This window comes from Pseudomonas parasichuanensis, from assembly GCF_021601385.1.
Lineage (GTDB): Bacteria > Pseudomonadota > Gammaproteobacteria > Pseudomonadales > Pseudomonadaceae > Aquipseudomonas > Aquipseudomonas parasichuanensis.
This window is the reverse complement of record NZ_BQHO01000019.1, coordinates 1-112,537: the sequence shown is the minus strand read 5'-3', so window position 1 is coordinate 112,537 and position 112,537 is coordinate 1. Positions and strand designations below refer to the sequence as shown.

Annotated in this window: 106 protein-coding genes, 2 tRNA genes and 3 pseudogenes (1 of these 111 cut by a window edge); 55 read left to right on the top strand and 56 right to left on the bottom strand. The window is 64.4% G+C overall.

What is annotated here, in order from left to right:
• The 6 genes and pseudogenes from L6D77_RS16430 to L6D77_RS16400 all read left to right on the top strand — a co-directional run.
• Positions 1–112, top strand: the 3' end of a protein-coding gene (locus tag L6D77_RS16430; RefSeq protein ID WP_110992180.1) for an ExbD/TolR family protein. The gene continues 290 nt to the left of window position 1, outside the view; the window shows 112 of its 402 coding nt (coding positions 291–402); the start codon falls outside the window, past its left edge; the stop codon is at positions 110–112.
• A gap of 335 nt (positions 113–447) precedes the next feature.
• Positions 448–1,041: an NADPH-dependent FMN reductase gene (ssuE, locus tag L6D77_RS16425; protein WP_232883238.1), complete on the top strand. Its 594-nt coding sequence runs from the start codon at positions 448–450 to the stop codon at positions 1,039–1,041.
• A 95-nt stretch (positions 1,042–1,136) separates the two neighbouring features.
• Positions 1,137–2,102 carry a sulfonate ABC transporter substrate-binding protein gene (locus tag L6D77_RS16420; protein WP_110992182.1) on the top strand — a complete coding sequence of 322 codons (966 nt, stop codon included), beginning with the start codon at positions 1,137–1,139 and terminating at the stop codon, positions 2,100–2,102.
• A 60-nt stretch (positions 2,103–2,162) separates the two neighbouring features.
• Positions 2,163–3,158 (top strand): annotated as a pseudogene (gene ssuD / locus L6D77_RS16415) (FMNH2-dependent alkanesulfonate monooxygenase); the annotation flags it as partial.
• A gap of 164 nt (positions 3,159–3,322) precedes the next feature.
• Positions 3,323–4,135, top strand: coding sequence for an aliphatic sulfonates ABC transporter ATP-binding protein (ssuB, locus tag L6D77_RS16405; RefSeq protein ID WP_232883241.1), 813 nt, complete (start codon positions 3,323–3,325; stop codon positions 4,133–4,135).
• Positions 4,136–4,165: 30 nt separating this feature from the next.
• On the top strand, positions 4,166–4,381 hold the full coding sequence (locus L6D77_RS16400; protein WP_008095172.1) for a TOBE domain-containing protein: 216 nt from the start codon (positions 4,166–4,168) through the stop codon (positions 4,379–4,381).
• Positions 4,382–4,507: 126 nt separating this feature from the next.
• Here L6D77_RS16400 and L6D77_RS16395 read toward each other — a convergent pair whose 3' ends face one another.
• The 4 genes from L6D77_RS16395 to L6D77_RS16380 form a co-directional block, all read right to left on the bottom strand.
• Positions 4,508–5,134: a TetR/AcrR family transcriptional regulator gene (locus tag L6D77_RS16395; RefSeq protein ID WP_232883242.1), complete on the bottom strand. Its 627-nt coding sequence runs from the start codon at positions 5,132–5,134 to the stop codon at positions 4,508–4,510.
• Entirely contained in the window at positions 5,134–6,711 is a 1,578-nt protein-coding gene (gene gshA / locus L6D77_RS16390) for a glutamate--cysteine ligase (RefSeq protein ID WP_269807505.1), read from the bottom strand. The genes L6D77_RS16395 and gshA overlap by 1 nt, the downstream gene beginning before the upstream one ends.
• 252 nt (positions 6,712–6,963) lie before the next feature.
• Positions 6,964–7,347: a PaaI family thioesterase gene (locus L6D77_RS16385; RefSeq protein WP_232883244.1), complete on the bottom strand. Its 384-nt coding sequence runs from the start codon at positions 7,345–7,347 to the stop codon at positions 6,964–6,966.
• The gene (locus L6D77_RS16380) at positions 7,347–9,674 is read right to left on the bottom strand and encodes a Tex family protein (RefSeq protein ID WP_232883245.1); all 2,328 of its coding nucleotides are present in this window, start codon (positions 9,672–9,674) and stop codon (positions 7,347–7,349) included. Before L6D77_RS16380 ends, L6D77_RS16385 begins: the two co-directional genes overlap by 1 nt.
• Before the next feature lie 229 nt (positions 9,675–9,903).
• Here L6D77_RS16380 and ompR point away from each other — a divergent pair, with 229 nt between their 5' ends.
• Both ompR and L6D77_RS16370 read left to right on the top strand, forming a co-directional pair.
• Positions 9,904–10,644 carry an osmolarity response regulator transcription factor OmpR gene (gene ompR, locus L6D77_RS16375; protein ID WP_110992190.1) on the top strand — a complete coding sequence of 247 codons (741 nt, stop codon included), beginning with the start codon at positions 9,904–9,906 and terminating at the stop codon, positions 10,642–10,644.
• Positions 10,645–10,750: 106 nt separating this feature from the next.
• Positions 10,751–12,064 (top strand): ATP-binding protein, encoded by a 1,314-nt coding sequence (locus tag L6D77_RS16370; protein WP_232883246.1) that lies wholly within the window; start codon positions 10,751–10,753, stop codon positions 12,062–12,064.
• Between the two features lie 101 nt (positions 12,065–12,165).
• Here the strand turns inward: L6D77_RS16370 and rimK are convergent, their stop codons facing one another.
• Both rimK and rimB read right to left on the bottom strand, forming a co-directional pair.
• Positions 12,166–13,071, bottom strand: coding sequence for a 30S ribosomal protein S6--L-glutamate ligase (rimK, locus tag L6D77_RS16365; RefSeq protein WP_194789665.1), 906 nt, complete (start codon positions 13,069–13,071; stop codon positions 12,166–12,168).
• Complete coding sequence (gene rimB, locus L6D77_RS16360) at positions 13,068–13,550, bottom strand: retropepsin-like aspartic endopeptidase RimB (protein WP_110992193.1); 483 nt, start codon at positions 13,548–13,550, stop codon at positions 13,068–13,070. Before rimB ends, rimK begins: the two co-directional genes overlap by 4 nt.
• 109 nt (positions 13,551–13,659) lie before the next feature.
• Here rimB and L6D77_RS16355 point away from each other — a divergent pair, with 109 nt between their 5' ends.
• Entirely contained in the window at positions 13,660–14,061 is a 402-nt protein-coding gene (locus tag L6D77_RS16355) for an RNA-binding S4 domain-containing protein (RefSeq protein WP_232883247.1), read from the top strand.
• Between the two features lie 29 nt (positions 14,062–14,090).
• On the opposite strand, the gene L6D77_RS16350 is transcribed toward L6D77_RS16355, so the two are convergent.
• On the bottom strand, positions 14,091–14,891 hold the full coding sequence (locus L6D77_RS16350; protein WP_232883248.1) for a phosphatase PAP2 family protein: 801 nt from the start codon (positions 14,889–14,891) through the stop codon (positions 14,091–14,093).
• 108 nt (positions 14,892–14,999) lie between these two features.
• Here L6D77_RS16350 and hslO point away from each other — a divergent pair, with 108 nt between their 5' ends.
• Together hslO and L6D77_RS16340 are read left to right on the top strand one after the other, a co-directional pair.
• Positions 15,000–15,902 (top strand): Hsp33 family molecular chaperone HslO, encoded by a 903-nt coding sequence (gene hslO / locus L6D77_RS16345; RefSeq protein WP_232883249.1) that lies wholly within the window; start codon positions 15,000–15,002, stop codon positions 15,900–15,902.
• A 179-nt stretch (positions 15,903–16,081) separates the two neighbouring features.
• Positions 16,082–17,623 (top strand): phosphoenolpyruvate carboxykinase, encoded by a 1,542-nt coding sequence (locus L6D77_RS16340; protein ID WP_232883250.1) that lies wholly within the window; start codon positions 16,082–16,084, stop codon positions 17,621–17,623.
• A gap of 55 nt (positions 17,624–17,678) precedes the next feature.
• On the opposite strand, the gene L6D77_RS16335 is transcribed toward L6D77_RS16340, so the two are convergent.
• Positions 17,679–17,951 carry a type II toxin-antitoxin system RelE/ParE family toxin gene (locus tag L6D77_RS16335; protein WP_232883251.1) on the bottom strand — a complete coding sequence of 91 codons (273 nt, stop codon included), beginning with the start codon at positions 17,949–17,951 and terminating at the stop codon, positions 17,679–17,681.
• Positions 17,951–18,394, bottom strand: a complete 444-nt coding sequence (locus tag L6D77_RS16330) for a hypothetical protein (protein WP_232883252.1) — start codon at positions 18,392–18,394, stop codon at positions 17,951–17,953. Before L6D77_RS16330 ends, L6D77_RS16335 begins: the two co-directional genes overlap by 1 nt.
• 126 nt (positions 18,395–18,520) lie before the next feature.
• Here L6D77_RS16330 and L6D77_RS16325 point away from each other — a divergent pair, with 126 nt between their 5' ends.
• Positions 18,521–18,955 (top strand): acyl-CoA thioesterase, encoded by a 435-nt coding sequence (locus L6D77_RS16325; RefSeq protein WP_232883253.1) that lies wholly within the window; start codon positions 18,521–18,523, stop codon positions 18,953–18,955.
• Here the strand turns inward: L6D77_RS16325 and L6D77_RS16320 are convergent.
• The 5 genes from L6D77_RS16320 to fdhD all read right to left on the bottom strand — a co-directional run bounded on the left by L6D77_RS16320 (position 18,945) and on the right by fdhD (position 24,637).
• Complete coding sequence (locus tag L6D77_RS16320; protein WP_232883254.1) at positions 18,945–19,598, bottom strand: response regulator; 654 nt, start codon at positions 19,596–19,598, stop codon at positions 18,945–18,947. The genes L6D77_RS16325 and L6D77_RS16320 overlap by 11 nt on opposite strands.
• Positions 19,599–19,690: 92 nt before the next feature.
• Entirely contained in the window at positions 19,691–20,503 is an 813-nt protein-coding gene (locus L6D77_RS16315; RefSeq protein ID WP_232883255.1) for a CheR family methyltransferase, read from the bottom strand.
• A 209-nt stretch (positions 20,504–20,712) separates the two neighbouring features.
• On the bottom strand, positions 20,713–21,192 hold the full coding sequence (locus tag L6D77_RS16310) for a glycine zipper domain-containing protein (protein ID WP_125462220.1): 480 nt from the start codon (positions 21,190–21,192) through the stop codon (positions 20,713–20,715).
• A gap of 263 nt (positions 21,193–21,455) precedes the next feature.
• On the bottom strand, positions 21,456–23,801 hold the full coding sequence (locus L6D77_RS16305) for an FdhF/YdeP family oxidoreductase (RefSeq protein ID WP_232883256.1): 2,346 nt from the start codon (positions 23,799–23,801) through the stop codon (positions 21,456–21,458).
• A gap of 8 nt (positions 23,802–23,809) precedes the next feature.
• The gene (gene fdhD / locus L6D77_RS16300) at positions 23,810–24,637 is read right to left on the bottom strand and encodes a formate dehydrogenase accessory sulfurtransferase FdhD (RefSeq protein WP_232883257.1); all 828 of its coding nucleotides are present in this window, start codon (positions 24,635–24,637) and stop codon (positions 23,810–23,812) included.
• A 174-nt stretch (positions 24,638–24,811) separates the two neighbouring features.
• Between fdhD and lysM the strand changes: the two genes are divergently transcribed.
• Positions 24,812–25,252, top strand: a complete 441-nt coding sequence (gene lysM, locus L6D77_RS16295; RefSeq protein ID WP_232883258.1) for a peptidoglycan-binding protein LysM — start codon at positions 24,812–24,814, stop codon at positions 25,250–25,252.
• Positions 25,253–25,342: 90 nt separating this feature from the next.
• Here lysM and yrfG read toward each other — a convergent pair whose 3' ends face one another.
• Positions 25,343–26,005, bottom strand: a complete 663-nt coding sequence (yrfG, locus tag L6D77_RS16290) for a GMP/IMP nucleotidase (protein ID WP_232883259.1) — start codon at positions 26,003–26,005, stop codon at positions 25,343–25,345.
• A 64-nt stretch (positions 26,006–26,069) separates the two neighbouring features.
• On the opposite strand from yrfG, the gene nudE reads away from it, so the two are divergent.
• Entirely contained in the window at positions 26,070–26,636 is a 567-nt protein-coding gene (gene nudE / locus L6D77_RS16285; protein ID WP_023630347.1) for an ADP compounds hydrolase NudE, read from the top strand.
• Positions 26,633–27,466 carry a 3'(2'),5'-bisphosphate nucleotidase CysQ gene (gene cysQ, locus L6D77_RS16280; RefSeq protein WP_232883260.1) on the top strand — a complete coding sequence of 278 codons (834 nt, stop codon included), beginning with the start codon at positions 26,633–26,635 and terminating at the stop codon, positions 27,464–27,466. Before nudE ends, cysQ begins: the two co-directional genes overlap by 4 nt.
• Before the next feature lie 218 nt (positions 27,467–27,684).
• On the opposite strand, the gene L6D77_RS16275 is transcribed toward cysQ, so the two are convergent.
• From L6D77_RS16275 to rfbB, 7 genes are read right to left on the bottom strand one after another with little or no spacing between them, the layout of a single operon-like run.
• Positions 27,685–28,140 (bottom strand): thioesterase domain-containing protein, encoded by a 456-nt coding sequence (locus tag L6D77_RS16275; RefSeq protein WP_232883261.1) that lies wholly within the window; start codon positions 28,138–28,140, stop codon positions 27,685–27,687.
• On the bottom strand, positions 28,137–29,549 hold the full coding sequence (locus L6D77_RS16270) for a sigma-54-dependent transcriptional regulator (RefSeq protein WP_232883262.1): 1,413 nt from the start codon (positions 29,547–29,549) through the stop codon (positions 28,137–28,139). The genes L6D77_RS16275 and L6D77_RS16270 overlap by 4 nt, the downstream gene beginning before the upstream one ends.
• Positions 29,546–31,360, bottom strand: coding sequence for a sensor histidine kinase (locus L6D77_RS16265; RefSeq protein ID WP_232883263.1), 1,815 nt, complete (start codon positions 31,358–31,360; stop codon positions 29,546–29,548). Before L6D77_RS16265 ends, L6D77_RS16270 begins: the two co-directional genes overlap by 4 nt.
• A 38-nt stretch (positions 31,361–31,398) precedes the next feature.
• Positions 31,399–32,259, bottom strand: coding sequence for a dTDP-4-dehydrorhamnose reductase (gene rfbD, locus L6D77_RS16260; protein WP_232883264.1), 861 nt, complete (start codon positions 32,257–32,259; stop codon positions 31,399–31,401).
• The gene (rfbC, locus tag L6D77_RS16255; RefSeq protein WP_232883265.1) at positions 32,256–32,804 is read right to left on the bottom strand and encodes a dTDP-4-dehydrorhamnose 3,5-epimerase; all 549 of its coding nucleotides are present in this window, start codon (positions 32,802–32,804) and stop codon (positions 32,256–32,258) included. The genes rfbD and rfbC overlap by 4 nt, the downstream gene beginning before the upstream one ends.
• Positions 32,801–33,676, bottom strand: a complete 876-nt coding sequence (gene rfbA, locus L6D77_RS16250) for a glucose-1-phosphate thymidylyltransferase RfbA (RefSeq protein ID WP_232883266.1) — start codon at positions 33,674–33,676, stop codon at positions 32,801–32,803. The genes rfbC and rfbA overlap by 4 nt, the downstream gene beginning before the upstream one ends.
• The gene (gene rfbB, locus L6D77_RS16245) at positions 33,673–34,755 is read right to left on the bottom strand and encodes a dTDP-glucose 4,6-dehydratase (protein WP_232883267.1); all 1,083 of its coding nucleotides are present in this window, start codon (positions 34,753–34,755) and stop codon (positions 33,673–33,675) included. The genes rfbA and rfbB overlap by 4 nt, the downstream gene beginning before the upstream one ends.
• Positions 34,756–34,924: 169 nt before the next feature.
• On the opposite strand from rfbB, the gene L6D77_RS16240 reads away from it, so the two are divergent.
• From L6D77_RS16240 to L6D77_RS16230, 3 genes are all read left to right on the top strand, one after another.
• Positions 34,925–37,825 carry an aminotransferase gene (locus L6D77_RS16240; protein ID WP_232883268.1) on the top strand — a complete coding sequence of 967 codons (2,901 nt, stop codon included), beginning with the start codon at positions 34,925–34,927 and terminating at the stop codon, positions 37,823–37,825.
• 241 nt (positions 37,826–38,066) lie between these two features.
• On the top strand, positions 38,067–39,173 hold the full coding sequence (aguA, locus tag L6D77_RS16235; protein WP_232883269.1) for an agmatine deiminase: 1,107 nt from the start codon (positions 38,067–38,069) through the stop codon (positions 39,171–39,173).
• A gap of 184 nt (positions 39,174–39,357) precedes the next feature.
• Positions 39,358–39,555 carry a hypothetical protein gene (locus L6D77_RS16230; RefSeq protein ID WP_232883270.1) on the top strand — a complete coding sequence of 66 codons (198 nt, stop codon included), beginning with the start codon at positions 39,358–39,360 and terminating at the stop codon, positions 39,553–39,555.
• 261 nt (positions 39,556–39,816) lie between these two features.
• On the opposite strand, the gene L6D77_RS16225 is transcribed toward L6D77_RS16230, so the two are convergent.
• The gene (locus tag L6D77_RS16225; protein ID WP_232883271.1) at positions 39,817–41,925 is read right to left on the bottom strand and encodes a TonB-dependent receptor; all 2,109 of its coding nucleotides are present in this window, start codon (positions 41,923–41,925) and stop codon (positions 39,817–39,819) included.
• A 502-nt stretch (positions 41,926–42,427) separates the two neighbouring features.
• On the opposite strand from L6D77_RS16225, the gene L6D77_RS16220 reads away from it, so the two are divergent.
• Positions 42,428–43,747 carry an OprD family porin gene (locus L6D77_RS16220; protein ID WP_232883272.1) on the top strand — a complete coding sequence of 440 codons (1,320 nt, stop codon included), beginning with the start codon at positions 42,428–42,430 and terminating at the stop codon, positions 43,745–43,747.
• Positions 43,748–43,777: 30 nt separating this feature from the next.
• Here the strand turns inward: L6D77_RS16220 and L6D77_RS16215 are convergent, their stop codons facing one another.
• Positions 43,778–45,448 (bottom strand): FMN-binding glutamate synthase family protein, encoded by a 1,671-nt coding sequence (locus tag L6D77_RS16215; RefSeq protein WP_232883273.1) that lies wholly within the window; start codon positions 45,446–45,448, stop codon positions 43,778–43,780.
• A gap of 268 nt (positions 45,449–45,716) precedes the next feature.
• Between L6D77_RS16215 and L6D77_RS16210 the strand changes: the two genes are divergently transcribed.
• Positions 45,717–45,908, top strand: a complete 192-nt coding sequence (locus L6D77_RS16210; RefSeq protein ID WP_232883274.1) for a type II toxin-antitoxin system HicA family toxin — start codon at positions 45,717–45,719, stop codon at positions 45,906–45,908.
• Positions 45,909–45,925: 17 nt separating this feature from the next.
• Complete coding sequence (locus L6D77_RS16205) at positions 45,926–46,339, top strand: type II toxin-antitoxin system HicB family antitoxin (RefSeq protein ID WP_232883275.1); 414 nt, start codon at positions 45,926–45,928, stop codon at positions 46,337–46,339.
• Here the strand turns inward: L6D77_RS16205 and L6D77_RS16200 are convergent, their stop codons facing one another.
• The 3 genes from L6D77_RS16200 to nirK form a co-directional block, all read right to left on the bottom strand.
• Positions 46,340–47,719: an ATP-binding protein gene (locus L6D77_RS16200; RefSeq protein WP_232883276.1), complete on the bottom strand. Its 1,380-nt coding sequence runs from the start codon at positions 47,717–47,719 to the stop codon at positions 46,340–46,342. It abuts the gene before it with no gap.
• 1 nt (position 47,720) lies between these two features.
• Positions 47,721–48,440 (bottom strand): response regulator, encoded by a 720-nt coding sequence (locus L6D77_RS16195; RefSeq protein ID WP_232883277.1) that lies wholly within the window; start codon positions 48,438–48,440, stop codon positions 47,721–47,723.
• Positions 48,441–48,585: 145 nt separating this feature from the next.
• Complete coding sequence (gene nirK, locus L6D77_RS16190; RefSeq protein WP_373870592.1) at positions 48,586–49,668, bottom strand: copper-containing nitrite reductase; 1,083 nt, start codon at positions 49,666–49,668, stop codon at positions 48,586–48,588.
• 235 nt (positions 49,669–49,903) lie between these two features.
• Here nirK and L6D77_RS16185 point away from each other — a divergent pair, with 235 nt between their 5' ends.
• Positions 49,904–50,119: a hypothetical protein gene (locus tag L6D77_RS16185; protein ID WP_125857131.1), complete on the top strand. Its 216-nt coding sequence runs from the start codon at positions 49,904–49,906 to the stop codon at positions 50,117–50,119.
• Positions 50,120–50,186: 67 nt separating this feature from the next.
• Here L6D77_RS16185 and L6D77_RS16180 read toward each other — a convergent pair.
• Positions 50,187–50,262, bottom strand: a tRNA-Thr gene (locus tag L6D77_RS16180).
• Between the two features lie 97 nt (positions 50,263–50,359).
• Positions 50,360–50,608: a hypothetical protein gene (locus L6D77_RS16175; protein WP_232883279.1), complete on the bottom strand. Its 249-nt coding sequence runs from the start codon at positions 50,606–50,608 to the stop codon at positions 50,360–50,362.
• Between the two features lie 666 nt (positions 50,609–51,274).
• Between L6D77_RS16175 and L6D77_RS16170 the strand changes: the two genes are divergently transcribed.
• Both L6D77_RS16170 and mdtI read left to right on the top strand, forming a co-directional pair.
• Positions 51,275–51,634, top strand: a complete 360-nt coding sequence (locus tag L6D77_RS16170) for an SMR family transporter (RefSeq protein ID WP_232883280.1) — start codon at positions 51,275–51,277, stop codon at positions 51,632–51,634.
• Positions 51,628–51,945, top strand: a complete 318-nt coding sequence (mdtI, locus tag L6D77_RS16165) for a multidrug/spermidine efflux SMR transporter subunit MdtI (protein WP_232883281.1) — start codon at positions 51,628–51,630, stop codon at positions 51,943–51,945. The genes L6D77_RS16170 and mdtI overlap by 7 nt, the downstream gene beginning before the upstream one ends.
• A gap of 42 nt (positions 51,946–51,987) precedes the next feature.
• Here mdtI and L6D77_RS16160 read toward each other — a convergent pair whose 3' ends face one another.
• From L6D77_RS16160 to L6D77_RS16135, 6 genes are read right to left on the bottom strand one after another with little or no spacing between them, the layout of a single operon-like run.
• Positions 51,988–52,146, bottom strand: coding sequence for a hypothetical protein (locus tag L6D77_RS16160; RefSeq protein ID WP_232883282.1), 159 nt, complete (start codon positions 52,144–52,146; stop codon positions 51,988–51,990).
• Positions 52,147–52,179: 33 nt separating this feature from the next.
• Entirely contained in the window at positions 52,180–53,415 is a 1,236-nt protein-coding gene (locus L6D77_RS16155; protein WP_232883283.1) for a methyltransferase, read from the bottom strand.
• 57 nt (positions 53,416–53,472) lie between these two features.
• Entirely contained in the window at positions 53,473–54,162 is a 690-nt protein-coding gene (locus L6D77_RS16150; protein ID WP_232883284.1) for an ABC transporter permease, read from the bottom strand.
• Positions 54,163–54,855 (bottom strand): ABC transporter permease, encoded by a 693-nt coding sequence (locus L6D77_RS16145; RefSeq protein ID WP_232883285.1) that lies wholly within the window; start codon positions 54,853–54,855, stop codon positions 54,163–54,165.
• Positions 54,856–54,911: 56 nt separating this feature from the next.
• Complete coding sequence (locus tag L6D77_RS16140; protein WP_125462249.1) at positions 54,912–55,667, bottom strand: ABC transporter substrate-binding protein; 756 nt, start codon at positions 55,665–55,667, stop codon at positions 54,912–54,914.
• Positions 55,668–55,678: 11 nt separating this feature from the next.
• Positions 55,679–56,452, bottom strand: a complete 774-nt coding sequence (locus tag L6D77_RS16135) for an ABC transporter ATP-binding protein (RefSeq protein ID WP_028688471.1) — start codon at positions 56,450–56,452, stop codon at positions 55,679–55,681.
• Positions 56,453–57,062: 610 nt separating this feature from the next.
• On the opposite strand from L6D77_RS16135, the gene gabP reads away from it, so the two are divergent.
• Positions 57,063–58,448: a GABA permease gene (gene gabP, locus L6D77_RS16130; RefSeq protein WP_232883286.1), complete on the top strand. Its 1,386-nt coding sequence runs from the start codon at positions 57,063–57,065 to the stop codon at positions 58,446–58,448.
• A gap of 163 nt (positions 58,449–58,611) precedes the next feature.
• On the opposite strand, the gene L6D77_RS16125 is transcribed toward gabP, so the two are convergent.
• The 6 genes from L6D77_RS16125 to L6D77_RS16100 form a co-directional block, all read right to left on the bottom strand.
• Positions 58,612–59,055 (bottom strand): hypothetical protein, encoded by a 444-nt coding sequence (locus L6D77_RS16125; RefSeq protein WP_232883287.1) that lies wholly within the window; start codon positions 59,053–59,055, stop codon positions 58,612–58,614.
• Between the two features lie 168 nt (positions 59,056–59,223).
• On the bottom strand, positions 59,224–60,234 hold the full coding sequence (gene ppk2 / locus L6D77_RS16120; protein WP_232883288.1) for a polyphosphate kinase 2: 1,011 nt from the start codon (positions 60,232–60,234) through the stop codon (positions 59,224–59,226).
• 177 nt (positions 60,235–60,411) lie between these two features.
• Positions 60,412–60,487: transfer RNA gene (locus L6D77_RS16115), tRNA-Phe, on the bottom strand.
• Positions 60,488–60,577: 90 nt separating this feature from the next.
• Entirely contained in the window at positions 60,578–60,850 is a 273-nt protein-coding gene (locus L6D77_RS16110) for an oxidative damage protection protein (RefSeq protein ID WP_110992242.1), read from the bottom strand.
• Positions 60,847–61,914, bottom strand: a complete 1,068-nt coding sequence (mutY, locus tag L6D77_RS16105) for an A/G-specific adenine glycosylase (RefSeq protein WP_232883289.1) — start codon at positions 61,912–61,914, stop codon at positions 60,847–60,849. Before mutY ends, L6D77_RS16110 begins: the two co-directional genes overlap by 4 nt.
• Entirely contained in the window at positions 61,911–64,160 is a 2,250-nt protein-coding gene (locus L6D77_RS16100; protein ID WP_232883290.1) for an AsmA family protein, read from the bottom strand. Before L6D77_RS16100 ends, mutY begins: the two co-directional genes overlap by 4 nt.
• A gap of 548 nt (positions 64,161–64,708) precedes the next feature.
• Here L6D77_RS16100 and L6D77_RS16095 point away from each other — a divergent pair.
• The 6 genes from L6D77_RS16095 (at position 64,709) to hisF (ending at position 69,662) form a co-directional block, all read left to right on the top strand.
• Entirely contained in the window at positions 64,709–66,367 is a 1,659-nt protein-coding gene (locus L6D77_RS16095) for an OFA family MFS transporter (protein ID WP_232883291.1), read from the top strand.
• Between the two features lie 256 nt (positions 66,368–66,623).
• Positions 66,624–67,217, top strand: a complete 594-nt coding sequence (gene hisB, locus L6D77_RS16090; RefSeq protein WP_110992314.1) for an imidazoleglycerol-phosphate dehydratase HisB — start codon at positions 66,624–66,626, stop codon at positions 67,215–67,217.
• Positions 67,218–67,856, top strand: a complete 639-nt coding sequence (gene hisH / locus L6D77_RS16085; protein WP_110992246.1) for an imidazole glycerol phosphate synthase subunit HisH — start codon at positions 67,218–67,220, stop codon at positions 67,854–67,856.
• Positions 67,857–68,117 carry a DUF2164 domain-containing protein gene (locus tag L6D77_RS16080; protein WP_236170094.1) on the top strand — a complete coding sequence of 87 codons (261 nt, stop codon included), beginning with the start codon at positions 67,857–67,859 and terminating at the stop codon, positions 68,115–68,117.
• A 27-nt stretch (positions 68,118–68,144) separates the two neighbouring features.
• Positions 68,145–68,882 carry a 1-(5-phosphoribosyl)-5-[(5-phosphoribosylamino)methylideneamino]imidazole-4-carboxamide isomerase gene (hisA, locus tag L6D77_RS16075; RefSeq protein WP_194788288.1) on the top strand — a complete coding sequence of 246 codons (738 nt, stop codon included), beginning with the start codon at positions 68,145–68,147 and terminating at the stop codon, positions 68,880–68,882.
• A 9-nt stretch (positions 68,883–68,891) separates the two neighbouring features.
• Positions 68,892–69,662, top strand: coding sequence for an imidazole glycerol phosphate synthase subunit HisF (hisF, locus tag L6D77_RS16070; protein WP_008091498.1), 771 nt, complete (start codon positions 68,892–68,894; stop codon positions 69,660–69,662).
• A gap of 120 nt (positions 69,663–69,782) precedes the next feature.
• Here hisF and choV read toward each other — a convergent pair whose 3' ends face one another.
• The 3 genes from choV to L6D77_RS16055 all read right to left on the bottom strand — a co-directional run bounded on the left by choV (position 69,783) and on the right by L6D77_RS16055 (position 72,835).
• Complete coding sequence (choV, locus tag L6D77_RS16065; RefSeq protein ID WP_232883293.1) at positions 69,783–70,961, bottom strand: choline ABC transporter ATP-binding protein; 1,179 nt, start codon at positions 70,959–70,961, stop codon at positions 69,783–69,785.
• Positions 70,958–71,806, bottom strand: coding sequence for a choline ABC transporter permease subunit (gene choW, locus L6D77_RS16060; protein ID WP_178125776.1), 849 nt, complete (start codon positions 71,804–71,806; stop codon positions 70,958–70,960). The genes choV and choW overlap by 4 nt, the downstream gene beginning before the upstream one ends.
• 81 nt (positions 71,807–71,887) lie before the next feature.
• The gene (locus tag L6D77_RS16055) at positions 71,888–72,835 is read right to left on the bottom strand and encodes a choline ABC transporter substrate-binding protein (protein WP_232883294.1); all 948 of its coding nucleotides are present in this window, start codon (positions 72,833–72,835) and stop codon (positions 71,888–71,890) included.
• A gap of 443 nt (positions 72,836–73,278) precedes the next feature.
• Here L6D77_RS16055 and L6D77_RS16050 point away from each other — a divergent pair, with 443 nt between their 5' ends.
• The 5 genes from L6D77_RS16050 to L6D77_RS16030 all read left to right on the top strand — a co-directional run bounded on the left by L6D77_RS16050 (position 73,279) and on the right by L6D77_RS16030 (position 79,124).
• Positions 73,279–74,655, top strand: a complete 1,377-nt coding sequence (locus L6D77_RS16050; protein ID WP_232883295.1) for an L-serine ammonia-lyase — start codon at positions 73,279–73,281, stop codon at positions 74,653–74,655.
• 389 nt (positions 74,656–75,044) lie between these two features.
• On the top strand, positions 75,045–76,151 hold the full coding sequence (gene gbdR, locus L6D77_RS16045) for a choline metabolism transcriptional regulator GbdR (protein ID WP_110992254.1): 1,107 nt from the start codon (positions 75,045–75,047) through the stop codon (positions 76,149–76,151).
• 192 nt (positions 76,152–76,343) lie between these two features.
• Positions 76,344–76,724 (top strand): sigma factor, encoded by a 381-nt coding sequence (locus L6D77_RS16040; RefSeq protein WP_232883296.1) that lies wholly within the window; start codon positions 76,344–76,346, stop codon positions 76,722–76,724.
• 154 nt (positions 76,725–76,878) lie between these two features.
• Complete coding sequence (locus L6D77_RS16035; RefSeq protein WP_232883297.1) at positions 76,879–77,460, top strand: peptidase M16 family protein; 582 nt, start codon at positions 76,879–76,881, stop codon at positions 77,458–77,460.
• Entirely contained in the window at positions 77,457–79,124 is a 1,668-nt protein-coding gene (locus tag L6D77_RS16030; RefSeq protein WP_232883298.1) for an ABC transporter ATP-binding protein/permease, read from the top strand. The genes L6D77_RS16035 and L6D77_RS16030 overlap by 4 nt, the downstream gene beginning before the upstream one ends.
• A 106-nt stretch (positions 79,125–79,230) precedes the next feature.
• Here the strand turns inward: L6D77_RS16030 and L6D77_RS16025 are convergent, their stop codons facing one another.
• From L6D77_RS16025 to choX, 5 genes are all read right to left on the bottom strand, one after another.
• Positions 79,231–79,488 (bottom strand): hypothetical protein, encoded by a 258-nt coding sequence (locus L6D77_RS16025; protein ID WP_232883299.1) that lies wholly within the window; start codon positions 79,486–79,488, stop codon positions 79,231–79,233.
• Between the two features lie 329 nt (positions 79,489–79,817).
• Positions 79,818–80,288 (bottom strand): thioesterase family protein, encoded by a 471-nt coding sequence (locus L6D77_RS16020; protein ID WP_232883300.1) that lies wholly within the window; start codon positions 80,286–80,288, stop codon positions 79,818–79,820.
• Positions 80,289–80,298: 10 nt separating this feature from the next.
• On the bottom strand, positions 80,299–81,264 hold the full coding sequence (locus L6D77_RS16015) for an L-carnitine dehydrogenase (protein ID WP_232883301.1): 966 nt from the start codon (positions 81,262–81,264) through the stop codon (positions 80,299–80,301).
• A 138-nt stretch (positions 81,265–81,402) separates the two neighbouring features.
• Positions 81,403–82,287 carry a 3-dehydrocarnitine:acetyl-CoA trimethylamine transferase CdhC gene (gene cdhC, locus L6D77_RS16010; RefSeq protein WP_217841394.1) on the bottom strand — a complete coding sequence of 295 codons (885 nt, stop codon included), beginning with the start codon at positions 82,285–82,287 and terminating at the stop codon, positions 81,403–81,405.
• Between the two features lie 124 nt (positions 82,288–82,411).
• Positions 82,412–83,356 carry a choline ABC transporter substrate-binding protein gene (gene choX / locus L6D77_RS16005; RefSeq protein WP_232883711.1) on the bottom strand — a complete coding sequence of 315 codons (945 nt, stop codon included), beginning with the start codon at positions 83,354–83,356 and terminating at the stop codon, positions 82,412–82,414.
• Between the two features lie 147 nt (positions 83,357–83,503).
• Between choX and L6D77_RS16000 the strand changes: the two genes are divergently transcribed.
• On the top strand, positions 83,504–84,451 hold the full coding sequence (locus L6D77_RS16000) for a GlxA family transcriptional regulator (protein WP_232883713.1): 948 nt from the start codon (positions 83,504–83,506) through the stop codon (positions 84,449–84,451).
• Positions 84,452–84,695: 244 nt separating this feature from the next.
• Here L6D77_RS16000 and L6D77_RS15995 read toward each other — a convergent pair whose 3' ends face one another.
• Positions 84,696–85,097, bottom strand: coding sequence for a lysozyme inhibitor LprI family protein (locus L6D77_RS15995; protein WP_232883715.1), 402 nt, complete (start codon positions 85,095–85,097; stop codon positions 84,696–84,698).
• A 285-nt stretch (positions 85,098–85,382) separates the two neighbouring features.
• Here L6D77_RS15995 and L6D77_RS15990 point away from each other — a divergent pair, with 285 nt between their 5' ends.
• The 7 genes from L6D77_RS15990 to L6D77_RS15960 all read left to right on the top strand — a co-directional run bounded on the left by L6D77_RS15990 (position 85,383) and on the right by L6D77_RS15960 (position 94,581).
• Complete coding sequence (locus L6D77_RS15990; protein ID WP_003257506.1) at positions 85,383–86,360, top strand: dipeptidase; 978 nt, start codon at positions 85,383–85,385, stop codon at positions 86,358–86,360.
• 77 nt (positions 86,361–86,437) lie between these two features.
• Positions 86,438–86,968, top strand: coding sequence for a DUF5943 domain-containing protein (locus L6D77_RS15985; RefSeq protein WP_232883717.1), 531 nt, complete (start codon positions 86,438–86,440; stop codon positions 86,966–86,968).
• Positions 86,969–86,983: 15 nt separating this feature from the next.
• The gene (gene dgcA / locus L6D77_RS15980; protein ID WP_236170093.1) at positions 86,984–89,044 is read left to right on the top strand and encodes a dimethylglycine demethylation protein DgcA; all 2,061 of its coding nucleotides are present in this window, start codon (positions 86,984–86,986) and stop codon (positions 89,042–89,044) included.
• Positions 89,045–89,084: 40 nt separating this feature from the next.
• The gene (gene dgcB, locus L6D77_RS15975) at positions 89,085–91,037 is read left to right on the top strand and encodes a dimethylglycine demethylation protein DgcB (protein ID WP_232883721.1); all 1,953 of its coding nucleotides are present in this window, start codon (positions 89,085–89,087) and stop codon (positions 91,035–91,037) included.
• Positions 91,037–92,269, top strand: a complete 1,233-nt coding sequence (gene etfA, locus L6D77_RS15970; RefSeq protein WP_232883723.1) for an electron transfer flavoprotein subunit alpha — start codon at positions 91,037–91,039, stop codon at positions 92,267–92,269. Before dgcB ends, etfA begins: the two co-directional genes overlap by 1 nt.
• A gap of 10 nt (positions 92,270–92,279) precedes the next feature.
• Positions 92,280–93,050: an electron transfer flavoprotein subunit beta gene (gene etfB, locus L6D77_RS15965; protein WP_232883725.1), complete on the top strand. Its 771-nt coding sequence runs from the start codon at positions 92,280–92,282 to the stop codon at positions 93,048–93,050.
• A gap of 706 nt (positions 93,051–93,756) precedes the next feature.
• Positions 93,757–94,581: an RHS repeat-associated core domain-containing protein gene (locus tag L6D77_RS15960; RefSeq protein WP_232883727.1), complete on the top strand. Its 825-nt coding sequence runs from the start codon at positions 93,757–93,759 to the stop codon at positions 94,579–94,581.
• Between the two features lie 48 nt (positions 94,582–94,629).
• On the opposite strand, the gene gbcA is transcribed toward L6D77_RS15960, so the two are convergent.
• Positions 94,630–95,922, bottom strand: coding sequence for a glycine-betaine demethylase subunit GbcA (gene gbcA, locus L6D77_RS15955; protein ID WP_232883729.1), 1,293 nt, complete (start codon positions 95,920–95,922; stop codon positions 94,630–94,632).
• A gap of 296 nt (positions 95,923–96,218) precedes the next feature.
• Here gbcA and gbcB point away from each other — a divergent pair, with 296 nt between their 5' ends.
• The gene (gene gbcB / locus L6D77_RS15950; RefSeq protein ID WP_232883730.1) at positions 96,219–97,319 is read left to right on the top strand and encodes a glycine-betaine demethylase subunit GbcB; all 1,101 of its coding nucleotides are present in this window, start codon (positions 96,219–96,221) and stop codon (positions 97,317–97,319) included.
• A gap of 129 nt (positions 97,320–97,448) precedes the next feature.
• Here the strand turns inward: gbcB and L6D77_RS27675 are convergent, their stop codons facing one another.
• The gene (locus tag L6D77_RS27675; RefSeq protein ID WP_445009159.1) at positions 97,449–98,312 is read right to left on the bottom strand and encodes a methyl-accepting chemotaxis protein; all 864 of its coding nucleotides are present in this window, start codon (positions 98,310–98,312) and stop codon (positions 97,449–97,451) included.
• A pseudogene (locus tag L6D77_RS27670) lies at positions 98,304–99,059 on the bottom strand (MCP four helix bundle domain-containing protein); the annotation flags it as partial. The pseudogene L6D77_RS27670 and the gene L6D77_RS27675, both read right to left, overlap by 9 nt.
• 291 nt (positions 99,060–99,350) lie before the next feature.
• Between L6D77_RS27670 and L6D77_RS15940 the strand changes: the two are divergent.
• From L6D77_RS15940 to L6D77_RS27510, 4 genes and pseudogenes are all read left to right on the top strand, one after another.
• Entirely contained in the window at positions 99,351–99,581 is a 231-nt protein-coding gene (locus L6D77_RS15940; RefSeq protein ID WP_153785734.1) for a hypothetical protein, read from the top strand.
• Positions 99,578–99,880 (top strand): cell division protein ZapA, encoded by a 303-nt coding sequence (locus L6D77_RS15935; protein WP_232883734.1) that lies wholly within the window; start codon positions 99,578–99,580, stop codon positions 99,878–99,880. The genes L6D77_RS15940 and L6D77_RS15935 overlap by 4 nt, the downstream gene beginning before the upstream one ends.
• A 222-nt stretch (positions 99,881–100,102) precedes the next feature.
• Positions 100,103–101,176 (top strand): annotated as a pseudogene (locus L6D77_RS27515) (cache domain-containing protein); the annotation flags it as partial.
• Between the two features lie 126 nt (positions 101,177–101,302).
• Positions 101,303–102,040, top strand: coding sequence for a methyl-accepting chemotaxis protein (locus L6D77_RS27510; RefSeq protein ID WP_373870591.1), 738 nt, complete (start codon positions 101,303–101,305; stop codon positions 102,038–102,040).
• A gap of 117 nt (positions 102,041–102,157) precedes the next feature.
• Here L6D77_RS27510 and L6D77_RS15925 read toward each other — a convergent pair whose 3' ends face one another.
• From L6D77_RS15925 to L6D77_RS15915, 3 genes are all read right to left on the bottom strand, one after another.
• On the bottom strand, positions 102,158–102,595 hold the full coding sequence (locus L6D77_RS15925; protein ID WP_232883738.1) for a hypothetical protein: 438 nt from the start codon (positions 102,593–102,595) through the stop codon (positions 102,158–102,160).
• 286 nt (positions 102,596–102,881) lie between these two features.
• Entirely contained in the window at positions 102,882–103,316 is a 435-nt protein-coding gene (locus tag L6D77_RS15920; RefSeq protein WP_232883740.1) for a hypothetical protein, read from the bottom strand.
• A gap of 146 nt (positions 103,317–103,462) precedes the next feature.
• The gene (locus tag L6D77_RS15915; protein ID WP_232883742.1) at positions 103,463–104,503 is read right to left on the bottom strand and encodes a threonine aldolase family protein; all 1,041 of its coding nucleotides are present in this window, start codon (positions 104,501–104,503) and stop codon (positions 103,463–103,465) included.
• Positions 104,504–104,813: 310 nt separating this feature from the next.
• Here L6D77_RS15915 and L6D77_RS15910 point away from each other — a divergent pair, with 310 nt between their 5' ends.
• From L6D77_RS15910 to purU, 6 genes are all read left to right on the top strand, one after another.
• Positions 104,814–106,067: a serine hydroxymethyltransferase gene (locus L6D77_RS15910; RefSeq protein ID WP_232883743.1), complete on the top strand. Its 1,254-nt coding sequence runs from the start codon at positions 104,814–104,816 to the stop codon at positions 106,065–106,067.
• 15 nt (positions 106,068–106,082) lie between these two features.
• Positions 106,083–107,333, top strand: coding sequence for a sarcosine oxidase subunit beta family protein (locus L6D77_RS15905; RefSeq protein ID WP_110992277.1), 1,251 nt, complete (start codon positions 106,083–106,085; stop codon positions 107,331–107,333).
• 16 nt (positions 107,334–107,349) lie between these two features.
• The gene (locus L6D77_RS15900; protein ID WP_110992278.1) at positions 107,350–107,685 is read left to right on the top strand and encodes a sarcosine oxidase subunit delta; all 336 of its coding nucleotides are present in this window, start codon (positions 107,350–107,352) and stop codon (positions 107,683–107,685) included.
• On the top strand, positions 107,682–110,696 hold the full coding sequence (locus L6D77_RS15895) for a sarcosine oxidase subunit alpha (protein ID WP_232883745.1): 3,015 nt from the start codon (positions 107,682–107,684) through the stop codon (positions 110,694–110,696). The genes L6D77_RS15900 and L6D77_RS15895 overlap by 4 nt, the downstream gene beginning before the upstream one ends.
• A 178-nt stretch (positions 110,697–110,874) precedes the next feature.
• Positions 110,875–111,507, top strand: a complete 633-nt coding sequence (locus L6D77_RS15890) for a sarcosine oxidase subunit gamma (RefSeq protein WP_232883747.1) — start codon at positions 110,875–110,877, stop codon at positions 111,505–111,507.
• A 13-nt stretch (positions 111,508–111,520) separates the two neighbouring features.
• A complete protein-coding gene (gene purU, locus L6D77_RS15885) occupies positions 111,521–112,378 on the top strand; it encodes a formyltetrahydrofolate deformylase (RefSeq protein ID WP_153785739.1) in 858 nt (285 codons plus the stop codon).
• Positions 112,379–112,537 lie beyond the last annotated feature (159 nt).

Sequence of the window (112,537 nt, the reverse complement as noted above, 5' to 3'; positions counted from 1 at the left end):
GCGCGTGCAGCTGCAGGCCGACGATGGCGTGAACTACGGCGAAGTCGCCCGGGCCATGGCGGCCATCGAACGGGCCGGCATCACCAAGCTGGCGGTGATCACCGCGCGCTGACCGGCCATACCCCCTTCAGGCAAGTGCTTATGGGCCATTTTCCTTGGCAGGGGATGGCCCTTTTTTTATGTGTCCTTCACTCCCCTGTGGCAGCAACTGTCTTGTGTTGCTTGCGCTGGCCTCATCGCTGGCAAGCCAGCTCCCACAGAAAAATCGGGTCTCCTGTGGGAGCCGGCTTGCCGGCGATGAGGCCAGCGGCGTTCCATAGTCAAATAACGAATAAACAAATGAAAAAATATGATTTATGGATATATGACACTGCCTGTTAAGGTCACTTCCATCCAGCGGGGCCAACCCCTCGCGGCCCTGCAATCGAATCGAAGGAAGCGCTTTCAATGCTGGTTGTTTCTGTCGGTGGTAGCCCCAGTCTTCGTTCACGCTCCGGCGTGCTGCTAGAGCGCACCCGCGACTGGCTGCAGGAGCGCGGTGTCGAAGTGGTGACCTTCCAGGTGCGTGAGTTCAACGCCGAAGACCTGCTGCACGCACGCTTCGACAGCCCGCAGGTGCGCCACTTCATCGAGCTGGTGGCCCAGGCCGACGGCCTGGTGGTGGCCACCCCGGTGTACAAGGCCTCGTTTGCCGGCGCGCTGAAAACCCTGCTCGACCTGCTGCCCGAGCGTGCCCTGGAACACAAGGTGGTGCTGCCGGTGGCCACCGGCGGCAGCATCGCCCACATGCTTGCCGTGGACTACGCGCTCAAGCCGGTGCTGTCTGCCTTGAAGGCGCAGGAGACCCTGCAAGGGATCTTCGCCGACGACAGCCAGATCGCCTACGGCGAAGGCAACCGCCCTGCGCAGTTGGCCCAGGCCTTGGAGCAACGCCTGCAGGATTCGCTGGAGACCTTCCACGGCGCCCTGGCGCGGCGGCCTCGGCCGGTCGCACCCGGTGTGCTCAATGAACGCCTGCTCAGTGCCCGCTGGAGCATCTGAGCCACTGATACACCGCTGTACTGCTGTCCCACCTTACTCGCCCGTCAACGAGGCAAGCAGGTGCAACCCGAACCCAACTCGCACAGGAGAGCGCCATGCGCACAGTCTTCTTGCGTCGTGGTCTGGTCGCCCTGTTTGCGGCGGCTGTGTCCTTCGGCGCCATTACCCAAGCCCAGGCCGAGAGCCTGCGTATCGGTTATCAGAAATACGGCACCCTGGTGCTGCTCAAGGCCAAGGGCTCGCTGGAGAAGCGCCTGAAGGAACAGGGCATCGACGTGCAATGGACCGAGTTCCCCGGCGGCCCGCAGCTGCTTGAAGGGCTCAACGTCGGCTCCATCGATTTTGGCGTCACCGGCGAAACCCCACCGGTGTTCGCCCAGGCCGCAGGCGCCGACCTGCTCTACGTCGCCTATGAACCGCCGGCCCCGCACAGCGAGGCGATCCTCGTGCCCAAGGGCTCGTCGATCCAGTCGGTGAAAGAACTCAAGGGCAAGAAAGTCGCGCTGAACAAAGGCTCGAACGTTCACTACCTGCTGGTGCGCGCCCTCGAGGACGCCGGCCTCAAATACACCGACATCCAGCCGGTCTACCTGCCGCCGGCCGACGCCCGCGCCGCCTTCGAGCGTGGCAGCGTCGATGCCTGGGTGATCTGGGACCCGTACCAGGCCGCCGCCGAGCAACAGCTGCAGGCCCGTACCCTGCGTGACGGCAAGGGCCTGGTCGACAACCACCAGTTCTACCTGGCCACCCGCAGCTACGCCACCCAGCACCCGGCGGTGATCAACACCCTGGTCGAGGAAGTGCGCACCGTGGGCCAGTGGTCCCAGGCCAACCCGCAGGAGGTGACCGACCAGGTCGCGCCGCTGCTCGGCCTGCCCGCCGACATCACCCTGACCTCGGTGAAGCGCCAGGGCTACGGTGCCGCGCCGCTGACCCCGGAGGTGATCGCCGCGCAGCAGAAGATCGCCGACACCTTCCAGGCCCTGAAGCTGATCCCCAAGCCCTTGAGCATCAAGGACGTGATCTGGACACCCCCCGCCAAGGTCGCCAGCGCGCCTTGACCGATTCGCCAGCGCCGGGGCCAGGCCCCGGCTCGAGCCACCCTTGAGGAGACAACTCCAATGAGCCTGAACATTTTCTGGTTCCTGCCCACCCACGGTGACGGCAAGTACCTGGGCACCAGCGAAGGCGCCCGCGCCGTCGACCATGGCTACCTGGCGCAGATCGCCCAGGCCGCCGACCGCCTCGGCTTCGGCGGCGTGCTGATCCCCACCGGGCGGTCCTGCGAGGACTCCTGGCTGGTCGCCGCGTCGCTGATCCCGGTGACCGAGCGCCTGAAGTTCCTGGTGGCCCTGCGCCCAGGGATCATTTCGCCGACCGTCGCCGCGCGCCAGGCCGCCACCCTCGATCGCCTGTCCAATGGCCGTGCGCTGTTCAACCTGGTGACCGGCGGTGACCCCGACGAGCTGGCCGGTGACGGCCTGCACCTGAACCACCAGGAGCGCTACGAGGCCTCGGTGGAGTTCACCCGCATCTGGCGCAAGGTGCTCGAAGGCGAAACCGTCGACTACGACGGCAAACACATCCAGGTGCAGGGCGCCAAGCTGCTCTACCCACCGATCCAGCAGCCACGCCCGCCGCTGTACTTCGGGGGTTCGTCCGACGCCGCCCAGGACCTGGCGGCCGAGCAGGTCGAGCTGTACCTGACCTGGGGCGAGCCGCCGGCCGCCGTGGCCGAGAAAATCGCCCAGGTGCGCGAGAAAGCCGCCGCCCAGGGCCGTGAAGTGCGCTTCGGCATCCGCTTGCACGTGATCGTGCGCGAAACCAACGAAGAAGCCTGGGCCGCCGCCGACAAGCTGATTTCGCACCTGGACGACGACACCATCGCCCGTGCCCAGGCTTCGCTGGCGCGCTTCGACTCGGTCGGCCAGCAACGCATGGCCGCGCTGCACAAGGGCAACCGCGACAACCTGGAAGTCGCCCCCAACCTGTGGGCCGGCGTCGGCCTGGTGCGCGGCGGTGCCGGCACCGCGCTGGTGGGCGACGGCCCGACCGTGGCGGCGCGGGTCAAGGAATACGCAGACCTGGGGATCGATACCTTCATCTTCTCCGGCTACCTGGCGATGAACGCCCGTGAGTTCCTGCAGACCGACGTGGTGGTACTGGCGATCGTGCTGTACGCCGTGCTCGGCAAGCTCGCCGACCTGGCCGCCCGTGGCCTGGAGCGTGTGTGGTTGCGCTGGCACCCGGCCTACCAGGTCGCCAAGAAGGAGGGTGCGTGATGACCGTGCTCAAAGAGCAGCCGCCACGCCTGCTGCGTGGCATCCCGCTGGCCGCCAACGGCCTGCGCAAGACCTTCGGCCCGCGTGAAGTGCTGCGCGGTATCGATCTGCACATCCCGGCCGGCCAGTTCGTCGCCATCGTCGGCCGCAGCGGTTGCGGCAAGAGCACCTTGCTGCGCCTGCTGGCCGGCCTCGACAACCCCAGCGCTGGCGAACTGCTGGCCGGTGCCGCGCCGCTGGCCGAGGCCCGCGAGGACACCCGGCTGATGTTCCAGGACGCCCGCCTGCTGCCGTGGAAGAAGGTGATCGACAACGTCGGCCTGGGCCTGTCCGGCGACTGGCGCCAACGGGCGCTGGATGCCCTGGAGGCGGTCGGCCTGGCTGATCGCGCCAATGAGTGGCCGGCGGCCTTGTCCGGCGGCCAGAAGCAACGGGTGGCCCTGGCCCGGGCGTTGATTCATCAGCCGCGCCTGCTGCTGCTGGACGAACCGCTGGGCGCGCTGGATGCCCTGACCCGTATCGAAATGCAGCAGTTGATCGAGCGCCTCTGGCGCCAGCACGGCTTCACCGTGCTGCTGGTCACCCACGACGTCAGCGAAGCCGTCGCCGTGGCTGACCGGGTGATCCTGATCGAGGACGGCGCCGTCGGCCTCGACCTGTTGGTCGACCTGCCGCGCCCTCGGGCGCGTGGGTCGCACCGCCTGGCAAGCCTGGAAAGTGAAGTGCTGGACCGTGTTCTGTCCGCCCCGGGCACCCCGCCCGAGCCGGAACCTGTAGCCCCTTTGCCCACGCAACTGCGTTGGGCGCAATGAACCCCCGAAGCCAAAGAAAGGAAAACAGCCATGACCATCAAAGCCATCAACGTTCGCAACCAGTTCAAAGGCACCGTGAAGGAAATCCTCGAAGGCCCGGTACTGTCGGAAATCGACGTGCAGACCGCCTCTGGCATCGTCACTTCGGTGATCACCACCCGTTCCGTGAAGGAGCTGGAGCTGCAAGTGGGCAGTGAGGTGATCGCCTTTGTGAAATCGACCGAGGTGTCCATCGCCAAGTTGTGATGGGTTGCATAGCTGCACCTGTGGGAGCCGGCTTGCCGGCGATAGCGTCGTCAGACACATCTTTGTTGTCTGATCTGACGCCATCGCCGGCAAGCCGGCTCCCACAGGTTTTTTGTGGATTCAGAGTTAGCGCTTGGCCAGAAACGGCGGCAGGTACAGCCCCAGATACGCCTCGAACACCCGCATCCCTTCCTCCGCCATGCGCGGGGTGATCTGTTCGTGCAGCTGCATCGAGCGGGCATACACCCGATCGCTCAGCTCCATCGCCAGGGCGAACACGTGCACATCCTTCGGCATCGTCGGCAGCTGGAAATGCCGGTCGAACAGCTGGTGCATCAACTCACCCAGTTCCAGGTCATGCTGGCGGTCAGCCTGGACCACCTCGCTCAAGCCGTGCTGGGCCAGGATCAGCTGCCGCGCCGCGGCGTCCTCGTTGTAGATGTCGAGCATGCGCTGCTCGATCAACCGCGACAGGCCATGCCAGGTGCTGAACGCCGCGCTGTCGATCGGTGCGCTCAAGGCTTCGCGAAAGGCCCGGTGCACATCGGCGGTCAGGGCTTCGAGCAGGGCCGGTACGCTGGCGAAGAAGTGATACACCGACGACGGCGGGATCTGCGCCCGCTCGGCGACGCTGTAGACCGACAGCCCAGCCACCCCTTGCCCGGCCAGCAGCTCGCGCGCCGCCGCCAGGATCGCCTCGATCCTGGCCTGGCTGCTGGCGCGTGGCTTGCGCGGGGCGGCGGGGCGGTTCATCAGTTGCTGATGGCCAGGATGCTGGCCTGGTAGGCGCCGACGAACAGGTCGAAATCACCGACTTCTTCCTGTTCCAGCTCGGACTGCTTGGCGATCGACTCGCGGGCGAGTGTTTCGAAGGCTTGTTGCTGTTCGGTGCCCAGTGGCTGTTCACGGAATGTTTCGGCGTGCACGCGGCTCTGGCGCAGGGAGAACGCGATGAAGCTTTCATCGTGTTCGGTCATGCGCGCCAGTACCTGGGCCGACGGCGTCAACTCAGGGTCATCGACTTTGGCTTGCTGGGCTTGCAGGGCCTTGATGTGCTCGTTGCCGCCTTGGGCGCGGTCGAGCAGCTCGGCCATCTGGCCGATACGAGTGATGAGCTCGCTGGCCCAGTCCTTCAGCGCGATTGGCTGGCCGTTACGCTGCAGCGCCAGGCCCGGGCGGCGGCCTTCCTTGACCACGGTCAGGAAGTTGCTGGTGCACTGGCCGCATTCGCCGTTGTCCAGCTGCGGGCTGTCGTCCAGCGCACAGAGCAGTAGGAAGGCGTCGAGGAAGCGCGCTTCGGTGAGGTCGATGCCCACCGGCAGGAACGGGTTGATGTCCAGGCAGCGCACTTCGACGTACTGCACGCCACGGGAGATCAGGGCCTGGATCGGCCGCTCGCCGGTGTAGGTAACGCGTTTGGGGCGGATGTTCGAGTAGTACTCGTTCTCGATCTGCAGGATGTTGGTGTTCAGCTGCACCCACTCGCCATCCTTGTGCGTGCCGACCTCGACGTAGGGTGGGTAGGGCGTGCCCACCGCCTTGCGCAGGCTGTCGGTGTAGCTGGCGAGGTTGTTGTAGCAGGGCGTCAGGCCCGCCTGGGCGTTGCTCTGGTAACCCAGGTCGCTCATGCGCAGGCTGGTGGCATACGGCAGGTAGAGGGTTTCGGCGTCGAGCTCTTCAAGCTGGTGCGGGCGGCCGCGCAGGAAGCCTTTGTCCAGGGTCGGCGAGGCACCGAACAGGTACATCAGCAGCCAGCTGTAACGGCGGAAATTGCGAATCAGCGCGATGTAGGCCGAGGACTGGTAGTCGCGGTCGTCCTCTGTGCTGCCTTCTTCGGCGCGCAGCAATGGCCACAGTGCTTCAGGCAGCGAGAAGTTGTAGTGAATGCCGGCGATGCACTGCATGGTGCGGCCGTAACGCAGGGCCAGGCCCTTGCGGTACACGTGCTTGAGCTTGCCGATGTTCGAGGTGCCGTATTCGGCGATCGGGATGTCCTCCTCGGCCGGCAGCGCGCAGGGCATCGACGGGCTCCACAGCAGTTCGTCGCCCAGCTTGCTGTAGACGAAGCGGTGGGTCTGTTCGAGGCTTTCGAGCACCTTGGCAGGGTCCGCCAGGGCTGGGGTGATGAACTCCAGCAGCGACTCGGAATAGTCGGTGGTGATCTGCTCGTTGGTCAGCGCCGAACCCAGTGCTTCGGGGTGCGGGGTCTGGGCCAGGCGACCTTCTTGGGTCACGCGCAGGCATTCGCGCTCAATGCCGTGCAGGCACTGCTTGAGCAGGTCGAGGTTGTCGCCGAGCAGGCTCAGGCGGCGGTTGAGGAGGTCGCTCAAGATGGATTCCTTCACGCGTCAGTCGCCCCAATATGGGGGTAGGGATGACGGTCTACAAGGGTAGTTGGGAAAGGAACTGGCGTTGTCGCCTGGTTGCGCGGTTCCGACGCCAATAACGCGGGACCGCTGCGCGCTCCATCGCCGGCAAGCTGGCGCCCACAAGACCCTGTGGGAGCCGGCTTGCCGGCGATGGGCTGCAGAGCAGCCCCAACAGCTATTGGCGGCAAAATACCGCAGATAAGGCTGTTTCAGCTAGAGAACCGCAAAGGTTCCCTGCGCCTTGGCCACCCGTTTGTCGCCCTGGAGCACGTCGGCGTCGACCACCAGCGTGCGCCGGCCGGCATGCAGCACACGGGCGGTACACACCACCTCACCCTCGCTGACCGCGCGCATGTAGTTGATCTTGCACTCGATGGTCACGCTCTGCTGGTCGAAGCCATGGCTGGCCGAGCAGGCCAGGCCCATGCTGATGTCGACCAGGCTGAAGATCGCCCCGCCATGCAGCTTCTGGCCGCGGTTGCGCAGGTGCGGCTCAAGCGTCAGGGCCACCTCGGCAACGCCGGTGTCCAGGCGTTGCAGGCGGCAGCCCAGCAGCTGGCTGAAGGCGCTTTCGACGTACTCTTTCGGGACGTCCATCACTTCTTCTTCAGCTGCTTGGCGTTGGCGAACAGCGAGGCCATGGCATTGTTGGCCGGTGCGGCGGCGGTGGTTTCACGCGGGCGCGGTGCCTGCTGCTGACGGTTGCCGCCATTGCCACCGCGGTTGCCGCCACGGTTGCCCTCGACCTTCTCGCCCGGGGTGTCGCTCATGCGCATGGACAGGCCGACGCGCTTGCGCGGAATGTCCACTTCCATGACCTTGACCTTGACCACGTCGCCGGCCTTGACCGCTTCACGCGGGTCCTTGATGAACTTCTCGGACAGCGCCGAGATATGCACCAGGCCGTCCTGGTGCACGCCGATGTCGACGAAGGCACCGAAGTTGGTGACGTTGGTCACCACGCCTTCGAGGATCATGCCCGGCTCGAGGTCCTTGAGGTCCTCGACGCCGTCCTGGAAGGTGGCGGTCTTGAACTCGGGGCGTGGGTCGCGGCCGGGCTTGTCCAGCTCCTGCAGGATGTCGGTGACGGTCGGCAGGCCGAAGGTCTCGTCGGTGAATTTCTTCGGGTCCAGGCGCTTGAGGAAGCCGCTGTCGCCGATCAGCGAGCGGATGTCGCGCTCGGTGCCGGCGGCGATGCGCTGCACCAGCGGGTAGGCCTCGGGGTGCACGGCGGAGGCGTCCAGCGGGTTGTCGCCGTTCATCACACGCAGGAAGCCGGCGGCCTGCTCGAAGGTCTTCTCACCCAGGCGGCTGACCTTTTTCAGGGCGGCGCGGGTGGCGAACGGGCCGTTGGCGTCGCGATGGGAAACGATGTTTTGCGCAAGTGTCGCGTTGAGGCCGGAGATACGCGTCAGCAGCGCCACCGAAGCGGTGTTGACGTCCACGCCCACGGCGTTCACGCAGTCCTCGACCACAGCGTCCAGGCCACGGGCCAGTTTCACCTGCGACACGTCGTGCTGGTACTGGCCGACGCCGATGGATTTCGGGTCGATCTTCACCAGTTCCGCCAGCGGGTCCTGCAGGCGGCGGGCGATCGACACGGCGCCACGGATCGATACGTCCAGGTCGGGGAATTCACGGGCGGCCAGTTCGGAGGCCGAGTACACCGAGGCGCCGGCCTCGGAAACCATGATCTTGGTGATCTTCAGGGCTGGATACTTCTTAACCAGCTCCGCGACCAGCTTGTCGCTTTCGCGGCTGGCGGTACCGTTGCCGATGGCGACCAGCTCCACCGAGTGCTTGGCGCACAGGGCGGCCATGATCGAGATCGTGCGGTCCCAGTCGTTCTTCGGCGCATGCGGGTAGACCGTGGTGTGGTCCAGCAGCTTGCCGGTGGCATCCACCACGGCAATCTTGCAGCCGGTACGCAGGCCCGGGTCGAAGCCCAGGGTGGCGCGCGGGCCGGCCGGGGCGGCCAGCAGCAGGTCGTGCAGGTTGTGGGCGAACACGTTGATCGCCTCGCCTTCGGCGTTGTCGCGCAGCTCGCCGAACAGGTCGGTTTCCAGGTGGGTGTAGAGCTTGACCTTCCAGGTCCAGCGCACCACTTCACCCAGCCACTTGTCGGCCGGGCGGTTGCGGTTTTCGATGCCGACGTGGTTGCCGATCATCAGTTCGCACGGGTGCAGGGTGCCTGGCAGCTCTTCGCCGACTTTCAACGAGGCGCTCAGCACCCCTTCGTTACGGCCACGGAATATCGCCAGGGCGCGGTGCGACGGGGCGGTGCGCAGCAGTTCGTCATGGGCGAAGTAGTCGCGGAACTTGGCGCCTTCCTCTTCCTTGCCGGCCACCAGGCGGGCGCTGAGCACGGCTTCCTGCTTGAGGAAGTTGCGCAGCTTTTCCAGCAGGGCGGCGTCTTCGGCGAAGCGCTCCATGAGGATGTACTTGGCGCCTTCGAGCACCGCCTTGACGTCGGCAAAGCCTTTCTCGGCATCGACGAAGCGCGCCGCTTCGCTTTCCGGGTTGAGCTGTGGGTCGTTGAACAGGCCGTCGGCCAGCTCGCCCAGGCCGGCTTCCAGGGCGATCTGGCCCTTGGTGCGGCGCTTCTGCTTGTAGGGGAGGTAAAGGTCTTCGAGGCGGGTCTTGGTGTCGGCGAGCTTGATTTCGCGGGCCAGCTCCGGGGTCAGCTTGCCTTGCTCCTCGATGCTGGCGAGGATGCTGGCGCGACGGTCGTCGAGTTCGCGCAGGTAGCGCAGGCGCTCTTCCAGGTGGCGCAGCTGGGTGTCGTCCAGGCTGCCGGTCACTTCCTTGCGGTAACGGGCGATGAAGGGCACGGTCGAGCCTTCGTCCAACAGGCCCACGGCCGCTTCTACCTGTTGTGGGCGCACGCCCAGTTCCTCGGCGATACGGCTGTTGATGCTGTCCATGAGAACCACCTGACAAATAGTGAATGCAAGGCCGCGGGTGGCTGTTCAGGCCCGGCGGCGCTGGGTGAAAGGCGCGCATTATACCCATCGTGCCGGGCTTGCGGTGATGGCACCGGGCCTGCCGTTGACGGCGCGGCAGTGGCACGCTGGGAAAAATCTGCTAACAATGCACACGGCACGCGCTGCAATGGCTACGCCATAATGCGCGGCGATCTCAGAGGAGCAATTCATGACCAGCACCGCAAACGCCGCAGATGGCGACAAGATTCTCATCGTCGACGACGACCCAGGCCTGAGCAGCCTGCTGGACCGATTCTTCACCAGCAAGGGCTTCCGTGTGCGCACCGTGCCCAACGTCGAACAGATGGACCGCCTGCTGGCCCGTGAAGTGTTCAACCTGGTGGTGCTCGACCTGATGCTGCCGGGCGAGGACGGCCTGTCCGCGTGCAAGCGCCTGCGCGCGTCGAACAACCAGATCCCGATCATCATGCTCACCGCCAAGGGTGACGAACTCAGCCGCATCAAGGGGCTGGAGCTGGGCGCCGACGACTACCTGGCCAAGCCGTTCAACCCCGACGAACTGGTGGCCCGGGTCAAGGCCGTGCTGCGTCGCCAGTCGCCTACGGTGCCGGGCGCGCCGGGCAGCGAGGAAGAGACCGTCACCTTCGGCGACTACGAACTGTCGCTGGCTACCCGCGAGCTCAAGCGTGGCGATGAAACGCACATGCTGACCACCGGCGAATTCGCCGTGCTCAAGGCCCTGGTGATGCACGCCCGCGAGCCGCTGACCCGCGACAAGCTGATGAACCTGGCCCGTGGCCGCGAGTGGGATGCGTTGGAGCGTTCCATCGACGTGCAGATCTCGCGCCTGCGCCGGATGATCGAACCCGATCCGTCCAAGCCGCGTTACATCCAGACCGTATGGGGCGTTGGCTACGTCTTCGTGCCGGACGGAAACGCCGGAAAATGAGCCAGCCGGCTCGTCACGACAATGCAGGGCGACTCGCAGGAGTCGCCCTGTTTTCGTCTGTGGCGTACGGCCTTTTTACGTTGCCCTTGCTGACTAGTAGTGATCGATGAAAACCCCTCTCTGGTTCCCGCAAAGTTTCTTCGCCCGCACCCTGTGGCTGGTGTTGATCGTCGTGCTGTTCTCCAAGGCGCTGACCTTGGTGTACCTGCTGATGAACGAGGACGTGCTGGTCGATCGCCAGTACAGCCACGGCGTGGCCCTGACGCTGCGTGCCTATTGGGCGGCCGATGAGGAGAACCGCGACAAGATCGCCGAGGCCGCCGGGCTGATCCGGGTCACTGGCTCCGGCGTGCCGGAAGGCGAGCAGCATTGGCCGTACAGCGAAATCTATCAACGGCAAATGCAGGCCGAGCTGGGTGATGACACCGAAGTGCGCCTGCGCATCCACGCGCCACCGGCGTTGTGGGTGAATGCGCCAAGCCTGGGCCCGGGCTGGCTCAAGGTGCCGCTGTACCCGCACCCGCTGCGCGGGCAGAAAATCTGGAACGTGCTGGGCTGGTTCCTGGCCATCGGCCTGTTGTCCACCGCCTCGGCGTGGATCTTCGTGCGCCAGCTCAACCAGCCGCTCAAGCGCCTGGTGTTCGCCGCCCGGCAGCTGGGCCAGGGGCGCAGCGTGCGCCTGCCGGTCAGCGACACCCCCAGCGAAATGACCGAGGTGTACAAGGCGTTCAACCAGATGGCTGAAGACGTCGAACAGGCCGGGCGTGAGCGCGAGTTGATGCTGGCGGGGGTGTCGCACGACCTGCGCACACCGTTGACGCGGCTTCGCCTGTCGCTCTCGCTGATGGACAACGACAGCGACCTGAGCGACGACATGGTCCGCGATATCGAGGACATGGACGCGATCCTCGACCAGTTCCTGGCGTTCATCCGTGACGGGCGCGACGAGCCGGTGGAAGAGGTCGATCTGAACGACCTGATTCACGAAGTCGTGGCGCCCTACAACCAGCCGAAGGAGCGCGTGCGCCTGTGCCTCGAGCCGATCCCGCCCTTCGCGCTGCGGCGTGTGTCGCTCAAGCGCATGCTGGGCAACCTGATCGGTAACGCTCTGCACCACGCCGGCAAGGGGGTGGAGGTGGCGGCCTATGTGTCGGGCGACCAGAGCGCGCCGTACGTGGTACTCAGCGTGCTGGACCGGGGCACGGGCATCGACGAGTCGGAGCTGGAGACCATCTTCAACCCGTTCATCCGCGGTGACCGGGCGCGCGGTGGCAAGGGCACCGGGCTGGGGTTGGCGATCGTCAAGCGGATTGCCGCGCAGCATGGCGGCAATGTCGAGTTGCGTAATCGCTCGGGTGGCGGGATCGAGGCGCGGGTGCGTTTGCCGCTTGGGTTGTTGCTGCCGCGTAACGCTGTCTGATCGTTGTTGTTTGTGCCGGCCTCTTCGCGGCTAAAGCCGCTCCCACAAGGTTTTGCATGTTCCCTGTGGGAGCGGCTTCAGCCGCGAAGAGGCCGGCACCATCAACCTTTGCCTTTGGTCCGGGTCTGATTCGGCCCGCCATTCTTCTCCAGGTGCTCGATGATCATCCCGGCCACATCCTTGCCGGTGGTCACCTCGATCCCTTCCAGGCCCGGCGAGGAATTCACTTCCATCACCAACGGCCCATGGTTCGAGCGCAGGATGTCCACACCTGCCACGCTCAAGCCCATCACCTTGGCCGCACGAATCGCGGTGATTCGCTCTTCCGGGGTGATCTTGATCAGGCTGGCGACCCCGCCCCGGTGCAGGTTGGAGCGAAACTCGCCTGGCTTGGCCTGGCGCTTCATCGAGGCGATCACCTTGTCGCCCACCACGAAGCAGCGAATGTCCGCGCCGCCGGCCTCCTTGATGTACTCCTGGACCATGATGTTCTGCTTCAGGCCCATGAATGCTTCGATCACCGACTCAGCGGCCTGAGTGGTCTCGCACAGCACCACGCCGATGCCCTGGGTGCCTTCGAGCACCTTGATCACCAGCGGCGCGCCGTTGACCATCTGGATCAGGTCGGGAATGTCGTCCGGCGAGTGGGCGAAGCCGGTGATCGGCAGGCCGATGCCCCGGCGCGACAGCAGTTGCAGCGAGCGCAGCTTGTCCCGCGAGCGGGCAATCGCCACCGATTCGTTGAGCGGGTAGACGCCCATCATCTCGAACTGGCGCAGCACCGCGCAGCCGTAGAAGGTAACCGAGGCACCGATGCGCGGGATGACCGCATCGAAACCCTCCAGCGGCTTGCCGCGGTAGTGGATCTGCGGCTTGTGGCTGGCAATGTTCATGTAGGCCCGGAGCGTGTCGACCACCACCACTTCATGGCCCCGCTGGGTACCGGCCTCGACCAGGCGGCGGGTGGAATACAGACGCGGATTGCGCGACAGCACAGCGATCTTCATGCAGCACCTGTGACAGGGGAAAGGGTGGCCGGGAAGGCCGGTTTGTCCTGGACGTACTTGAGGCCGGGGTTGACGACCAACTGGCCGTGGATGAGCGCCTTGGAGCCCAGCAACAGCCGATAACGCATGTTCTTGCGACAGGCCAGGGTGAACTCCACCTCCCACACCCGGTCGCCCAGGGCCAGGGTGGTGCGGATCACGTAGCGGGCCTGGGCCTGGCCGTTGGAGCTCTTGATGCTTTTCATGGTCACCAGCGGCGCCTCGCAGCGCCGGTGACGCAGTTGCACCACCGAGCCCAGGTGCGCGGTGAACCGCACCCAGGGCTGGCCATCGCGCTCGAAGGGCTCGACGTCGGTGGCGTGCAGGCTGGAGGTGCTGGCACCGGTATCGATCTTGGCGCGCAGGCCGGCCAGGCCGAGGTCGGGCAGGGCGACCCACTCGCGCAGGCCGATCACAGTCAGGTGGTCAAATGTCTTCACGGAGCGTGCCCTGCGGATAAGGTGGTGAACTGTAATGACGGCACGGACTTTTTGCATCCGTCAGTCACGGTAGTACAGTTCCGTGAAAGACAGAATTCGAGGAAAAAACATGGCACAAAAGCCGGAAGACGACGACAAGGTACGCTTGGACAAATGGCTGTGGGCGGCGCGCTTCTACAAGACCCGTGCGTTGGCCAAGGCGGCCATCGAGAGCGGCAAGGTGCACTGCCGGGGCGAGCGTTGCAAGCCAGGCAAGGAGCCACGGGTGGGCGACGAGTTCCTGCTGCGCACCGGCTTTGACGAGCGCACCGTGGTGGTCAAGGCGTTGTCGGCGGTGCGCCGTGGCGCGCCGGAGGCGCAGACGCTGTATGAGGAAACCGCCGAGAGCGTAAAGCGCCGGGAGCAGGCGGCCGAGCTGCGCAAGGCCGGGGCGATGGGGGTGGCCACCGATGGGCGGCCGAACAAGAAGCAGCGCCGGCAGATTCACCAGTTGCATGGCAGCTTCGAGTGACTGGGGGCGCTGAGCGCCCCTGTGAATGATCAGACGGCGCGCATCACGCTCATCCGGCCGACCAACGGCAGCTTGCCCAGCAGGCTGAACAACGGCGCGGTCCAACGCACCAACGCCGCACTGCCTTTGGCCAGCAGCGGCGTATGGCAGCTCCAGCCCAGCGCCAGCACTGCCATCAGCAGGCCACCGATGTAGTCATCCTGGCCCCAGTGGGCACCCGCTACCAGGCGCGGCAGCATGAACACCACCGCCAGCGCCCAGATCACCAGGTGCTGCAGCAAGCGGCGGCTGAACAGGCTCATGAACAGCGCCCACACCAGCAATACCGAGGCGTGGTCGCCTGGGAAACTCTGGCCGGAACGGTCCTTGAGTTCCCACTTGGCTTCCAGGTACGGGTACAGGTCACTCAGGTGCACGGCGTTGTCGAGCACCATCGACGGGCTACTGTGTTGCCAGCCCATTGCAGCGACCCACTTGGAAAACAGCGCACGAATCACCACTAAGAGTAAAAGCGTCACCAGAAAGCCGAAAAATGCCTGGCGCACCTGAGTGGCCTTGAACACCCAGTCGCCGCGGATCAGCAGCGACAGCATGATCAGCCCGACCAGGATGTCGAACGGGCGCAGGCTGCCGACTGCCCACAGGGAGCGCCAGATCACATGGTCGGCCAGTGGGGCGTTGAGGCTGCGGAACAGCCATTCGTCGAAAGTCAGGCAGAGGTTCTGGCCAATGGGCCATAACCAGAAACACAGTAGTGCGATGGGCACCAGCGTGCAGGTTGCCAAGGGTCCCCAGGACCACCTTGCTTGGAACAGTGGTCGATTATCCATAAAATACCTCGATCTCCAGCGGCAAATGAGCGCCTTGTGAGCGCTCTACGACGGACCTTTCAGTCTCCTGCAATTATTTTGTAATCATTTTCAGATAGCCAGACAACCATGAGCGACTTGCCAGATACAGATTTCACCCAACGCTTCCTGTTCGACGACCGCGACGTGCGCGGCGAGATGGTCGCGCTGGAGCGCAGCTACGCCGAGGTGCTGGCCAAGCACGACTACCCGCGCCCGGTCCAGCACCTGCTGGGCGAGCTGATGGGCGCTGCAGCACTGTTGGTGGGCACCTTGAAGTTCGACGGGCTGCTGGTGCTCCAGGCCCAGTCCCAGGGCCCGGTGCCGCTGCTCGCCATCGAGTGCACCAGCGAGCACGAGATCCGCGGGCTGGCGCGCTATGAAGCCGACCAGATCAAGGACGATGCGCGCCTTGCCGACCTGATGCCCGATGGGCACCTGGTGCTGACCATCATTCCGGTCAATGGCCAGCGCTACCAGGGCACGGTCGAGCTCGACGGCAAGGACCTGTCGGAGTGCTTCACCAACTACTTCGTCATGTCGCAGCAGGTGAATACCTGCATCTCCCTGGCCGCCGACGGCGTGCGCGCCCGTGGCCTGCTGGTGCAGCAACTGCCGGCCGAGATCCACAAGGACATCGAGGAGCGCGACGAAAGCTGGGCCCACGTGAAGGCGCTGGCCAATACCGTCAAGACCGAGGAGTTGATCGGCCTGGACAACGAAACCGTGCTGCACCGCCTGTACCACGAGGACGCGGTTCGCCTGTTCGATATCCAGCCACTACGCTTTTGCTGCAGCTGCTCGCGCGAGCGTTCGGGCAACGCCCTGGTCAGCCTGGGTGAGCCCGATGCGCTGGCGCTGGTTGAAGAATGTGGCGGCCAGGTCGAGATCGATTGCCAGTTCTGCAACGAGCGCTATGTCTTCGATGCGAGCGATGTAGCGCAATTGTTTGCCGGTGGCGGCACCGACGCACCATCAGAAACTCACCACTGAAACGGTTAATCGCAGGATATTCTCCTGTCGAATTGCGCAAAAGCGCAGTTCTGACAGGAGGGGCCTACTTTTTTTGGGCGTTTCTGGCATAATCCGGCCACTTTTTTCGCTGTAGTAGTTTTTTCGAGACAACTACAAAACGTTTGGAGCACTCGGCCTCGGGCCGGATGGGGTATCTCATGACGCAAGCCAACAACACCGTGTACACCGACCTGAGCGTCGATGAGCTGGTAAAAGAAGCGCTGTCCCGCGGTGAAGGCGTGCTGGCCGATACTGGCGCACTGGTTGTCGAAACCGGTCACCGCACCGGTCGTTCGCCGGCTGACCGTTTCATCGTCGAAGAACCTTCCACCCAGGACCAGATTGGCTGGGGCCCGATCAACCGCAAGTTCCCGGCCGACAAGTTCGATGCCCTGTGGGACCGCGTAGAGGCGTTCAACAACGCCCAGGATCACTTCGTTTCCTACGTTCACGTAGGGGCTGCGGCCGAGCACTACCTGCCGGTCAAGATGACCACCCAGACTGCCTGGCAGAACCTGTTCGGTCGTTGCCTGTTCATCAACCCAGCCCAGTACAACCCGGCTGACCGTGGTGAGTGGCAGATCCTCAACGTCGCCAACTTCGAGTGCGTGCCTGAGCGTGACGGCACCAACTCCGACGGCTGCGTGATCATCAACTTCGCCCAGAAGAAGGTGCTGATCGCCGGCATGCGTTACGCCGGTGAAATGAAGAAAGCCATGTTCTCGGTGCAGAACTTCCTGCTGCCGGCCGCCGACGTGCTGCCGATGCACTGCGCCGCCAACATTGGTGAAGAGGGTGACGTCACCCTGTTCTTCGGCCTGTCCGGCACTGGCAAAACCACCCTGTCGGCTGACGAAAGCCGTTACCTGATCGGTGACGACGAGCACGGTTGGGGTGAAGGCGTGGTCTTCAACATCGAAGGCGGTTGCTATGCCAAGTGCATCGACCTGTCCGAGAAGAACGAGCCGGTCATCTGGAAAGCCATCAAGCACGGCGCGGTGCTGGAAAACGTCGTCATCGACGATGCCAAGCACGCCGACTACGCCGACGTGAGCCTGACCCAGAACAGCCGTGCGGCCTACCCGCTGCAGCATGTCGAGAAGGTCTCGGCAGAGAACCTGGGTGGCGAGCCGAACGCGGTCATCTTCCTGACCTGCGACCTGACCGGTGTTCTGCCTCCGGTGTCGATCCTGAACAACGAGCAGGCGGCCTACCACTTCCTGTCCGGCTACACCGCGCTGGTCGGTTCCACCGAAATGGGTTCGGGCGGCGGCATCAAGTCGACCTTCTCCACCTGCTTCGGCGCACCGTTCTTCCCGCGCCCGGCTGGCGTCTACGCCGAGCTGCTGATCAAGCGCATCAAGGCCTTCGGCTCCAAGGTCTACCTGGTCAACACCGGCTGGACCGGCGGTGGCTACGGCGTTGGCAAGCGCTTCAGCATCCCGACCACCCGTGGCGTGATCGCTGCCATCCAGAGCGGTGCTCTGGTCGGTGCCGAAACCGAGCACCTGGACATCATCAACCTGGACGTGCCGAAGGCCGTTCCGGGCGTCGAGACCGAGCTGCTCAACCCGCGCAACACCTGGGCTGACAAGGCTGCCTACGACGAAGCCGCCAAGGGCCTGGCCAAGCTGTTCATCGAAAACTTCAAGAAGTTCGAAGTTTCCGACGCCATCAAAGGCGCTGGCCCGCAGCTGTAAGCGCTGTCGGTTCGAATGAGAAAGCCGCCCTCTGGGGCGGCTTTTTCGTTTCTTGTCAGGGCCATTGTTGCCGAGCGTGCAGGATGCGGATGATTTCGATCTGATCCACCAGGGTTCGGTAGACCATTACATAGTTCGGATGCACGACAATTTCTCGTGTGTCAGGACTACGCCCGGATTTGTACAAAGCTGGGTACTGTGCGGCGCGCCTGGCCTTATCCCTGAATGTTTCATCCAGGGCTTCGGCCGCAATAGGATTGTCTTCGGCAATAAGCTCAAGGATTCGCAAGCGATCCTTGTGAGCCATAGAGGACCAGGTAAGGCGCATCAGCCTTTTTTGGCTCGCAACTCAGCGCGGCGGGCGGCAAAGAATCTTTCTACCTCGGCGTCATCCATGGCGGGTGAGGGATCGCGCAGGCTCGCCTCGACCTGCTCGACGAACCAGGCTTCGTAAGCGGCGGCCTCATGGGCGCGCTTGAGTGCTTGAGCGCGATCCGGCCTTTGATAGGTGCTGGTTTGTTGAGGATCGTAGGTTGAGGTATCGACCTGAAAATGGTCGATGCCCAACTCATGCAGGTAGGTGACAAGTGTTTCGAACTTCTTGAACAGCCTAACATTGCCGCTACGCTGCGCAGTAAGCACGTGCTCCTGGTTGTTGATGTCGACCTGAATGGCCCAGCCGCCTGGCTGCCCGACGATATGGGTGGCGTTGATTCGCCCGCTGTCGGCCATGCGGCTGAGGTTGGTGTGATCCAGCGGTTGGGTAGGCACGGGCGTATGTCTCGGTTTCATGAAGATGGACCATGCTATGCGATCTATTGTTGATTGCGACTATAGGCGTTCCCAAGTCCGTGTGGGAAGCTTCCCTGATGTGCTAAAGACAACACAGGACAATCCATGACCGAATCCCCCCAACGTACCGCTTTCTCCCACTTCCACCCGATCCTCACCCGTGCCCAGGACAACGACCTCAACGGCTATCTCGCCGGCTCTACCGTGCACGGCTTCTTCGAAACGGCCATCCAGGCCTTCTTAGTCGAGCAGGCCGAGCTGGACCTGCGGGACGGCGAGCTGGCAGGCTTCGTGGTCAGTTCGGCGGCAGACTTTTTCGCGCTGCCCGGTTTCCCCGACGTGCTCGAAGTGGGCCTGGGCATCACCCGCCTGGCGGGCAGCACGGTGGAGTACCGCCTGGCGCTGTTCCGCCCGGGCGAGGCCGAGGCCTGCGCAGCGGGCACGCTGGTGCAGGTGTTCGTCGAGCGTGCCTCGGGGCGTCCGGCGGCATTGCCTGAGGCGCTGCAATTGATCCTCGCCGGGCTGTCGCTCAATCGTTGAGGCGGATGATCCCCTCGCGCACGGCAAACAGCACCAGCCCCGGCACGTCGTGGATCTGCAGGCGGTGCATGATCTGCGAGCGGTGCGCTTCCACCGTCTTGATGCTCAGGCCCAGGCCATCGGCAATGGAGCGGGTGGTTTCGCCCCGGGCGATCAGCCGCAGGATCTCCAGCTGGCGGGTGGTCAGCGGCGTCTGCACCTGACCTGCCGGGCGCTTGCGGCTGTGCTTGAGGGCTTGGTCGATGACCATCGGCAGCACCGCCGATGACAGGTACTGGCCGCCATGACGCAAAGTCTGCAGGGCCTGCTCCAGCTCCCCCACCGAGGCGTTCTTGAGCAGAAAACCGTGGGCGCCGAGTTGCAGGCAATTGAGCACATGGTCCAGCTCCGAGCGTGCGGAAAACATCAGTACACGGCTGGCAGGGGCGCGAATGAACAGCTCCTGCAGGGCCTGCTGGTTGTCCAGCTCACCGCTCATGTCGAGCACCACGATATCCGGTTTGAGTTTCTCGGCGAGGTTCACGGCAGCCATGGCATCGCCGGTATCGCCGACCACGGCAAATTCCTTTTTCTGTTCAAGCAGTGCGCGCAGGCCGGCGCGAAAGAGCGGCGAATCGTCGGCAAGCAGGATACGGCAAGGCATGGGTCAGGGCCTGTTTCGCAAGGGAAGGGGGGCGGCAGGCCGGCTCGATCCGCAAGGGCACTGCGGCGCGGGTGCGCAGTCAGTGCCTCTGCTCATAGGCGTTCGAACACCGAGGGCAGCAAGGGGCGCAGGGGCAGGTCCAGCTCGTGGATGCTCTCGCTATGCCCGATGATCAGCAAGCCGCCGCGGCGCAGCTGTGCGAGCACACGGAGCAGCACCTCGCGCTTGTACGATGGGGCGAGGTTCGACACCAGGTTACGCAGCAGGATGGCGTCGAACTGGCCGAGCCGTTCCGGCAAGGGCTGAATCAGGTTGATCGCCTCGAAGCCTACCTGCCCGCGCAGGGCAGGGGTGACGCGCAGTCGCCCGGCCATTTCACCGACCCCGCACAGGCAGTGGCGGGCCAGCCAGCCTTCCGGGAAGTAGCGGGCCTGGGCAATGTCGTAAATGCCGGCGGCGGCGTGCGCCAGCACCTGTGGATCGAAATCGCTGGCCAGTACCTGCCAGCCTGGATGGCGGGCGTTTTCGGCGGCGACCATGGCCAGGCTCCAGGCTTCCTCACCGGTGGCACAGGCGGCGCTCCACAGGCGCGCGGGGCGGTCGAGTTCGGCCAGCCAGCCGGCCAGCCATTCGAAGTGGCGGTGCTCGCGGAAAAAGTAGCTGTCGCGGGCCACCAACAGGCGTAGCAGGTGCTCGTGTTCCACCGCGCCCTGATCGCTGTCGAGCAAGCTCAGGTAATGCTCGAAGTCCGCCAGGCGATGGGTTTTCAGGCGTTTGTGCAGGCGCGCCGCGACCACTGCCCGGCGGTCGTCGGCCAGATGCACGCCAGTGGCCTGCGTAACCCTTTGGCGAATTCGTGCAAAGCTGGCTTCGCTGAGCATGGGCGGGCGAGTGCGGGTGGGCATGCTTCAGCCCCTCGGGTAGGGAGGCGAGCAGATGAGGGTGATGCTGATCGCGCGCATTCCCTGCGTCCTGTTCAAGGTGGAAGCAGGGAATGATAACTAGTGGCTACTGGCCTCCATATCGGGGCGGCCCCTAATCCTCGGGTATTGGCGCAAACGAAAAGGCCCCGCCGATGAGGGCGGGGCCTAGGCGCAAGGCTTAAGCCTGGCGATCAGTCGCGCCAGTGGCGCTTGTGCTTGCGGTGGCCATAGTGGTGGCCGCGGTCGTAGTAGCGGCGATCATCGTAGTCGCGGCGATAGCGACGCGAATCGTGGCGCTCGTCTTCGTCGGCCTTGTTGCCCATGTAGTTACCCAGTGCGCCACCGGCGCCGCCGCCCGCGGCCGCACCGATGTAGCTGCCGGTGGTGCCGCCCATGGAGCGACCGACCACGTTGCCGCCCGCTGCGCCCAGCGCGCCACCGATGGCGGCTTCGCCACGCTGGCGCTTGTCGGCACCCAGGGCACCGCCGGCAGCGCCGCCCAGGCCGGCACCGATGGCGCCGCCGGTGCTACCCCCGATGGAGTTGCCCACCACGGAGCCCAGTACCCCACCCAATGCGCCGCCAATGCCGGCCTCGGTGGTGCCGCCTGCCATGGCCACGCCGCTGAGCAAGCTGAAAGACAACAACAGAATCGAGGAGTACTTCTTCATCAAGAGAGCCTCAAAGGGATGACGAGGCGGAATTTGAGGCCCGGCGAAGCGGCTGGCAACGGAAATCCGACGAGTAGCACGAGTTGTACACAATTCTATAAGTTATTGAATTATGTATGAAACTTTCCCGATTTTCGGCGGTCTGAGGCTTTTATGACAAAGCCCTGATCCATTGCGGACAGGGCTTTTTTTGTGGGCGCTTGAAGCACTCATCGCCGGCTGCTGGCTACGCCTGTAGGAGCGTTACGCAGCTGGCGACGGTGTCAGATGATACGCCCGTCGTCCCGCGCCCGCTCCAGCTTGATGGCGATGAACTTGGACGTCGGCGTATGGCTGCCCTCGCCAATGCTCTCCAGCGGCACCAGCGGGTTCACCTCGGGGTAATAGGCCGCCGCCTGCCCGGCAGGAATGTCGAACGCCAACAGGGTGAAACCCTGCACCCGGCGCACATGCTCATCCCCCCACAGCGACACGATGTCGACCTTCTGCCCTGGCTGGAAGCCCAGGCGAACGATGTCGGCTTCGTTTACGAACAGCACGTCACGCTGGCCGCGTACGCCGCGGTAGCGGTCGTCCATGCCATAGATGGTGGTGTTGTACTGATCGTGCGAACGCATCGACTGCATGATCAGGTCTGGCAGTTGGCCGCTGGCGCGTACCCGCTCATCGAGCAGGCTGTCGGGCAGCAGGTTGGCCTTGAAGTTGGCCCGGCCGGTGGCGGTTTTCCACTGGCGGCTGGCGGCGCTGTTGCCCAGGTAGAAACCACCCGGCAGGCGCAGCCGCTCATTGAAGTCGGCAAAGCCCGGGATGGTATCGGCGATCAATGCGCGGATGCGGTCGTAGTCGGCCACCAGCCAGTGCCAGTCCACCGGCTGCTTGCCCAGGGTGGCGGCGGCGATGCCGGCGACCACGGCGGGCTCGGAGCGCATTTGCCTGGACAGCGGCTTGAGCTGGCCGTTGGAGGCATGGACCATGCTGAACGAGTCCTCCACCGTGACCGCCTGCGGGCCATCGCTTTGCAGGTCGATATCGGTACGGCCCAGGCACGGCAGGATCAGCGCCTGCTTGCCATGGACCAGGTGGCTGCGGTTGAGCTTGGTGCTGATCTGCACGGTCAGCTCGCAGTTGCGCAGGGCCTGGGCGGTGCGTTCGGTGTCCGGGGTGGCCTGGGCGAAGTTGCCGCCCAGCCCGATGAACACCTTGGCCCGGCCTTCGAGCATGGCGTGGATCGCCTCGACGGTGTTGTGGCCATTGTGGCGCGGCACCTGGAAGCCGAAGCGCTTCTCGATGGCGTCGAGCAGGAACGCCGGTGGGCGCTCGTTGATGCCCATGGTGCGGTCGCCCTGCACGTTGCTGTGGCCGCGTACCGGGCACAGGCCGGCGCCGGGTGCGCCGAGGTTGCCGCGCAGCAGCATCAGGTTGACGATTTCCTGGATGGTCGGCACCGAGTGGCGGTGCTGGGTGATGCCCATGGCCCAGCACATGATCACCCGCTTGCCCTTGCAGTACATGCGCGCCGACAGCTCGATGTCGGCCAGGCTCAGGCCGGATTGCGCCTCGACCTGCTCCCATGGCGTGGCATCGACCACCGCCAGGTACGCGTCCACGCCATGGCCGTGCTCGGCAATGAAGGCATGGTCGAAGATCGCCGGCTCGCCCTTGGCCTGCGCCTCGCGCTCCCACTGCAGCAGGAACTTGGCCATGCCGCGCAGCAGCGCCATGTCGCCGCCCAGGGCCGGGCGGAAGAACGCGGTGTTGGTCGGACGGTCGCTGTTGGTCAGCATTTCCAGTGGGTTCTGTGGGTGCTGGAAGCGTTCCAGGCCCCGCTCTTTGAGCGGGTTGATGCAGACCACCTGGGCGCCGCGCTTAACCGCGTCACGCAACGGGTCGAGCATGCGCGGGTGGTTGGTGCCGGGGTTCTGGCCCCAGACGAAGATCGCGTCGGCGTGCTCGAAATCGTCGTAGGTGACCGTGCCCTTGCCCACGCCAACGCTCTGGCTCAGAGCAACGCCGCTGGCCTCGTGGCACATGTTCGAACAGTCGGGGAAGTTGTTGGTGCCATAGGCGCGCACGAACAGTTGATAGAGGTACGCCGCCTCGTTGCTGGCCCGGCCGGAGGTGTAGAACTCGGCCTGGTCAGGGCTGGCCAGGTTGTTCAGGTGGCGGGCGATCAACGCGAATGCCGCGTCCCAATCGATGGGCTGGTAGCGGTCGGTGACCGGGTCATAGACCATCGGCTCGGTCAGGCGGCCCTGGTACTCAAGCCAGTAGTCGCTTTGCTGGCGCAGCGCGCTGGCGCTGTAGCGGGCGAAAAAAGCCGCATCGACACGGCGCTTGGTGGCTTCCCAGTTGACCGCCTTGGCGCCGTTCTCGCAGAACTTGACCATGCCGCTCTCGGGGGAGTCGCCCCAGGCGCAGCCAGGGCAGTCGAAGCCACCGTTCTGGTTGGTCTTGAGCAGGGCGCGCAGGTTCTTCAGGGCGTTGTCACTGCCGACCCAGGCCTTGGCCACACTGCGCAGCGCGCCCCAGCCGCCGGCGGGGCCGGGGTAGGGTTTGTAGCGAGGGGAGGAAGCGGGGGCGTTGTCCGGGAGTTTTTCGTACGAGGTCACGGCTGTTACTACTCCGCCGCTGGGCTGAATACCCGCGGTGCGCTGTGTTTGGGCAAGTGGATAAGGTTGAGGTTGTGCTTGCGTGCCCATTGCAGGGCCAGGCCGGTGGGCGCCGAGAGGCTGACCAGGGTCTGGATGCCGGCGCGCAGCACTTTCTGGATCAGCTCCAGGCTGCAACGGCTGGTGACGATGGCCAGGCCACCGGTGGTGTCGATGCGTTGGCGCAGCAGGGCGCCGATCAGCTTGTCCAGGGCGTTGTGCCGGCCAATGTCCTCGCGGCCCAGCAGCAGCTGGCCGTCGCGGTCCATGAACAGCGCGGCGTGCACAGCGCCGCAGTGCTGGCCGAGGGGCTGGAAGGCATCGATGCGCTGGCGCAGGTCCTTGAGCCAATGGGCCGGGGGCAAGGGGGCCCCGGGCAGTACCTTCAGTTCTGGCAGCGCCTGCTCCAGGGCTTCGACACCGCACAGGCCGCAGCCGCTGGTGCCGGCCATCTGGCGGCGCTGGTTCTTCAGGTCCCAGAAGGCACGGCTGGATATCTCCAGGTCGGCATACAAGGCCGAGCCGCTGCCGGACAGCTTCACGTCATAGATTTCGTCAGTACCGCTGACGATGCCGCTGCCGACGCTGAACCCGACCGCGAAGTCTTCAAGGTCGGTGGGGCTGACCAGCATCACCGCCTGGTTGAGGCCGTTGTAGACGATGGCCAGCGCCACTTCCTCGGCCAGCGGCGTGCTGTCACGCGCAGCATCGGTGAGCTCGAGGTAGTCGTAGGTGTTGCTGGCGGCGGGCAGATCGAAGGACGAGGGCGCCGCGCAGACCGGAGGCTTGCTGTTCATCGGGGCGAATACCGGCGGCAGTTTGATGCCACAAGCCTAGGCCGCTGGGCAGGTGGCGTCTAATCGCTAGCGTCTATGCCGTGATAGACCGCGTCGATTGGTCGCACAGGGGCGGGGGGCGGGATCCTGGCCTAGACTTCTGCTTCCACGGATTCACCCTCAAAGGAGCGCCACATGAGCCTGTTCAGTTTCGTGAAGGAAGCCGGTGAGAAGTTGATCGACCTGCTGACTCCGGGCAATGCCAATGCCGAGGAGCAGTTGAAGAAACACGTCGAAAGCGTTGGCCTGGGCAACCCGAACATCTCGGCCACTGTAGAGGGAGACAAGGTCATCCTCAAGGGCGAGGTGAGTAGCCAGGAAGAGAAGGAGAAGATCATCCTGGCGGCCGGCAACATCGCTGGCGTGGCGTCGGTGGACGACCAGATCACCGTCACCGGGCCGATTGCCCAGGCGGCCCGGTTCGTCACGGTCGAGAAAGGCGACACCCTCAGCGCCATTTCCAAGAAGGTGTATGGCGACGCCAACCAGTACAACAAGATCTTCGAGGCGAACAAGCCGATGCTCAAGCACCCGGACAAGATCTACCCGGGGCAGGTACTGCGTATTCCGGATTGATCTCTACAGCCTGTATCGACCTCTTCGCGGGTAAACCCGCTCCCACAGGTTTTTCACAGCCTGTGGGAGCGGGTTTACCCGCGAAGGGCCTCACAAACCCATCAGTAGTTCCCGGTAATCCTCTACGGCCGCAAACTCCTGGGTATCGCGCAGCGCGCCCTGGCTGTCCGGCTGCTTCACCGCCAGCAGATGCCCCACCCCGAACCGCTGCGCGCTGCGCAGGATGGCCAGGGTGTCATCGATGAACAGGCTGCGCGCCGGTTCGAAGCCGATATCCGCCTGCAACGCCTCCCAGAACAGCGGGCTCTCCTTCGGGTAGCCGTAGTCGTGCGAGCTGATCAACCGCTCGAAGTACGGCGCCAGCTCCACCCGCTCCAGTTTCAGCGACAGTGAGTCGCGGTGCGCATTGGTGATCATCACCACCCGCTTGCCGGCTTTGCGGATGGCGGCGAGGAAGGTGTCGGCATCCGGCTTCAAGGCGATCAGGTCTGCGATCTCCTGCTTCAGCTCGCGGATCGGCAGGCGCAGCTCGCGGCTCCAGAAGTCCAGGCAGTACCAGTTCAACGTCCCGGCATGTTGCTCGAACAGCGGCTGCAGCTCCATTTCGGCCATCGCCCGGCTCACGCCATGCAGCTCGGCATAGCGCTGCGGCAGGTGCTGCAGCCAGAAGCGGTTGTCGTAGTGCAGGTCGAGCAGGGTGCCGTCCATGTCCAGCAGGACAGTATCGATGGCGGACCAGGGAAGAACGGGCATGGGAAACTCTCGATCAGGTGGCAAGCCACGGTATAGTAACCCGTTCACGCCAAGGAGCCGCCCCATGCGCCAGAAACCCACCGTCCTCAGCCGCGAGATCGTCGCCAGCAGCCGCCTGTTCCGCGTCGAAGCCGTGCAGTTGCGCTTTTCCAACGGCACCGAACGCACCTATGAGCGACTGGTCGGCCGGGGCAATGGTTACGGCGCGGTGATGATCGTGGCCATGCTCGATGCCGAGCACGCGGTGCTGGTCGAGGAATATTGCGGCGGTACCGATGAATACGAATTGTCCCTGCCCAAAGGCCTGATCGAGCCGGGTGAGGACGTGCTGGCCGCCGCTGACCGCGAGCTCAAGGAAGAGGCCGGTTTTGGCGCACGCCAGCTGGAGCACCTGACCGAGCTGTCGTTGTCGCCCGGTTACATGAGCCAGAAGATCCAGGTGGTGCTGGCCACCGACCTGTATGAAGAGCGTCTTGAGGGCGATGAGCCCGAGCCGATGCGGGTCGACAAGGTCAACCTGCGCGAACTGTCGGCGTTGGCCATGCACCCGCAGTTCAGCGAAGGCCGGGCCCTGGCGGCGTTGTACCTGGCGCGCGACCTGCTGATCCAGCGTGGGGTGCTGAGCGTATGAGCGACCGTCAGCTGATGCTGGACGTGGTGGAGCTCGCCCAGCGGGCAGGCGCGGCGATCCTGCCGTTCTGGCGCACCGCTGTGGCCGTGACCAACAAGGCTGACGACTCGCCGGTGACCGCGGCCGACCTGGCTGCGCACCGGATAATCGCCGATGGCCTGCAGGCGCTCACGCCGCAGATCCCGGTGCTGTCCGAGGAAGACTGCAACATCCCGCTGGCGACGCGTGAAGCGTGGCAGCGCTGGTGGCTGGTCGACCCGCTGGACGGTACCAAGGAATTCATCGCCGGCAGTGAAGAGTTCACCGTCAACATCGCGCTGATCGAGCACGGCGAGGTGGTGTTCGGTGTGGTGGCGATGCCGACCAATGGTCGTTGTTACTTCGGCGGTCGCGAGTTGGGGGCCTGGCGTGCCGAGCGGGATGCCGAGGCGCAGGCGATCCAGGTGCGCAACGCGCCACCGGCGGATGGGCGCTTCACCGTGGTCGCCAGCCGCCGGCATTCCAGCCCGGAGCAGGAAGCGCTGCTGGCTGGCCTGAGTAGCGCAGTGGGCGAACTGGAACTGGCCAATATTGGCAGCTCGCTGAAATTCTGCCTGCTCGCCGAAGGCAGTGCCGACTGCTATCCGCGGCTGGCGCCGACCTCGCAGTGGGATACCGCTGCCGCCCAGGGCGTGCTGGAGGGGGCCGGTGGTGAGGTGATCGGGCTGGATGGGCAGGCGTTTCGTTATCCGCCGCGGGAGTCGTTGCTCAATCCGTTTTTCCTGGCGTTGCCAGGTTTGGCCAACTGGCGACAAGCGCTGGTCAAACTGGCCGGCGCGATCAATAGCTGAGGTCCAATCGCGGGCAAGTCGCAGCGGCGAACCGCCGCTCCCACAGAACTGCACATAACCTTCAGATTTAGCAGGGCCCTGTGGGAGCGGCTTCAGCCGCGAACACCGGCAACGCCGGTGCCATCCACCGCACCGCCTGTTTCGCGGCTGAAGCCGCTCCCACAGGGTGCGCGGTGCGCTTGAAAAAGAATCCTCTACACCGCCGCCTGCCGGGAATCTCAACGGTGCAGCACGTACTGCCCGCTGAACCTCACCGCAGGCTCGTCACTGCCCTCGTTGCTCACCACCGTCTCCAACGTCAACCGCGCCCGCCCGCGGCGCTGGTACATCGTCAGGAACCGCTCCCAGGCCTTCTCGTCCGGCGCCGGGCAACGCGCCACGGCGGTACCGGTCACCGGCAGCGGATAACTGATCTGCCCCTCCTGGATGACGATGTGCCCGTCATCGATGCCCAGCTCGCGCAGGCGCAGGTGCAGCCAGCCCCAACCCACCAGCACCGCGCCGCAGTACAGGCTGCCGCCGAACATGGTGCTCTTGTGGTTGACGTTGGGGGCCAGCGGCAGTTGCAGGCGCAGGCAATGGCCCTGCCAGTCGAGGACTGCCATGCCCATCTCGCGGGTCAGGGGAATGTCGCTGTGCAGTACGGTTTGCAGGTACTGGCTGTCGGTGCTCATTGACGGTTGTCCTCATGGTCGTCGTGCCCGCCGCTGGCACCGTCGAAGTTCAGGCCATGCTTGCGCAGCTTGTCGTGCAGAGTCTTGCGCGGGACACCGAGGGCCTCGGCAAGGCTGCGCATGGAACTGTGGGGCTGGGCCAGTTCGGCGGCGATCAGCGAGCGTTCGAACTGCTCGACCTGTTCGCTGAGGTTGCCGCTCGGTGCGGGTAGGTGAATGTCGCTGGCGCTGGCCGCCGGCTGGCCGTCGAGCGCCAGTTCCAACCCCAGGGCGAAGCGTTCGGCGGCGTTTTGCAGTTCGCGCACGTTGCCTGGCCATTCGTGGCGCAGCAGCATGGCGCGCTGGGCCGGTTGCAGGCTGTGGGGCGCCAGGCCGTGGCGCTCGCTGGCGGCATCGGCGAAATGCTGGAACAGCACCAGGATGTCATCGCCACGCTCGCGCAGTGCCGGGATGCGCAGCGGCGCCACATTGAGGCGGTAGTACAGGTCGGCGCGGAAGCGGCCCTGGTCGGCGGCTTGGCGCAGGTCTTCCTTGGTCGCGGCGATGATGCGGATGTCCAGCGGGATCAGCTGGTTGCCACCCAGGCGCTCGACCACCCGCTCCTGCAACAGGCGCAGCAGCTTGACCTGCACATCCAGGCTCATGCTCTCGATCTCGTCGAGGAACAGCGTGCCACCGTTGGCGAACTCGAACTTGCCGATGCGGCGCTTCTGCGCCCCGGTGAACGCCCCTGGCTCATGGCCGAACAACTCGCTCTCGACCACCGATTCGGCCAGGGCGCCAGCGTTGATCGCCACGAACGGGCCGTCGCGGCGGCTCGACAGGTCGTGCAGGGCGCGCGCCACCACTTCCTTGCCCGCGCCGGTCTCACCGAGGATGAGCACATCGGCGCGGGTACCGGCGAGGGCGCCGATCTGCTCGCGCAGGCGCAGCATGGCTGGCGACAGGCCGACCAGGCGCGTGGCCAGTTGCTGGCGGTCGCTCAGCGCCAGGCGCAGGCTGCGGTTGTCCAGCACCAACCGGCGCAGGGCCAGGGCACGGCGCACGCTGTCGAGCAGGGCGTCGGTGGCGAAGGGTTTTTCGAGGAAGTCGTAGGCCCCGGCACGCATCGCCTGCACCGCCAGCGGTACATCGCCGTGGCCGGTGATCAGCAGCACGGGCAGCTCGCTGTCGCGGGCGTGCAGTTGCTCCAGCAGTTGCAGGCCATCGATGCCGGGCATGCGGATGTCGCTGACCACCACGCCCGGCCAGTCGGCCTCGATGCGTTCGGCCAGGCCCTGGGCATCGGCCAGCGCCACCACCTTGAGCCCGGCGAGGTCCAGGGTTTGGCTCAGCGCCTGGCGCAGGTGCGGGTCGTCATCGACCAGGATCACCTGGGCGTGGCTGTCGATCAGTGTCTCGGTGGTCATGCCGAGGTGTCCTCCGAAGATTGCAGGTTGGCGCCGGGCGTGGCCACGCGCAGTTGCAGGGTCAGCAGGGCGCCGCCTTCCGGGTGGTTGGCCAGCAGCAGCTCACCGCCCAGGGCGCGCATCAGGCTTTCGCAGATGGCCAGCCCCAGCCCCAGGCCCTGGGTGCGGGTCTTGGTGGTGAAGAAGGGCTCCTTGGCGTGTTCCAGGGCCTGGCGGCTGAAGCCTGGGCCGTTGTCGCGAATGTACAGGTAGACGCAATCGTCCTGGCGTTCGGCACTCAGCCACAGCTTGCGCGGGTTGGCTTTTTCGGTGAGGGCGTCCAGGGCATTGGCCAGCAGGTTGCCCAGCACCTGGCGCAGGCGCGTTTCGCCGGCCTGCACCCACAGGGTGGCCTCCGGCAGGTCACGCACCAGCTCCACCGCCATGGCCCGGCGGCGCTTGGCCAGCAGCGCCAGGGCGTCGTCCAGCGCCGGCTGCAGGGCCACGCTCTCCGGGGCGTGGCGGTCGCGGCGGGCGAAGGCGCGCAGGTGGGCGATGATCGACGCCATGCGCCCGGTCAGCTCGCCAATCAGCTTGAGGTTGCCGCGCACGTCTTCGGTGCGCTGGTGGTCGAGCAGGATCTCGGCGTTTTCGGCGTAGCTGCGGATGGCCGCCAGTGGCTGGTTGAGTTCGTGGCTGATGCTCGCCGACATGGTGCCGAGCACCGACAGCTTGCCGGCCTGGACCAGCTCGTCCTGGGCGCGCACCAGCTCCTGCTGGGCGTTCTCGCGCTCAAGCACCGCGCTTTTGAGTCGGGTGTTGAGGCCTTCGAGGTCGGCAGTGCGCTCTACCACGCGGTTTTCCAGCTCATGGCGGGCGCGCGCCTCGAAGTCGATGCGGTCGATGTAGTGGCGGCGGCGCTGCATCACCAGGCCGGCCAACAGCATGGTCACCAGCAGCGCACCGGCGCCGATGGCCATGACCGTCTGCACCGAGCGGTCGACCAGGGTGCGCGGCGCGAGGATGCTGACCTGCCAACCGGTTTCCTTGATGTCGCGGGTTTGGGTGAGCCAGGCGTCGTGGTTCAGGCTCAACGGCTGCGGCGCCTGGGTCGGGTACGGCTGGATGGCGATGATCGCCTGGCGCTCGGCTTCGGTCAGCTCACGGGTAGCGCGAAAGCGCCAGTCCGGGCGCGAGGTGAGCACCACCACGCCGTTCTGGTCGGTCAGCAGCAGCTGTTCGGGGGTGCGGCCCCAGAGGGTTTCGGTGTGGTCGAGGTCGACCTTGACCACCAGCACGCCGATCACCCGCTCACGGTCGTGCACGGCGGCGGCGAAGAAGTAGCCGCGCTTGGCCGATGTGGTGCCCTGGCCGAAGAAGCGCCCCAGGTGGCCGTCCATGGCTTCGATGAAGTACGGCCGGAACGAGAAGTTGCGGCCGACGAAGCTGTCCTGCTTGTCCCAGTTGGAGGCGGCCAGGGTGTTGCCGCTGACATCCATCAGGTACATCACTTCGGCACCGGTCTGCTGGGTGATGTGCTTGAGCAGGCGGTTGGCGTTGGTCACCGCCTCGAGCTTGAACGGGTCGGCCAGCACGCCGCGCAGGGCCGGCAGTTCGCCGAGGATCTGCGGCAGGGTCTCGTAGCGGTGCAGGGTGCCGAGCAGGTTGGCGACATAGAGGTCGAGGGTCTGGCGGTTCTGCGAGGCCAGTTCGTCCTGGTAGTAGCGCTCGGCCAGGTGATGCAGGGGCCACAGCAGTGGGGTCAGGCACAGTGCCAAGAGGGCGAGGCTGCGCCAGCGGGGGCGGCGAGGCGGCGTGGGTTTGGGGATCATCGCTTGAGGGCGCCAGAAGAGTCTGGCGCAATTATGCGCTAGTTGAGGCAGTCGATCAGCGCCTGATGCCAGTGCGGCTGCGCAACCTGCCATTCGCGCACCAGGCGCGAGCAGTCCAGGCGCGAGTTGAGCGGCCTGTGCGCGGGTGTGGGGTACTCGCTTGACGCGATCGGCAGCAGCTCGGCGCAAGGCAGTCCCTGGGCCTTGAGCTGTTCAGCGATGGCCTGGGCGAAGCCGAACCACGACGTGTGGCCCTGTGCGGTCAGGTGGTAGGTGCCCCAGGCGCCGGGCTGGCCCTGTTGCCAGCGCTCGATCAGGGCGCGGGTGCTGGCGGCAAGGGTGCCGGCCCAGGTGGGTGCGCCGATCTGGTCGTTCACCACCTTCAATTGCGGGCGCTCCTGCAGCAGGCGCTGCATGGTCAGCAGGAAGTTGCGCCCGTGCCGCGAGTAAACCCAGCTGGTGCGCAGGATCAGGTGCTTGCCACCGACTGCAGCGATGGCCTGTTCGCCGGCCAGCTTGCTGCGGCCATAGACGCCCAGCGGGTTCGGTGCATCGTCCTCGACATAGGGCGCCGTCTTGCTGCCATCGAAGACATAGTCGGTGGAGTAGTGGACCAGCGGCACGTCCAGGCGCGCGGCCTCTTCGGCGAGCACCCGGGGGGCTTCGGCGTTGATGGCAAAGGCCAGTTGCGGCTCGCTTTCGGCCTGGTCCACGGCGGTGTAGGCCGCGGCATTGATGATCAGGCCGGGCGCCATTTCGCGCAGCGGCGCGCGCAACTGCTCCGGGTGGGCAAGGTCAAGCTGCTCGCGGCCCAGCAGGTGGACCTCGCCCAGGCCGGCCAGCGCGCCTTGCAGTGCCTGGGCCACCTGGCCATTGCGGCCGCAGACAAGGATTTTCATGGCAGCAGGCTCAGTTCGGCGAAGCGCTTGCCCAGCTTGTCCTTGTCGGAAAGCTTTGGCGCTACACCCTTCAACTGCCAGTCGATGTTCAGGTCGGGATCATCCCAGCGGATGCAGTGCTCGGCAGCGGGGTTGTAGTAATCGGTGGTCTTGTACAGGAACTCGGCCGAATCGCTCAGCACCACGAAGCCATGGGCAAAGCCGGGCGGGATCCACAACTGGCGACGGTTCTCGGCGGACAGGCGCACCGCAACCCACTGGCCGCAGGTCCTGGAGCTGCGGCGCACGTCCACCGCCACGTCCAGCACTTCGCCGTGAACCACCCGCACCAGCTTGCCCTGGGTGTTCTGCACCTGGTAGTGCAGGCCGCGCAGCACGTTGTGCTCCGAGCGTGAGTGGTTGTCCTGGACGAAGCCGCCCTTGAACCCGGTGAGCTCGGCGAACACCCGGGCATTGAAGCTTTCGAAGAAAAAACCGCGGCTGTCACCGAACACTTTGGGTTCGATGATCAGGACGTCGGGTATGTCGGTGGCAATGATGTTCATGCAGATTCTTCTGCCAGTTTGCCCAGGTATTGACCGTACCCGGTCTTCTTCAGTTTTTCGGCCTTGGCCAACAGCTCTTCACGGCTGATCCAGCCCTGGTTGAAGGCGATTTCTTCCAGGCAGGCCACTTTCAGCCCTTGGCGGTTCTCGATGGTCTGCACGTACTGCGAGGCTTCCAGCAGGCTCTCATGGGTGCCGGTGTCGAGCCAGGCAAAGCCGCGGCCGAAACGCTCCACGCGCAGGTCGCCGCGTTTGAGGTAGGCGTTGGTGATGTCGGTGATCTCCAGCTCGCCGCGTGCCGAGGGGCGTACGTCCTTGGCGATGCGCACCACATCGTTGTCGTAGAAATACAGGCCGGTCACGGCATAGCTGGACTTGGGCTGCAGTGGCTTTTCCTCGATGGACAGCGCGTTACCCTGCTTATCGAACTCGACCACGCCGAAGCGCTCGGGGTCCTTGACCCAGTAGCCGAACACGGTGGCCCCCGACTCATGTTTCACGGCGCGTTGCAGCTGTTCGGTGAAGCTCTGCCCATGGAAGATGTTGTCGCCCAGGATCAGGCACACCGAGTCGTCGCCAATGAACTCCTCGCCGATCAGGAAGGCCTGGGCCAGCCCGTCCGGCGAGGGTTGTTCGGCGTAGCTGATGTTGAGGCCGAACGGGTGGCCGTCGCCGAACAGGTTCTTGTACTGCGGCAGGTCCTGGGGCGTGGAAATCAGCAGGATGTCGCGGATCCCGGCGAGCATCAGCACCGAGACCGGGTAGTAGATCATCGGTTTGTCGTAGATCGGCAGCAGTTGCTTGGAGACGCCGAGGGTGATGGGATGCAGGCGGGTGCCGGAGCCACCGGCCAGAACGATACCTTTGGTCATGCGATCAAGTCCTTGATGTTGGAGTTGCCCAGGCGCTCACCTTGATAGCTGCCGTCCTGCACGCGGCGACACCATTCAAGGTTGTTCAGGTACCACTGCACGGTCTTGCGCAGACCGCTTGCGAAGGTTTCTTCGGGGACCCAGCCCAGCTCGCGTTCGATCTTGCCGGCGTCGATGGCATAGCGCAGGTCGTGGCCGGGGCGGTCCTGCACGTAGGTGATCAAGTCTTCATAGCGCGCAACGCCGGCTGGGTGGTCGGGCGCAAGCTCTTCGAGCAGCGCGCACAGCATGTGCACCACGTCGATGTTCTTCTGCTCGTTGTGCCCGCCGATGTTGTAGGTCTCGCCGACCTGGCCCTCGGTCACCACCTTGATCAGCGCCCTTGCGTGGTCCTCGACGTACAGCCAGTCGCGCACCTGCTGGCCGTTGCCATACACCGGCAGCGCTTTGCCAGCCAGGGCGTTGAGGATCATCAGCGGGATCAGTTTTTCCGGGAAATGGTAGGGCCCGTAGTTGTTCGAGCAATTGGTCAGCAGTACCGGCAGCCCATAGGTGCGCTGCCAGGCGCGGACCAGGTGGTCGGACGCCGCCTTGCTGGCCGAATAGGGCGAGCTGGGCGCGTAAGGCGTGGTTTCGGTGAACAGGTCGTCGACGCCATGCAGGTCGCCATACACCTCATCGGTGGAGATATGGTGGAAGCGAAAAGCGTCGCGCTGCGCCGCCGGCAGCCGGGACCACCAGGCGCGGGTGGCTTCGAGCAGGGCGTAGGTGCCGACGATGTTGGTCTGGATGAAGGCCGCGGGGCCGTCGATGGAGCGGTCCACATGGGACTCGGCCGCCAGGTGCATGATCGCCTGGGGCTGGAAGCGTTCCAGCACCTTGGCAACCGTGGCCTGGTCGGCGATGTCGGCCTGGACGAATTCATAGCGGCTGTTGCTGGCAATGGGCTGCAGCGATTCCAGGTTGCCCGCGTAGGTCAACTTGTCGAGGTTGAGCACCTCATGCTCGGTGTTGCCGATCAGGTGGCGGATCAGGGCAGAGCCGATGAAGCCGGCGCCGCCGGTAACAAGAATGCGCATGTGCAAGTGCCTTTGCTGATGGCTTTGGCGAAAAGCCTAGCTGGTTTGTTTGTAGCCGCTCGTCGTAAATCGTGCTGGCGCGCGATGTCCGTCGCCTGGTGCGAGCTGCCTCTTGAATAACGGCAACAGTAGTGGCGATATAAGCGGCAAAAAAACGAGGCCACACCCCATGCCCCTGAGCACCCTGATCCAGCGTTCGAGCCAGCCCAGCCCTTCACTCGGTGAAGCCCAGGCCCATGCCCTGCTGCGCTCGCATTATGACCTGCGGGGCGAGTTGGAGGCACTGGGTAGCCAGCAGGATGTGAATTTCCGCGTCGACAGCGCCCAGGGGCGCTACGTGCTCAAGGCCTGCCACGGCAGCTACGCCGAAGTCGAATTGCAGGCCCAGCACGCCGCCCTGGCGTATTTGCGCGAGCGTGGCGTGCCGGTGCCGCAGGTGCAGCCGTCGCTTGCCGGTGAGGCGCTGCTGGCGCTTGAGGTCGACGGCCAACCCCTGCGGGTGCGGCTGCTCAGTTATATCGACGGCCAGCCGCTGACCCGTCTCAAGCACCTGCCGGTGTCCGTGGTGGCTGAGCTGGGCAGGCTGTGCGCCCAGGTCGACCAGGCACTGGCAGGTTTCGAGCATCCGGGCCTGGACCGCACCTTGCAGTGGGACCCGCGTCACGCCCTGGCACTGGTCGAGCACCTGCTGCCGGTGCTCACCGATCCGGCACGCCGCCAGCAGGTCGCGGCCCTGGCCCGCCAGGCCGCAGACAGGCTGGCACCACTGGTCGGGCAACTGCCGACCCAGGCCGTGCACCTGGACATCACCGACGACAACGTGGTCTGGGCGCGTGACGGGCAACGTGAGTGGCACGTGCAGGGTGTGATCGACTTCGGTGACCTGCTGCGCAGCTGGCGCATCGCCGACCTGTCGGTGACCTGTTCAGCGCTGTTGCATCACGCCGAAGGCGACCCGCTGCGCATCTTGCCAGCGGTGGCCGCCTACCACGCCGCCAACCCGCTTGAAACGGCCGAATTGCAAGCGCTCTGGCCGCTGGTGCAGCTGCGTGCCGCCGTACTGGTGCTGAGCAGTGAGCAGCAGCTGGCGATCGACCCGCACAACCAGTACACCCGTGACAACATCGCCCACGAGTGGGAGATCTTCGACACCGCCTGCGCGGTGCCTGCCGCGCTGATGGACGCGGCCATCCTGCAGGCCGCCGGCCAGCGGCCCGGCACTGTCGACTTCAGCGGCTGCCTGCCTTTGTTGCCGGCACTTGCTGGGCAGGCGGTCACCCGGGTCGACCTCGGGGTGCTCAGCCCGCACTGCGAGGCCGGCAACTGGGAGCAGCCGGGCTTCGATCAGCGCCTGCTGGCGACCCAACCCGCGCCGGCCTGCAGCCTGCACGGCCAGTACCGACTGTCGCAGACCCACATCGACCGCCCCGAAGAGCCCGCCACCTGTGCCTTGGGTGTGGAACTTAACCTGGTGCCCGGCAGCCTGCTGCAGGCACCTGCCGAGGGCGTATGGCAGCGTGCCGGCGATAACCGAGGCTGCCTGCGCACCGCCCACTGGAACCTCTGGCTCAATGGCCTGGAGGAGGCCCCGGCCGACGGCCAGCTGCTTGCCAGGGGCCAGGCGCTGGGCGCCACCTGTGGCTTCCTCAGCGTGCAGCTGTGCCTCGATGGCCAGGCCGTGCCGCCGTTTTTCGCCACGCCCAGTGCTGCCGCAGCGTGGCTGGCGCTGTGCCCTTCGCCTTCGGCGCTGCTGGGCTTCGATTGTGCTGCCGAGCCACTGGCCGACGCGCAGGCGCTGCTGGCCCGCCGCGACGCCAGCTTCGCCCGCTCGCAGAAGCACTACTACGAGCAGCCGCCGCATATCGAACGCGGCTGGCGCAACTACCTGATCGACATGCAGGGCCGCTCGTACCTGGACATGCTCAACAACGTCGCGGTGCTCGGCCATGGCCACCCGCGCATGGTCGCCGAATCGGCGCGCCAATGGTCGTTGCTCAACACCAACTCGCGTTTCCACTACGCAGCCATCGCCGAGTTCTCCGAGCGCCTGTTGGACGTGGCGCCGGAAGGCTTCGACAGGGTGTTCCTGGTCAACAGCGGCACCGAGGCCAACGACCTGGCGATCCGCCTGGCCTGGGCCTACAGCGGCGGGCGCGACCTGCTCAGCGTGCTGGAGGCGTACCACGGCTGGTCGGTGGCAACGGATGCGATCTCCACCTCCATCGCCGACAACCCCCAGGCCCTGGAAACCCGGCCGGACTGGGTGCACCCGGTGGAGGCGCCGAACACCTTCCGTGGCCGCTATCGCGGTGCCGACAGCGCGGCCGACTACTTGCGCGATGTCGACGCCAAGCTCGCCGACCTCGATGGCCGTGGCCGCCAGCTGGCGGGCATGATCTGCGAGCCGGTGTACGGCAATGCCGGCGGTATCTCGCTGCCCAAGGGCTACCTGCAGGCGGCCTACGCCAAGGTGCGCGAGCGCGGCGGGGTGTGCATCGCCGATGAGGTGCAGGTGGGCTACGGACGCCTGGGCGAGTATTTTTGGGGCTTCGAGGAGCAGGGCGTGGTGCCGGATATCATCACCATGGCCAAGGGCATGGGCAACGGCCAGCCGCTGGGGGCGGTGATCACCCGTCGCGAGATCGCCGAGGCGCTGGAGGCCGAGGGCTACTTCTTCTCCTCGGCCGGCGGCAGCCCGGTCAGTTGCCGCGTCGGCATGGCGGTGCTGGATGTGATGCGTGATGAAGGGCTGTGGGACAACGCCCGTGACGTGGGGCGGCATTTCAAGGCGCGGTTGCAGGGGCTTGTCGATAAGTATCCGCTGGCGGGCGCGGCCCATGGCTCGGGCTTCTACCTGGGGCTGGAGCTGGTGCGTGACCGGCAGACGCTGGAGCCGGCCACGCAAGAGACCATGCACCTGTGCAACCGCCTGCGCGAACTGGGGATCTTCATGCAGCCGACCGGCGACTACCTGAACATCCTCAAGATCAAGCCGCCGATGTGCACCACGCGGGCGAGTGTGGATTACTTTGTCGACAGCGTGGAGCGGATCCTCAACGAAGGACTCTGAAATCGATTGTTATCGGTTTTAGTGTGTTTTTTATGCGAAAACGGTCTTCCATTCGGCTTTATAAGCGGATATTTATCGGCTATAACTGTTCGCCATCAGCCGGTGGGACCGCTTTGCGGTCCTTTCGCGGCACGAGGCCGCTCCTACAGGAGGACGCGATTCCCTGTAGGAGCGGCCTTGCGCCGCGAAAGGTGCGCGCAGCGCGCCCCGCCCTTCCGCCAGTTGCCCCCAGAGGTCATCGATGAAAACCCTCAACACCACTCCCCGCGCCGACGGCTTCCACATGCCCGCCGAATGGGCCCCGCAAACCCAGGTGTGGATGGTCTGGCCAGAGCGCCCGGACAACTGGCGCCTGGGCGGCAAGCCGGCGCAGGCTGCCCACGTGACCCTGGCCAAGGCCATCGCCCGTTTCGAACCGGTCACCGTGGCGGTTTCCGCCGGCCAGTACGAGAACGCCCGTCGCCAGCTGGATGTACCCAACATCCGCGTGGTCGAAATCAGCAACGACGACGCCTGGGTGCGTGACACCGGCCCGACCTTCGTGATCAACGACCAGGGTGAAGTGCGCGGTGTGGACTGGGGCTTCAACGCCTGGGGTGGTTTCGACGGCGGCCTGTACGCGCCGTGGAACCGCGACGAGGAACTGGCGGCCAAGGTGATGGAGATGGAGCGCGTGCAGCGTTACCACACCGAAGGTTTCGTGCTTGAAGGCGGTTCGATCCATGTCGACGGCGAAGGCACCCTGATCACCACCGAAGAGTGCCTGCTCAACCGCAACCGTAACCCGCACCTGAACCGCGGGCAGATCGAAGAGATCCTGCGCGAGCACCTGGCGGTGGAAAGCATCATCTGGCTGCCGGACGGCCTGTACAACGACGAAACCGACGGCCACGTCGACAACTTCTGCTGTTACGTCAGCCCAGGCGAAGTGTTACTGGCCTGGACCGATGATTCCAACGACCCCAATTACGCACGCTGCCACGCGGCCTACGATGTGCTGAAAAACAGCCGCGATGCCAAGGGCCGCGAGTTTGTGGTGCACAAGATGCCAATCCCTGGCCCGCTGTTCGCCACCGAAGCCGAATGCGCCGGTGTCGACCAGGTGGCCGGCAGCCAGGAGCGCGACCCGTCGGTGCGCCTGGCCGGTTCCTATGTGAACTTCCTGATCGTCAACGGCGGCATCATCGCGCCGAGCTTCGACGACCCCGCTGATGCGCAGGCCAGAGCGATCCTGGCCAAGGTCTTCCCGGATCACGAGGTGGTGATGATCCCCGGCCGCGAACTGCTGCTGGGCGGCGGCAACATCCATTGCCTGACCCAGCAACAGCCGGCGCCGTTCAAGCGCTGATTCACGCTGAATGAAAGAGCCCGTCCAATGACGGGCTTTTTTGTTTGTGGCGACGTTCGGTGACGGCGAATGGCACAGCTTTTGTATTGGTTTTTCATTGTGTTTCAGAGAGATAGGCCCACGCCGTTCTGTAACAAACCTTACGTAAGTTAGCCGCTCACGGGCCCAGGGAGTGCGTGTTGAAATGAATGCAGCAAGTGAGTCGGCTATGCCCCCATCGGCGGTGAATCACCAAACGCTTGAAATACTGGCGCAGTGGTTGCGAGACCATGGAAGCATCCGGGTCAGGAAGACCGACCCACGACGTCTGCTGGATGGGCGATACCCGCAGGGCCTTATCAGCGATGCAGAGCTTGAAGCGCTGCTGGCTGTGTGGCACTGACGCGGGCAGGTACCTGTCGCAACGAAAAACGCCACCGCACATGCGGTGGCGTTTTCGTTTGGGGCACAGGGCAGGCCGGTGTTGGCAACTGTCTTGCGCAGCTGCTCTGTAGAAGCGGCCTTGCGCCGCGAAAGGGCTGCGCAGCAGCCCCGGTAATCTATGTGGTAACGCCGGGGCCGCTTTGCGGCCCTTTCGCGGCACAAGGCCGCTCCTACAGGGGGCGTGCGTTGCATGTGTGAGGCCGACAAGCCTGCGATGGCGTCAGAAGCTGTAGGTACCGGTCACCACCAGGCTGCGGGGGTCACCGTACTGGATCTGTGCCGCGCTGGTGGCCGAGTCGTAGTAGGTCTTGTCGGTGACGTTCTTCAGCGCTGCGCGCACATCCCAGTCATGGGTGCGATAACCGGCCAGGGCATCCCAACGGCCATAACCCGGCAGGATGATGGTGTTCTGGTTGTCGGCGTAGCGGTCGCCCACCAGCGTCAAGCCGGTTTCGGCATACCAACCCAGTTCAGGTTTCCAGGTCACGAACAGGCTGGCGTTGCGCCGGGCCACGTCGTTGATGCGGTTGCCTTGCTGGCCATTGTTGTCCTCGACGATCTTCGCGTCCTGCAGGCCGATACCGCCACGCACATACCAGTTGCCAACGACATTGCCGGTGGCGGTCAGCTCGATGCCGCGCGAGCGTTGCAGGCCGGACATCAGGGTGATGTTCGGGTCGATCGGGTCGCGGGTGCGGCGGTTGTACAGCTCCAGCTCGTAGAGTGCCAGGGTGGTGGTCAGGCGCTCGTCGAACCAGTCGCTCTTGACCCCGATTTCCTTCTGCCGGGTCAGCTCCGGGTCGGTTTCGTTGGTGTTGCCGGCCGCGCCCGGGGTGATGCCGATCAGGCCGCCGCCGACGGGGGAGTAGGTCTTGCTCCAGGAGGCATAGAAGGAGTGGTCGCGCCATGGCGTGTAGACCACCCCCAGGCGTGGGCTGAAGCTGTTGTCGTTCTGTTTCTCGGAGATATTGCGCAGCTTGTTGGTGGTTTCCACCTCGAACTGATCGAAGCGCACACCGGCGAGGATTTGCCACTGGTCGTTCAGGCGGATCTGGTCCTGCAGGTAGACGCCACGGCTCTCGACCACCGTGTGGTTGTTGCTCGACACCGCCATGCGGCCGGTGTGCTGCAGATTGCGGTTGGGGCTATTCAGGTCCAGGGCCGGTACCGGGCGCACGCCAGGGCCTGAAGTGGCGGCGTTGTACAGCGTCGGGTCACGGCGCTGGCTGCCGAACTCAAGCCCCACCAGCAGCTTGTGCTCCAGGCCCCAGGTGCTGACATCGCCCTCGGCTTCGAGGTTGTTGAACAGGTTGCGGGTGTTCAGGTCCTGCTGCCAGCGCTGGCGGGTGACCAGGTTGGTGCGCGGGTTGTAGGCGGTCTGGTAGGTGTTGTCGAACTCGCTGTCGAGCTTGAACAGGCCCAGGGTGTGGCGCAGTTGCCAGTTGTCGCTGAGCTGGTAGTTAAGGCGCGAGCGCAGCGACTGGGCGCGGTCGTCGATGTAGTCGCGCTGGGTGTCGCCGTAGGTGGCGCTGCGGCTGACGTCCGCAGGGCGGCCGGTCAGCGGGTTGCCAGGGATACCACGGTCCGGGGTGCGGTTGTAGCGGCTGTACTCGTACTGCACCAGCCAGTTGAGGTCGGGGTTGATTTGCCAGCTCATGGACGGTGCGAACAGCTGACGGTTGCCATCCACGCCGTGACGGAAGCTGTTGCTGTCCTCATTGCCCATGTTCAGGCGCAGGCTGATGGTGTCACTGGGGTCGGCGCTGAGGTCGGCGTACAGGCTGCGCAGGTCCTCACTGCCACCCCGGGCTTCGATCGTGGAGCGGCGGCCATGCTCGGGGGCCTTGCTCACCCGGTTGACGATGCCGCCCTGGCTGCCCCGGCCATACAGTACTGCCGCCGGGCCCTTGAGCACTTCGATTCGCTCGATGTTGTGCAGGTCGCGAGTGTACTGGCTGTCGTCGCGGATACCGTCCAGGTAGAAGTCGTTGCTGGCCTCGAAGCCACGGATACGCACGCTGTCGAAACGCGTGTCGGCGCCGCTGCTGACGTTGGGGATGCCCTCCAGCGCTTCGCCCAGGGTGCTGGTGCCATAGTCCAGGACATTACTGGTCTTCACCGTATCGATGGCCTGGGGCACATAGCGCACCGGGGTCGAGGTGCGGGTCGCGGTGCTCACTTCACGCACGCGGGGGTTGTCCTCCTCGCGCTCGCTGTCGGCGGTGACCGCGGTTTCCGGCAGGGTGGTGGTGGCGGCACTCGCCAGGCCTGCGCTGAACAACAGCGAAAGGCCCAGGGTCAGGGGTGAAAGGCGGCAGGGGGCAGGCATTGCAGGCATCCGTCTACGCAAGTGAGAAATTGGGCGCAAATGGTAATGCTTGCTATTTGCTATTGCTCGCCTATTCGTAAAGGCCTGTCTTTACGTTTGTATCACTTTGTAACTAATCCTTTCTGGGTGATTCGGTCGGTACCGATCGCACCTGCGCCCGTTGCGCAAGCACATGACAGTTGTACGGGTTTTGTCGGAAAAACCTGAAATAGAGAATTTTGCGCGGAAGCAGGGCATTAGTGCGTGGAAATGCACTGTTCGCGACCTGTTTTTTGGTTATATCAACCTACAAATCACGATTTTTTGACATGTATAAGCAGGCACGGCTAGGATTCGGCCTCTACGCCTGCTGGCCATGACTTGGCCATGCGGCTGAAAGGCCCGTTGCAGACCATCTGCGGGCCTTCCAGCCTGGATCCGCATAGCGTCGAACCTACGAAGGGGCGTTGGTTCCTGGCGTTCTCATGCAGAGCGTTTTTGATTAAGCAATAAGGAAAATAACATGTTGAAAACCAGGATCAGCCTGGTCGCCCTGGCGATGATCGCCGCGACCCAGGCACAGGCCAACGAGCAGGCCGAGAGCAAGGGCTTCGTCGAAGACAGCCACGCCAACGTTCTTCTGCGCAACGCTTACATCAACCGTGACAAGAAGCACCGCACCGACGACCAGATCGAATGGGGCCAGGGCGTCATCGCCAACTTCTCCTCCGGCTTCACCCAAGGCACCGTCGGTGTCGGCGTTGACGCCTTCGGCCTGTACGCTGTGCGTCTGGACGGCGGCAAAGGCCACAACGGTGGCGGCGGCGTCGACTTCTTCAAGCCGCACAACACCAAGAACGCCGACGATAACGCCAGCAGCCCACATGACCTGGCCCGTGGCGGCGCTGCGGTGAAGTTCCGCATCTCCAACACCGTGCTCAAGTACGGCGACCAGATGCCGGCCCTGCCAGTGCTGAACTACGACGACGGCCGCCTGCTGCCAGAAAGCTTCACCGGCACCCTGATCACCTCCAAGGAGATCAAGGGCCTGGAGCTGAACGCCGGCCGCTTCACCCAGGAAGCCCGCAAGAGCGCCGAAGGGCGTGACAGCGGTGGCCTGAAGTCGATCGACGTGTTGGGCGGTAGCTACAAGTTCACCGACAACTTCACCGCTTCGCTGTACACCGCAGACAACGAAGATGTGATGAAGAAGCACTACCTGGGCTTGAACTACGTCTTCCCGATCGCCAATGACCAGTCCCTGACCCTGGACTTCAACGGCTACAAGACCAGCATCGACAAGCAGTTTGTCCGTTCGGCCGAACTCAACGGTGACTCCAACACCATCTGGAGCCTGGCGGCCACCTACGCCTTCGGCCCGCACTCGATCACCCTGGCGCACCAGCGCAGCACCGGCAGCACCGGCTACAACTACGGCGGCTACCAGAGCGCGGGTGGTACCAGCGACGGTGGTTCGACCATCTACCTGGCCAACTCCTACTGGTCCGACTTCAACGCCGAAGACGAGCGCTCCTGGCAGCTGGGCTACGGCCTGGACTTCGGCGCCTTCGGCGTTCCGGGCCTGACCTACAAGGTCGCCTATGTAGTGGGTGACAACATCAACACCCGCAACCTGAAGAACCCGGAAGGCTTCGGCGAAGGCAAGGAGCGCGAGATCTTCAACCAGCTGCGCTACGTCGTGCAGGAAGGCCCGGCCAAGGACCTGTCGATCAAGCTGCGTAGCTCGTTCCTGCGCACCAACAACGCGGTCCAGCAAAACGGCTACAACGACGACGGCAACGAAGTCCGCGTATTCGTCGAGTACCCGATCAGCATCTTCTGATCCTGATCTGGCGTCACTCGCAGCCCCGGCCTATGCCGGGGCTGCTTCTTTGTGGCGTGTCACGCTCGCCCCAGGTACCCCCTCGACTTCCCCCATCTGCGGCGCAAAGCTGTCACTGCGCGCCATCCGCCACATCCGTGCATAGAACGCGTTATCGATCGAGCCGCTGAGCAATTCACCCGGCTTGAGGAACGCGTGCAACTGCGAAAACAGGCTGATCTCACTGGGGCTGATACGCCGTGCCAGGTGCTTGGGCTTGAGCTCGGACGGGTGATCCAGCCCTGCGGCGGCCAGCATTTCGGCCAGGGCGTGCAAGGTGTTGCGGTGAAAGCTCGCGACCCGCTCGGCTTTTTCCGGTACCACCAGCGCCCGCTGGCGCAGCGGGTCTTGGGTGGCCACGCCGGTGGGGCATTTGTTGGTGTGGCAGCTTTGCGACTGGATGCAGCCGATGGCGAACATGAAGCCGCGTGCCGAGTTGACCCAGTCGGCGCCGATGGCCAGCACGCTGGCAATATCGAACGCGCTGACGATCTTGCCCGCCGCGCCAATGCGCACGCGTTCGCGCAGGTTCAGGCCCACCAGGGTGTTGTGCACGAACATCAGGCCGTCACGCAGCGGCATGCCCATGTTGTCGGAGAACTCCCGGGGCGCCGCGCCGGTGCCGCCTTCCTTGCCATCTACGACGATGAAGTCCGGGGTGATGCCGGTGGCGAGCATGGCCTTGGCGATGCCCATGAATTCCCACGGGTGGCCCAGGCAGAACTTGAAGCCTACTGGCTTGCCGCCTGACAGCTCGCGCAGCCTCGCGACGAACTGCAGCAGCTCCACCGGGTTGCCGAAGGCGCTGTGGGCGGCCGGCGAGATGCAGTCCTGGCCCTCGCGCACCCCACGGGTGGCAGCGATTTCGGCGCTGACCTTGTGCCCCGGCAGGATGCCGCCATGGCCCGGCTTGGCACCCTGGCTGAGCTTGATCTCGATCATCTTCACCTGGCCATCGCGGGCCTGTTCGGCGAAACGTTCAGGGTCGAAGCGGCCGTCCTCCGTGCGACAGCCGAAATAACCGCTGCCGATTTCCCAGATCAGGTCGCCGCCATGTTCGCGGTGATAAGGGCTGATGCTGCCCTCGCCGGTGTCATGGGCAAAGCGCTCCAGGCGCGCCCCTTTGTTCAGCGCGGCGATGGCATTGGCGCTGAGCGCGCCAAAGCTCATGGCCGAAATATTGAAGATCGACGCCGAATACGGCTGGGTGCACTGTGGCCCGCCGATGCGGATGCGAAACGACGCCGGGTCGGCCTGTGGCACGGGCAGCATCGAATGGCTGATGAACTCGAAACCCGGCTTGTACACATCGTTGAGGGTGCCGAAGGCCTTCTCGGCGCTCTCGTTCTTGGCCCGGGCATAGACCAGCGAACGTTGCGCCCGGGAGAACGGCAGTTTGTCGTCGTCGCCCTCGATCAGGTACTGGCGAATTTCTGGCCGAATGGTCTCGATCAGGTAGCGGATGTTGCCCAGGATCGGGTAGTTGCGCCGCACCGCGTGGTGGCGCTGGCGCACGTCATTGAGGCCGACCAGGCTGAGCAGCGCGGTGACCACGGTGAATGGCCACAGCCCGCTGTACTGGGCCAGGAAGGGGAGGCTGGCAAGGGTGAAGAGCAGGCACAGGGCCAGGCAGGCGTAGCGGCTGGGGAACGAGTCTTTCATGGGTCCATCGCAGGCGGGATGACGCGGCCTAGGATAGGCAAAGCCTGTGCGCGGAAAACCAGGGGTTTCGGTAAAAGACTCTTGCATGGGCGTGGGGGTGTGGCATGAGCGCCGCAATATCCCGCATCACCTTGCGCCAGCCTTCCTCGGCCCCCTGACCATACTTCCCCACCAGGCAGCCCGCTCGTCGGTTTGGTGGGTATGGTGTTGATAGGCGATCTTCGGTGGTTATACTAACCACCGCTGCGAACAGCCCAAGGAAGGGTTCATGAACAGCCGCGAAATGATTTCGGTGATCGAGGCCGATGGTTGGTACCTGGTGCGATCCAAGGGCTGCCACCATCACTTCAAGCACCTCCACAAGACTGGGCTGGTGACCATCCCGCACCCGAAGAGGGACCTGCTGCCCGCTACTGCGGCCAGCATCCTGCGCCAGGCGCGGATCGGCTACGCCAGCTGACCAGGAGAGCCATTGCCATGTTATTCCCCATCGCCATCCTGCCCGGCGACGACCAGCACGCCTGGGGCGTGGAAGTCCCGGACATCCCGGGCTGCTTTTCGGCCGGTGAAGACCTCGATGACGCCATCGCCATGGCCCGCGAGGCCATCGAGGGGCACCTCGAACTGCTCGCCCAGGACGGCCAGGAAATCCCCAAGGCCGGCAAGGTGACCGTCCATGCGGCCAACCCGGCCTACGCCGGCTGCACCTGGGCATTGATCGACATCGATATCACCCGCTACCTGGGCAAGGCCGAGAAGCTCAACATCACCCTGCCGGCCTACCTGCTCACCCGTATCGATGCCTACGTGAAAAGCCATCCAGAGCAGAAAAGCCGCTCGGGCTTCCTGGCTGAAGCGGCGCTGCGGATCCTGCAGGGCGACTGCAAGTAGTTACGCTGGGGCTGCCTTGGGCAGCAGCACACTGACCCGCAGGCCACCGCCATCGCGATTGCCCAGTGTCAGCTCCCCGGCATGGCTTGCGGCAATCCGCTGGGCGATGCTCAGGCCTAGCCCGTAGCCCCCGGAGGCCTGGTTGCGTGAGCTTTCGCCGCGCACGAACGGTGCGGTGACGGTGGTCAGCAACCCCGGGTCGATACCGGGGCCGCGGTCATCTATATGGATGTATACACTGTTCCCGCCGGCCTCCAGCGTTATCGAAACGTCTTTGGCATAGCGCAATGCGTTGCCCAGCAGGTTCTGCAGGCAGCGCTGCAGTAACAGCGCATCGGCACATACAAACCCAGCCTGGCCATGGATCGGCAGCGGTTCCTCGGCACTGGCCAGGTCCGCGCACAGGTGGGCCACCAGGCGGTCGAGGTCGACCCGTTGCAGGTCCTGCTGCTCACCTGCACTCAGGTAATCGAGCACCTGGCCGATCATGCCGTCCATCTGCGCGATGTTCTGCCGCAGACGTTCCTTGTGTTCACCGTCCTCCAAGCGTTCCAGGCGCAGGCGCATGCGGGTCAGCGGGGTGCGCAAGTCGTGGGATACCGCGGCGAGGAAGTAGGCCTTGTCGTTGACCATGGCGATCAGGCGCTGCTGCATGGCATTGAACGCCTGGGCGGCATGGCGCACTTCTTCCGGGCCATCCAGCGGCAGCGGTGCTTGCTCCAGGTTGCGCCCCAGGCCACGGGCCGCATCGGCCAGGCGGCGCAGTGGACGCAGGCACAGGCGCACCGCCAGCAGGCACAGCACCAGCACCGCGACGATACGCAGGGCATAGACCCGCAGCAGGTAGTCGCTGATCAACACCCAGGCCGACTCGCCGCTCCAGCCTTGCAACTCCTGGCCATCGATGGTCAGCCAGTGGCCGTCGGCCAGCGGTACGGCAAATTGCAGATGCGCCTGGGCGGTGCGCAGGCCGAACAGGCTGCGCCAGACGATCGGCTGGCCCAGCTCGTCGGTAAGCTGCACCTTGAGCAGGCGCGCCTGCGCGTCGCGGCCCAGCTCGTAGGCCAATGCCTGGTGCAGCAGCAGTTCAATGCGCCGCCGGCTGCGTGTTTCGTCCTGTTCGGCATCGGGCAGGCGCTCGGCGCAGCGCAGGCGATAATGCTTGGGCACCTCAAGCGCTCCGGCATGGCACTGCGCCTGGGCGATCAACGGCGCGCTGCGTGCCGCGATCAGCCGAACCGGGGCCTCGAGTACCTGGGCAAAGCGCACGTCGAACCAGATGCTGCTGGACAGCAGTTGGATCGCCAAGGTGCCGCTGAGCATGATCAATAACAGCTGGCCGAACAGCGTACGCGGCCAAAGCCTTCGCAGCAGGCGCACCTCAGCTGCCCGAGGCTTCGCGGCGCAGGTTCAGCAAGTAGCCTTCGTTGCGGATGGTGAGGATCTGCGCGGCCTGGCCCGGCGCGCGACGTAGCTGCTGGCGCAGGCGACTGATGCACATGTCCACCGAGCGGTCGTCGGGCAGGTGGTCGCGGCCGAACGCGCTACGCGTCAGGTGATCGCGGGACACGACACGGTTGTTGGCCTCCAGCAGTTCGCGCAGCACCCGGTAGTCGGAGCGAGGCAAGGTCAGGGCCTTGCCGTCGGGGTGGGTAAGCAGGCGTTTGATGGGGTCCAGTTCAAAGCCTGCGAATCGCTGTGGCTGGCTGGCGCTGTCATCGGCGTTGGCTTCCCGGTGCAGGGGGCGGCGCAGCACTGCCTTGATTCGGGCAACCAGCTCGCGGGGCTCGAAGGGCTTGGCCAGGTAGTCGTCAGCGCCCACTTCCAGGCCGATGATGCGGTCCAGGGTGCTGCCCTTGGCCGACAGCATGATCACCGCCAGCCCGGGCTGTGCCTGCAATTGCCGGCACAGGCTCAGGCCATCTTCGCCGGGCAGCATCAAGTCCAGCACCACCAGGTCGACCTTGTGCAGGGCCAACTGCGCGCGCATCTGCTCGCCATTTGCAGCCGACAAAGCCTGATAGCCGGCATCACTCAGGTAGTCGCACAGAAGTTCGCGAATCTCGTCGTCATCGTCGACAACCAGCAGGGTGGTGCTCATGCGGGGATACCTGTGAAAGGCGAGCGGCAGCGCTCAATACGATCAACCTCATCCCGCCCGGGCAGGGCGCCCGAGCGTGGAGGGGAGCAATCGTAACAAAAAACCATCTGCGAATGCGAAGTCTTCGCAAATGCTGCTTGTCGCGCTAGCGAATCGGCCCAGGCGCTTCCAGTTGCTTCATCAGGTCGTCATTCCATTGCCCCTCGACCTGCACCTGCGCCGCGGCACCCAGCATTACGGCCTCGATCAGGTTGTGGTTGAGGTAGGTGTACAGGCCGGGCTGGCGGAAGGTATACAACGCCGCGCCCGCCGCACCGCCGGGGATGAACCAGGTTTCCAGGTTGCGCTGCGGTGGGTTGGCGAACTTGCCGGAGGCCCACACGTAGTCACCGTGGCCGCCGATCAGGTGCGGGCGAGTGTCGCGGTTGGCTTGCGAGTGCACGATCAGCACGGTTTCACCCTGCGTGGCGGTGAGCGCGTGCGGGCCGGTGAGGGCGCCGATGCTGCCATTGAAGACCACGTGCGTGGGGACGAGCCCCTTCATCACCTGGTACATGTCGGCAAAGCTCGCTGATGGGCTGGCGTAGCGCTTGTACTTGCCGTCCTTGTCGCGCGGGATGTAGTAATCCTGCTCGCCGATGTACCAGACCTTGTCGTACTGCAGCGGGCGCCCGTCGCCGTCCTTCAGGCCGTCCCGCGGCAGCACCATGATCGCGCCGTTCATGCCGCACACCACATGCCAGGGGATCATCACCCCGCCCGGCGCGCAGTGGTACACGAACACCCCGGCGCGGTCCGCCTTGAAGCGCAGCTTCACCTGCTCGCCAGGCTTCACATGGGTCAGCTCACCGCCGCCAAGCGCGCCGGTGGCGGCATGGAAGTCGATGTTGTGCACCATGCTGTTGCTGGCCGGGTTGACCAGGGTGAGCTCCACGTAGTCGCCTTCATGCACCACCATCAGCGGGCCGGGAACCGAGCCGTTGAAGGTCATGGCATGGAGGTAGGCGCCTTCGTTGTCGACCGCCAGCTCTTTCTCCTCGATCACCATGCGGAACTCGACGATCCGTGGTTTGCCCGGCGCGCGGTGGCTGTGGGCATGCACCTGGGGTGGTGCAACCAGCTCGACCCGGGTGCGCTCCAGCTGGTTCGGATCCACGGCTGGACGCTTGCTTGCCGGTGCCGCAGCCCGGGCCAGGCCGCTGGTCAGCACGGTACTGCCGACCCCCAGCAATACACCCCCCGCCAGCACCCCGCGCCGGGTCAGTGCTACACCTTCATGCTCGCTCATGGGACTTCTCCTTAAGTCGACGAAAGCCGTCGGCACAGGAATACCCATTTTCAAAGCAGGGTTTATTGAGCCCAAACAAGAAATCGAGCGGGTGGGCAGCCTGTCGCAAACGTGGCCGATAGCTACTATGGAGTTACGCGGGCTGCCACATGCAGCGACTCAAGGAGCACAGGGAGTGAGCCGTTTCGTCAGTTTCGAAGTCAGCAACCACCGCCAGTACGTGATCAGCATCGATCACATCATTGCGCTTTATCCGCTTGCTCAGGAAAGGACGTTTGCCAAGGGAGGGATCGTGTTGATCAATGGGCTGGGGAAGGAGGGCAAGCATGTGGCGCTGGAGCTTAGCGGGCCGGAGATCAGGAAGTTGCACAAGGCGTTGTTGCTGGAGTGAAGGGGCGTGTGTCTGGATGATCCCCAGAAACGCAAAAGCCCCGACTGACGTCGAGGCTTTTTGAGTATGGTGCCGGCACCAGGAATCGAACCCGGGACCTACTGATTACAAGTCAGTTGCTCTACCATCTGAGCTATACCGGCACAGGGGCGTCATTATAGCGATGGATTCGCGGCTGTAAACCACTTCTTGCAATCAATGCGTAACGCCCTAAGTCACCGAGGTGAAAGGAGAATTTTCCTACCAGCCGCGGTGGATGGTGGTGACGCTTGGTTCGGTCTTGCCGGGGTTGAAAAACAGCTTGTCATTGTCGCAGCCGCGCTTGCGGCAGGGGGCGTCAACGTGCAGCGGCAGGCCGCGGTCGCCGCCGAGCTGCATGCCGGGCACGTTCCAGTCCAGCGGGGTTGGTTTGGCCGGTGGCGTGCTGCTGGCACAGCCAGCCAGGGCCAGGGCGGCGGTCAGCAAAGCGAGGGGCTTGGCGTGTTTCACGATGTTCGAATCCGTTCCAAGGTCAGTCTTTGTTCAAAAGGCAGGTGCCACTCTAGCTGCTTGCGCGCGAGAGCCGGTAGCGTGGGTGTTGGTAGCTGTGACGTGCGTCTTGTTAATCCAATCAGCCCAGGCCGCTGTGCGATAAATCACTGTTTTTGGCGTCCTTGATCATTTTTAGCACGGTGCCTGCAGGTCGCCGGGCGGGTGATGCTGCGCGTCCGGTCACGGGGCGACGGTGCATGATCTTGAGGGCAGCCGGCGATGATACACCGAACGCAAGGTCGAAGCTTGACTGCGCGGTGTTGTACCTGCCTGGCGCGGCTGGGCATGGCGTTCAAGCGGGCTCTGGTGGCTGCATGGCCGGTTAATATATTTTACGTGCCGTTTGGCATTGGCTTAGGGCTTTATTCGATCGAATGCAGTTAATTCAGTGTTTTAACTTGTTATTTATCTATCACTTTGACTTTTTTGATTGCCTCAGTTAATTTGTTGTTCATTATGTTGAACGGTAAAGCTTTCAAGCTCCTCTCCACCTCCCGCCTGGTCTCCCGTGAACGTCACTGGACCGGCGACCTCTAGCGCCACCCTCCCACTACAGCCTCAAACGTTTCTGTCTTGCGCCGATGCCTGTGCGCTCGGCTGCTGTGTCGCCCATGGGAGGGCACCATGCGTTCCTGGATCTATCTGATCGTCGCCATCACCGCCGAGGTGATCGGCACGGCGTCGATGAAACTCGCCGCCACTCATTTCCCCGTGGCTGGTCATGCCGTGATGTACGTCATGATCTGCCTGTCGTATTTCTTCCTGGCCCTGGCGGTCAAGCGTGTGCCGGTCGGTGTGGCTTATGCGCTGTGGGAAGGGATCGGCATCGTCCTGATTACCCTGGTCAGCGTGCTCTGGCTGGGCGAAAGCCTGGGTTGGGCAAAGGCCCTTGGGTTGGCGGTGATGATCGCCGGCATCCTGTTGATCAAGGCGGGTACCCGCAGCAAACCTGTCGAGGCTGAAGGGGAGGCATTGCCATGCTGATTCCTTTTGCCTGGCTGGGCCTGGCCATCGTGCTGGAAGTGCTGGCCAACCTGTTGCTCAAGTATTCCGACGGTTTCCGTCGCAAGGGCCTGGGCGTGGCCTCGATTCTCTGCGTGCTGGCGGCCTTCACCGCGCTGGCTCAGGCGGTGCAGGACATCGAGTTGTCGCTGGCCTATGCCATCTGGGGCGGCTTCGGCATCCTTGCCACTGTCGCCATGGGTTGGGCGCTGTTCGGTCAGCGCCTGGCTGGCCGTGGCTGGCTGGGGCTGGCGCTGCTTCTGGTGGGTATGGGCCTGTTGAAACTGGCTTGAAATGCCGTATTTGAGACCGTTTCTGGCCTACGGCTGAAATGCTTATGCACAAGCGGCATTTTCCGCTTGCGCGAAAGGCATGCCGACTTGCCCTGCCGCCGGTCTTTGCGCAAAGCCCTGTTTTTGCTGGTTTTCAGCTGGAAAGCGGAATAAGCAAAGCGGCGCAAATAGCGCTTGGATCCAAGCTTTGGTGATTTTCATCACAAGCTTGTACACAGAGTTATCCACAGGTTGTCAGCTGCGCTGCGGCGATCCGTCGCGTTCGGCCAGCAGGAGCAGGTTGCGCGGCGTCAGCGGATATTCGCAGAACAGTCCTACGCGCACGGCATAACCTTGCTCTTGGAGGTACAAGGCGCGGTCGAGCACCAGCCACAGTTCCAGTGGGCGGCGGAACAGGTTGCGCACCAGCTCCAGGTTGCGCACCTGAGCCAGCCGTTGCCAGCCTTGCGACTCAAGGGCGGCCCAGTCCGTTGTGCCGCTCAGTTCGACCTGGCGCAGCGCGGCAAGATCGCGGCAGTACTGCTCGAAGGGTTTCTTCAGCCAGTCGACGGGTAGCGATGGTGTTGGCAGATAGGCGTCGATACCCCGCTGTTGGCGCTGTAGCAGGTCGAAACCCAGCCGCCTGGCCATCGAGCTGTCACGCTGGCGGCGCACCCGGGCGCTGGAGGTAACGGCCTCGCTGAGCGGCAGGCCCAGATCGCCGATCGACAGCTGCAGGGCCGAAGCCTGTGCGGCTGTGGAGATCGCCCTGTACTGCTCGCCCTGGATGCGGTTGTAGCAGCACGGCGCCACGGCCAGTTGCGGGCAGCCTTGCTGGCTGGCCAGGTGCAGCAGGCGCACATGCAGGTCGCCACAGGCATGCAGGGCAACCACGCTTTTTTCGCCATTCAGCTGCTGCATGCTGTCTGCGGCCATTACGTCCTGCTGCACATGGCGAGCGGGCAGTCGATGGTGATCGCTCAGCGCCTGGCCGGCGCTGACCAGTTCGGCGTCGTGCTCCAGGCAGGTCAGTTGCTGGCCAGCCTGCAGCAGGCGGCGGCCCAGGTGGCCCTTGCCCGAACACCAGTCCAGCCAGTGCCGAGTGGGCAGGCTGAAGCTCAGCCGGCGGCTGAAGGCTTCGATCTGCTGCCACTTACGGCCGGGGACGTTGGCGTCGAGGCGGTGGCCGGCTGGGTGCAGGCCGGCATCGGGCAGTTCGCCCACGGCAGACAATTGCCGGGCCAGGCTGGCCAGTTGCGCAAAGGGGGGCGGGGCGGGAAGCTGCTCCGGGTGTTGCTCGGCGGCTTCGGCTTGTTCCAGGGTGCGATTGCGCAACCAGGCGGACAGCTCGGGGTACTGGCATTCCCAACCCAGCTGCAGCTCGGTGAACGGCCGTGGGCGCCACAGCGGCTGGTGCTGCAGCAGAAAGTCATCAAGGGCCTGGAAGCGCTCGATGAGCTGGCTGCCTTGCAGGGGGAGTGTTGTGTTCATGCAGGCACCGAGGCGCAATGGAAAGGGGCCGCTATGCGGCCCCGAGCGTGTTGCAGTTTAACGCCCTTGGCAGGCATCCACGCGCAACCAGCGCTCCAGCAGCTTGAAGCCCTGCACCAGGAAGAACGAGATCACCAGGTAGAACACCCCGGCGGCGAAGAAGATCTCCACCGGCAAGTAGGTGCGGGCGATGATGGTCCGTGCCATGCCGGTCAGCTCAAGCAGCGTCACGGTGCTGGCCAGGGCGCTGGCCTTGAGCATCAGGATCACTTCGTTGCTATAGGCCGGCAGGCCGATGCGGGTGGCGCGCGGCAGCATGATGTAGAACAGTGCCTTGCCGCGCGACATGCCCAGTGCCCGGGCGGCTTCGATCTCGCCCTTGGGGATCGCCTGCAGCGCGCCGCGCAGGATCTCGGCGATGTAGGCGGCGGTGTGCAGGGTCATGGTCAGCACCGTGCACCAGAACGGGTCGCGCAGGTACGGCCACAGCGCGCTGTCACGGACCGCGTCGAACTGGGCCAGGCCGTAGTAGACCAGGAACAGCTGCACCAGCAGTGGCGTGCCACGGAAGAAGAAAATGTAGCCGTAGGGCACGGCGCGCACATACCAGTGGCGCGAGGAGCGGGCGATGCCCAGGGGGATGGCCAGGATCAGCCCGGCGATGACCGCGATGGCCACCAGCTCCAGGGTCAGGACCGCGCCTTCGGCCAAGCGTGGCAGCCACTTGATGATGACTTCCCAGTTCATTTATTCGGCCCTCATGAAGCCGCGGGCGGCGCGTTTTTCCAGGAAGTACATGCCGATCATGGCGACGATGGTCAGGCTCAGGTAGATGCAGGCGGCCACCGCGTAGAAGGTGAACGGTGCCTTGGTCACGGTCACGCCGATCTGTGCGTGGCGCATGATTTCTTCCAGGCCGATCACCGACACCAGCGCGGTGTCTTTCATCAGGATCATGAACAGGTTACCCAGGCCAGGCAGGGCGATACGCCACATCTGCGGCAGGATGATCCGCGACAGGATGCGGCCTTTCGACAGGCCCAGGGCCAGGCCCGCTTCACGGTGGCCCTTGGGGATGGCCAGGATCGCGCCGCGGAATACTTCCGTGGCGTAGGCGCCAAAGCACAGGCCCAGGGCAATGACACCGGCGGCGAATGCGCTGAGTTCGAGCCCAGGCATGTTGAGCGCGTCGCCGAGGCTGTTCATCAGGCCGACGGTGCCGAAATAGATGAGCAAGACCCACAGCAGCTCGGGCACGCCGCGCACCAGGGTCGAGTAGAAACCGCCAAGCCATTGCAGTGGCTTGACCGAGGAAGTCTTGGCCAGGGCGCCAAGCAGGCCCAGGGCCAGCCCCAGCAGCAAGGCGCAGAGCGCCAGTTTTACGGTCATCAGGGTGCCGGCCATCATGGCCGGACCGAATCCGTGCAGGTCGATATTCATGGGCAGCTTTGTTCAAGGGACCCGCACCGCGCAAGGCGGTACGGGTCGGGAGGGCATCACTCGATGCTGAACGGGAAGTACTTGTCGTTGATCTTCTTGTACGTGCCGTCAGCTTTGATCTCGGCCAGGGCCTTGTTCAGCTTCTCGCGCAGCGGGTCACCCTTGCGCACGGCGATGCCGATCTTGTCGCTGTCTACTACAGGTTCGCCTTTGAACTCGTAGTCTTTGCCCGCGTCGGACTTCAGCCACTCGTACTGCACGTACTTGTCGGCCAGGATGCCGTCAACGCGACCGGAGGTCAGGTCGAGGTAGGCGTTTTCCTGGGTGTCGTACAGCTGGATGGACTTGAGCACGTCCTTGTAGTTGTCTTCAAGCCAGGTGCCGGCGAGGGTGGCGCGCTGGGTGCCGATGGTCTTGCCCTTGAGGTATTCCTTGTCGGTCTTGAAGTCGACTTTTTTCGGGGCGATGAACTGCAGCTTGTTGGAGTAGTAGGGGTCGGTGAAATCGACCGCCTGCTTGCGCTCGTCGGTGATCGACAGCGACGACACCAGGAAGTCGAACTTCTTGGCGTTCAGGGCCGGGATGATGCCGTCCCAGTCGGAGGTGACCACGGTGCACTCGACTTTCATCTTGGCGCACAGGGCGTCGCCGATGTCCTTGTCGAAGCCGACGACCTGGCCGCTGGCGTCCTTGTTGTTGAACGGTGGGTAGGCGGCCTCGATACCCATGCGCAGTTTTTCTGCGGCCATGGCGTTGGCCGACATCACCAGGGTGGCAGCAGCGGCCAGGAGGAACTTCTTGTAAGTCTGCATGTATTGCTCCGTTAGCGGTGGCTGGACATGAATTGCTTGCAACGCGCCGAGGTCGGGTTTTCGAAGACCTGCTGCGGCGATCCCTGCTCTTCGACCAGGCCCTGGTGCAGGAAGACCACTTCACTGGACACCTGGCGGGCAAAGTTCATCTCGTGCGTCACCAGCAGCATGGTACGGCCTTCTTCGGCCAGGGCGCGGATGACGTTAAGCACTTCCTGGACCATTTCCGGATCGAGCGCCGATGTTGGCTCGTCGAACAGGATGACCTTGGGCTTCATGGCCAGGGTGCGGGCGATGGCGGCGCGCTGTTGCTGGCCACCGGAAAGCTGGGCGGGGTAGCTGTGGCGCTTGTCGAAGATGCCGACCTTGTTCAGCAGCGCTTCGGCATGCTCGGTGGCTTCGGCCTTGCTCTGGCCGAGCACGCGGCGCGGCGCCTCGATGATGTTGTCGAGGATCGACATGTGCGGCCATAGGTTGAAGTTCTGGAAGACAAAGCCGATCTCGCTGCGCAGGCGGTTGATCTGGCGGTTGTCGGCGGCGATCAGGTCGCCGTTTTTCTGCGCCTTGAGCTTGAGGGCTTCACCGGCGACCAGGATTTCGCCCTGGTGCGGGTTCTCGAGCAGGTTGATGCAGCGCAGCAGGGTGGACTTGCCGGAGCCGGACGAGCCGAGGATGGAGATCACGTCACCGTCGCGCGCGGTCAGCGAAATGCCCTTGAGAATTTCCTGCTCGCCGTAGCGTTTGTGCAGGTTACGGATTTCCAGCGCGGGCGTGGCCTGGGCCATGTGCGGTCCTCATGTGTTCGGGTGCGTTCCCAGCTGTTGGCGGCCTTCCTGGCGAGCGCCACGCTAGCATAGCGGCGCAACAGCGGCCAACCGGGTCGCAAGGGGCTTCGGTCATTGATGGGGCAGTTTGTCGCATCGTTGCAGTGGACTGTCGCGAGGATGTCCGCAATGGCGTTTTGCCCAGCACCGGAGCCTTGATGAAAAAAGGCGCGATGGTGCCAGCTTTGGCCTGCTCTGGGAAGCCGTTTTTGGCCGGGTGGCGCTTTGCCCGCAGCTGTGCCCTGGCGGGGTTGCGCCTGCTGGTTGCGCTTTTGTTTGCCGCAAAACTGTGCGCGGGTGTTACCGGGGAGCACCTTTGGTGCGTTTGTAAGTGAGTATTTCAGTAATCCGGACTTGGCATGGGTATTTGGCGGGCTTTCGGTCAAAGCCTGGCAGAAAGGCCGCAAAGCCAGAGGATTTGGGGGTGTCAGCCAGTCCGGATGAATGGCACTTAAAAATGGCGCGCTTATTGCCAGTGGGAAAAGACCGAATGCGGCGACGCCTAAATCACCCCTTGGTGCGCTTCGTTTTCCCTTCATTCGGGTGGTCCACTCCTTACAAAGGTAGTTTTATGAGCGGTAACAATTCCAATGACCTCGCTCAGGGGCTCAAACAACGGCATGTGACCATGCTGTCCATCGCAGGCGTGATCGGCGCCGGCTTGTTCGTCGGCTCCGGCCACGCCATCGCCGCCGCCGGCCCTGCCGTGCTGCTGGCCTACGCCGCTGCCGGTACCCTGGTGGTACTGGTGATGCGCATGCTCGGTGAAATGGCGGTCGCCTCGCCCGACACCGGTTCGTTCTCGACCTACGCCGACCGCGCCATCGGGCGTTGGGCCGGTTTCACCATCGGCTGGCTGTACTGGTGGTTCTGGGTGCTGGTGATCCCGCTGGAGGCCAACGCCGCCGCCGCCATCCTGCATGCCTGGTTCCCGGCCGTGGACCTGTGGGCGTTCTCGCTGGTCATTACCCTGGTGCTGACCGTTACCAACCTGTTCAGTGTGAAGAACTACGGTGAGTTCGAGTTCTGGTTCGCCCTGCTCAAAGTGCTGGCGATCATCGGCTTCATCGTCGTCGGTTGCGCCGCCATGTTCGGCATGGTCCCAAGCAGCCAGATCAGCGGCGTGAGCCACCTGTTCGACACCCAAGGCTTCATGCCCAACGGCCTGGGCGCCGTGCTGGCTGCCATGCTGACCACCATGTTCTCGTTCATGGGTACCGAGATCGTCACCATCGCCGCCGCCGAATCGAAAGACCCGGGCAAGCAGATCAGCCGCGCCACCAACTCGGTGATCTGGCGTATCTGCCTGTTCTACCTGGTGTCGATCTTCCTGGTCGTGGCCATGGTGCCGTGGAACGATCCGACCCTGGCCGAGAAAGGTTCCTACCAGACCGTCCTCAGCCTGATCGGCGTGCCGAATGCCAAGCTGATCGTCGACATCGTCGTGCTGATCGCCGTGACCAGCTGCCTGAACTCGGCGCTGTACACCTCCTCGCGCATGCTCTTCTCCCTGAGCAAGCGTGGCGACGCCCCGGCGATTGCCCAGCGCACCACCAAGGCGGGCACTCCGCACTGGGCCGTGCTGCTGTCCACCGGCGCAGCCTTCCTGTGCGTGTTCGCCAACTTCCTGGCCCCGGCTGCGGTGTTCGAGTTCCTGCTGGCCAGTTCCGGCGCCATCGCCCTGCTGGTGTACCTGGTGATCGCCGTATCGCAACTGCGCATGCGCAGCCAGCGTGAAGCCAGTGGCGAGAAGATCTCGTTCAAGATGTGGCTGTTCCCGGGCCTGACCTGGGCGACCATCGCCTTCATCGTCGCCATTCTGGTGGTGATGGGGCTGCGCGAAGATCACCGTGTCGAGATCATCGCGACCGCACTGCTGAGCATCGCTGTTGTAGCTGCAGGGTTGCTGGTGCACCGCAAGCGCGGTGCTGCCGGGCGCGTGGCGCTGGACAGCTGATCCACGTTGAGTGAAATGAAAAGGCCGCGTCCTGTGAAGGGCGCGGCCTTTTTGTTTGTCTGGGCGGGCCTCATCGCCGGCAAGCCGGCTCCCACACAGTAGCGCGCATTCCTTGTGGGAGCCGGCTTGCCGGCGATGAGGTCGGAACAGGCGATGAAGCTGTTTAGCCGAACTGCTTCTGCTGTTGCTGCCCCTTGGCCACCACCTCGGATGCGGTGACATAGGCCGCCTGGAACTCATCGCTCTCAAGCCACGCCATGGTCGCGTCCTCGTCGGTGCCGTCGAGCCATTTGCGGTAGGCGGTGAACACCATGACGATGTAGTCGGTGGCGTGCTCTTCCTTGTGGCCCTTGAGTACCAGTGCCAGCAGCGGGTCTACCAGGAACACCGAGATCATCGGCACCAGGCCGTTTTCCTGGGCTTCCTTCATCTTGACGAACAGGCTGTCGTAGCTGCCCGATTCCATGGCCTTGTTGAACACCTGCTCGACGCTGGCGCTGTCGCCGGCACTGGCCTTGACCGCCTGGCCGCTGCGCACCATGCGGTTCTGCTTGGCCTTGGTGGCGGCGCGCTTGGCGCGTTTTTGTTGCTTGGTGTTGGTGGCCATGAGGCGAGGTCCTGGGGTATCTGGTAAAGGCGGGTATTGAAGCGCAGTTGCGCGAGAAACCCAAGAGGCCGCTACGCGGCCTTTTCGCCGGCAAGCCGGCTCCCACAGTCACCGTGCCAGCCGCAGGGCCTGTGGGAGCTGGCTTGCCAGCGATAGGGCCGCAAAGATTCAGCTGACCGGCACCGCCGGTTCATCTTCCTCGAACCCCCGCGAAGCCCGGCCAACCAGCAGTGGATCCGGCGCATGCGCCACGCTGTGATCCTTCCCCGGATAATCCAGCGAATGCAGGAAGTGCCGGATGCAGTTGATCCGCGCGCGCTTCTTGTCGTCGGACTTGATCACCGTCCATGGCGCATCGGCGGTGTCGGTGTGGAAGAACATCGCCTCTTTGGCTGCGGTGTAATCCCCCCACTTATCCAACGACTTGATGTCGATGGGCGACAGCTTCCAGTGCTTGAGCGGGTCGTCGCGCCGCGAGATGAAGCGGCGCAGCTGCTCCTCACGGTTCACCGAGAACCAGAACTTGAACAGCAGGATGCCGCTGTTGCACAGCATCCGTTCCAGGTCCGGCGCCTGGCGCATGAACTCCAGGTATTGCAGCGGCGAGCAGAAGTCCATCACCCGCTCCACCCCGGCGCGGTTGTACCAGGAGCGGTCGAAGAACACCATTTCACCGGCGGTGGGCAGGTGCTGGATGTAGCGCTGGAAGTACCACTGGCCTTTCTCCTGTTCCGAGGGCTTCTCCAGGGCGACGATGCGCGCGCCACGCGGGTTCAGGTGCTCCATGAAGCGCTTGATGGTGCCGCCCTTGCCCGCTGCGTCACGGCCCTCGAAGAGGATGACGATGCGCTGGCCGGTTTCCTTCACCCAGTTCTGTACTTTCAGCAGTTCGATCTGCAGCGCGTGCTTGGCCTTGTCGTAGTCCTGGCGGCGCATGCGCGTGCGGTACGGATAGCTGGCCGGCAGGTGTGCCGAGGTGCTGTCCTCACTGCTGCCTTTGCGCGCGTGAGCCACTGCCAGGGCGGCGGGCTGCTGGCTGACCTGGGTGATGGTCTCTGGCGTAGGGGTGTTGGTGGCAGGCTTGCGCTGGCGTGGGCGGCGGGTGCGGGTGATGGGCTTGGCACTGCTGCCGGTGTCGGCAGGCGATGGCAGGAGGAGGGTGGCGGATTCTTCGCTCATGGAGGTCCTTGCGGGGTCGGTCGAATGTCCACCCGCCATGCTATGAGCCAGCAGGCGGTGACGTCTTGATATCGATCAACCGGACATGAACCAAGAAAACGCAGACAACAAAAAACCCGCACTAGGCGGGTTTCTTGTGTCGCTTCGGGTAACTTTGCAACCACCAGAAGCTGAAGGTGGTGCCCAGAGACGGAGTCGAACCGCCGACACGAGGATTTTCAATCCTCTGCTCTACCGACTGAGCTATCTGGGCGACGAGGTGAATTAAATAGATTTCCAGACCGCCCGTCAACGACTTTTTTGAAAAAATTTAAATTAATTCCGTCGCTTACGATTTCTGGGGTCATTCCGACGGCGGAACGTAGCCTTCGGCCTTGGCGTAATCTTCGCCAGCGAAGAACTTGTCCATCTCGGCCTGGATGAATTTGCGGTCCTCGGCATTCATCATGTTCAGGCGCTTCTCGTTGATCAGCAGGGTCTGGTGCTTCTGCCAGTCGGCCCAGGCTTTCTGCGAGACGTGTTCGAAGATGTCCTGGCCCTTGGGGCCGGGGTAGGGCGCGCGCTCGAGGCCTGGCAATTCTTCTTTGTACTTGCGGCACATCACGGTGCGGGTCATCGGGTTTCTCCTGCAATCAATTCGTCGGCCGCGCGTTGCAGCAGCTTCTTGACCGGGGCGGCGAGGCCCAGGCGCGGCGGGGTGGCGAGGTTATACCAGAGCCAGTCGGGCTCGGCCACGTGCGCGCCGACGGGGTCGACACGCACCAGCCACGGCTCGATGGCCAGCTGGAAATGGCTGAAGGTGTGGGTCAGGCCTTGCAAGGCCTGGCTGCCGGCCAGACGCAGGCCGTGCTGGTAGGCGAGGTCGTCGAGCTGCTCGAGGCTGTCCAGCTCCGGCAGGCTCCACAGGCCGCCCCACAGGCCGGTGGAGGGCCGGCGGTAAAGCAGGATCGCGCCTTCGTGGTTGGCCAGCAGCGGCATCAGGGTCTTGCGCTGGGGCAAGGCCTTGCGCGGCTTGGGCTCGGGGTAACGGGTCTCTTCACCGTGCAGGTGCGCCTCGCAGCCATGCTGCAACGGGCAGATCAGGCAACTGGGCTTGCTGCGGGTGCACAGCGTCGCGCCCATGTCCATCATCGCCTGGGTGAAGTGGTTCACCCGCGTCATCGGCGTGTAGCGCTCGGCGGTGGCCCACAGCTGGTTGGCCACCTTCGGCTCGCCGGGGTAGCCGGCCTGGGCGGTGAAGCGGGCCAGCACGCGCTTGACGTTGCCGTCGAGGATCGGCGCGCGGATGCCCATGCTGATGCTGGCAATGGCCCCGGCGGTGGAGCGGCCGATGCCGGGCAGCTCGGTAAGCTGCTCGACACTGCGCGGGAACTCGCCGCCATGTTGCGCAACGACGATCTTCGCGGCCTTTTGCAGGTTACGTGCGCGGGTGTAGTAGCCCAGGCCCGTCCACAGGTGCAGCACTTCGTCCTCCGGTGCTTCTGCCAGCGCCTGCACGGTCGGCAGCGCCTGCATGAAGCGGTCGAAGTAGTTGAGCACGGTGCTCACCTGGGTCTGCTGCAGCATGATTTCCGAGACCCACACCCGGTACGGGTTGATGCCCTGTTGCCAGGGCAGGTCGTGGCGACCGTGCTGGTCGTACCATTCCAGCACGGCGCTGGAGAACTGCTGGGGGCTCATCGCTTGAACAGCCCCTTGAGCGCATCTTTGAGTTCCGGGCTCACTTTGTCTCCGAGTTTTTCTTCGAGCTTTTCATCGATCTTGTCTTTCAGGCGGTTGCCGGCCAGTTTCGCCGCCACCTTGCCCAGGCCGTCCTGGTCCAGGCGGCAGGCCTTGGCGCCCAGCTCCAGCGGGCCACGGCAGCGCAGCGGCACTTCCACTCCGGCAAAGCGTTCGTTGACCTGGCAGGCCGGGTCGGGCATGGCGCGCTGGTCGCCCTCGACCACCACGCCGACGTTGTAGTCCATGCCCAGCACGCGCAGGTCGAGGTCGCCATGGCCGTTGACGGTCAGGCCGGGAATGCGCGCCTTGAGGTCCGGGTTGCTGGCCACGCCATTGCGGATCACCAGGCTGCCGCGCAGCTCTTCGAACGGCGTGTCCTTGCCGCGCGGCTCGCTGCCAAGCTGCTTGCGGTTGAGGGTGGCGATGGCCTGGCACAGCTGCTGCTCAAGGTTGGCATTGACCAGCACGCCGTCGTTGATGGTGAAGCTGGCATTGCCGTTGAGGGTGTCGACCAGTGCTTTCTGGCTGTTGCCGGTGGCGGTGAGGTCACTGGCGAGGGTCAGCAGGCCCTTGACCGGCGGCGCCTGGTCGGGGCTTTCGCGCTTGATGAAGTGCTCCACCGGCACGCGGTTGATCTTGGTATTCACCCCCAGTTGCGGCACGGCGGGGCGCACGTCGACCGTGCCCTTGGCTTCGAAGCTGCCGTTGTACAGGCCGCCGCGCAGGGTTTCGAGGGTGATCAGGCCGCCCTGGCCGTTGGCCTTGAGCCGGGCATCGCTGATCGGCAGCTTGTCCAGGGTCAGGGCGCCGAACGCCAGGTCGGCCTGCAGGTCGAGGGCGCGCAGGCGGTCCACCGGCAGCAGCTTGTCGTTGCTCCAGGCCACTTGGGTGGGGGCGTTGGGCAGCGGGGTGGTGCCGGCACCGGCGACGGCGCTGGCTTCCTGCTGTTTCACCTCGGCCTGGCGCGCCGCGGTGGTGCCCTTGGCCTGCTCGCTCTTGGCGGGCAGGTAGCGGTCGGCGTCGAAGGTGTCCGCCTTGAGGTTCACCCGCAGGGCTTGCTTGGCGAAGTCTTCCACGGCCACGCGGCCGGTGAAGGTGCTGTCGTCCAGTTTCACCGCCAGGTCTTCCAGGGCCAGGCTGTTCTGCGTGCCTTGCAGGCGGGCCACCAGCTCCAGCTTGTTGAAGGCGGCCGCATCGGCGGTGGCCGGCAGCGGGTGGCCGATACCGTCGAGGAAGGTGCGCAGGTTGAACTGGGCGATGGACAGCCCGCCACTCACCTGCGGCGCCTTGTCCAGGTCGCGCACGTTCAGCTCGCCCAGGGCGCGCAGCTGGTTGGCCGAGACTTTCAGGCCGCTCCACGAGGCGACGTTGGCGGCCAGGTCGACCAGCACCTGGCCTTGGGCGGCGAAGGTCATGGTCTTGCCGGCCAGCGGCTCGCCCGAGGTTTCGCCGGACAGGCGCATGTCTTCAAGGTTGTAGCGCTTGAGCTTGCGGTCGAAGCGCAGTTCGCCGGTCAGTTCGGTGCGCGCCTTGATGTTCGGCTGGCTGGCGCTGAGGAAGGCGCTGGCCTTGAGCGGGATGTTCACGCCTTCGTGCACGGGGCCGGTGCTCAGTTGGATGCTTTCGGCACCGTAGCTTTGGCCGGCCTTCTCGTCGGTGAACTGCACCCGGGCGTTGTTGACGGTGAGGCTGTCGATGTCGAGCTTGACCGAACGCTCGCTGGCTTCGGGCTTGGCCGGCTCGCTGGCAGGCGCTTCGCCTGGCGCGGTGGCCGGGGCGTTGGCAACGGCCGGGTCAGGCAACGGCTTGCCGATGTCTTCCCAGTTGCCGTGGCCATTGGCATCGCGGGTAAGGGTGAGGTTCAGACCCTCGACCCGCACATCGCTCATCTGCACTTCGCGGCGCAGCAGCGGCAGCACGCGCACCGACAAACCGAGCATCTGCAGGTCGGCGAACGGCACCTTGGGGTTGTTCAACGTGGCGATGCTCGCCTCGTGCAGCTCCAGGCCCAGCCAGGGGAACAGGCTCCAGCCGATGTCGCCGTTGAGCGTCAGCTCCACGTGGGCCTTGTCGCGGGCCAGCTGGCGGATTTCGTCTTTGTAGTCGTTGGGATCGAAGAGGTGGGTCAGGGCGAAGCCCAGCGCCACGATGATCAGCAACAACCCGAGAAGCGACAGCCCCAGGATTTTGCCGAACGCTTTCATGGGCGAGTCCTTGTAGTCCGATTGTGAAATTCAGCGGCGAGTATAGCGCCGTGGCTATCAGCACTGCGTATCCGACGTTTCGACAGTGTGCAGCGTGGCAGTTCATTCGGGCCCAATCACCGGCAAACCGGCACTCATGGAACTGCACCTATCCCATTGATCTAGCGAAGGCCTGAGGGAGTAACTGTTTTCTATTGCCTGTGCTGGCCCCATCGCTGGCAAGCCAGCTCCCACAGGTACAGCGCACGCTTTGAGGGTGGCGAGGTGCATGTGGGAGCGGGCTTGCCCGCGAACACCGGCGCAGCCGGTGCCATTCACCCAATGCAAACGATGGCGCTGCGACAAGTACCGATTCAGCTGACGAAAAAAACGCGATATCAGATTGCTTTCATGCCACTGCCTGCTGGTAATCTTGCGCCGCTTTCGCCGCACCCGCGACCCATTGTCGCGGGGCAATGCCGCAAACGGCCGGCGTCACCCCGGGGGGAGGCGCCACAGCAGAGCCGAGCGCGCAGCCCGCAAGCGCCCACCTACATAAGGAACGACCCATGAGCAGCAGTATCACGACGGAGATGCCGGTAAGCGTGCCCGGCTTCCTGTCGAAGGAGCGCATCATCGCCCGCCCGGGCTTCAACCGCTGGCTGGTACCGCCGGCAGCCCTGGCCATCCACCTGTGCATCGGCATGGCCTATGGCTTCTCGGTGTTCTGGCTGCCGCTGTCCCAGGCCCTGGGCGTCAGCGCGCCGGTGGCCTGCGCTGCCGACATGGGCTTCGTGGCCCGCCTGTTCAGCGCCGAGTGCGACTGGCCGATCTCCATGCTCAGCTGGATCTACACCCTGTTCTTCGTGTTCCTCGGCTGCTCGGCCGCGGTGCTCGGCGGCTGGCTGGAACACGCAGGCCCACGCAAGGCCGGCCTGGTCTCGGCACTGTGCTGGTGCGGCGGCCTGCTGATCTCGGCGATCGGCGTGAAGACCCATCAGCTGTGGCTGATGTGGCTCGGTTCGGGGGTAATCGGTGGCATCGGCCTGGGCCTGGGCTACATCTCGCCGGTGTCGACCCTGATCAAGTGGTTCCCGGACAAGCGCGGCATGGCCACCGGCATGGCGATCATGGGCTTCGGGGGTGGCGCCATGGTTGGCGCGCCGTTGGCGACTGCACTCATGGGCCATTTCGGCAGCGCCACTGAAGTGGGCGTGTGGCAGAGCTTCGTAGCCATGGCCGCGATCTACTTCGTGTTCATGACCGCCGGTGCCCTGGCCTACCGCGTACCGCCCACCGGCTGGAAGCCCGAGGGCTGGACCCCGCCGGCGAAGAAGGCCAACGCCATGGTCACCGACCGCCACGTGCATGTCAGCGTGGCCTGGAAGACCCCGCAGTTCGCCCTGGTATGGCTGGTGCTGTGCCTGAACGTCTCGGCCGGTATCGGCATCCTCGGCATGGCCTCGCCGCTGCTGCAGGAAGTGTTCGCCGGCAAGCTGCTGGGCAACGAGCTGACCTTCAGCGAGCTGAACGCCGCGCAACTGGCGCAGATCGCCGCCATCGCCGCCGGCTTCACCGGCCTGCTCAGCCTGTTCAACATCGGCGGGCGCTTCTTCTGGGCGTCGTTCTCCGACTACATCGGCCGCAAGAACACCTACTTCGCCTTCTTCGCCCTGGGCGTGGGCCTCTACAGCCTGGTGCCGAACATGGGCCACATCGGCAACGTGGCGCTGTTCGTGGCGGCGTTCTGCATCATCCTGTCGATGTACGGCGGTGGCTTCGCCACGGTGCCGGCCTACCTGGCCGACCTGTTCGGCACGCAGATGGTCGGTGCCATCCACGGTCGCCTGCTGACCGCCTGGGCCGCCGCTGGCGTGCTTGGCCCGGTGCTGATTACCTACCTGCGTGAAGCGCAGCTGGCGGCAGGCGTGGAGCGGGCCGCCGCCTACGACATGACCCTGTACATCCTCGCCGGCCTGCTGGTGCTGGGCTTTATCTGCAACATGCTGGTACGCCCGGTGGCCGACAAGTACTTCATGACCGAGGCCGAACTGGCCGCCGAGCGTGCCCTGAGCCATGACAAGGGTGCCGACAGCGCGCGTTCGCTGGAATGGCATGCCGCGCCGGGCAGCCTGCCGCTGGTGCTGTTGGCCTGGGCGGTGGTGGTGATTCCGCTGGCCTGGGGCGTGTGGATTACCCTGCAGAAGACGGCCGTGCTGTTTCACTGATTGAGATTGCCCGGGGGCGCGTTGCGCCCCTTTCGCGACGCAGGGCCGCTCCTGCAGGCGACCGCATTCCTCTGTAGGAGCGGCCTTGTGCCGCGAAAGGGCTGCAAAGCAGCCCCAGCTACACGCTTGTATAGACCTGTAAGCCTGTTATCCCCCCGCAATCGCTTGCCCTGCCATATGTCATCCGCGTTTCAAGCTGGCGCGTTCTGGGCCTATAATGTTGCCCTTTTCGCCCAATGATTTTGCGGAGCTGGTGATGGTCGAACGTAAGGCTTCCGTCGAGCGCAATACCCTGGAAACCCAGGTCAAGTGCTCGATCAACCTCGATGGCACTGGTAAGGCCCGATTCGATATCGGCGTGCCTTTCCTTGAACACATGCTCGACCAGATCGCCCGGCACGGGCTGATCGATCTGGACATCGAATGCAAGGGCGACCTGCATATCGATGACCATCACACCGTCGAAGACGTCGGCATCACCCTCGGCCAGGCGTTTGCCCAGGCCATCGGCGACAAGAAAGGCATCTTCCGCTACGGCCACGCCTACGTGCCGCTCGACGAAGCCCTGTCGCGTGTGGTCATCGACTTCTCCGGCCGCCCGGGCCTGCAGATGCACGTTCCCTACACCCGCGCCAGCGTCGGTGGCTTCGACGTCGACCTGTTCCAGGAGTTCTTCCAGGGCTTCGTCAACCACGCCCTGGTGACCCTGCACATCGACAACCTACGTGGCCACAACACCCACCACCAGATCGAGACCGTGTTCAAGGCCTTCGGCCGCGCGCTGCGCATGGCCGTGGAGCAGGACGAACGCATGGCCGGGCAGATGCCATCGACCAAAGGGTGCCTGTAAATGCAGACCGTAGCCGTAATCGACTATGGCATGGGCAACCTGCACTCGGTGGCCAAGGCCCTCGAGCACGTGGGTGCCGGCAAGGTGCTGGTCACCAGCGACGCTGCCGTCATTCGTGAAGCCGACCGCGTGGTGTTCCCCGGTGTTGGCGCGATCCGCGACTGCATGGCCGAAATCCGCCGCCTGGGCTTCGACAGCCTGGTCCGCGAAGTCAGCCAGGACCGCCCGTTCCTCGGTATCTGCGTGGGCATGCAAGCCCTGCTCGAGCACAGCGAAGAGAACGACGGCGTCGACTGCATCGGCCTGTTCCCAGGGCAAGTGCGCTTCTTCGGCAAAGACCTCAAAGAAGACGGCGAGCACCTGAAAGTGCCGCACATGGGATGGAACGAAGTCGGCCAGACCATCGACCATCCGCTGTGGCACGACATTCCCGACCGCGCGCGCTTCTACTTCGTGCACAGCTATTACATCAATGCCGGCAAGCCGGGCCAGGTCGTCGGCCGTGGCCACTACGGCGTCGATTTCGCCGCCGCCCTGGCCGAGGGCTCGCGCTTCGCCGTGCAGTTCCACCCGGAGAAGAGCCATACCCATGGCCTGCAACTGCTGCAGAACTTCGTCGCCTGGGATGGGCGCTGGTAAATGAGCAGGTCGCGGACCAAGGCGCCGATCCTCACGCTGGCCCCCGAGCAGGAGCGCGAAGCGCTCGACACGCTCAAGCGCTTCCTCGAAGACCGTTTCGAGCTGCAGCTGGGGTCGTTCGAGGTGGCCGAGGTCCTCGAGGTGTTTGCCAGAGAGGTTGCTCCTTATTACTACAACAGGGTGATTGCCGATGTTCAGCTGCACCTCAAGGAGCGGTTCGAGAGCATCGAAAGCGACCTGTGGGCGCTCGAGAAGCCCTGAACTCAACGAACAAGACAGGTTTCCAAGATGCTGATTATCCCCGCTATCGATCTGAAGGACGGCGCTTGCGTGCGTCTGCGCCAAGGCCGCATGGAAGACTCCACGGTATTCTCCGACGACCCGGTGAGCATGGCCGCCAAATGGGTCGAGGGTGGCTGCCGCCGCCTGCACCTGGTCGACCTCAACGGCGCCTTCGAAGGCCAGCCGGTCAACGGTGAAGTGGTCACCGCCATCGCCAAGCGCTACCCGAACCTGCCGATCCAGATCGGCGGCGGCATCCGCTCGCTGGAAACCATCGAGCACTACGTCAAGGCCGGCGTCAGCCACGTGATCATCGGCACCAAGGCGGTCAAGCAGCCGGAGTTCGTTGCCGAGGCGTGCAAAGCCTTCCCAGGCCGGATCATCGTTGGCCTGGACGCCAAGGACGGTTTCGTCGCCACCGACGGCTGGGCCGAAGTGAGCAGCGTGCAGGTCATCGACCTGGCCAAGCGTTTCGAGGCCGATGGCGTCTCGTCGATCGTCTACACCGACATCGCCAAGGACGGCATGATGCAGGGCTGCAACGTGCCCTTCACCAAGGCCCTGGCCGAAGCCACGCGCATTCCGGTGATCGCCTCGGGCGGCATTCACAACCTGGGTGACATCAAGGCCCTGCTGGACGCCAAGGCCCCCGGCATCATCGGCGCCATCACCGGCCGTGCCATCTACGAAGGCACCCTCGACGTCGCCGAGGCCCAGGCCTTCTGCGACAACTACCAAGGCTGAGGAGCGACCATGGCACTGGCCAAGCGCATCATCCCTTGCCTGGACGTGGACAACGGCCGGGTGGTCAAGGGCGTCAAGTTCGAGAACATCCGCGATGCCGGTGACCCGGTGGAAATTGCCCGGCGCTACAACGAGCAGGGCGCGGACGAGATCACCTTCCTGGATATCACCGCCAGCGTCGATGGCCGTGACACCACCTTGCATACCGTCGAGCGCATGGCCAGCCAGGTATTCATCCCGCTGACCGTGGGCGGTGGCGTGCGCACCGTGCAAGATATCCGCAACCTGCTCAACGCCGGTGCCGACAAGGTCTCGATCAACACCGCCGCGGTGTTCAACCCTGAGTTCGTCGGCGAAGCGGCCGACCGTTTCGGGTCGCAGTGCATCGTCGTCGCCATCGACGCCAAGAAGGTCTCAGGCCCGGGTGAAACCCCGCGCTGGGAGATCTTCACCCACGGCGGGCGCAAGCCTACCGGGCTGGATGCGGTGGAGTGGGCGAAGAAGATGGAAGGCCTGGGGGCCGGTGAGATCCTGCTGACCAGCATGGACCAGGACGGCATGAAGAACGGTTTCGACCTGGGCGTGACCCGCGCCATCAGCGATGCGCTGGGGATCCCGGTGATTGCCTCCGGTGGTGTGGGCAACCTGCAGCACCTGGCCGACGGGATTCTGGAAGGGCATGCCAGCGCGGTGCTGGCGGCGAGCATCTTCCACTTTGGCGAGTACACCGTGCCAGAGGCCAAGGCCTACATGGCTTCGCGCGGGATCGTGGTTCGCTGAAAACTTGATTGGGGCTGCTTTGCAGCCCTTTCGCCGGCAAGCCGGCTCCCACAAGGCATACGCAACGCCCTGTGGGAGCCGGCTTGCCGGCGAAAGGGCCGCAAGGCGGCCCCAATTGCATCACCCGTGTGTCTTGCCCAACAACGCGTGATACAGCTCGGTATCCCCCAAAATCCCCACGAGCTTGTTGTTTTCCTGCAGCACCAGCTTGTTGCCAGTCTGGTAACGAATCTGCAGCGCCTCGCGCATGCCGATGTCGGCGTGCACCACGGTCGGCCGGCGATCCAGCGCCTCCACGGCCTGCCCCGGCACCCAGTTCTGCATGTCCAGCCCGTTCTGCCCTTGGCGCGCGCGCTTGATCGAGTTGCCTTCGCCCAGGTCCAGCCACGAATCGCCGCCCGGGTCCAGGCACACCGAGCCGTTGACCCGCTTGCACTTGTCCAGGGTGCGCATCAGGCTGCGGCCGCACAGCACGTTCAGCGGGTTGGTGTGGGCGACGAAAGTACGCACGTACTCGTCGGCCGGGTTCAGCACGATCTCTTCGGGCTTGCTGTACTGGATGATCCGCCCGTCCTTCATGATGGCGATGCGGCTGCCCAGCTTCAGGGCCTCGTCCAGGTCGTGGCTGACGAACACGATGGTCTTGCTGAGTTTGCTTTGCAGGGCCAGCAGCTCATCCTGCAGGCCCTGGCGGATTAACGGGTCGAGCGCCGAGAACGGTTCGTCCATCAGCAGGATGTCGGCATCCATCGCCAGCGCCCGGGCCAGGCCCACGCGTTGCTGCATGCCACCGGAGAGCTCGTCGGGCTTTTTATTGCGCCATTGGGTCAGGCCCACCAGTTCGAGCTTTTCATCGACCAGCTTGCGCCGTTCCTTCTCCGGGCGGCCCTGCATTTCCAGGCCGAAGCTGATGTTCTCGCGCACCGTCAGCCAGGGCATCAGGGCGAACTTCTGGAACACCATGGCGATGCGCTTGGTGCGCATCATCTTCAGCTCTGCCGGGGTGCAGTGGGCGATGTCGATGTGCTTGCCTTCGTGCTCGACGAACAGCTTGCCGCGGCTGACGGTGTTCAGGCCGTTGATGCAGCGCAGCAGGCTCGACTTGCCCGAACCGGACAGCCCCATGAGCACGCAGATCTCGCCCTTGTTGATGTCCAGGTTGGCCTTCTCGACACCGACCACAAGGCCGGTCTGCTTGAGGATCTGTTCACGGGTCTTGCCTTCGTCCAGCAGCGCCAGCGCCTCGCGCGGCTTGCTGGAGAAGATGACGTCGACGTCTTCGAAACGAATGATGCTCATGCCTCACCCCTTACCGGCAGTTCCGGTTGCTTGCAGATACGGTCCAGCATGATCGCCAGCAGCACGATCGCCAGGCCCGCTTCGAAGCCGAGCGAGATATCGGCGGTGTTCAGTGCGTTGACCACAGGTTTGCCCAGGCCGTCGGCGCCCACCAGGGCGGCGATCACCACCATCGACAGCGACAGCATGATGCATTGCGTCACGCCGGCGGCGATGCTCGGCATGGCGTGGGGCAGTTCGATGCGGGTCAGCAGCTGGCGGCGCGAGCAGCCGAAGGCCTTGCCGGCGTCGAGCAGCTCCTGCGGCACGTCGCAGATGCCCAGGTAAGTGAGGCGGATGGGCGCGGCGATGGCGAACACCACCGTCGAGATCAGCCCCGGCACCACGCCCAGGCCGAACAGGGTCAACGTAGGGATCAGGTACACGAAGGTGGGTACGGTCTGCATCAGGTCCAGCACCGGGCGCATGCCGGTGTAGAACATCGGTTTGTGCGCGGCGACGATGCCCAGCGGCACGCCGATGGCCACGCACACCACGGTAGCGAAGCTCACTTGCGCCAGGGTTTCCATGGTTTCCTGCCAGTACCCCAGGTTGAGGATCAGCAGGAACGACAGGGCGACGAATACGGTAAGGGCCCATTTGCGCTGGATCAGGTGCGCGAGGGCGGCGAACAGGGCGATGAGCACGAACGGGTTGAACCAGGTCAGGGCGCCGGTGACGCCATGGATCATGAACTCCAGGCCCTTGGCGATGGCGTCGAAGTAATCGGCGCCATTCTGGGTCAACCATTCGACGAATGAGGCGATGTACTGCCCCAGGGGTATTTTCTGATCGATAAGCATGATAGCGAGCTTCCACCTGCAAAGATTGAAATCAGTTCGGGGTGGGCACGGTCCCACCCCGCGGTGTTGCCATAGCGCCTTGCGTTATTGCGTCAGTTTGGCCTTGGCCGCCTCAAGGCCCGGTTTGCCATCCACGGTCGTCACCCCGGCCAGCCAGGTGTCGAGCACTTGCGGGTTGTTCTTCAGCCACGCCTTGGCGGCCGCGTCGGCTTTCATCTTGTCGTCCAGCACCTTGCCCATCAGCTCGCTTTCCATGTCGAGGGTGAACGACAGATTCTTCAACAGCTGGCCGACGTTGCTGCATTCCTGCGCATAGCCCTTGCGGGTGTTGGTCAGCACGGTGGCCTTGCCGAAGTCGGGGCCGAAATACTCATCGCCGCCGGTGAGGTACTTCATGGCGAAGCGCTTGTTCATCGGGTGCGGTTCCCAACCCAGGAACACCACCGCCTCACCCCGTTTTTGCGCACGATCGACCTGCGACAGCATGCCCGCCTCGCTGGACTGCACCAGCTTGAAGCCGGCTGTCTTGAGGCCGAAGGCGTCCTTGTCGATCATGCTCTGGATGGTGCGGTTGCCGTCGTTGCCCGGCTCGATGCCGTAGATCTTGCCTTCCAGTTCCTTCTTGAACTTGGGGATGTCGGCAAAATCCTTCAGGCCCTTGTCATACAGCGCCTGGGGCACCGCCAGGGTGTACTTGGCGTTCTCCAGGTTGGCGCGCACGGTCTCGACGGTACCGGCATCGCGGTACTGCTTGATGTCGTTTTCCATGGTCGGCATCCAGTTGCCGAGGAACACGTCGAGGTCCTTGCCCCCGGCCAGCGACTTGTAGGTCACCGGCACCGAGATCATGTTGGTGTGAGTCTTGTACCCCAAGGCCTCGAGCACCACGCTGGTCATCGCGGTGGTCACGGTGATGTCGGTCCAGCCGACGTCGGAGAACCGTACCGTCTGGCACTGTTCGGGTTCTGCAGCCTGGGCCAGCAATGGAGCGGACAACATCGCAACCAGCAACAGCGAGGGTGAAGCTTTCATAGGTGGACTCCTGTGATTTTATCTTCGGGTTCGCGGGGGCCGTCGGCGCTTTCTAGCGGGCCGATCAGCCAGGCCTGCAGAGGGCAGGATGCGAGGCCGTGCAAAACGAGTCGCTTTCGATAATCCTCCAGCGTTCGGCAATCGCCTACTGGTGGCGTCGTATCCAGTACAGGACGGGTCGCATCCAGTACGGGCAATGTCGCAACTGGATTTTTCCACCCCCATGGCCGGGTTTTTACGCCGTCCGAGCGCTGCAAAACGGCGCGAACCGGACCGGATCAGTGCGGCGCAGCTGGACAAAAGTACGTCGGTTGCAGACGGCGAGGGGGTGGGCAAAAGCCCGATGATGCGAGCATTCCAAGGCGGCTCGACGCTTCAGCCTAGCAGTTGTGCAAGGCGGCGTTTGGCGCGACCAGGCAAGCCCATCAAGAGGTGAAGCGACAATGGCCATCAGCGTGTTCGACCTGTTCAAGATCGGTGTCGGGCCTTCCAGCTCCCACACCGTCGGCCCCATGCGCGCCGGCGCCCTGTTCGTCCAGGGCCTGCGCCAACGCGGCGAGCTGGACCAGGTGCGGCGCATCGAAGTGCGGCTGTATGGCTCGCTGTCGGCCACCGGTGTCGGGCATGGCACCGACAGCGCCACCATCATGGGCCTGATGGGCGAATGGCCCGACGCCATCGACCCGGCCCAGATCACCCCGCGCATCGCCGACCTGCGCGAAACCAACGTGCTCAAGCTCGACAACCGCCTGCCCATCGAATTCGTCTGGGCCCGCGACATGCTGCTGCTGGACGAGAACCTGCCGTACCACCCCAACGCCATGACCCTGGTGGCCGAAGGCGAGGGCGGCGAGTTGCACCGCGACACCTACTACTCGGTGGGCGGCGGTTTCGTGGTCGATGCCGCCCAGGCTGCCAGCGGCGTGCTGGACGCCGACCAGACCGTGCTGCCGTACGATTTCAACAGCGCCGCCGAGCTGCTGCGCCTGTGCAAGCAAAACGACCTGCGCGTGTCGCAATTGATGCTGGAGAACGAGAAGGTCTGGCGCACTGAGGAAGAGATCCGCGCCGGCCTGCTCAAGCTCTGGAGCGCCATGCAGGAATGCGTGAGCAACGGCCTCAAGCACGAGGGCACCTTGCCCGGCGGGCTCAATGTGCGCCGCCGCGCCGCCAAGCTGCACCGCAGCCTGCAGGAGATCGGCAAACCCAATGTGATCGGCTCGACCATGAGCGCCATGGAATGGGTCAACCTGTTCGCCCTGGCGGTCAACGAAGAAAACGCCGCCGGCGGGCGCATGGTCACCGCGCCCACCAACGGCGCGGCGGGGATCATCCCGGCGGTGCTGCACTACTACATGCGTTTTTCCGACGTGGTGGACGAGTCCAACGTGGTCGACTTCTTCCTCGGTGCCGCAGCCGTCGGCATCCTGTGCAAGAAGAACGCGTCGATTTCCGGCGCCGAGGTCGGCTGCCAGGGCGAGGTCGGCTCGGCCTGCGCCATGGCCGCCGCTGGCCTGGCCGAAGTGCTCGGTGCCACCCCGCCGCAACTGGAAAACGCCGCCGAGATCGCCCTGGAGCACAACCTCGGGCTCACCTGCGACCCGGTCGGTGGCCTGGTCCAGGTACCGTGCATCGAGCGCAACGCCATCGCTGCGGTAAAAGCGATCAACGCCGTGCAAATGGCCCTGCGCGGCGACGGCGAGCACTTCATCTCCCTCGACCAGGTGATCCGCACCATGCGCGACACCGGCGCCGACATGCACGACAAGTACAAGGAAACCTCGCGCGGGGGCCTCGCCGTCAGCGCCATCGAGTGCTGATGCGCCGTTTCTGCCCGCGCCTGACCGTTGCGCCACATTTTGGCGCAGCGGTTGTCATCTACCGGCTGTCGGCTGTCGTTACCGGTAGGGTCGTTGTCGGTGACACTCAAGTCTGTCGCATCTGGGCAACCTTCCCAGCAGTGCTACCGAATTGCTCAGCTGATTGATCCACAGGCGCTGGCGCGCCTGTTTGCGTTTAGGTCTACGCTCGATCCAGAGCCCGCTGCATGCCGCTTGTCGAGGTCGTTTTTGGGTTTTATTGGATGAGTGTTCAATTTCAGGCATGCCATTTGCGTTGAGATTGGCAAAGCCCCTGCATACGAAACGGGGCCATTACAAGAACAGTGCTCGCCTGAGGCACACCCTGCATTGTGTGAGGAGAAATCGCGATGACGTCGTACACCTCCGGGACCCCAACCCAGAACCGCACAGCACCCCAGTCCATTGGTTTTCTCCTGTTGGACAACTTCACCCTCATTTCCCTGGCGTCCGCGGTCGAACCGCTGCGCATGGCCAACCAGCTGTCCGGCCGCGAGCTGTATCGCTGGCATACCCTGACCGCCGACGGCGGCCAGGTCTGGGCCAGCGATGGCCTGCAGATCACCCCCGACGCCGCCATGCACAGCGCCCCACCCATCGACACCGTGATCGTCTGCGGCGGCGTGGGCATCCAGCGCACCGTCACCCGCGAGCACGTCACCTGGCTGCAGGCCCAGGCCCGCCAATCGCGCCGCCTCGGCGCGGTGTGCACCGGCAGCTGGGCGCTGGCCTGCGCCGGCCTGCTCGACGGCTTCGACTGCAGCGTGCACTGGGAATGCCTGGCCGCCATGCAGGAGGCCTACCCACGGGTGAACATGAGCACCCGCCTGTTCACCCTCGACCGCAACCGCTTCACCAGCTCCGGCGGCACCGCGCCGCTGGACATGATGCTGCACCTGATCAGCCGCGATCACGGCCGCGAACTGTCGGCGGCAATCTCCGAGATGTTCGTCTACGAGCGCATCCGCAACGAACAGGACCACCAGCGCGTGCCGCTCAAGCACATGCTCGGCACCAACCAGCCGAAGCTGCAGGAAATCGTCGCGCTGATGGAGGCCAACCTCGAAGAGCCGATCGACCTCGACGAACTGGCGGTGTACGTAGCGGTGTCGCGGCGCCAGCTCGAGCGCCTGTTCCAGAAGTACCTGCACTGCTCGCCATCGCGCTATTACCTCAAGCTGCGCCTGATCCGCGCGCGGCAACTGCTCAAGCAGACGCCGATGTCGATCATCGAGGTGGCCTCGGTGTGCGGCTTCGTGTCCACGCCGCACTTCTCCAAGTGCTACCGCGAGTACTTCGGCATCCCGCCGCGTGACGAGCGCGTGGGCTCCAACACCACCCAGCAGGTGGCGATGATGCCGATCCCGCAGGCCATGGCGCTGTCGCCGCACAGCGGCCCGCTGGCTGCCCTGAGCCAGGCGCGCAACGAGTCGACCTTCGCCAGCGTCAGGCTCTGACACCGCGTCGCCCGTTTCGCGGGTAAACCCGCTCCCACAGGATTTGTGCAGACCTTGAGGACTGCGTAAACCCTGTGGGAGCGGGTTTACCCGCGAAGAGGTCCGCGGCGGCAACATAAATCCATATATTGATAATGATTCTCGATAACAGGTAGCATCGCCGCCCCCGTAAGCTCCCTGGCATACCACCCCGTGGCGGACGAAAAACTGCAGCTCTACCTGGCCCACCGCCCGGCACTGGTCGATTACGCCACGCCCATCGTCGGCTGCCGCGCCCGCGCCGAGGATGTCGTCCAGGAAGCCTGGCTGCGCTTCAGCCGCCAGCCAGGCGATGCCGACATCCGCCACCCCGCCAGCTACCTCTACCGCATCGTGCGCAACCTGGCCCTCGACCAGACCCGCCGCACGGCCACGGAAAAGGCCCAGCCCGGCGGCGACGAGATCCTCGCCGAACTGCCCGCCAGCGCTGCCGCCCCGATGACGTGCGCAGCCGCCAGGAGACCACACAGCGCCAGCTCAAGTACGGCGCCGATCACTGGCAGGCGCCAGAAATTGGCCAGGTCGAGGCCCTGACCGCCAAGCAGCTGGACGCCGACTGGCTGCGCCTGGCCAGTGCGCCGGTCACCTACTACCTGATGGCCGACCTGCCAGACGAACAGGTGCAACTGCTGGCGCGCCAACTGCTGGCGACTATCCCCCGCAATGCGTTGCCGGTAGACAGCCGGCCTTGCAGCAGCCCGGCCAACGCCGTGCCGACCTGGCCATCGCCCTGGAACCGCGGGCAGTGGTGCAGGCCAGCAGCTACCACGACCAGCCCTGGAGCCCGCAAGCCGCCGTGCGTGTGGCGGTGCTGCGCGACCTGGCCAACCAGCGCCTCAAGGCGCAGCTGCGCGGCGAGGCTTCGGGCGTGTACCGGCTGAGTTTCGACAGCGAGCTGAACCCCGACACCCAGCGCGTCGAAAGCAGCCTGACGTTCACCTGCGACCCGGCGCGGGTCGATGAGCTGTGGGCCATGGCCCAGCGCACCCTGGCCAGCCTTGAGGTGGATAACGCCTGGGTGGTGAGCGAGCGCCGCGAGCTGCTGCGCCAGGAAAGCAAACGCCGCGACGATGCCCAGACCCAGTTCAAGCGCCTGGTGCTCAGCGATCGCCGCTGGCAGGACCCGCGCTACCTGCAGACCCAGGCACAGTTGCCCGAGGCGCTGACCCTGGGCGAGCTGCAACAGCAGGCACGCCAGCTGTTCCCGCGCGCCAACCAGGTACAACTGCGCCTGCTGCCATCGGTCGCTGCACAGGAGCAGGCCCGTTGAACACCCTGCGCATCTTCTACCGCCTGTGCCGGCCGTTCTGGCGTGACCGTGGCCAGTGGAAGGCCTGGCTGATGCTTGCCGCGGTGATTGGCCTGGGCCTGCTGGTGGTGCAGATCAACGTGTTGATCAACAGCTGGAGCAAGACCTTCTACGACACCCTCACCGCGTTCGATACCAGCGCGCTTTACGGGCTGGTTGGCCAGTACGCGCTGTACCTTGGTGCCTACGTGCTGATCATCGTGTGCCTGGACTACATCCGCAAAGGCCTGGTGCTGCGTTGGCGCCAGGCGATGACCGGGCGCCTGGTCGATGCCTGGCTGGCCGACCAGGCGTTCTATCGCCTGGGCTTGAGCGGTGAGCCGGACAACCCCGACCAGCGTATCGCCCAGGACGTCGAGGTGATGGTCGACCTGTCCATCGAGCTGGTGGCCTCGCTGGTGATCAACCTGGCCCAGGTTGGCGCGTTCGTGGTGATCCTGTGGAACCTCTCGGGGGTACAGAGCTTCAGCCTGTTCGGTGAAACCTGGACCGTGCATGGCTACCTGGTGTGGATCGTGCTGGCCTACACCTTGTGCGGCAGCGTGCTGACCCATGTGATCGGCAAACCCCTGCACCGCTTGAACTACGAGCGCGAACACCGCGAGGCCGACTTCCGTGCGAGCCTGTTGCGCAAGCGCGATCACGCCGAACAGATAGCCCTGTACCGCGGCGAAACCGTCGAGCGCCAGCAGCTGGCGCAGCGCTTCGCCGCCATTGCGCAGAACTGGCGGCAGTTGATGGGGCGCGAACGCGACCTGGGCCTGTTCACTGTCGCCTATCAGCGCCTGAGCCTGATCATCCCGGTGTTCGCCGCCTTGCCGGCGTTCATGGCCAAGGCCATCACCCTGGGTGGCTTGATGCAGATCCGCAGTGCCTTCAACGCCGTGCACGACTCACTGAGCTGGTTCATCAAGCTGTACAACAAGCTGGTGCGCTGGAGCGCGGCGCTGGAGCGGCTCGACCAGTTCGAACAGGCCATCGCCGCCACCCGCCAGCAGGTGGGTACGGCGCCGCGCGGCGAATGCCTGTGCACGCGCAACCTCACCCTGTGCCGACCGGACGGCAGCGTGATGCTCGCCGGGCTGCACCTGCAGGCGCAGCCCGGTCAGTGGCTGCGCCTGGCCGGGCCTAGCGGGCTGGGCAAATCGACCTTGCTGCGCACCTTGCAGGGGCTGTGGCCGTATTGCCAGGGCGACTGGCAATTGCCGCCGGGGCGCAGCCTGTTATTGCCGCAAAAGCCTTACCTGCCGCGCATGCGCTTGCGCGACCTGCTGGCTTATCCACAGCTGGACAGCTTCGCCGACTGGCGCTTGATCGATGCCCTGGCCAAGGTGGGGCTGAGCGCGCTGGACGGGCGGCTGGATGACGAACAGGAGTGGGAGCGGGTGTTGTCCGGTGGCGAGCAGCAGCGGCTGAGCATGGCGCGGGCCTTGTTGTATCGGCCCGAGACGCTGTACCTCGATGAAGCCACCAGCCAGCTGGACATGGCCAGTGCCAAGGCCCTGTTGCAGATGCTCAAGCGTGAACTGCCGGCTTGCACGGTGGTGGGGGTGACCCATCAGGAAGGGGTGGCGGGGTTGTTCGAGCGTACGCTGGCGCTGGCGAAGGTGGGAGAGACCGCGTGAAGCCTGTGCCGGCCTCATCGCTGGCAAGCCAGCTCCCACAGTGACTGCAATAGCCCCACTGTTGTGGGAGCCGGCTTGCCGGCGATGAGGCCGGTAGGGCCTGCGCTCAGGCGCGCTTGTTGAACTGCGCCAGTGCCGGCAGCAACTGCTTGTCGATGGCCTGGCGTACTGCCGGCAAGATCGTCGCGCTGCCGGTGTACATCTGTTCCACCATGCCTTTGAGCGCCCGGGCATTGGGTTCGGTCAGCCCGCGCACCACCGCTTCGCAGGCCTGCTCGGCACTGGCCCCGGCGGGAATATCGAAGCCCCGTGAGCGCAGGTGGCCCAGCAGGTCGTCCTGGTCAATCAAATCCGCATGCATCATGGCTGTTGTCCCTTTTATCGCTAAGAGAGTGCTGCTGTGATTTACGACCGATTCTGTGTCGCGCGCGACAGGGCGGCAAGGGCAGATTGTCGCGATGGCTGCTTTGGCTAAGAACAGGTCGTTTACGGCTAAATCACAAGGGGCGCGAGCCAGCACACTGGGGTCATTCACGGCACCGAGGGTTTGGTCACCCTCACTTCTCGCACAGTGGATGTTGCTCGCTCTTGGCCCCGCTGGCTCACGGCTTTGCGGGGTTGTTTTTTTCTTAACGGGCCTCTTCGCGGGCAAGCCCGCGAAGAGGCCGGTGAAAACAACGCCGGGGCTCGGGCTTACCCCGGCAAAGCGATCACCCGGCCGACCAACTCGGCGGCTGGCAGATCATGCTGCTCATGCACCAGCGAGCGAAGCAGTTCCACACTCGTTTCACCAAACGGCGCCGACCTCGGCCCCGCCAGGTCCACATGCAGCAGCATCTGCTCACTGGCCGCCAGCGCCTCGTCGAACCCCGCCCGATGCAGGCTGTGATACAGGTGCAGGCGCTTCCTGTCGAAGCCGATGATCTGCGTCTGTACCCACACTTCGGTATCCAGCTTCACCTCGTGCAAATAGTTGATATGCGCCTCCAGGGTGAACAGCGAGTGCCCGCTCTGGCCCCTGGCGTCGGCATCCAGGCCGATGCGCTCCATCAGCGCATCGGTGGCATAGCTGAAAATCAGCAGGTAGTAGGCGTCGCGCAGGTGGCCGTTGTAGTCGACCCAGTCGGGCAGCACGGCTGTGCGGTAGGTGGTCAGTGCGGGCATCGTCGTCTCCTCAGTCGCCGAAGGCCATGCCGTGCTGGGCCTTGCTGTTCTTCACCGCCTCCAGCACCGCCAGCAGCGTGTCGTCACGGTAGCGCTCCAGCGCGGCGATGCTGCGCTCGCCCAGTTGCTGCGCAGTGCCGTCGACCACATCGTCGATCAGCTTGTCGGTGAGTTCCGGCGCCGGCAGGTAAGTCCAGGGCAGTTGCAGCGCGGGGCCGAACTGGGCCATGAAATGGCGCATGCCGGCATCGCCCCCGGCCAGGGTGTAGGTGAGGAAGGTGCCCATGAACGACCAGCGCAGGCCGGCGCCGAAACGGATCGCATCGTCGATTTCGCCGGTGCTGGCGACGCCGTCGTTGACCAGGTGCAGGGCCTCGCGCCACAGCGCTTCGAGCAGGCGGTCGGCGATGAACCCGGGGACTTCCTTGCGCACATGCAGCGGGCGCATGCCCAGTGCGGTGTAGATGGTTTTCGCCGCCTCGATGGCCTGCGGGCTGGTGTTGCGCCCGCCGACGATCTCCACCAGCGGCAGCAGGTACACCGGGTTGAACGGGTGGCCGACCACGCAGCGCTCGGGGTGGGTGGCCGACTCGTAGAACTCGCTGGGCAACAGGCCCGAGGTGCTGGAGCCGATGATGGCGTCGGGCTTGGCCGCAGCGCTGATTTTCGCGTGCAGGTCGAGTTTCAGGTCCAGGCGCTCGGGGGCGCTTTCCTGGATGAAATCGGCGTCGCGCACGCATGCTTCGATGGTGGTTACGAATTTCAGGCGATCCTGCGCGGCGCCTGGGGCCAGGCCTTGTTTCTCCAAGGCTGGCCAGGCATTGGCGATGCGTTTGCGCAGCGCGGCTTCGGCGCCGGGCGCCGGGTCCCAGGCGACCACGTCCAGGCCGTGGGCCAGGGCACGGGCAACCCAGCCGCTGCCAATGACGCCGCTACCCAGGGCGGCGAAGATTTTGATGTCGGTGATGAATGGCATGTCGAGCTCTCACAATAATGTTCTGAGTTGGAGGACGACTCTGTGGGAGCGGGTTTACCCGCGAACACCGGCGCAGCCGGTGCCAGATACCGAGTCGCCTGCTTCGCGGGTAAACCCGCTCCCACAGGGGGGGAATGTTCAACGGCGCTTGAGGTTCATCTTTTCGCGGCCTTCAGCCGGGCTCAGCACGCGCCCACCCATGCGGGTGATGATCTCGGCGGCCCGCTCCACCAGTTGGCCGTTGCTGGCCAGCACACCGCGGTCCAGGTACAGGTTGTCCTCCAGCCCAACGCGCACGTTGCCGCCCAGCAGCACCGCCTGGGCGGCCATCGGCATCTGCATGCGGCCGATGCCGAAGCCGGCCCAGGTCACGTCGGCGGGCAGGTTGTCGACCATGGCCTTCATGGTGGTGGTGTCGGCCGGCGCGCCCCATGGGATGCCCAGGCACAGCTGGAACAGCGGGTCGTGCAGCAGGCCTTCCTTGATCATCTGCTTGGCGAACCACAGGTGGCCGGTGTCGAAGATCTCCAGCTCCGCTTTCACGCCCAGCTCGGTGATGCGCTTGGCGCCGGCGCGCAGCTGCGCCGGGGTGGACACGTAGATGGCGTTGCCGTCGCCGAAGTTGAGGGTGCCGCAGTCCAGGGTGCAGATCTCCGGCAGCAGTGCCTCGACATGGGCCAGGCGCTCCAGCGGGCCGATCAGGTCGGTGCCGGCGCCGAACTCCATGGGGGTTTCGCCCGGGCCGATCTCCAGGTCGCCGCCCATGCCGGCGGTGAGGTTGACGATGATGTCCACGTCGGCTTCGCGGATACGCTCCATCACTTCGCGGTACAGCGCCACGTCGCGGCTGAAACGGCCGGTTTGCGGGTCGCGGACGTGGCAGTGGACCACGGTGGCGCCGGCCTTGGCGGCCTCGACGGCGGCTTCGGCGATTTGCTTGGGAGTGACCGGGACCAGGTGGCTCTTGGCAACGGTGTCGCCGGCACCGGTGAGGGCGCAGGTGATGATGACGTCATGGTTCATGGTTGTGTTCCTTTGTGCTGTCGGTGGTGGCCCGATCGCCGGCAAGCCGGCTCCCACAGGGTTCGCGGTGAACCCTGGCGAGCAGTACGCCTGTGGGAGCCGGCTTGCCGGCGATGAGGCCCTGTCAGTTGGCGGTGAGCTTGAGGTTGTCGGCGGCCGGCTTGCCGTCGAAGGTGGTCACCCCTTCAAGCCAGCGGGCCTTGTCCTCGGGGTGGTCCTTGAGCCACTGGCGGGCCGATTCCAGCGCGTCCTTGTGGTCGAGCAGCGGCTGCATCATGCGGCTCTCGTCCTCGGCGCTGAAACTCAGGTTGGTCAGCAGGCGGTGGGCGTTGGGGCAGCGTTCGGCGTAGTCCGGCGCGGTCACCGTCCACACCGTGGCACGGCCTTCGTCCGGGCCGAGGGCGTCCTGGCTGTCGCCCAGGTAGACCATGTCGATGTTCACGTTCATCGGGTGCGGCGCCCAGCCGAAGAACACCACCGCCTCGTTGCGCCGCACGGCGCGGTCGACCGCGGCGAGCATGCCGGCCTCGCTGGACTCGACCAGCTGGAACTTGCCCAGCTCGAACTGGTTCTTGGCGATCATCGCCTTGATCTGGGTGTTGGCGCCCGAGCCTGGCTCGATGCCGTAGATCTTGCCGCCCAGCTCTTTCTGGAACTTGTGGATATCGGCGAACGTCTTCAAACCCTTGTCGGCGAGGTATTTCGGCACTGCCAGGGTGGCGCGCGCATCCTCAAGGCTCGGCTTGTCGAGCACCTTCACCTGGCTGGCGGTAACGAACGGGGTGATGGTCTGGGTCATGATCGGGTTCCAGTAACCCAGGAACATGTCCAGGCGCTTGTCGCGGATGCCAGCGAAGATGATCTGCTGCGAGGCGCTGGTCTGCTTGGTCTGGTAGCCCAGGCCGTCGAGCAGCACCTGGGCCATGGCGCTGGTGGCGATCACGTCGGTCCAGTTGACCACGCCCAGGCGCACGTCCTTGCAGGCGGCGGGTTCGGCGGCGAACAGGGGGGTAACTACGGTGGTGCTGAGCGCGAGGGACAACAGGCTGCGGCGGATAAAGCGTTGCATGGTGGCTCTCCATCGGCAGTGCATATTGTTATGGGGTCCGGCCTCTGCGGGCCGTGAGAACACGCTACGCTGGTGGCGGGGTGGGAAATCGCACCCTGGCGACCAACACTTGCACGCAGGCGACCACTTCTTTGTGGGGAGCATGGGATGTCGGAAACACTGCATTTCCTCCTGTTGCCGGGCTTCTCGGCCATGGGCTTCATCAGCGCCATCGAGCCGCTGCGGGTGGCCAATCGCTTCCGCGGCGCGCTGTACCAGTGGCGCGTGCTCAGCCTCGATGGCGGCGCGGTGCAGGCCAGCAACGGCATGTCGGTGAATGCCGATGGCGCACTGGGCGAGGGTGAACAGGTACGCCTGCTGTTGGTGGTGGCCGGCTTCGAGCCACTGGCCTGCTATGGGCCGGCCCTGCAACAGGCGCTGCGCCGCCTTGACCATGAAGGCGCGGTGCTGGGCGGTATCGACACGGGGGCCATGCTGCTGGCCGAGGCCGGCTTGCTCGATGGCTATCGCGCCACCCTGCACTGGGAGGCGCTGGAGGCGTTCAAGGAGCGCTACCCGCGCCTGCAGGCGACCCAGGAGCTGTTCGAACTGGACCGCCGGCGCATCACCTGCGCCGGCGGCACCGCGTCCATCGACCTGATGCTCGACCTGATCGCCCAGGCCCATGGCAGCGAGCTGGCGGTGCAGGTGTCCGAGCAGTTCGTGCTCGGCCGCATCCGCCCGCGACAGGACCACCAGCGCATGCAGATCGCCAGCCGTTATGGGCTGCGCAACAAGAAGCTGGTGAAGGTGATCGGCGAAATGGAGCGCAACACCGAGTTGCCGCTCAACACCCAGGTGCTGGCCGAGGCGATACAGGTCACCCGGCGCCAGCTGGAGCGGCTGTTCCGCCTGCACCTGGACGACACGCCCAGTGGTTTCTACCTGCGTTTGCGCCTGGACAAGGCCCGGCAGCTGTTACGCCAGACCGACATGAGTGTGCTGGAGGTGGCGGTGGCCTGCGGATTCGAGTCGGCGTCGTATTTCACCCGTTGCTACCGGGCCCGGTTTGAGCGGTGCCCGCGGGAGGACCGGCGGGTGGCGGCAGTGTCATGATGTGAGCATGCGTGTTGCCTGTACCGGCCTCATCGCCGGCAAGCCGGCTCCCACATGGGTTGCATGGATTCTGTAGGAGCGGCCTTGTGTCGCGAACGGGCTGCGCAGCAGCCCCAGGATTTCCGGATCGATACAAAATTGCTGGGCCTGCTTTGCAGCCCTTTCGCGACACAAGGCCGCTCCTACAATTGCCGTGCAGTCCATGTGGGAGCCGGCTTGCCGGCGATGAGGCCAATACGGGCAATCACTGCTGCCCGATGGTCTGCAGATACTCCGAGCGCTCGTCGCTACGCTGCGCCACGCAGGTATTCCACGCCGCCTCGAAGGCCTTGCTGCCGGGCTTCTCGGCATAGGTCTCGACCTTGCAGTCGGCATCGCGCAGTTGGGCCCAGAGTTTTTCCGCAGCCTCCATCTTCGCGCTCAGCGCCGTGGCCTTGTCGGTTTCATCGGCGTACTGGTCGCGGATGCGCTGGATCAGCTCGTCATAGGCCGCCTTCAGTTCGCGCTCGGCGGTCTGTTTGTTGTAGGCCGCGCAGGCATAGCCCTGCTGGTCGGTCTCGACGTTGTCGCAGGGCGTGCTTTCTTCCTCGGCGGCCTGGGCGCCGCATGCGACGGCCAGCAGGACCAGCCATGCCATTGATTTCATCCGTTTTCTCCTGAACAGGCTGACGAATCGCAGGGATTCTCGCTCAGCCTCGGGCGCGGCGATAGCTCCCTGACGAAATGTTCATCAAAGGCTTACAAGGGCCGTTGTCGAGACTGGCTCTCATCTGCAAGGCGCAGGCCAGAGCGTGCCCTGTCGGGCTTTGACGCTTTCGGCAAACCCCCTGTCGTTTTTGCATCGGGGCGCCTCGGGCGGCAGGCATATGCTGGCCCCAAAGCGCCGGCACAAGGTTTGGCGCCAGCAAACTCAATAAAAGGGGACAGCCTGATGAGCCCAGCCGAACTTCACGCCGACAGCATCGTCATCGACGGTTTGATCATTGCCAAGTGGAACCGCGAGCTGTTCGAAGACATGCGCAAGGGCGGGCTGACCGCGGCCAACTGCACCGTGTCGGTGTGGGAGGGCTTCAAGGCCACCGTCGACAACATCGCCGCCAGCCAGAAGCTGATCCGCGACAACAGCGACCTGGTGATGCCGGTGCGCACCACCGCCGATATCCGCAAGGCCAAGGAACTGGGCAAGACCGGCATCCTCTTCGGCTTCCAGAACGCCCATGCGTTCGAAGACCAGATCGCTTACGTAGACGTGTTCAAGCAGCTGGGCGTGGGCATTGTGCAGATGTGCTACAACACCCAGAACCTGGTCGGTACCGGCTGCTACGAGCGTGACGGCGGCCTGTCGGGCTTCGGGCGCGAGATCGTCGCCGAGATGAACCGCGTCGGCATCATGTGCGACCTCTCGCACGTGGGCTCCAAGACCTCCGAAGAAGTCATCCTCGAATCGAAAAAGCCGGTGTGCTATTCCCACTGCCTGCCATCGGGCCTCAAGGAACACCCGCGCAACAAATCGGACGAAGAGCTGAAGTTCATCGCCGACCACGGCGGTTTCGTCGGCGTGACCATGTTCGCGCCGTTTTTGGCCAAGGGCATCGACTCGACCATCGACGACTACGCCGAGGCCATCGAGTACACCATGAACATCGTCGGTGAAGACGCCATCGGTATCGGCACCGACTTCACCCAGGGCCACGGCCAGGACTTCTTCGAATACCTGACCCACGACAAGGGCTACGCCCGCCGCCTGACCAACTTCGGCAAGATCATCAACCCGCTCGGTATTCGTACCGTCGGCGAGTTCCCCAACCTCACCGAGACCCTGCTCAAGCGCGGCCATTCCGAGCGCGTGGTACGCAAGATCATGGGCGAGAACTGGGTCAACGTCCTCAAGGATGTGTGGGGCGAGTAAGCCGCACTCCAAGCCTGAAAACCCCGGCCAGCAACGCCGGGGCCTCCCAACAGAAAATTTTATGGAGTTGAGTTTCCATGGCCAAGATCGCCCCGCAATTGCCAATCGAAGTCGACAGCGAGACCGGTGTCTGGACCAGCGACGCCCTGCCGATGCTCTACGTGCCTCGGCATTTCTTCGTCAACAACCACATGGGCATCGAGGAAGTGCTGGGCGCCGACGCCTACGCCGAGATCCTCTACAAGGCCGGCTACAAGTCCGCCTGGCACTGGTGCGAAAAAGAAGCCGAGTGCCATGGCCTGGAAGGCGTGGCGGTGTTCGAGCACTACATGAAACGCCTGAGCCAGCGTGGCTGGGGCCTGTTCAAGATCCAGGACATCGACCTGGATAAAGGCACCTGCAGCGTCAAGCTCGAGCACTCGGCGTTCGTCTATGTGTACGGCAAGTGCGGCCGCAAGGTCGACTACATGTTCACCGGCTGGTTCGCCGGTGCCATGGACCAGATTCTCGCTGCCCGCGGCAGCAAGATCCGCACCGTGGCCGAACAGGTCTACGGCGGGTCGGAAGAAGGCCACGAAGATGGCCTGTTCGTTACAAAGCCGTTGTAAGCCGGAGATAGCGTCATGGCCTTCGAAGCAATGTTCCAGCCGATCCAGATCGGCAAACTGACCATCCGCAACCGTGTGCTCAGCACCGCGCACGCCGAGGTGTATGCCACCGACGGCGGGATGACCACCGACCGCTATGTGAAGTACTACGAAGAGAAGGCCAAGGGCGGCATCGGCCTGGCGATCTGCGGCGGCTCGTCCGTGGTGGCCATCGACAGCCCGCAGGAGTGGTGGTCGTCGGTCAACCTGTCCACCGACCGCATCATCCCGCACTTCCAGAACCTGGCTGACGCCATGCACAAGCATGGCGCCAAGATCATGATCCAGATTACCCACATGGGCCGCCGCTCGCGCTGGGACGGTTTCAACTGGCCGACCCTGATGTCGCCGTCGGGCATCCGTGAACCGGTGCACCGCGCCACCTGCAAGACCATCGAAGTGGAAGAGATCTGGCGCGTGATCGGCAACTACGCACAGGCTGCGCGCCGGGCCAAGGAAGGCGGCCTGGACGGCGTCGAGCTGTCGGCGGTGCACCAGCACATGATCGACCAGTTCTGGAGCCCACGGGTCAACAAGCGTACCGACGAGTGGGGCGGCATCTTCGAAGGCCGCATGAAGTTCGGCCTGGAAGTGCTCAAGGCCGTGCGCAAGGAAGTCGGTGACGACTTCTGCGTGGGCATGCGTATCTGCGGCGACGAGTTCCACCCCGATGGCCTGAGCCACGAGGACATGAAGCAGATCGCCGCCTACTACGACGCCACCGGCATGCTCGATTTCATCGGCGTGGTCGGCTCGGGCTGCGACACCCACAACACCCTGGCCAACGTCATCCCCAACATGAGCTACCCGCCGGAGCCGTTCCTGCACCTGGCCGCCGGCATCAAGGAAGTGGTCAAGGTCCCGGTGCTGCACGCGCAGAACATCAAGGACCCGAACCAGGCCACGCGCATCCTCGAAGGCGGCTATGTGGACATGGTCGGCATGACCCGCGCCCATATCGCCGACCCGCACCTGATCGCCAAGATCAAGATGGGCCAGGTGGACCAGATCAAGCAGTGCGTCGGCGCCAACTACTGCATCGACCGCCAGTACCAGGGCCTGGACGTGCTGTGCATCCAGAACGCCGCCACCTCCCGTGAATACATGGGCGTGCCGCACATCATCGAGAAAACCACCGGCGCCAGGCGCAAGGTGGTGATCGTTGGCGCAGGCCCCGCCGGCATGGAGGCCGCCCGCGTGGCCGCCGAGCGTGGCCACGACGTGACCGTGTTCGAGAAGAAAGAGCAGATCGGCGGGCAGATCACCATCGCCGCCAAGGCCCCGCAACGCGACCAGATCGCCGGCATCACCCGCTGGTACCAGCTGGAGTTCGCCCGCCTGAAGATCGACCTGCGCCTGGGCACCGCCGCGGATGTGGCGACCATCCAGGACCTGCGCCCGGACATCATCGTGCTGGCGGTGGGCGGCCATCCGTTCGTCGAGCAGAACGAGCACTGGGGCGCCGCCGAGGGGCTGGTGGTGAGCAGCTGGGACGTGCTCGACGGCAAGGTCGCGCCGGGCAAGAACGTGCTGGTGTACGACACCATCTGCGAGTTCACCGGCATGTCGACGGCGGACTTCATTGCCGACAAGGGCAGCCAGGTCGAGATCGTCACCGACGACATCAAGCCGGGCGTGGCCATGGGCGGCACCAGCTTCCCCACCTACTACCGCAGCATGTACCCCAAAGAAGTGATCATGACCGGCGACATGATGCTGGAGAAGGTCTACCGCGAAGGCGACAAGCTGGTGGCGGTGCTCGAGAACGAGTACACCGGCGCCAAGGAAGAGCGGGTGGTGGACCAGGTGGTGGTGGAGAACGGCGTGCGCCCCGACGAGCAGCTGTACTACGCGCTGAAAGACGGTTCGCGCAACAAGGGCCAGATCGACGTGGAAGCGCTGTTCGCCATCAAGCCGCAGCCGATCCTCAGCCAGCCGGGCGAGGGCTACCTGCTGTATCGCATCGGCGACTGCGTGGCCCAGCGCAACGTGCATGCGGCGATCTACGACGCCTTGCGCCTGTGCAAGGATTTCTGATCGCGCTATCGGCACACATTGGCCCCTGTGGGAGCCTCCCATGTTGAACACCCTTCTACCCATCCTGCTGTTCGCAGCGCTCGCCCTGGCGGTGCTCGGCGCCCTGCGCCGGGTGCGCATGTGGCGGCGTGGGCGGCCGAGCAAGGTCGATTTGCTCGGCGGCCTGCTGGCCATGCCACGGCGTTACCTGGTGGACTTGCACCACGTGGTCGAGCGCGACAAGTACATGTCCAAGACCCACGTGGCCACCGCCGGCGGCTTCGTGCTCTCGGCCGTGCTGGCGATCCTGGTGCACGGCTTCGGCCTGCACAGCAAGATCCTTGGCTACGCCCTGCTGGTCGCCACGGTGATCATGTTCAGCGGTGCCCTGTTCGTCTTCAAGCGCCGCCTCGACCCACCTGCGCGCCTGTCCAAGGGCCCGTGGATGCGCCTGCCCAAGAGCCTGCTGATGTTCGCGGCAAGCTTCTTCATCGCCACGCTGCCGGTGGCCGGCATCCTGCCCGAAGGCACCGGTGGCTGGGTGCTGGTGGCGCTGCTGGGTGTTGGCGTGCTGTGGGGCGTGTCCGAGCTGTTCTTCGGCATGACCTGGGGCGGGCCGATGAAGCACGCCTTCGCCGGTGCCCTGCACCTGGCCTGGCACCGCCGTGCCGAGCGCTTTGGCGGCGGCCGTTCCACCGGCCTCAAGCCGCTGGACCTGGAAGACCCGAACGCGCCACTGGGCGTGGAGAAACCGGTCGATTTCACCTGGAACCAGCTGCTCGGCTTCGACGCCTGCGTGCAGTGCGGCAAGTGCGAAGCCATGTGCCCGGCGTTTGCCGCCGGCCAGCCTTTGAACCCGAAAAAGCTCATCCAGGACATGGTCATCGGCCTGGCCGGTGGCACCGACGCCACGTTCGCCGGCAGCCCCTATCCGGGCAAGCCGATCGGCGAGCACGGCGGCCATCCGCACCAGCCGATCGTCAACGGCCTGGTCGATGCCGAAACCCTGTGGTCGTGCACCACCTGCCGCGCCTGCGTGGAGGAGTGCCCGATGATGATCGAGCACGTCGATGCCATCGTCGACATGCGCCGCCACCTCACCCTGGAGAAGGGCGCCACCCCGAACAAGGGCGCCGAGGTGCTGGACAACCTGATCGCCACCGACAACCCCGGTGGCTTCGCCCCCGGCGGGCGGATGAACTGGGCCGCCGATCTCAACCTGCAGCTGCTCAGTGAGGTGAAGCGCACCGAGGTGCTGTTCTGGGTTGGCGATGGGGCTTTCGACATGCGCAACCAGCGCACCCTGCGTGCCTTTGTCAAAGTGCTCAAGGCCTCTGGCGTGGACTTTGCCGTGCTTGGCCTGGAAGAGCGCGACAGCGGTGACGTGGCCCGTCGCCTGGGTGATGAAGCGACCTTCCAGCAACTGGCCAAGCGCAATATCCAGACCCTGGCCAAGTACCAGTTCCAGCGCATCGTCACGTGCGACCCGCACAGCTTCCATGTGCTGAAGAACGAATACGGCGCCCTCGGCGGCGACTACCAGGTACAGCACCACAGCACCTACATCGCCGAACTGATCGCTGCCGGCAAGCTCAACCTCGGCCAGCACAAAGGCGGCAGCGTCACCTACCACGACCCGTGCTACCTGGGCCGTTACAACGGCGAGTACGAGGCCCCGCGCGACGTGCTCAAGGCCTTGGGTATCGAAGTACGCGAGATGCAGCGCTCGGGCTTCCGTTCCCGTTGCTGCGGCGGTGGTGGCGGTGCGCCGATCACCGACATCCCGGGCAAGCAGCGTATCCCCGACATGCGCATGGACGATATCCGCGAGACCGAGGCGGAGCTGGTGGCGGTGGGTTGCCCACAGTGCACGGCGATGCTCGAGGGCGTGGTCGAACCGCGCCCACAGATCAAGGACCTCGCCGAGTTGGTCGCCGATGTACTGATCGAAGATGAGGCCCCCGCCAGCGCAAAGTCGCCTGCGGCCAAACGTGAACCTGCGGAGGTGCACTGATGAGCGACATCATCCGCCGCGACCCACGCGCCGAGTGGATCGCCCGTAACCGCCTGCACCCGCTGCATGCAGCGATGCAGACGCAACAAACCCGCTGGATGGGCCCCAACGGCCTGATGCGCAAGAACCCCCATGCGATCGCTGCCGGCTTCATCGGCCCCAGCGGCCTCAAGCGCATCGACCGCAGCGGCGCCCAGCAGGGCACCGGTGTGGGCGGTCGGCGCACGGCCGCCGCCGAAGTCCAGCTGCCGCTGCACCAGGTGGCCGAGCCTGCGTTCTACATCGCCGTGGTGCCGGACATGGTCGGCGGCCGCCTCGGCAGCCACGACCGCGACCTGCTTGGCCTGGCCCACAGCCTGGCCGGCAGCGACGGCGCGGTGCTGGCCGTGGTGTTCGGTGAACACAAGGAAAGCAACTTTTCCACAGCGGGCGTCGACCGCCTGCTGGTCATCGAGGGCGAGGCCTTCGAAGGTTATGCACCGGAGCAATTGGTCCAGGGCCTGCGGGCTGTGGATAACCAGTTCGCGCCGCGCCACTGGCTGCTGCCCGATAGCCGCACCGGTGGTGGTGAACTGGGCCGGCGCTTCGGCGCGGCCCTGGGCGAACGCCCGGCGACGCGGGTGTGGCAGGTCAAGGATGGCCAGTGCATCGGCCGTGCTGGCGCCGGCCAGCAGGACATCCAGCGCGACGTGCCACGCTTGATCCTGGCCGCCGCCGAGTGCGCCGAGCCGGTGAGCGAAACCCGCCACGAAGCATTGCCGGTGGAGTTGTCCACAGGTGTGGCGCGCAGCCTGTCGCGCATCGAGGACCTCGGCTCGGTGGCCGTGGACCCGGCTGCCATTGCCATGGCCGAGGCCGAGTTCATCGTCTCTGGCGGCAACGGCGTCAAGGACTGGGACCTGTACCACCAGGCCACCAAGGCCCTCGGCGCCACCGAAGGCGCCTCGCGCGTGGCGGTGGACGACGGCTTCATGCCGCGCAACCGCCAGGTGGGCGCCACCGGCACCTGGGTCACCGCGCGGGTGTATGTGGCTGTGGGTATCTCTGGCGCGATCCAGCACCTGCAGGGCATCGGCGCCTGCGACAAGGTGGTGGCGATCAACATGGACCCGGGCTGCGACATGATCAAACGGGCCGACCTGTCGGTGATTGGCGACAGCTCGGCGATTCTCAAGGCACTGATCGAGGCTGTGGACAACTACCGCAGCGGCGGCCAGCGCGACGCGGCATAAGGGCACGAGCATGAGTACGAAAGTGATCAGCCTGGTTTCCATCGGTGCCCACCCCAGCTCCGGTCGCGCTCGCCGCGCCGAGCAGGATGCACGCGCGGTGGAGCTGGGCTTGCAGCTGGCTGGGGATAACTTGCAGGTGGTGCATGCCGGCGACCCCCGCGAAGAGGCCTTGCGTGCTTACCTGGGCATGGGCCTGGAGCACCTGGATGTATTGGAGCAGCCCGCTGGCGCCGATGTGCTGGGCGTGCTGGGGGATTACCTGCGTGACGCTGGCGCCCAGCTGGTGCTCACCGGCAGCCAGGCCGAGACCGGTGAAGGTTCGGGCATGCTGCCATTCCTGTTGGCCGAGAAGCTCGGTTGGCCGCTGGTGGTGGGGCTGGCCGAGGTGGAGTCGATCGAAAACGGTACCGCCCAGGTGCTGCAAGCCCTGCCACGGGGCCAGCGGCGCCGGCTGAAGGTGCGGCTGCCGTTGCTTGCGACTGTGGATAACGCTGCGCCCAAGCCGCGCCAGAGCGCGTTCGGCCCGGCCCGGCGGGGTGTGCTGGCTGAGCATGAGGTGGCGGTGGTGGACGACCCAGTGCTGGGTGATGACGCCCTGCAGCCCGCGCGGCCACGGCCCAAGCGGCTCAAGGTGATCAAGGCCAAGAGCGGTGCGGATCGTATGAAGGCCGCCACGGCCAAGGCCAGTGGCGGCGGGGGCAAGGTGCTCAAGGACGTTTCTCCACAAGAGGGCGCCGAGGCGATCCTCAAGCTGCTGGTGGAGGAGGGGGTGTTGCGCTGAGTCGCTGCCCCTACACATGACGTGTTGATTTAGCAGGCACCTGTGGGAGCGGCTTTAGCCGCGAACACCGGCAGAGCCGGTGCCATCCACCGCGTCGCCTGCTTCGCGGCTGAAGCCGCTCCCACAGGGTTTGTGCACGGATTTTGTTCGCCAGGCTGTGGATAAAGTGTTTGTGCATCGCTGAAGCCCTTTGAAACCAAGGGCTTCAAAGGATTGTTCATTTTATGATCAACGCCGTAGCGCTCTACAACCCTTCCGCTCTAGTACTTTTGCCCACAATCACTGTTGGCCTGTCTGTGGATAATATGTTTGCCCTTCGCTGGAACCCACGATACATAAGGCCTCCACAGAATTGTACATATTTTGATCAAATCGCCGTTGAAGTACCGCAACCCACTGATTTATTGAGCTTGAAGAACTTTTCCACAGCCTGCTTTCAGCCGGGCGAGTGTTTCCCACATTCTTTGTTGGCGTCTCTGTGGACAATGTGTTCGTAGAGGTCTACAGGCCTTTATTTACAGCGCCTCCATTGGATTGATCGAAAAACGATCAATTATTACTCGAAAAGAGAGGGTGACGTCGCATAGCCTTTTTCCACATGCTTGTGTGTAAACCTGTGGATAGAAATCCCCACCTATCATTTTTGCCAGTTTCGACTTCATCTCATCGTGACTAGTGTTATGGCATTTCTTTAAGAGAATCCGCCATGAGCTTTGTGCATTTATTGGCAACCGACCGGCAGCGTTCTGTCGTCAACGCGACGGGCAGCTTCGACAGGGCTTATACAGCCTACGGCTGGGGGGCGATCCAGAGTGGGCCGCTTAGTGCGTTCTGTGGCGCGCCGAGAGATGGCCTGACAGGCTGCTACCACTTGGGGAGCGGGTACCGGCAGTACGACCCGGTGATCATGCGTTTTCAATCGCCAGATGCATTGAGCCCTTTCGACGACGGTGGCCTCAATGCCTATATGTATTGTGAAGCCGACCCAGTGAATCGTTACGACCCCAGTGGGGCCATCCCAGTATGGTTGCCAACAGCTCAACGCATTTTTACAGCGACGTTGCATACGATCTCGCCAGTGGCGCTCATAATTGGTCCGGCGCCCAACGGGCCCATCGCATTGGGCGCTACGAGGTTGGCGCTGGCGGGGTCTGTCACTACCCTGGCAGGTACAGGGCTTGGGTTTGCTGGAGTTGCTTCAGCCCCCATAGTCTCAGCAGCAGGCACCACGATGCTGATGACGGGCGCGGGTGCGCGCGTGCTCAATACACTTTGGAGCAATAGGAAGATGCTCTGGCAGAGCGTCAAGGCCAATGCCAGTAAGAACCTGAGAGTGATTTTCAGGGGCCGGGTGGAAAAGCCAGCCAAGAAGTCCAAGCAGACGCCGCCGAACAGCCCGAAGAAAGTGCCAAATATGGGGAACTTTAACCCGGCACTCGACGAGGAAACGACCGTGACTAGGGCATCCATCTCGATAAGCATCGAGATGAGGCCAGCCACAGCGATGGTAACGAGTACCCGTCAGACATGAAAATGAGAGCCAGGCCTGTGGTTTATCCACAGGCCTGGCTGTCGAGTATCACTGTGCCTTCACTTCCTTCAAATAAGGCGCCGGCTCCGCCCCCAGGTTCTCCAGCATGCGCTGGCTGTACCAGTCGATAAAGTTCACCACGCCAAACTCGTAGGTCTTCGAATAAGGCCCCGGCTGATACGCGGTAGAGTTGATCCCACGCTGGTTCTCTTCGGCCAGGCGACGGTCCTGGTCGTTGGTGGCATCCCACACCTTGCGCATCTCTTCAGGGTTGTAATCCACTCCCTCCACCGCGTCCTTGTGCACCAGCCACTTGGTGGTGACCATGGTTTCCTGGGCACTGATCGGCCACACGGTGAACACGATCATGTGGTCGCCCATGCAGTGGTTCCACGAATGCGGCAGGTGCAGGATGCGCATCGAGCCGAGGTCGGGGTTCTGGATGCGGCCCATCAGTTTCTTGCACGCCACCTTGCCGTCCATGGTCATCGACACGGTGCCCTTGAGCAGCGGCATGCGCACGATGCGGTTACGCAGGCCGTGGCTCTTGTGCAGGTAAGGGATTTTCTCGGCTTCCCAGGCGGCGGCCGAGGCGGCCACGTGGTCCTTGAATTCCTGGCTGGCGCGCGGGTCGTTGGTGTCGTCCCACTCCAGCAGCGTCTTCAACAGCTCCGGGTGCGAACCGCTGCAGTGGTAGCACTCGCGGTTGTTCTCCAGCACCAGCTTCCAGTTGGCCTTTTCCATCAAGGTGGTTTGCACCGCCACCTTGGTGTTCTCCATGTCGTAGGGTTCCATGTAGTGGTCGAGGGTCGCCAGGAACTCGTCGATGGCCGGCGGGTTCTCGGCCAGGCTGATGAAGATGTAGCCACCGGCCACCTTCACGTTCACCGGCTTCAAGCCGTACTGGTTCATGTCGAAGTCGGCGCCCATCTCGGTGCCGGCGAACAGCAGGCGGCCATCGAGCTCGTAGGTCCACTGGTGGTAGTGGCAGACCAGCTTGGCCACCTTGCCCTTGTCGCTGACGCACAGGCGCGAACCGCGGTGGCGGCAGACGTTGTGGAAGGCATGCACCTTACCTTCGGCACCGCGGATCACGATGATCGGGTTCTTGCCGATCTGCAGGGTGATGTAGTTGCCCTTGGTCGGGATCTCGCAAACCATGCCGGCGATCAGCCATTCCTTGTGGAAGATCTCCTGCATGTCGATCTGGAACAGGCGCTCGTCGCTGTAGAACGGTTGCGGCAGCGAGTAGGTGCGCTCGCGGGTCTGCAGCATCTCGGCGGTGGCCTTGCGTGCGGGTTCCAGTGGATCGCCCAGGCTCAGGGTTGCGGTGACGTCCATCGTGTGGTCCTCGGGGCCGCGTGCGGCCGACAAAAGTGGCTAATCGTTGTTGTTTGCCGCAGGGCTGCTGCTTTGGATAAACAGCGTGTTGTTTTGCCGAGGAGTGTGCGTTCGAAGGCGTCGGGATCCATATCCATGGGCGACATGGCCGCATCGAATTCCGACGCGCCAACCCTTGTAGCGTGGGGCTGGTCGCGATAAGCACGCCGATGTCGCGGATGGGAATGTACGACGCCTGCGCGTTGCGCATTATCGGAGCCATAAGAAAGGCCGACAGTCGGCTGCTGGAGATGAACATGTCCGATACCTTCCTCAACCCGGTCACCACCCAGACCTGGGCCAATGGCCGCCACATCGTGCGCTGCGTCAAGGTCATCCAGGAAACCTGGGATGTGCGCACGTTCTGCTTCATGGCCGACCAGCCGATCATGTTCTTCTTCAAGCCCGGGCAGTTCGTCACCCTGGAGCTGGAGATCGAAGGCCGGCCTGTGATGCGTTCGTACACCATCTCCAGCTCGCCGTCGGTGCCCTACAGCTTCTCGATCACCGTCAAGCGGGTGCCGGGCGGGCTGGTCTCGAACTTCCTCCACGACACCATGCACGAAGGCGCCGAGCTGCCGGTGCACGGGCCGGTGGGGTTGTTCAACGCCATCGACTTCCCGGCGGGCAAGACCCTGTACCTGTCCGGTGGCGTCGGCATCACCCCGGTGATGTCCATGGCCCGCTGGTTCTACGACACCAACGCCAATGTCGACATGGTGTTCGTGCACAGCGCCCGCTCACCGAAGGACATCATCTACCACCGCGAGCTGGAGCAGATGGCCTCGCGCATCCCCAACTTCAGCCTGCACATCATTTGCGAGAAGCACGGGCTGGGCGAGCCATGGGCGGGCTATCGCGGCTATTTGAACCAGCGCCTGATGGAGCTGATCGCCCCGGACTACCTGGAGCGCACCATCTTCTGCTGCGGCCCGACGCCCTACATGAGCGCGGTCAAGCGCATGCTCGAAGCGGTCGGCTTCGACATGAAGAACTACCACGAGGAGTCGTTCGGCGCGACGCCGCCCGAGGCCAAGGCCGATGCGGTGGAGCACGCGGAAGCGGCGGCCGATGCGCCGCAAGTGGATGCGGCCGACCTTAACCTGGTGGAGTTCGTCGGCAGCGACAAGAGCATCCGCGTGGCCCCGGGCGAGACCGTGCATGCGGCGGCGGCCAAGGTCGGGCTGATGATCCCCAAGGCCTGCGGCATGGGCATCTGCGGCACCTGCAAGGTGCTCAAGCTCGGTGGCGAGGTGGAGATGGAGCACAACGGCGGGATTACCGAAGAGGATGAAGCCGAGGGCTACATCCTGTCGTGCTGCAGTGTGCCGAAGGGGGATGTGCGGATCGAGTACTGATCGGCAATTGCAGGGGGCTGCTGCGCAGCCCTTTCGCGGCACAAGGCCGCTCCTACAGGGGTACGCGCTTCCCTGTAGGAGCGGCCTTGTGCCGCGATAGGGCCGCAAAGCGGCCCCGCTTTTTGACGGTCAGGTACGGAAGCGTGCCACCAGCCCGCTGAGGTCCACCGCCAACCGCGACAACTCGGCACTCGCCGCGCTGGTCTGATGCGCGCCGGTGGCGCTCTGCACCGACAGGTCGTTGATGTTCACCAGGTTGCGGTCCACCTCGCGGGCCACCTGGGCCTGCTCTTCGGCGGCGCTGGCGATCACCAGGTTGCGCTCGTTGATCTGTGCCACCGCACTGGCGATGGTGTCCAGCGCCAGGCCCGCGCCCTTGGCGATGTTCAGGGTCGACTCGGCGCGCTCGGTGCTGGTGCGCATCGAATCCACCGCCTGCTCGGTGCCGCCCTGGATGCTGCCGATCATCCGCTCGATCTCGCTGGTGGACTGCTGGGTGCGGTGGGCCAGGGCACGCACTTCATCGGCGACCACGGCAAAACCTCGGCCCGCTTCACCGGCGCGGGCGGCCTCGATGGCCGCGTTGAGCGCCAGCAGGTTGGTCTGGTCGGCCAGGCCACGGATCACGTCCAGCACCTTGCCGATATCGCGTGACTGTTCCGCCAGGTGGGTGATCAGCTTGGCGGTGGCCTGCACGTCGCCGCTCATGCGCTCGATGGCGCCCACGGTCTCCAGCACCAGGTCGCGGCCATCGCCGGCCGAGCGGCTGGCCTCGCCGGAGGCTTGCGAGGTGCTTACCGCGTTGCGCGCCACTTCCTCGACCGCGCTGGTCATTTCGGTGACGGCGGTGGCCGCCTGTTCGATTTCGTTGTTCTGCTGCTGCAGGCCACGGGCGCTTTCGTCGGTGACGCTGTTCAGCTCTTCGGCGGCCGAGGCCAGCTGGGTGGCGGAGCCGGCGATCAGCTGCAGGGTGTCACGCAGCTTGTCCTGCATCTTGGCCATGGCCTGCAGCAGGCGCGCGGCCTCGTCGGTGCCTTCGGGGCGGATGTTGTGGGTGAGGTCGCCTTCGGCGATTTGCTCGGCGGCCTTGAGCGCTTCGTCGATGGGTTTGACGATGCTGCGGGTGAGCAGGAAGGCGAACAGCAGGGTCAGCACGGTGGCGGCGATCAGCAGGCCGATCACCAGGGCGAAGGCGCCGTTGTACTGGTCGGCGGCCTGCAGGTTGGTGTCGCGGGTCTGGTCGGTGTTGATGCGCACCAGGGTGTCCATGACTTTGTTGATCTGCTCGGAGTTCTCCAGCAGGTCGCGGTTGAGCAGGGCGCGCAAGCCTTCCAGGTCGCCGGCCTGGCTCAGGCTGCGCATGCGCGCTTCGAGCTGGCGGTACTGGTTGAGCAACTGGCCGTACTGGTCGAACGCGGCTTTTTCGTCGTCGGCGCTGATCAGCGGCTCGTAGGCATGGCGGGCCTTGTCGATCTGCGCGTTGCGCTCGTCGAGCAGGCGCAGGGTGTCCTGCTGGGTGGCCGGTTCGCGGTTGAGCAGCAGGCGGTAGGAGAGGGTGCGCAGGCGCAGGTTGAGCGCAGTCAGCTCGTCGAGGGTCTTGATGCTGGGCACGCTGATTTCTTCGATGGTCACGCCCGCGTGGCGGATGTTGCCCATCTGGATCAGCGAGAAGACACCCAGGCTGAGCATCAGCAGGCCGATCACCGAGAACCCGAGCAGGGCGCGCGGGGCGATATTCATGTTGCGTAGGGACATGGAGGCAGTATCCAAGGCAGAAGGGGGGCCGCAGTCCGTGCGACGAAATAAGACCTGCCGGCGTATCGGTCGTGACTGGCCAGTCTTGATAGTGGCACGTTGGATTTGTGAGGTAGCTAACGAAATTCCTGACAGGCGGTTGACCCAGGCCGGAACAAGGGCGGCCGACACCGGTCAACCTGAGCAGGTAAAAACCTTTTGAATCCGATATTTAATGGCGAGGGCGCAGGTTTTTCCTTATCGTGTGCGCCCTTTGCAACAACCCGAGATAGACGCATGTTGGAAACTTCCCTGAATCAACTCGAGCAGCTGGTCACCGACCTGATGCACAAGAACGCACAACTGGCCGAACAGAACGCCAACCTCGCCCAGGAACTGGCCCAGGCCAAGGAAGAGAACGACAGCCTGCAGTTGTCGCTGATGGAACAGGAAGAGAAGCACGGCGCCACCGCCGCCCGCATCCAGGCCCTGGTCGACCGCGCCAGCGCGGGTGTCGTGAACGCATGAGGCTGCACGCGCAGCCGGTCAATGTCGTATCGATCCTCGGCAACGACTATTCGCTCAAGGCGCCGGAAGGCCAGGAAGAGACCCTGGCCCAGGCCGTGCGCATGCTCAACGTCGCCCTGGCCGAGACCAAGCGCAGCTACCCGACCCTGATCGGTGACAAGTTGCTGGTGCTGGCGGCCCTGAACCTGTGCTCGAAACAGATCGAGTTGCAGCGCGAACACGCCCAGACCCTGGAACGTACCCAGGCGCAGATCGACGCCACCGTCGATGCCATCAGCCGGACCATCGGCGACCAGTAAGCACAGCCCAAACCCTTGTAGGAGCGGCCTTGTGCCGCGAAAGGGCTGCGAAGCGGCCCCAGGATCTTGGCATCACGCGAGATTGCCGGGGCTGCTGTGCAGCCCTTTCGCGGCACAAGGCCGCTCCTACAGGGGCATGCGTATTGTTCTGGATCTATGGCTAGATCGAATACTTAAGTGTATACACTTCTCGCAAAACAATAATGAGCGGGGAGCACACACATGGGCATCTGGCGGCGGAGTATCCAGTGGCAATTGATCGCAAGCATGGGCGCGGCCCTGCTGGCGAGCATCCTGGTGGTGGTGGCGATCTACACCGTGGCGGTCAACCGCCTCACCGAGCGGTACCTGGTCGACACGGCGCTGCCGGCCAGCATCGAGGCGATCCGCAACGACATCGAACGCATGCTCGGCCGGCCCCTGGTGGCAGCGGCGGACATCGCCGGCAACACCCTGCTGCGCGACTGGCTGGCCGCCGGCGAGAACCCCGCCGAGCTGCCGCGCTTCATCGAATACCTCGACGCCGCCAAACAGCGCAACCAGGCCTTCACCACCTTGTTTGCCTCGCCCGTGAGCGGCAACTACTACAACGAGAAGGGCCTGGACCGCACCCTGAGCCGTGCCAACCCCAAGGACAAATGGTTCTACGGCTACATCGACAGCGGCGCCGAGCGCATGCTCAACATCGATATCGACGGTTCCACTGGCGAACTGGCGCTGTTCATCGACTACCGCGTGGAGAAAGCCGGCCAACTGGTCGGTGTGGCGGGCATGGGCCTGCGCATGACCGAGTTGTCGCAACTGATCCACGACTTCAGCTTCGGCGAGCACGGCAAGGTGTTCCTGGTGCGCAACGACGGCCTGATCCAGGTGCACCCCGACCAGCAGTTCAGTGGCAAGCGCCAGCTCGCCGAGCAGCTCGACGCCGACGCGGCCAAGGCGGTGATGACCGGCGGCCAAGGGCTGCGCAGCAGCCGTTTCAACCGCGACGGTGAAACTTACCTGGCGTTGGGCCTGCCCCTGCGTGACCTTAACTGGACCCTGGTGGCCGAAGTGCCGGAGGCTGAGATCTACGCACAGATGCGCCAGGCCGTATGGCTGACCAGCCTGATCGGTGGTGGCGTGGCCTTGATCTCGCTGTTGCTGGTGGTGCTGCTGGCCCGTGGGCTGGTACGGCCGATCCGCCAGGTCACGGCGGCGCTGGTGCAGATCGGCAGCGGCGCCGGTGACCTCAGCCACCGCCTGGACGACACGCGCCAGGACGAACTGGGCGACCTGGCCCGGGGCTTCAATCGCTTCCTCGACAGCCAGCGCGGCTTGATCGGCGAAGTGCTGCGTACCACCGAGCGCCTGCACCGGTCGGTTGAGCAGGTAACGCAAGTGGTGGACAACACCGCCGTACGCTCCGGGCGCCAGCAGGAAATGACCGAGATGGTCGCCACCGCCGTGCACGAGATGGGTTTGACCGTACAGGACATTGCCCAGAATGCCGGTTCCGCCGCGGTGGCGTCACAGTCGGCGCGCGACGAAGCGCTGCAGGCGCGGGAAGTGGTGCGCCGGTCCATCCACAACATCGAAGGCATGTCGGGCGAGATCGGCAGGGCCGCCGATGCGGTCAGCCAGTTGGCCGACGAAGTCGCCTCGATCGATGAGGTGCTTGCCGTCATTCGTAGTATTTCCGAGCAGACCAACCTGCTGGCGCTGAACGCCGCCATTGAAGCGGCGCGGGCCGGCGAGATGGGCCGTGGCTTTGCCGTGGTCGCCGATGAAGTGCGCACCTTGGCGCGACGCACCCAGGTGTCCACCGACGAAGTGCAGCAGATGATCCAGCGCCTCAAACAGGGTGCGGGCACGGCGGTGTCGTCGATGCAGGCCGGGCAGCAGGCGACCGGCAATGGGGTTGAGTCCAGCCAGCTCACGGGCATGTCGCTGGGGGCGATCACCGATCAGGTGGAGCAGATCAGCGACATGAACCACCAGGTGGCCACGGCGACCGAGGAGCAATCGGCGGTGACCGAGGAGATCAACCGTACGGTGCAGGGGATTTCCGACCTGGCGCGGCAGACGGCAGCAGAAGTGCAGGGGTGTCGGGAGGAGTGTCAGGCGTTGCGCCGGCTGGCCGATGACCTGGCTCGGCAGATGGGTGGGTTCAAGCTGTAGGTCCGGCAGTGGACCCTTTGGGCGAGCACGCTTGCGGAGCGAGCTTCCCAAAGGGGTGATGGGCTATTGAACGCCCAGTGCCATCGCGCAGCGCCTTGGGGAGCGCAGTTGTCTGCTTTATTGGTTCTGGATGAAATAAATAACGTAGAGCACCTGGTCCGGCATATTAACAATTAGAAGCTGAGGCTCATCGTTGATGATTTGATGGCCATTGAACTCGAAGATGTGCTGTGACGCATAACTGCAAATCATGGAGACATCGGTGATACGGTGGATCATCCCCCCGTCTTTGATTTCCAGGGCGATATAGGGCGGCTCTTGGGGGATCTTAAACTTTCTTGATGTGCTGGCTGGCGTGACTGAAAAGGTTTTTGTCACTTGGTTCTCAGTGCCTGATGCGGAAGTCCGGGTGACCACACCCTCGCTAGAACCGTTTCCGTCGATGACGGCGAGGTAGTTCCCTACTTTCACCGAGGCCATGATTTTGGCGAGCTCTGGTTGGTCGGTGAACTGATAGGTGACATCGCCAAATTTGAATTCCAATGTCGTACTCATGATTCAACCTCTCAAGAGGGTGTGATTAGCCTGGGACTATCTCAGGAAAGATATTTGATGGTTGATGAGTGTTGCGCAACTGGCAGAATTGATAGTTTTTGCTGGAAGTTGTCCGAAACAAGAAAGGGTTTTTCTCGTTATCCAGGGCTCGGCTGAGTAGCGGCATGCACCTGCAATGTGATGACCCAGGTGATCAGGGCATTTGCGACCTGGCGCGGCAGATGGGTGGGTTCAGGCTATAAGTGTGGGGGCCAGGCCAGCATCGCTGGCTTGGCGATTTCACGGATCAGGTGTTTTCGACAGTGACCTCAAGCTCTGCACTGTCCGCGTTATTCAGCGTGATGGTTCTTTTCAGAATCCTGAAGAACTGCTCATCGCGTTTGAAGATGGCGCCTTGCGGCATGACGAACAGCGCTTGGCGAAGGTGTTCGACCGCGATGGGTTCTGCAACGGGTTCATCGCTGTTTTTAAGCAAGACGCGAACGCCGCTACTGGCAATCGAGCGCTTTTTTCGCGCAGGGGATGTGTACCAGTCGAAGCCCCCGCTGATGGACCAGGTTCCCTTGGTGCCATCGGCGCGATAGTCGAACAGGTAGGGTGGTCGATGCTCGGTGCCCCAGAAAAAGTCATTGGGCTGGCTGCTCAGCAGCAGCTGTTTGACCTCTTGGTTGGCGATGGGGGTGTTGAAGAAATAAACATCCAGGTTTGCGTACTGGGTCATATGACCTCCGATTAAGTGGGCCAGGAGTTGGCCAGCCCACTATGTCGGGGTGGTGGTGAGCGGAATACGGGTAGGACTTCCAGTTTACAGACCGGAAAATTCGTGGGCGGCCAGCACGCTGTTGCACGCCTACTGGCCGGGCCGTGTCAGCCGCCGACAATCGCGCGGATATCCGCCGCCAGCTCGCGCACCCGTGCTTCCTCGGTATCCCACGAGCACATGAACCGCGCCCCACCACTGCCAATGAAGGTATAGAAGCGCCAGCCCTTGCCCCGCAGCGCTTCGATCGCGTGCTCGGGCATCTGCAGGAACACGCCGTTGGCCTCCACCGGGAACATCAGCTCCACGCCTGGCAGGTCGCTGACCAAGGACGCCAGCAGTTGCGCGCAGCGGTTGGCGTGGCGGCCATGGCGCATCCAGGCGCCGTCTTCGAGCAGCCCGACCCACGGCGCCGACAAAAAGCGCATCTTCGAGGCCAGTTGCCCGGCCTGCTTGCAGCGGTAGTCGAAGTCCTCGGCCAGTTCGCGGTTGAAGAACAGGATGGCCTCGCCCACTGCCATGCCGTTCTTGGTGCCGCCAAAGCACAACACATCGACGCCGGCCTTCCAGGTCAGCTCCGCCGGGGTGCAGCCGAGGAAGGCGCAGGCGTTGGTGAAGCGCGCGCCGTCCATGTGCAGGTTCAGGCCCAGCTCTTTGCAGGTGGCGCTGATCGCCTTGAGCTCGTCGGGGCGGTACACCGTGCCCACCTCGGTGGCCTGGGTGAGGGTCACCACGCGGGGCTTGGGGTAGTGGATGTCCTGGCGCTTGAGCGCCACTTCGCGGATCGACGCGGGGGTGAGCTTGCCGTTGACGCTGGCGGCGGTGAGCAGCTTGGAGCCGTTGGAGAAGAACTCCGGCGCGCCGCATTCGTCGGTCTCGACGTGGGCGGTCTCGGAGCAGATCACGCTGTGGTAGCTCTGGCACAGCGAGGCCAGGGCCAGGGAGTTGGCGGCGGTGCCGTTGAAGGCGAAGAACACCTCGCAGTCGGTTTCGAACAGCTTGCGAAAGTACTCCGAGGCGCGCTCGGTCCACTGGTCGTCGCCGTAGGCGCGTTCGTGGCCGTGGTTGGCCTTCTCCATCGCGGCCCAGGCTTCGGGGCAGATGCCGGAATAGTTGTCGCTGGCGAATTGTTGGTTGTTATCGGTCATGACGCCTGTCCTTTTTACGACGCAGGCAAGCACTCTAAACCATTGAATTGGCGGTTGCCTATACAGGCCAAAACCTGTGCCGCATGGGCCGGCCTCTTCGCGGGTAAACCCGCTCCCACAGGATCGCACTGGCCCCTGTGGGAGCGGGCTTGCCCGCGAAGGGGCCATCACTGCCGCTGGAGCAATGTCGTAAACGCGCCATTGCAAGGCGCGCGCAGGCATCTGTGCCCCCCGGCCCGGCCATACCATCGCTGCAAAGGGTGACAAGTCCCTCTACAGACAAGAAACGATCGCTGCCGGGAGATACATGATGTTCAGCAAGCAAGACCAGATCCAGGGTTACGACGACGCACTGCTGGCGGCGATGAATGCCGAGGAACAGCGCCAGGAAGATCACATCGAGCTGATCGCCTCGGAGAACTACACCAGCAAGCGCGTGATGCAGGCCCAAGGCAGCGGCCTCACCAACAAATACGCCGAAGGCTACCCGGGCAAGCGCTACTACGGTGGCTGCGAGCACGTCGACAAGGTCGAGGCGCTGGCCATCGAGCGCGCCAAGCAACTGTTCGGCGCCGACTACGCCAACGTCCAGCCGCACTCCGGCTCGTCGGCCAACGGTGCCGTGTACCTGGCCTTGCTGCAGGCCGGCGACACCATCCTGGGCATGAGCCTGGCCCACGGCGGCCACCTGACCCACGGCGCCAAGGTGTCGTCCTCGGGCAAGCTGTACAACGCCGTGCAGTACGGCATCGACACCACCACCGGCCTGATCGACTACGACGAAGTCGAGCGCCTGGCCGTCGAGCACAAGCCGAAGATGATCGTCGCCGGTTTCTCGGCCTACTCGAAAACCCTCGACTTCCCACGCTTCCGCCAGATCGCCGACAAGGTCGGCGCCCTGCTGTTCGTCGACATGGCCCACGTCGCCGGCCTGGTCGCCGCCGGCCTGTACCCGAACCCGATCCCCTTCGCCGACGTGGTCACCACCACCACCCACAAGACCCTGCGCGGTCCGCGTGGCGGCCTGATCCTGGCCAAGTCCAACGAAGAGATCGAGAAAAAGCTCAACGCCGCGGTATTCCCTGGCGCCCAGGGCGGCCCGCTGATGCACGTGATCGCCGCCAAGGCGGTGTGCTTCAAGGAAGCGCTGGAGCCTGGCTTCAAGGCCTACCAGCAGCAGGTCATCGAAAACGCCCAGGCCATGGCCCAGGTGTTCATCGACCGCGGCTTCGATGTGGTCTCGGGCGGTACCGACAACCACCTGTTCCTGGTCAGCCTGATCCGCCAGGGTCTGACCGGCAAAGACGCCGACGCCGCCCTGGGCCGCGCGCACATCACCGTCAACAAGAACGCCGTGCCCAACGACCCGCAGTCGCCGTTCGTCACCTCGGGCCTGCGCATCGGCACCCCGGCCGTCACCACCCGTGGCTTCAAGGTGGCCCAGTGCGTGGCGCTGGCCGGCTGGATCTGCGACATCCTCGACAACCTCGGTGATGCCGACGTCGAAGCCGATGTGGCCAAGAACGTCGCCGCCCTGTGCGCCGACTTCCCTGTTTACCGCTGAGTGGAGTAAACGACCATGCAACGCTACTCGGGCTTCGGCCTCTTCAAACACTCCCTCAGCCACCACGAGAACTGGCAGCGCATGTGGCGCACGCCAACCCCTAAAAAGGTCTACGACGTGGTCATCGTCGGCGGTGGCGGCCATGGCCTGGCCACGGCCTACTACCTGGCCAAAGAGCACGGCATCACCAACGTCGCGGTGATCGAGAAGGGTTACCTGGGCGGCGGCAACACCGCCCGTAACACCACCATCGTGCGTTCCAACTACCTGTGGGACGAGTCGGCGCACCTGTACGAGCACGCCATGAAGCTGTGGGAGGGCCTGTCCCAGGACCTCAACTACAACGTGATGTTCTCCCAGCGCGGCGTGTACAACCTGTGCCACACCCTGCAGGACATCCGTGACTCCGAGCGCCGGGTCAACGCCAACCGCCTCAACGGCGTCGATGGCGAGCTGCTCAACACCGCCCAGGTTGCGGCCGAGATCCCCTACCTGGACTGCTCGAAGAACACCCGCTACCCGATCCTTGGCGCCACTGTGCAGCGCCGTGGCGGCGTGGCCCGTCACGACGCCGTGGCCTGGGGCTTCGCCCGTGCCGCCGACGCCCTGGGCGTGGACCTGATCCAGCAGACCGAAGTGATCGGCTTCCGTAAAGAAAACGGCGCCGTGATCGGCGTGGAAACCAACAAAGGCTTCATCGGCGCCAAGCGGGTCGGCGTGGTCACCGCCGGTAACTCCGGGCACATGGCCCGCCTGGCGGGCTTCCGCCTGCCGCTGGAATCGCACCCGCTGCAAGCTTTGGTATCGGAGCCGATCAAGCCGATCATCGACAGCGTGATCATGTCCAACGCCGTGCACGGCTACATCAGCCAGTCCGACAAGGGCGACCTGGTGATCGGCGCCGGTATCGACGGCTGGGTCGGCTACGGCCAGCGCGGTTCGTACCCGGTGATCGAACACACCCTGCAGGCCATCGTCGAGATGTTCCCCAACCTCTCGCGCGTGCGCATGAACCGCCAGTGGGGCGGCATCGTCGACACCTCGCCGGACGCCTGCCCGATCATCTCCAAGACCCCGGTCAAGAACATGTTCTTCAACTGCGGCTGGGGCACCGGCGGCTTCAAGGCCACCCCGGGCTCGGGCAACGTGTTTGCCGCAAGCCTGGCCAAGGGTGAAATGCACCCACTGGCCGCGCCGTTCTCCATGGACCGTTTCTACAACGGTGCGCTGATCGACGAACACGGCGCTGCTGCCGTCGCCCACTGACCCGGAGACAACCGTCATGTTGCATATTTTCTGTCCCCACTGCGGCGAGCTGCGCTCCGAAGAAGAATTCCACGCTTCCGGCCAGGCCCATATCCCGCGCCCGCTGGACCCGGCCGCCTGCTCCGACGAGGAGTGGGGCACCTACATGTTCTTCCGCGACAACCCGCGTGGCATCCACCACGAACTGTGGGACCACGTTGCCGGCTGCCGCCAGTACTTCAACGTCACCCGTGACACCGTGACCTACGAAATTCTGGAAACCTACAAGATCGGCGAGAAGCCTCAAGTCACCGCTGCCGGCAAGCAAAGTGCCGCATCCGCGACCGCCAAGGGCCAAGGGGAAAAAGTATGAGCCAGACCTATCGCCTCGCCAGCGGCGGCCGTATCGACCGCAGCAAGGTGCTGAACTTCACCTTCAACGGCAAGACCTACCAGGGCTATGCCGGCGACAGCCTGGCCGCCGCCCTGCTGGCCAACGGCGTCGACATCGTCGGGCGCAGCTTCAAGTACTCGCGCCCACGCGGCATCATCGCCGCCGGTACCGAAGAGCCGAACGCCATCCTGCAGATCGGCTCCAGCGAAGCCACCCAGATCCCCAACGTGCGCGCCACTCAACAGGCGCTGTACGCAGGCCTGGTCGCCACCAGCACCAACGGCTGGCCGAACGTCAACAACGACGTCATGGGCATCCTCGGCAAGGTCGGCGGCAGCATGATGCCGCCGGGCTTCTACTACAAAACCTTCATGTACCCGAAATCGTTCTGGATGACCTACGAGAAGTACATCCGCAAAGCCGCCGGCCTTGGCCGTGCGCCGCTGCAGAACGACCCGGACAGCTACGACTACATGAACCAGCACTGCGACGTGCTGATCGTCGGCGCGGGCCCTGCCGGCCTGGCCGCCGCCCTGGCCGCCGCTCGCAGCGGTGCCCGGGTGATCCTGGCTGACGAGCAGGAAGAGTTCGGCGGCAGCCTGCTCGACACCCGCGAAACCCTCGACGGCAAGCCCGCCGCCGACTGGGTCAACGCCGTGGTCAAAGAGCTGGAAAGCCTGCCGGAAGTGACCCTGCTGCCACGCGCCACGGTCAACGGCTACCACGACCATAACTTCCTGACCATTCACGAGCGCCTCACCGACCACCTCGGCGACCGCGCCCCGATCGGCCAGGTGCGCCACCGCGTGCACCGCGTTCGCGCCAAGCGTGTGGTGCTGGCTGCCGGCGCCCACGAGCGCCCACTGGTGTACGGCAACAACGATGTGCCGGGCAACATGCTGGCCGGTGCGGTGTCCACCTACGTGCGCCGCTACGGCGTAGCGCCGGGCCGCAAGCTGGTGCTGTCGACCAACAACGACCACGCCTACCGCGCCGCGCTCGACTGGCACGACGCCGGCCTGCAGGTGGTCGCCATCGCCGATGCCCGCCACAACCCGCGCGGCTCGCTGGTCGAGGAAGCGCGTGCCAAGGGCATCCGCATCCTCACCTCCAGCGCCGTGGTCGAGGCCAAGGGCAGCAAGCACGTCACCGGCGCCCGTGTGGCCGCTATCGATGTGCAGGCGCACAAGGTCACCAGCCCAGGCGAAACCCTTGAGTGCGACCTGATCGCCACCTCCGGCGGCTACAGCCCGATCGTCCACCTCGCGTCGCACCTGGGCGGTCGCCCGGTATGGCGTGACGACATCCTCGGCTTCGTGCCGGGCGATGCCCCGCAGAAGCGTGAGTGCGTCGGCGGCATCAACGGCGTCTATGCCCTGGGTGACGTGATTGCCGATGGTTTCGAAGGCGGCGCCCGCGCTGCCACCGAGGCCGGCTTCAAGGCCAGCGTCGGCACCCTGCCAAAAACCGTGGCGCGCAAGGAAGAGGCCACCGTGGCGCTGTTCCAGGTGCCGCACGACAAGGGCAGCAAAGGGCCGAAGCAGTTCGTCGACCAGCAGAACGACGTCACCGCCGCCGGTATCGAACTGGCCACCCGCGAAGGCTTCGAGTCGGTCGAGCACGTCAAGCGCTACACCGCGCTGGGCTTCGGCACCGACCAGGGCAAGCTGGGCAACATCAACGGCCTGGCCATCGCCGCCCGTTCGATCGGCATCACCATTCCGGAAATGGGCACCACCATGTTCCGCCCCAACTACACGCCGGTGACCTTCGGCGCGGTAGCGGGCCGGCACTGTGGCCACCTGTTCGAGCCGGTGCGCTTCACCGCCCTGCATGCCTGGCACGTGAAGAACGGCGCCGAGTTCGAGGACGTCGGCCAGTGGAAGCGCCCGTGGTACTTCCCCAAAGCCGGCGAGGACATCCACGCCGCCGTGGCCCGCGAGTGCAAGGCCGTGCGTGACAGCGTCGGCCTGCTGGACGCCTCCACGCTCGGCAAGATCGACATCCAGGGCCCGGACGCGCGCGAGTTCCTCAACCGCATCTACACCAACGCCTGGACCAAGCTCGACGTGGGCAAGGCTCGCTACGGCCTGATGTGCAAGGAGGACGGCATGGTCTTCGACGACGGCGTGACCGCCTGCGTCGGCGACAACCACTTCATCATGACCACCACCACCGGCGGCGCCGCCCGTGTGCTGCAGTGGATGGAGCTGTACCACCAGACCGAATGGCCGGAACTGAAGGTGTACTTCACCTCGGTCACCGACCACTGGGCGACCATGACCCTGTCCGGCCCCAACAGCCGCAAGCTGCTCAGCGAGCTGACCGACATCGACATGGACAAGGAAGCCTTCCCGTTCATGACCTGGCAGGAAGGCAAGGTCGGCGGCGTGCCGGCCCGGGTGTTCCGCATCTCGTTCACCGGCGAGCTGTCGTACGAAGTGAACGTGCAGGCCAACTACGCCATGGGCGTGCTGGAGCAGATCGTCGAGGCGGGCAAGAAGTACAACCTGACCCCGTACGGCACCGAGACCATGCACGTGCTGCGCGCCGAGAAGGGCTTCATCATCGTCGGCCAGGACACCGACGGTTCGATGAACCCGGACGACCTGAACATGAGCTGGTGCGTGGGCCGCAACAAGCCGTTCTCGTGGATCGGCCTGCGTGGCATGAACCGCGAAGACTGCCTGCGCGACAACCGCAAGCAGCTGGTGGGCCTCAAGCCGGTGGACCCCAAGGTGTGGCTGCCCGAAGGCGCCCAGCTGGTGTTCGACCCCAAGCAACCGATCCCGATGGACATGGTCGGCCACGTCACCTCCAGCTACGCGGCCAACTCCCTGGGCTATTCGTTCGCCATGGGTGTGGTCAAGGGCGGCCTCAAGCGCATGGGCGAGCGGGTTTACTCGCCACAGGCCGATGGCAGCGTGATCGAGGCGGAAATTGTGTCCGCGGTGTTCTTCGATCCGAAGGGTGAGCGGCAGAACGTTTGATCCCGGGTCTTGTGGGGGCAGGCCAGGCCCTTCGCCGGCAAGCCGGCTCCCACAGGATTGGAGCAAATTTCGGAGTTCACGCGGCCCCTGTGGGAGCTGGCTTGCCAGCGATAGGGCCCGTGAATTCAGTCGAGAAGCCGCGTCGCTTCGACGAACAAGAATTCAAGGCAGGTAAGAAATGAGCGCTATCAACGTCTTCCAGCAAAACCCCGGCCCTGATGCCAAGGCTCAGTCGCCACTGCACCACGCCGACCTGGCCAGCCTGGTCGGCAAGGGCCGCAAGAACGCAGGCGTGACCCTGCGCGAGAAGAAATTCCTCGGCCACCTGACCATTCGTGGCGATGGCCACGACCCGGCCTTCGCCGGCGCCGTGCACAAGGCCCTGGGCCTGGAACTGCCGGTGGCCCTGACCGTGGTCGCCAACGGCGACACCTCGCTGCAATGGATGGGCCCGGACGAGTACCTGCTGATCGTGCCCGGCGGCCAGGAAGTGGAAGTCGAGAACAAGCTGCGTGCAGCCCTCGACGGCCAGCACATCCAGGTGGTCAACGTCAGTGGCGGGCAAACCTTGCTCGAACTGCGCGGCCCCAACGTGCGCGACGTGCTGATGAAATCCACCAGCTATGATGTGCACCCGAACAACTTCCCGGTGGGCAAGGCCGTGGGCACCGTGTTCGCCAAGTCGCAGCTGGTGATCCGCCGCACCGCCGAAGACACCTGGGAGTTGATGATCCGCCGCAGCTTCTCCGACTACTGGTGGCTGTGGCTGCAGGACGCATCGGCCGAATACGGCCTGGCCATCGAAGCCTAAAGGAGTACACAACATGAGTCGGGCACCGGACACCTGGATTCTCACTGCCGACTGCCCGAGCATGCTCGGCACGGTCGATGTGGTGACGCGTCATCTCTACGAGCAGCGCTGCTACGTCACCGAGCACCATTCCTTCGATGACCGGCTGTCGGGGCGGTTCTTCATTCGCGTGGAGTTCCGCGCCCCCGACGGCTTCGACGAAGCCGCGTTTCGTGCAGGCCTGGCCGAGCGCAGCGAAGCCTTCGGCATGGCCCTGGAGCTCAGTGCACCCCATCACCGCCCCAAGGTGGTGATCATGGTGTCCAAGGCCGACCACTGCCTGAACGACCTGCTGTACCGCCAGCGCATCGGCCAGCTGGCCATGGACGTGGTGGCGGTGGTGTCCAACCACCCCGACCTCGAGCCCCTGGCCCACTGGCACAAGATCCCTTACTACCACTTTGCCCTCGACCCCCACGACAAGCCGGCGCAGGAGCGCAAGGTGTTGCAGGTGATCGAAGAGTCCGGTGCGGAGCTGGTGATCCTCGCCCGCTACATGCAGGTACTGTCGCCCGAGCTGTGCCGCCGGCTGGACGGTTGCGCGATCAACATCCACCACTCGTTGCTGCCGGGTTTCAAGGGCGCCAAGCCGTATCACCAGGCCTACAACAAAGGTGTGAAGATGGTCGGTGCCACCGCGCACTACATCAACAACGACCTCGATGAAGGGCCGATCATCACCCAGGGCGTCGAGGTGGTGGACCACAGCCACTACCCCGAGGACCTGATTGCCAAGGGGCGCGATATCGAATGCCTGACCCTGGCGCGTGCGGTGGGGTATCACATTGAGCGGCGGGTGTTCCTGAACGCCAATCGCACCGTCGTGCTCTGATAGATCGCCGGGGCTGCTGCGCAGCCCTTTCGCTGGCAAGCCAGCTCCCACAGGTTCTGCGCGGACACTGTGGGAGCTGGCTTGCCAGCGATAGGGCCCGTGAATTCAGTCGAGAAGCCGCGTCGCTTCGACGAACAAGAATTCAAGGCAGGTAAGAAA

Coding starts and splice junctions, on each gene's coding strand:
- L6D77_RS16380 (WP_232883245.1), bottom strand. CDS start 9,674: ATGGACAGCATCAACAGCCGTATCGCCGAGGAACTGGGCGTGCGCCCA.
- lysM (WP_232883258.1), top strand. CDS start 24,812: ATGAGCCTGTTCAGTTTCGTGAAGGAAGCCGGTGAGAAGTTGATCGAC.
- hisB (WP_110992314.1), top strand. CDS start 66,624: ATGGTCGAACGTAAGGCTTCCGTCGAGCGCAATACCCTGGAAACCCAG.
- L6D77_RS16095 (WP_232883291.1), top strand. CDS start 64,709: ATGAGCAGCAGTATCACGACGGAGATGCCGGTAAGCGTGCCCGGCTTC.
- L6D77_RS15905 (WP_110992277.1), top strand. CDS start 106,083: ATGCAACGCTACTCGGGCTTCGGCCTCTTCAAACACTCCCTCAGCCAC.
- L6D77_RS16395 (WP_232883242.1), bottom strand. CDS start 5,134: ATGAACCGCCCCGCCGCCCCGCGCAAGCCACGCGCCAGCAGCCAGGCC.
- dgcB (WP_232883721.1), top strand. CDS start 89,085: ATGTTGAACACCCTTCTACCCATCCTGCTGTTCGCAGCGCTCGCCCTG.
- L6D77_RS15895 (WP_232883745.1), top strand. CDS start 107,682: ATGAGCCAGACCTATCGCCTCGCCAGCGGCGGCCGTATCGACCGCAGC.
- L6D77_RS15915 (WP_232883742.1), bottom strand. CDS start 104,503: ATGACCGATAACAACCAACAATTCGCCAGCGACAACTATTCCGGCATC.
- L6D77_RS27510 (WP_373870591.1), top strand. CDS start 101,303: ATGACCGAGATGGTCGCCACCGCCGTGCACGAGATGGGTTTGACCGTA.
- etfA (WP_232883723.1), top strand. CDS start 91,037: ATGAGCGACATCATCCGCCGCGACCCACGCGCCGAGTGGATCGCCCGT.
- L6D77_RS16140 (WP_125462249.1), bottom strand. CDS start 55,667: ATGCAGACTTACAAGAAGTTCCTCCTGGCCGCTGCTGCCACCCTGGTG.
- fdhD (WP_232883257.1), bottom strand. CDS start 24,637: ATGAACAGCAAGCCTCCGGTCTGCGCGGCGCCCTCGTCCTTCGATCTG.
- ompR (WP_110992190.1), top strand. CDS start 9,904: ATGACCAGCACCGCAAACGCCGCAGATGGCGACAAGATTCTCATCGTC.
- L6D77_RS15985 (WP_232883717.1), top strand. CDS start 86,438: ATGGCCAAGATCGCCCCGCAATTGCCAATCGAAGTCGACAGCGAGACC.
- rimK (WP_194789665.1), bottom strand. CDS start 13,071: ATGAAGATCGCTGTGCTGTCGCGCAATCCGCGTCTGTATTCCACCCGC.
- L6D77_RS16230 (WP_232883270.1), top strand. CDS start 39,358: ATGAATGCAGCAAGTGAGTCGGCTATGCCCCCATCGGCGGTGAATCAC.
- L6D77_RS16135 (WP_028688471.1), bottom strand. CDS start 56,452: ATGGCCCAGGCCACGCCCGCGCTGGAAATCCGTAACCTGCACAAACGC.
- L6D77_RS15935 (WP_232883734.1), top strand. CDS start 99,578: ATGAGGCTGCACGCGCAGCCGGTCAATGTCGTATCGATCCTCGGCAAC.
- L6D77_RS16210 (WP_232883274.1), top strand. CDS start 45,717: ATGAACAGCCGCGAAATGATTTCGGTGATCGAGGCCGATGGTTGGTAC.
- L6D77_RS16110 (WP_110992242.1), bottom strand. CDS start 60,850: ATGACCCGCACCGTGATGTGCCGCAAGTACAAAGAAGAATTGCCAGGC.
- L6D77_RS16025 (WP_232883299.1), bottom strand. CDS start 79,488: ATGATGCATGCGGATTTGATTGACCAGGACGACCTGCTGGGCCACCTG.
- hisA (WP_194788288.1), top strand. CDS start 68,145: ATGCTGATTATCCCCGCTATCGATCTGAAGGACGGCGCTTGCGTGCGT.
- choX (WP_232883711.1), bottom strand. CDS start 83,356: ATGCAACGCTTTATCCGCCGCAGCCTGTTGTCCCTCGCGCTCAGCACC.
- L6D77_RS16225 (WP_232883271.1), bottom strand. CDS start 41,925: ATGCCTGCCCCCTGCCGCCTTTCACCCCTGACCCTGGGCCTTTCGCTG.
- L6D77_RS16270 (WP_232883262.1), bottom strand. CDS start 29,549: ATGACCACCGAGACACTGATCGACAGCCACGCCCAGGTGATCCTGGTC.
- gbcA (WP_232883729.1), bottom strand. CDS start 95,922: ATGGACGTCACCGCAACCCTGAGCCTGGGCGATCCACTGGAACCCGCA.
- L6D77_RS16355 (WP_232883247.1), top strand. CDS start 13,660: ATGGCACAAAAGCCGGAAGACGACGACAAGGTACGCTTGGACAAATGG.
- ssuB (WP_232883241.1), top strand. CDS start 3,323: ATGACCGTGCTCAAAGAGCAGCCGCCACGCCTGCTGCGTGGCATCCCG.
- L6D77_RS15995 (WP_232883715.1), bottom strand. CDS start 85,097: ATGAAATCAATGGCATGGCTGGTCCTGCTGGCCGTCGCATGCGGCGCC.
- L6D77_RS16170 (WP_232883280.1), top strand. CDS start 51,275: ATGCGTTCCTGGATCTATCTGATCGTCGCCATCACCGCCGAGGTGATC.
- L6D77_RS15890 (WP_232883747.1), top strand. CDS start 110,875: ATGAGCGCTATCAACGTCTTCCAGCAAAACCCCGGCCCTGATGCCAAG.
- L6D77_RS16125 (WP_232883287.1), bottom strand. CDS start 59,055: ATGGCCACCAACACCAAGCAACAAAAACGCGCCAAGCGCGCCGCCACC.
- L6D77_RS16015 (WP_232883301.1), bottom strand. CDS start 81,264: ATGCCATTCATCACCGACATCAAAATCTTCGCCGCCCTGGGTAGCGGC.
- gabP (WP_232883286.1), top strand. CDS start 57,063: ATGAGCGGTAACAATTCCAATGACCTCGCTCAGGGGCTCAAACAACGG.
- L6D77_RS16205 (WP_232883275.1), top strand. CDS start 45,926: ATGTTATTCCCCATCGCCATCCTGCCCGGCGACGACCAGCACGCCTGG.
- L6D77_RS16080 (WP_236170094.1), top strand. CDS start 67,857: ATGAGCAGGTCGCGGACCAAGGCGCCGATCCTCACGCTGGCCCCCGAG.
- L6D77_RS16340 (WP_232883250.1), top strand. CDS start 16,082: ATGACGCAAGCCAACAACACCGTGTACACCGACCTGAGCGTCGATGAG.
- L6D77_RS16050 (WP_232883295.1), top strand. CDS start 73,279: ATGGCCATCAGCGTGTTCGACCTGTTCAAGATCGGTGTCGGGCCTTCC.
- L6D77_RS16000 (WP_232883713.1), top strand. CDS start 83,504: ATGTCGGAAACACTGCATTTCCTCCTGTTGCCGGGCTTCTCGGCCATG.
- aguA (WP_232883269.1), top strand. CDS start 38,067: ATGAAAACCCTCAACACCACTCCCCGCGCCGACGGCTTCCACATGCCC.
- L6D77_RS15940 (WP_153785734.1), top strand. CDS start 99,351: ATGTTGGAAACTTCCCTGAATCAACTCGAGCAGCTGGTCACCGACCTG.
- L6D77_RS27675 (WP_445009159.1), bottom strand. CDS start 98,312: ATGCAGGACAAGCTGCGTGACACCCTGCAGCTGATCGCCGGCTCCGCC.
- gbdR (WP_110992254.1), top strand. CDS start 75,045: ATGACGTCGTACACCTCCGGGACCCCAACCCAGAACCGCACAGCACCC.
- L6D77_RS15910 (WP_232883743.1), top strand. CDS start 104,814: ATGTTCAGCAAGCAAGACCAGATCCAGGGTTACGACGACGCACTGCTG.
- L6D77_RS16020 (WP_232883300.1), bottom strand. CDS start 80,288: ATGCCCGCACTGACCACCTACCGCACAGCCGTGCTGCCCGACTGGGTC.
- L6D77_RS16325 (WP_232883253.1), top strand. CDS start 18,521: ATGACCGAATCCCCCCAACGTACCGCTTTCTCCCACTTCCACCCGATC.
- L6D77_RS15990 (WP_003257506.1), top strand. CDS start 85,383: ATGAGCCCAGCCGAACTTCACGCCGACAGCATCGTCATCGACGGTTTG.
- cdhC (WP_217841394.1), bottom strand. CDS start 82,287: ATGAACCATGACGTCATCATCACCTGCGCCCTCACCGGTGCCGGCGAC.
- rfbA (WP_232883266.1), bottom strand. CDS start 33,676: ATGACCAAAGGTATCGTTCTGGCCGGTGGCTCCGGCACCCGCCTGCAT.
- L6D77_RS15960 (WP_232883727.1), top strand. CDS start 93,757: ATGAGCTTTGTGCATTTATTGGCAACCGACCGGCAGCGTTCTGTCGTC.
- ssuE (WP_232883238.1), top strand. CDS start 448: ATGCTGGTTGTTTCTGTCGGTGGTAGCCCCAGTCTTCGTTCACGCTCC.
- yrfG (WP_232883259.1), bottom strand. CDS start 26,005: ATGCCCGTTCTTCCCTGGTCCGCCATCGATACTGTCCTGCTGGACATG.
- cysQ (WP_232883260.1), top strand. CDS start 26,633: ATGAGCGACCGTCAGCTGATGCTGGACGTGGTGGAGCTCGCCCAGCGG.
- L6D77_RS16335 (WP_232883251.1), bottom strand. CDS start 17,951: ATGCGCCTTACCTGGTCCTCTATGGCTCACAAGGATCGCTTGCGAATC.
- mdtI (WP_232883281.1), top strand. CDS start 51,628: ATGCTGATTCCTTTTGCCTGGCTGGGCCTGGCCATCGTGCTGGAAGTG.
- hslO (WP_232883249.1), top strand. CDS start 15,000: ATGAGCGACTTGCCAGATACAGATTTCACCCAACGCTTCCTGTTCGAC.
- L6D77_RS16155 (WP_232883283.1), bottom strand. CDS start 53,415: ATGAACACAACACTCCCCCTGCAAGGCAGCCAGCTCATCGAGCGCTTC.
- hisH (WP_110992246.1), top strand. CDS start 67,218: ATGCAGACCGTAGCCGTAATCGACTATGGCATGGGCAACCTGCACTCG.
- L6D77_RS16195 (WP_232883277.1), bottom strand. CDS start 48,440: ATGAGCACCACCCTGCTGGTTGTCGACGATGACGACGAGATTCGCGAA.
- L6D77_RS16400 (WP_008095172.1), top strand. CDS start 4,166: ATGACCATCAAAGCCATCAACGTTCGCAACCAGTTCAAAGGCACCGTG.
- L6D77_RS16055 (WP_232883294.1), bottom strand. CDS start 72,835: ATGAAAGCTTCACCCTCGCTGTTGCTGGTTGCGATGTTGTCCGCTCCA.
- hisF (WP_008091498.1), top strand. CDS start 68,892: ATGGCACTGGCCAAGCGCATCATCCCTTGCCTGGACGTGGACAACGGC.
- L6D77_RS16160 (WP_232883282.1), bottom strand. CDS start 52,146: ATGAAAATCACCAAAGCTTGGATCCAAGCGCTATTTGCGCCGCTTTGC.
- L6D77_RS16150 (WP_232883284.1), bottom strand. CDS start 54,162: ATGAACTGGGAAGTCATCATCAAGTGGCTGCCACGCTTGGCCGAAGGC.
- ppk2 (WP_232883288.1), bottom strand. CDS start 60,234: ATGAGCGAAGAATCCGCCACCCTCCTCCTGCCATCGCCTGCCGACACC.
- L6D77_RS16370 (WP_232883246.1), top strand. CDS start 10,751: ATGAAAACCCCTCTCTGGTTCCCGCAAAGTTTCTTCGCCCGCACCCTG.
- L6D77_RS16145 (WP_232883285.1), bottom strand. CDS start 54,855: ATGAATATCGACCTGCACGGATTCGGTCCGGCCATGATGGCCGGCACC.
- L6D77_RS16350 (WP_232883248.1), bottom strand. CDS start 14,891: ATGGATAATCGACCACTGTTCCAAGCAAGGTGGTCCTGGGGACCCTTG.
- L6D77_RS15900 (WP_110992278.1), top strand. CDS start 107,350: ATGTTGCATATTTTCTGTCCCCACTGCGGCGAGCTGCGCTCCGAAGAA.
- L6D77_RS16265 (WP_232883263.1), bottom strand. CDS start 31,360: ATGATCCCCAAACCCACGCCGCCTCGCCGCCCCCGCTGGCGCAGCCTC.
- purU (WP_153785739.1), top strand. CDS start 111,521: ATGAGTCGGGCACCGGACACCTGGATTCTCACTGCCGACTGCCCGAGC.
- L6D77_RS16275 (WP_232883261.1), bottom strand. CDS start 28,140: ATGAGCACCGACAGCCAGTACCTGCAAACCGTACTGCACAGCGACATT.
- dgcA (WP_236170093.1), top strand. CDS start 86,984: ATGGCCTTCGAAGCAATGTTCCAGCCGATCCAGATCGGCAAACTGACC.
- L6D77_RS16220 (WP_232883272.1), top strand. CDS start 42,428: ATGTTGAAAACCAGGATCAGCCTGGTCGCCCTGGCGATGATCGCCGCG.
- L6D77_RS16385 (WP_232883244.1), bottom strand. CDS start 7,347: ATGGACGTCCCGAAAGAGTACGTCGAAAGCGCCTTCAGCCAGCTGCTG.
- nudE (WP_023630347.1), top strand. CDS start 26,070: ATGCGCCAGAAACCCACCGTCCTCAGCCGCGAGATCGTCGCCAGCAGC.
- L6D77_RS16215 (WP_232883273.1), bottom strand. CDS start 45,448: ATGAAAGACTCGTTCCCCAGCCGCTACGCCTGCCTGGCCCTGTGCCTG.
- rfbC (WP_232883265.1), bottom strand. CDS start 32,804: ATGAACATCATTGCCACCGACATACCCGACGTCCTGATCATCGAACCC.
- L6D77_RS16315 (WP_232883255.1), bottom strand. CDS start 20,503: ATGCCCACCCGCACTCGCCCGCCCATGCTCAGCGAAGCCAGCTTTGCA.
- L6D77_RS16100 (WP_232883290.1), bottom strand. CDS start 64,160: ATGAAAGCGTTCGGCAAAATCCTGGGGCTGTCGCTTCTCGGGTTGTTG.
- L6D77_RS15920 (WP_232883740.1), bottom strand. CDS start 103,316: ATGACCCAGTACGCAAACCTGGATGTTTATTTCTTCAACACCCCCATC.
- L6D77_RS16420 (WP_110992182.1), top strand. CDS start 1,137: ATGCGCACAGTCTTCTTGCGTCGTGGTCTGGTCGCCCTGTTTGCGGCG.
- etfB (WP_232883725.1), top strand. CDS start 92,280: ATGAGTACGAAAGTGATCAGCCTGGTTTCCATCGGTGCCCACCCCAGC.
- L6D77_RS15925 (WP_232883738.1), bottom strand. CDS start 102,595: ATGAGTACGACATTGGAATTCAAATTTGGCGATGTCACCTATCAGTTC.
- rfbD (WP_232883264.1), bottom strand. CDS start 32,259: ATGAAAATCCTTGTCTGCGGCCGCAATGGCCAGGTGGCCCAGGCACTG.
- gbcB (WP_232883730.1), top strand. CDS start 96,219: ATGTCCGATACCTTCCTCAACCCGGTCACCACCCAGACCTGGGCCAAT.
- L6D77_RS16320 (WP_232883254.1), bottom strand. CDS start 19,598: ATGCCTTGCCGTATCCTGCTTGCCGACGATTCGCCGCTCTTTCGCGCC.
- rfbB (WP_232883267.1), bottom strand. CDS start 34,755: ATGCGCATTCTTGTTACCGGCGGCGCCGGCTTCATCGGCTCTGCCCTG.
- mutY (WP_232883289.1), bottom strand. CDS start 61,914: ATGAGCCCCCAGCAGTTCTCCAGCGCCGTGCTGGAATGGTACGACCAG.
- L6D77_RS16240 (WP_232883268.1), top strand. CDS start 34,925: ATGCCCCTGAGCACCCTGATCCAGCGTTCGAGCCAGCCCAGCCCTTCA.
- L6D77_RS16310 (WP_125462220.1), bottom strand. CDS start 21,192: ATGAAGAAGTACTCCTCGATTCTGTTGTTGTCTTTCAGCTTGCTCAGC.
- choV (WP_232883293.1), bottom strand. CDS start 70,961: ATGAGCATCATTCGTTTCGAAGACGTCGACGTCATCTTCTCCAGCAAG.